The following is a 113,069-nucleotide window of genomic DNA, read 5'->3' as shown; positions in this document are numbered from 1 at the left end:
CAAGCCCAGCGATTACCCCTTGTCGCCGGAGGTGATGCAGGCCTTCGCCAAGGCCGACCGGCTGGTGTTCGAACTGCCGCCGTCCGACGCGCAATCGCCCGAGCTGGCCGGCCGCATGCTGCAGGCGGCGCGGCGCAGCGACGGGCGGCGCCTGCAGGACGTGCTGGATGCCAAGACCTGGCAGGCGCTGACCGCCTACGCACGCAAGCACGGGATGCCGGTGGACAGTTTGCAGCCACTGGAACCCTGGTTCGTGGCGTTGACGATCAGCCTGGCGGAGATGAGCCGGCAAGGCATGGATCCGAAGGCCGGTCTGGACCATTACCTGATGGCGCAGGCGCAAGCCCAGGGTAAACCGGCCGATGGGCTGGAGCGCGCCCAGGAGCAGATTGCCTTGCTCGACGGCATGTCGCCCACCGAGCAGCATCAGCTGCTGGAGGAGGCGCTGGACGACGCCGGTACCACCGATCAGCTGCGTCAGTTGCACGCGGCGTGGCGCAACGGCGATGTGCGCATGCTGTCCACGCAGATGGCCGAAGAAATGCGCAGGCACTACCCGGCGCTGTACCAGGACATCAATGTCGAACGCAATGCGCGCTGGGTGCCGCGGCTGGAACAGCGGCTCGGCAAAGGCAGCGGGACCACGCTGGTGGTGGTCGGTGCGCTGCACCTGCTGGGGAACGATGGCGTGGTGGAGCGCCTGCGCGCCCGTGGCTACCACGTGGAGCGGATCTGCGCGGCCTGCGCGGAGCAGGCCGGCCGCTGACTGGCGACGCCGTGGGGTGTTTCACGCTCCAGGCGCCGCGCCTGCGTTACCCGCGGTTGCGGGCCTTGCCGGTGGTTCCGGCGCTACCGGCAGTACCGTGACCGTGCGTGCCGGTGCCCATCGGGCCGCTGCCCATGCTGTTGGCACCAGGCGGGGACGGCGGCGTGCCAGGGCCGCCCGGACGCCCGAAGCCGGCGCCGAAGTTGCGCTGGAACTCCTGCCACAACTCCAGGTTGCGCTCGGTCAGCTGGTTCATCATCGCCCACGGGGTCTGCCCGAGCAGGTTGCCCATCTGCTGGCGGAACTGCTGCTGCTGATCCAGGAACACCTGCATGCTGCGCTCCAGGTAGTTGCCCATGAAGCCCTGCAGCGAGTCGCCGTAGAAACGGATGATCTGGCTCAGCAGCTGGGTCGACAGCATGGGTTCGCCATCCTGTTCGCGGTCGGCAATGATCTGCAGCAGGACCGCGCGACTGAGGTCTTCGCCGCTCTTGGCGTCGCGTACCTCGAATTCTTCGCCGTCGATGATGAGCTGGCGCACGTCCTCGATGGTGATGTAGCTGGAAATTTCCGTGTCGTAGAGACGGCGATTGGGATACTTCTTGATGATGCGAAGTCCGGCCATGGAACGTTCACTCACAACGATAGTGCGCGCAGGATGGCGCACCGCAGCAGCCCTTGCAACCGCTACAAGGCCTTATTTTCCTGAGCGGACACCAAAAAAATGCTGCGCAGCATGATTTTCAAGGATTTTTGATGCTGCATCGCAAAGTTGCAGCAAACGTTACCAGCCCATGTGATGGCCGCCATTGATATCCAGGTTGGAGCCGGTGATCCATCCGGCTTCCTCCGCCACCAGGAATGCCACCGCATAGGCGATTTCTTCCGGCCGGCCGAGACGGCCGGTGGGGATGTCGGCGACGATCTTGGCGCGCACCTCTTCCGGGACCGCCATCACCATGTCGGTGGCCACATAGCCCGGCGAGACGGTATTGACGGTCACCCCGAACGCGGCATTTTCGCGCGCCAGCGAGATGGTGAAGCCGTGCATGCCGGCCTTGGCGGCCGCGTAGTTGGCCTGCCCGTACTGGCCCTTCAGGCCATTGATCGAGCTGATCTGGATCACCCGTCCCCAGCCGCGCTGGCGCATGCCTTCGATCACCGGGCGGGTGACGTTGAAGACCGAGTTGAGGTTGGTGTTGATGACGTCATGCCATTGTTCGGCGGTCATGCGATGGAAGGTGGTGTCGCGGGTGATGCCGGCGTTGTTGACCAGGATCTCGATCGGCCCCAGCGCTGCCTGGACGTCCTCGACCAGGCTGCGCGCATGCTCGGAAGACGCCACATCGCCGCGGAACAGGGCGATGTCATAGCCCTGGGCCTGCATGCGCTGCTGCCATGCCTGGGCCTTTTCGGCATTGCGGAAGTTGCTGGCCACCCGGTGGCCCTGGTCGGCCAGGCGCTTGCAGATGGCAGTGCCGATACCGCCGGTGCCACCGGTGACCAATACGACGCGAGATGTCATGACGATTCCAATGGACAGGGAAGACTTGGGGCGGGCAGGCGCAGGCGCACTGCCTGGGCCGACGCCGTTGCCGGGGCGCAATTCTAGTCACGCCGGGGCGGTGATGCGCATCCGTTGGCGTCCAGATGCAGCTGCCGGGGCAACCGCTGCGGCGAAAAATGCTGCACCGCCTGCTGCAGCAAGGTCTCCAGCCCCGCCCGGCGCGGCAGTGCCGCCGGATGCTGTCCCAGGACGGCCCAGGCGGCGCGCAGGGCCGGCTGCGGGTCCGTATCGTCCAGCGCGGGCGCGGCGTGCGACTTGGACAGCTTGCGGCCGGCGTGGTCCAGGATCAGCGGCAGGTGCAGATAGCGCGGCTGCGGCAGCCCCAATGCGCGCTGCAGCAGCAACTGGCGCGGGGTGGAGTCGAGCAGGTCGGCGCCGCGCACGACATCGGTGATGGCCTGCGCGGCATCGTCGACCACCACCGCCAGCTGGTACGCCCAATAGCCATCGGCGCGGCGCAGCACCACATCGCCGACCTCGGCATGCACGTCCTGCACCACGCGCCCCTGCAATGCGTCGTCGAAGCCGACCGGGGGCTGCGGCGGCACCCGCAACCGCACCGCACGGCGGGCGCCCAACGGCGCCACGCAGGCATGGTGGATGCCGCCCATGCCGGCAAGATCGGCGCGACTGCAGCTGCATTCGAAGGCCAGTCCCGCCTCCAGCAAGGTGGTGACGGCGGCGTCGTAGTGCGCGTTGCGGTCGGATTGATACAGCACCGGCAGGTCCGGGCGCAGGCCGAAGGCGGCCAGGGTGCGCAGCTGACGTTCGCAGGCGCCGGGCTTGGCACGCGGCGGGTCGATGTCTTCGATGCGCACGCACCATTGACCACCGGCATGCCGCGCGAGCAGCCAGCTGCCGAACGCCGCCAGCAGGGAGCCGAAGTGCAACGGGCCGGTCGGGGAGGGCGCGAAGCGGCCGCGGTAGGGGAGGGCTGGCATGATCGGCTGAATCGTCGGTCAGGTGATCGCTTGATTTCAAGCGCTGACGACCGCAGATCCGCTGCAGGTCATCCTGCTCGCGTGGAGTCGTCGCACCATGTTCAACCGCATTTTCCTGTTCCTGCTGACCAATTTTGCGGTGCTGGTGCTGGCCGGCATCGTGATGTCGGTGCTGGGCGTCAATCCCGCGCAGATGAGCGGCCTGCTGGTGATGGCGGCCGTGTTCGGGTTCGGCGGCTCGTTCATCTCGCTGCTGTTGTCCAAGTTCATGGCCAAGCGCAGCACCGGTGCGCAGGTGATCACCGAGCCACGCACGCCGACCGAGCGCTGGTTGCTGGCGACGGTGCGCCGCCAGGCCGAGGCGGCCGGCATCGGCATGCCGGAAGTGGCGGTCTACGACGGCCCGGAGATCAATGCCTTCGCCACCGGCGCCAACCGCAACAACGCGCTGGTCGCGGTGTCCACCGGGCTGCTGCAGAACATGAGCCAGGACGAGGCCGAGGCGGTGCTGGGCCATGAAATCGCACATGTCGCCAATGGCGACATGGTCACCATGGCCTTGCTGCAAGGCGTGCTCAACACCTTCGTGATCGTGCTGGCACGCGTGGTCGGCGGCATCATCGACAGTGCCATGTCGGGCAATCGCGACAGTGGCCGCGGTTTTGCCTACTACATCATCGTGTTCGTGCTGGAGATGGTGTTCGGCCTGTTCGCGACGATGATCGCGATGTGGTTCTCGCGTCGCCGCGAATTCCGCGCCGATGCCGGTGGCGCACAGCTGGCAGGCCGCGCCAAGATGATCGCCGCGTTGGAGCGCCTGTCGCTCAACCATGGCCAGAACACCTTGCCCTCGCAGGTGCAGGCGTTCGGCATTTCCGGCGGTGTGGGCGATGGCTTGCGCCGGCTGTTCCTGAGCCACCCGCCGCTGGCCGAGCGCATCGCTACGCTGCGCGCCGCCAACGGTACGGCGATGTAAGCCGGTAACGTCGTCCACCAACAGGAAACCCGCAGGACGCGGGTTTTTTGTTGCGCGGTGCGGGTTGCAACGATGCGCTGCTTCTGCAGGTCTCAGCCGAACTCGTAGTTCATCAACGGCCCGGTCGGTGCGACGAAATCGCCCTGCACATAGTCCACCCCGGCGCTGAAGAAGGTGCTCATGGACTGCGCATCGGCCACGAACTCGGCCACGGTGAGAATGCCGGCCGGCTGCGCACGCGAGGTGATCTCGCGGATCTTTTCCTGGCTTTCGCGGGCCGAGGCCACTTCGCCGGTGATGCCGCGATCGAGCTTGAGGAAGGCCGGCTGGAAATGCGCCAGCAGCTGGAACGAATCCAGGCCCGAGCCGAACTGTTCCAGCCCGACCTTGCAGCCCATCGCCGACACCGCCGCCAGGAACTGCTGGGCGTTGCGCAGATGGGTGAACACCTTCGATTCCGGCGTCTGCAACCACAGCCGTTCGCCCGGCACGCCGTACACGGCCAATTGCTCGCGGATGATGTCGACCATCTGCGGATCGGAGAACGAGTTGGGCCCGATGCGTACCAGCAGATGCGTGGTGTGGCCTGCGCGTTGCCGCTCGCCAATCTGGCGGATCGCGCGCGCCACCACCCAGCGGTCGATTTCGGTGATCAGGTCGTGTTCTTCGGCAATGGCCATGAAGGCGTTGGGCGACATCACCTCGCCATTGCGCTCCAGCCGCAGGAAGGCCTGGTACAGCTCCAGCGGCTCGCCCTGCAGGTTGAGTACCGGCTGGTAGTACAGCTGGAAGCCGTCGCCGACCAGTGCCTCGCGCAACTGCTGCACCCAGCGTTCGATGCGCTCCTCCTCGGTCCGATCGGCCGCTGCCGGGTCGTAGATGCTGACCGCATTGCCGCCCAGCTCGGCGGTGGTGCGCACCGCCTCGGTGCCGCGGTTGAGCACTTGCCCGATGCTGGCGATCTTCTCGCCGATCTGCACCCCGCCGATGCTCACCGTCACCGTGGCCGAGCGCGCGCCGATGCTGAAGACCTGCTGCGCGAAGGCATCGCGCACCAGTTCCGCCAGTGCGTGCGTGCGCGCGTAATTGCCGTCCATCAACAACGCAAAGCTGTGCTCGCCGAAACGCGCGGCGATCACGCTGTCGTCGGTCACGTTGGCCACATGCGCGGCCAGGGCGGCGATCAGCGTATCGGCCGAATCCAGCCCGATCTCGGGCAGCAGGCGCGCGTAATGGTCGGGCTCGATCAGCAGGAAGCCGGACTGGCCTTCGCTGCGGCCGGCGCGCGCCACCGCCTGTTCCAGCGCGACCATGAAGGCGGGGCGGTTGAGCAGGCCGGTGACCTGGTCGCGCTGGCGCAGGTCCTCGACCTCGCGCGCCAGCTCCGGGTCGAACTCCTCGCGGCGGCGGAACACCACCTGGATGCACGGTTCGCCTTCGTAGGTGGCAGTGGCGAATTCCATCGTTGCCGGGAAGGTGTCGCCTTCCAGCCGGCGCGCGTCGACCTTGTACTGCGCCGGCGGCGGCTCGCCCTTGGACATCGCCTTGAGCAGCTGCTTGAAGTCGTCCACGTATTGCGCGGCGATCATGTCCAGCAGCGACACGCCCTCGACATCGTCGAACGACTCGAAGCCGAACATGTCCAGGTACGCCTCGTTGGCACGGATATGCATGCCTTCGTGCACATAGGCGATCGGGTCGCGCGAGGAGGCGATCAGCGCGTCGCAGCGCCGCTCGGTTTCGCGCATCTGCGCCTCGATGCGGCGCAGCCCGCGGCGTGCCTGCAGATCGGCCCATTCCGAGCGCACCAGCGCCAGCAGGTGTTCGGGGCGATGCCGCAGCACGATGGCACGAATGCCATGCGCAGCGGCCTCGACCAGGGCATCTTCTTCGAGCCGCTCGGCCAGCTGGATGATCGGGATGTCCTTGCCGCTGCCGGCGATCTGCTGTTGCAGCGCGCTCATCGGGATCTGCACCGCCTGCCCGTGCAGGGCCAGATCGATCTGGCCCGACAGCATGCTGGCGAGCTCGTCCAGGCTCTGCGGCCGCGATGGACGCACCGCGATGCCGCCATTGCGCAACGCAGTCACGATCGCCTCCGCGCCTTCGACACTGTCGTCGACGATCATCAGGCGGAGGGTGAGATCTTTGCCTTTCTGCATGCGCGTTTCCCTAACGACCGGGTTTAAATACACGAAGAACCTTGAATACGTCCATGTCTGTGGACACGTCCGCACCCGGGGTGAGACGCAGGCCACGTTTCCGCCCGACACGGCATCAGGCTACGCTTCCTGCGGCATGACCGGACGCCCATGCCCACTGGAAGTTGTAGCCACCCAGCCATCCGGTCACGTCCAGCACCTCGCCGACGAAGTACAGGCCGGCGACCAGACGCGACTCCATGCTGGTGCTGGAGACCTGATTGGTATCGACACCGCCCAGCGTTACTTCAGCGGTGCGGTAGCCCTCTGTTCCGCTGGCGATCAGCGGGAAGGCGGTCAGCAGGTCCGCCGTGGCCTGCAACTGCGGCGGGTCGAGCTGGCGGACCGGCTTGTCCGGCAGCCACACCTCGCACAGGCGCTGGGCGAACCGCCGCGGCAGCACGTCGGCCAGCACGTTGCGCAGTTCGGTGGCGCCACGCTGTTTTTTTTGTTCGCGCAGCCATGCCGCGGCGTCCTGGCCCGGCAGCAGGTCCAGGCGCAGGTCGTCGCCGGGTTGCCAGTACGAGGAGATCTGCAGGATGGCCGGGCCGCTGACGCCGCGATGCGTGACCAGCATGAAGTTGCGGAAGCTGGCGCCGTTGCACTGCGCCTGGACCGGTAGCGCCAGCCCGGACAGGTCCTGCAGCCGCTCCTGGTGCTTGCCGCTCAAGGTCAGCGGCACCAGCCCGGCGCGCGTCGGCAGCAGCGCGTGGCCGAACTGCTGGGCCAGCGCGTAGCCAAAGCCGCTGGCGCCCATGCTCGGGATCGACAGCCCGCCGGTGGCCACGATCAGCGACTGCGCCTGAACCCGTCCCTGGCTGGTCTCCACGCTGAAGCCGTCGCTGCCACGCTGCACCGAATGCACCTTGCAGTCGGTCCGCACCTGCACGCCCGCTGCGTCGCACTCGTCCAGCAGCATGCGCACGATCTGCTTGGACGAGATGTCGCAGAACAGCTGGCCCAGCTCTTTCTCGTGATAGGCGATACGGTGGCGCTCGACCATCTCCACGAAATCCAGCGGGCTGTAGCGGGCCAGGGCGGACTTGCAGAAGTGGCGGTTGGCCGAGAGGAAATTGCCGGGCGCGGTGCCGGTATTGGTGAAGTTGCAGCGCCCGCCACCGGACATCAGGATCTTCTTGCCGACCTTGTTGGCATGGTCGATCACCAGTACCTGGCGGCCGCGCCGGCCGGCAGTGAAGGCGCTCATCAGGCCGGCGGCGCCGGCGCCGATGACCAGCACGTCGCACCGCATGCTCATTCGGCCGGGGCTTGCCGCACCATCGGGGTCAGGGTGACGCTGCCGTGGTCGGCCAGCATCTGCACCTCGCCGTCCTGGATGATCACATCGAAGCGCATGCCGCGCTGGATCAGCGCGCCCAGGGCCTCGGTGGCCTGGGAGTCCAGCTCGATCACGCGCAGGTTGCGCTGCCGGCCGAGCGCATTGGCCTGCTTCTTCCACCAGGTTTCGGTGGCCTGGCCGCCATAGCCGATCACCACCGCCTCGCGCGAGCGGTTGCAGGCCTTGCGCACCCGGCTCTCGTCCGGCTGGCCGAGGTCGATCCAGAGGTCCGGGTCGCCGGTGTAGTCGCGCCGCCACAGGTCGGGTTCGTCCTCGTTGCTGAGGCCGCGGCCAAATTCCAGGCGGTCGTCGGCAAACAGCGCAAACGCCAGCAGCCGCACCATCAGGCGCTCGTCGGTTTCGGAGGGGTGCTGGGCCAGGGTCAAGGAATGGTTGGCGTAGTAGCCACGATCCATGTCGCTGATCTGGAGTTCCGCCCTGCGGACGGTGGCGGTAAGGGCCATCAGGATGCCGGTTGCAAAGGGCGCCCATGATACGCCCCCGCTGCAACCCCCGGCGTGGTGCGGTCAGCGCCGCGCCATCTCGGCCAGCCAGCGGTCCAGCTGGGCGGCAAATGCCTGCCGGTCGCGCGGATGCAGGGCCGCAGGCCCGCCGGTGACGACACCGGCGCCGCGCAGCTCCTCCAGGAAGCCGCGCACCGACAGGCGCTCCTTGATGCTGTCGCTGGTAAACGGCTCGCCCCGCGGGCTGACCGCGGCCGCGCCGGCTTCCAGGACGCGGGCAGCCAGCGGAATGTCCTGGGTAATGACCAGGTCGCCCGCAGCCACCCGTCCGGCAATGAGGTCGTCGGCCGCGTCCGCGCCTCCGGGCACCTGCAGCGCACGCACGTGGGCCAGGCGAGGGGTCTGCAGGAAGTGATTGGCGACCAGCGTCATCGCCGTGCCGGTCCGCGCGGCGGCGCGGAAAAGAATGTCGCGGATGACCGCCGGGCAGGCATCGGCATCGACCCAGATATGCGGGCGGGACGGCGGGGGAGGCGTATTCATGTGCTGAAACCGGGAGGGAAAGGGCCTGACAGGTGGTCGGATCCGGCCTGACAGTAAAATATTTGACGCAGGGTGTCGCTTTTTGCTGGGAACACGAGTACTGTGCACGCACTGTGTTTGCAAGGGTCACCGTGAATCGTGGCCTGATGCAGCCGGATCGTTACAGATCTCGCTTCATCGTTCCGCTTTACCAACGCCTGCAACTCAGTCTCAGCTCCGGCTTTTCGGACGCTGCGATTTATCCATCTATAGTTCAGGAGTTTGTAAATGTCAGATCGTCAGAGCGGTACCGTGAAGTGGTTCAACGATGCCAAGGGCTTCGGCTTCATCACCCCGGAAAGCGGCCCGGACCTGTTCGTGCACTTCCGTGCCATCCAGGGCACCGGCTTCAAGTCGCTGCAGGAAGGCCAGAAAGTGACCTTCGTCGCCGTGCAGGGCCAGAAGGGCATGCAGGCTGACCAGGTGCAGGCGGTCTAATCCGTCTGCAACCGTAAGGTTGCCAAGAACGCCGGTCGCGCAAGCGACCGGCGTTTTTTATTGGGCGTGATTTGATCGATGCGCTGGAACCGGGCAGATCGACCCGCCAAGTGAGCGCAGCGACGACACGCGGATCGGTAGCATGAGGGTTTTCCGCGTGCGGCCTCGTCCATGATCACAGTCCACCATCTCAACAATTCCCGTTCCCAGCGCGTGCTGTGGCTGCTGGAGGAACTGGCACTGCCGTACCAGATCGTCCGGCACGAGCGCGATCCCAAAACCATGCTGGCACCGGCGGCCCTGCGTGCCATTCATCCGCTCGGCAAGTCGCCCATCGTCGTCGACGGCGATCTGACCGTCGCCGAGTCCGGCGCGATCCTGGAGTACCTGACCGAACGCTACGACACCGAGTGCGCACTGTCGCCGTCGCCGCGCCCGCTGGAGTCACCGGAGCGCCTGCAGTTCCGCTACTGGATGCATTACGCCGAGGGCTCGGCGATGCCGCCGTTGCTGATGACGCTGATCTTCGGGCGTATTCGCAGTGCGCCGATGCCGTTTTTCGCAAGGCCGGTCGCACGCGCCATCGTGGACAAGGCGATGGCGGGCTTTGTCGGTCCGCAGCTCAAGCTGCATCTGGACTGGATGGAGCAGTCGCTGCAAACACGCGACTGGTTCGCCGGCGAGCGCTTCACTGCGGCCGACATCCAGATGAGCTTCCCGGTACAGGCCGCCGCTGCGCGTGGCGGCGGGCTGGAGGCCTATCCACGCCTGCGTGCGTTTCTCGCGCGCATCGAAGCGCGCCCTGCGTACCAGGCCGCGCTGAAGAAGGGCGGCCCGTTCGAGCTGATGGGGCGCAAGCCGGCCGAGTGACGTTGCGATCGCCATATCGAGCGTGCGCCCGCAAGGAGCTGCAGGTCACCGCGCCTTGAGGGGTGGTGACTCCCGAGTCCCGACCCCCCGATCCCTTGCCGCCCAATCATGGTGCCTGGCATCGGCGCATGAACTGCAGCGTGTCGCGCAGCACCGGCGAGCGCTCGGGCGAGGTGCGCAGCGCCAGCACGAGGCCGAGATGGCCCATGCCCGGGTAGACCTTCAAGTCGGCCACCTCGCCCGCGCGTTGCAGGGCATGCTGCAGCGAGATGCTGTTATGCAGCTCGACCACGCGGTCGGCATCGCCGTGCAGCAGCAGCATCGGCGGTTCGTCGCCGCTGACGAAATGCACCGGCTGCGACTGCTGTTGCCCGGCCGGTGCCTTGCCGAAGATCTCGATCAGCTCCGGGTCGGTCAGCGGCAGGAAATCGTAGGGCCCGGCCAATCCCACCACCCCGCACAGCTGGCGGGGTTGCAGCCCTTGCACCTGCAGCCAGCGCGCATCGGTGCCCAGCAGCGCGGCCATATGCGCACCGGCAGAGTGACCCATCACCGCCAGGCGCGTCGGGTCGCCACCGTAGTCGTGCGCATGCCGATAGCCCCAGGCGGTGGCGCTGGCAGCGTCGGACATGAAGCCCTGCAGGCCGACCTGCGGATACTTGCGATAGTCGGCCACCATTGCCACCACGCCCTGGCGCGCGAGCGCGCGTCCGACCCAGCGGTAGTTGGCGCGCTTGCCGCGCTTCCAGGTGCCGCCATAGAAGAACACCACCACCGGTGCATCCACCGCGCCGCGTGGCTGGTAGACGTCCAGGGCCAGATCATGCGCCGGGTCGAATACCTGGTCGCGATGCTCGACGATGCCGTCGCGGCTGGAGGCGGCGTTGATGCCGCCGAAGAACACGCTGCTGCAGGCGGTCAGTGTCAGCGAGCCGAGCAGCAGGAGGGCGGGGCGAAACCAGCGATAGGCGCGCGAGGGCATGGGCAATGTCGTTCGAGGGGCAGGGAGGAATAACGCCGTGCTTGTCGCCGGCGTGTGCAGGACGAGCCCGCTTGCTGGCGGCAAGTCGATTGAAGATACGGTACGTGCGCGGCGCCGGATGCGTGGTTGCCAATGCGAAGTTCATTGTCGTTGGCCTACGCTGACGCACATGACGACTCTGCAGTTCGACAACCGCCTGCGCCAGCAGCTGCCCGGTGACCCGGAACACGGCCCACGCCGCCGCGAAGTAAGCGCCGCATGGTCGACGGTGGTACCGACGCCGGTCGCGGCGCCGCGCCTGCTGGCGTATTCCGCCGATGTCGCGCAGCGGCTGGGGCTGGATGAGGCCGAGATCAGCAGCGCGCACTTTGCCGAGGTATTCGCCGGCAATGCGCTGTATCCGGGCATGCAGCCCTGGGCGGTCAATTATGGCGGGCACCAGTTCGGGCATTGGGCCGGCCAGCTGGGCGATGGACGGGCGATTTCGCTGGGCGAGGCGATCGGGGGCGACGGCGGCCGCCATGAGTTGCAGCTCAAGGGCGCCGGCCCGACCCCTTATTCGCGCGGTGCCGATGGCCGGGCGGTGTTGCGTTCGTCGATCCGCGAATTCCTGTGCAGCGAAGCGATGCATCATCTGGGCGTGCCGACCACGCGCGCGCTGAGCCTGGTGACCACCGGCGATGCGGTGGTGCGCGACATGTTCTACGACGGCCGGCCGCGGCGCGAGCCGGGGGCGATCGTGTGCCGGGTGGCGCCGTCGTTCATCCGTTTCGGCAACTTCGAGTTGCCCAGTGCGCGCGGCGACCTTGCGTTGCTGCGGCAGTGGGTGGACTTCACCATCGCACGCGATTTCCCGCAGCTGGAAGGTGCCGGCGAGGCGTTGTACGCCGACTGGTTCGCCCAGGTCTGCGAGCGCACCGCGGTGATGGTGGCACACTGGATGCGGGTGGGCTTCGTGCATGGGGTGATGAACACCGACAACATGTCGATCCTGGGATTGACCATCGATTACGGCCCCTATGGCTGGGTCGATGACTACGACCCGGACTGGACCCCGAACACCACCGATGCGCAGGGCCGGCGTTACCGCTTCGGCACCCAGCCCCAGGTCGCCTATTGGAACCTGGGGCGCCTGGCGCAGGCGCTGGCGCCGCTGTTTGCCGACCAGGCGCGGTTGCAGCAGGGCCTGGACCGCTTCCGCGACACCTACCTGGCCTGCGACCGACGCGATACTGCCGCCAAGCTGGGCCTGGCCGACTGCCGCGACGAGGATCTGCAGCTGATCGATGCCCTGCACGCGCTGATGCACGCGGCCGAGATGGACATGACGCTGACATTCCGCGGCCTGATCGCACTGGCGCCGGAACACCCCGATCCGGACCTGCTGGCTGAGGCGTTCTACGACCAGGACAAGCGGCTCGCCCATGCCGCGCAGCTGCAGCAATGGCTGCAGCGCTACGCTGAGCGGCTGCAGCGCGACACGCTGTCGCCGGAGCAGCGGCGCGACCGCATGCGCCTGGCCAATCCGCGCTATGTGCTGCGCAATTATCTGGCGCAGCAGGCGATCGACCTGGCCGAGCAGGGCGATGCCTCGGGCGTACGGGAGTTGCTGGAGGTCATGCGGCGGCCATACGACGACCAGCCGGGCCGCGAGGCGTTTGCTGCGCGGCGGCCGGACTGGGCGCGCGACCGCGCCGGTTGCTCGATGCTGTCCTGCAGTTCCTGACGCGCTCAGCCCCGGTTATGTCGCAAACGCAGCGTCGCGCGTCCGCGCAGCCTAGAATACAGCGATCCCCACCGGCCTCGACGCCACTGCCACCATGACTGACTGCACCCGCTGCGCCGGCACCCACTCATCCGGACCCAATCAGTGGTCCGAACGGATCCGCGACATCGCCGATTTTCCCAAGCCGGGTATCGTCTTCAAGGACATCACGCCGCTGCTGTCCGATGGCCCGGACTTCGCGTCCGCGCTGGACGAAATGGCGCAGCCCTGGCGTACCACGCCGCTGGATGCGGTACTGGGTATCGAGGCGCGCGGTTTCATCCTGGGCTCGGCGCTGGCGCGCGAGCTGCGCACCGGCTTCGTGCCGGTGCGCAAACCCGGCAAGCTGCCCGGGCGGACGCTGATCCAGGAATATGCGCTGGAATACGGTACAGACCGCATCGAAATGCACGAGGACGCGTTGCCGCGCGGCGCGCGTGTGTTGATCGTCGACGACGTGCTGGCCACCGGCGGTACGCTGCGTGCGGCCCTGGGTCTGGCTGCGCAGCTGGAACTGGAAGTGGTCGGCGCGGCGGTGCTGGTGGAGCTGCGGGCGCTGCAGGGCCGCGAGAAGTGGGTCAACGATGTGCCGCTGCTGGCCACGTTGAGCTATTGATCCAGGCGTGATGCCGAGCGAGCGTCTCGCCGCTCCGGCCTTGTGCAGACAGACATCAACGTTGCTGCCGCGGTGTGCAGATTGCGCCACGTGCGCCAGCGTGCGTTTCCCTGAGGAGTGCGCGGCAGGCGCTTTCGCCGCCGCGCGATCGGAGCGGCAGCAGGATGCCTGCCGCGCGTCGATTACAGCTTGCTGACCCGGAACCGGCGGCCCTTGATCTTGCCCGCATGCAGATGCGCCAGCGCCTTGGCGACGTGCGCGCGGGCGATGGCGACATAGGAGCGGGTGGGGTAGATGGCGATCTTGCCGATCGCCGCGCCCGACAGTCCAGCCTCGCCGGTCAACGCGCCGAGGATGTCGCCGGCACGCAGCTTGTCGGTCTTGCCGCCATCGATACGCAGCGTGGTCATGGCCGCCTGCGGCAGCTGCGCGGGGCGCGCGGTGGCCAGCGGTGCGCGCGACCAGGTCAGCGGCTGGCCCTGTTCGGCTTCCAGCGCCTGCGCGCGGCCGGTCTCGCGCGAGGCCACCAGGCTGAGCGCCAATCCGCGCTTGCCGGCGCGTGCGGTGCGGCCGATGCGATGGCGGTAGGTCTCGGTGTCGGTGGGCAGCTCGTAGTTCACCACTGCCGACAGGTCTTCCACGTCCAGTCCGCGTGCGGCCACGTCGCTGGCCACCAGCACGTTGCAGCTGCGGTTGACGAAGCGCACCAGCACTTCGTCGCGGTCGCGCTGTTCCATGTCGCCATGCAGCGCGAGCGCGGAGAAGCCGAATTCCTGCAGCGAGCCGGCCACTTCGTCCACTTCCTTGCGGGTATTGCAGAACACCACGCTGGACTCGGGGTTGAAGCGCAGCAGCAGGCCGGCGACGGCCTTCTGCCGGTAGGTCGGGTCGACCTCGAAGAACTGCTGGTCGATTTCCGGTGCGTTGTCGGCGCCTTCGACGGTGATTTCGATCGGGTCCTTCAGGATTTCGCGCGCCAGCGTGCGGATGTTCTCCGGGAAGGTGGCCGAGAACAGCAGGCTCTGGCGGTGCTTGTCGCAGCGGCTGGCGATCTCGCGGATGGGTTCTTCGAAACCCATGTCGAGCATGCGGTCGGCCTCGTCCAGCACCAGCGTGCGCACGCCGCCCAGATGCAGGGCGCGCTTGCGGGCCAGTTCCTGGATGCGGCCGGGCGTGCCGACCACCACCTGCGGGTCATGCGCTTCCAGCGAGGCCAGTTGCGGGCCCAGCGGCATGCCGCCGGTGAGCACCACCAGCTTCATGTTGGGGATGCCGGTGGCCAGCTTGCGCAGCTGCTTGCCGACCTGGTCGGCCAGTTCGCGGGTGGGGCACAGCACCAGCGCCTGCGCACGGGTCAGGGCAGGATCGAGCTTTTGCAGCAGGCCCAGCCCGAAGGCGGCGGTCTTGCCGCTGCCGGTCGGCGCCTGGGCGATGACGTCCAGCCCCTGCAGGATCGGCGGCAGGCTTTGCGCCTGGATGGGGGTCAGGACGGTGTAGCCAAGGGCGTCGATGCCGGGGGCCAGGGCCGGCGACAGCGGTAGCGCGGAGAATTCGTTCATGGCGCATTTTAGCCGGGATTGGGGAGTAGGGATTGGGGATTCGCGACGGCGAGACTTTTTCCATTCCCGATTCACCATTCCCGATTCCCGTACAATCAGCCCATGCCTTTAATCACTCTGCAAAGCGTCGACTACAGCGTCGGCGGCCCGTTGTTGCTGGAAAAAACCGACCTCACGATCGAGCCGGGCGAGCGTATCGCCCTGATCGGTCGCAACGGCGCCGGCAAATCGACCTTGATGAAACTCATTGCCGGCGAGCTCAAGCCCGACGACGGCGAAGTGCGCGTGCAACAGGGTGTGCGCATCGCGCGGCTGGAGCAGGAAGTGCCGCAGGGCACCGGCGGCAGCGTGTTCGACGTGGTGGCCGACGGCCTGGGCGAGCTGGGTCACTGGCTGGCCGAGTTCCATCAGCTCAGCCATGCCGAGGTGTTCGATGCCGATGCGTTCGGCAAGGTGCAGGCCAAGATCGATGCAGCCGACGGCTGGGCGCTGGATCAGCGCGTCAGCGAGACGCTGACCAAGCTGGAACTGGATGGCGATGCGGAGTTTGCGCGGCTGTCCGGCGGCATGAAGCGGCGCGTGCTGCTGGCGCGCTCGCTGGTGTCCTCGCCGGATGTGTTGCTGCTGGACGAGCCGACCAACCATCTGGACATCGAAGCCATCGACTGGCTGGAGTCGTTCCTGAAGAACTGGAACGGCAGCGTGCTGTTCGTCACCCATGACCGGCGCTTTTTGCGTGCGCTGGCCACCCGCATCGTCGAGATCGATCGCGGCCAGGTCACCAGCTGGCCGGGCGACTGGGCCAATTACGAGCGCCGCCGCGAAGAGCGGCTCAATGCGCAGGCGCAGGAAAATGCGCGCTTCGACAAGATGCTGGCGCAGGAAGAGATCTGGATCCGCCAGGGCATCAAGGCGCGGCGCACCCGCGACGAAGGCCGCGTGCGGCGCCTGGAATCGATGCGCAACGAGCGTGTGCAACGGCGCGACCTGACCGGCAACGTGCGCATGGAAGTTTCGCAGGGCGAGTCCTCCGGCAAGAAGGTGATCGAGGCCAAGCAAGTCGGCTTCGCGTTCGGCGCGCGCACGATGGTCAAGGAGTTTTCCACCATCATCCAGCGTGGCGACCGCATCGGGCTGATCGGTCCCAACGGCAGCGGCAAGACCACCTTGCTCAAGCTGTTGCTGGGCGATCTGCAGGCGCAGCAGGGCGAGATCCGCATCGGCACCAATCTGCAGATTGCCTATTTCGACCAATACCGGTCCACGCTGCGCGAGGACTGGAGCGCGATCGAGAACGTCGCCGAAGGCCGCGATTTCATCGAGATCAACGGCAAGCGCAAGCATGTGCATGCGTATCTGCAGGATTTTTTGTTCACGCCCGAGCGCGCCCGTGCGCCGATCACCCGGCTCTCCGGTGGCGAGCGCAATCGGCTGCTGCTGGCACGCCTGTTCGCGCAGCCATCCAACCTGCTGGTGATGGACGAACCGACCAACGATCTGGACGTGGAAACGCTGGAACTGCTGGAAGAGCTGCTGGGCGAGTACACCGGCACCTTGCTGCTGGTCAGCCATGACCGCGACTTCCTCGACAACGTGGTGACCTCGACGTTGGTGATGGAAGGCGATGGCCTGATCGGCGACTACGTCGGCGGGTACAGCGATTCCTTGCGCCAACGGCGCACCCCGGCGCCCAACGCGATGGCGGTTGCCAAGGCATCGGCAACGGCGGCGGCGACCACGCCGGTGGCGGCTGTGGTGCCGGCCGATGCCGCGCCCAAGCGCAAGCTCAGCTACAAGGACGCGCGCGAGCTGGAACAGTTGCCGGCGTTGATCGAAACCCTCGAGCAGCAGGTCGCGGCCTTGACCGAGGCCATGAACGATCCGGCCTTCTACCAGCGCGATACCGCGGCGATGACCGCGCACACCGCCGCACTGGGCGATGCGCAGGCGCAGCTGGATGCGGCCTACGCGCGCTGGAGCGAGCTGGATAGTTGACCGGCTGACCTGGTCGAAGGATCGCCGCGCCGGCGATCCCGCGAGTGCAGGATGGCTGGGCGCAGACCCGCGTGGCGCTTCACGACCGGATCGTGTGCTTGCGCCCGGGCGGCGCTGCCGAATTCATGGCGCGCGGCGCAGGGGCGCGTGGTGCGTCAGGGCGTTTGGGGCGATGGTTGGTCGTGCAGCTCACCGATCGCACGGCCGGCCTTGTGTGCGGCCTGCGGCGGGCGCGGTACCCTGATTGTTGGCTGCGCGGCTTTCGATTGCACAGATGCTGCTGATGCGGATCGGCGGCGGGTACGTGTCGTCGCCGTGCTCAACACGGCAATCACGTCCTTGGCACGATCGGGTCGCCGGGATCGGCGTGGCCGGTCACGCGCAGGCGCTGGCCGGCGCCACGAAGGCCGCAAAGGTCCGCCCGCGTGCGGACCAGCTGGTGGCGGCTTCGTCGAGGATATCCAGCAAGGTATCGCGATCTGCCGGTGCGGCCTGCGCCAGTGCGTTGGCACCGTCGATCAACAAGGCATAGCCGCGCGGCGCGGGCAGCCACGCCAGGTCGCGCAGGCCGTCGCTGAGCGCATCCCAGTTGCGACCGAAACCGAGCGGAAAATCCAGCTGGGTGGCCAGCCGCATCAGCAGCATGCGCTTGTCGCTGCAGGTCGCCAGGTCCACGCGCAGGATGCGCAGGCCGGCATCGCGGGCCAGCGCCGCCATGGTGTCCAGGTCATCGGTCTCAGCCTGGTACACGCCCGACTGCTGCGGATCGGACAGGTCCAGCGCGAAGTCGCCCGCGCTCATGGGGCCTGCTCCGGCGTCGGCCCCCGGAAGGACTTGAAACTCTGGTAATGATCGTCGCTGTAGTACCAGGTCTGTGGGGGTGTGCCGCCGGTGACGATGCGGCGTGCGCCGCGATCTGCGCTGCCGGGTGTGTCCACCGTGTACTCGCGGTAATAGCCGCGCGGGCGCTCGGGCAGGCGGTGTTCGCGATTGCCGAACACGCTGCCGTCCTGCGAATACGGGAATGGTCCGCCGCGCTGGATCAGCACGATGGTGGCCATTGCTTCGATCGGCAGGAAGGCGGGCAGGCGCGGCACCTGCCGCGCGGGCATGGCGGCAGCGATCGGTGCGTTGAGTGATGGTGCGAACTGCGGCTTGGGCGTTTGCAGCGCACGCATGCCCCACAGGCCGGCCACGAGCAGCACAATGGCAACGATCAGCAAAGCGGGCTTGCGCATGAAGGCGTTCCGGAGGCGACGGTGTGGACGGCAGCGCAAGTATGCCGTTGCCCGACTGTGTCGACGTTGAATGCACGACTGCGCCGGTCCGGTTCACGCCCAAGTAACCGGGGCATGGTGCAAGGTGTGCAGCGAACACGATGCGGCATGCGATGGGATGAAGTTTCCCTGCCAACACCCTTGGTAAGCGCCGCTGCCGTCCTTACCATCTACCCCGCAACGCCCGGCCTTCGCCGGGCGGCAAGTCCAGGAGACCCTCATGGCCTATACCCTTCCGCAGTTGCCCTACGCTTACGACGCGCTGGAACCCAACATCGACGCGCAGACGATGGAAATCCATCACACCAAGCACCATCAGACCTATATCAACAACGTCAACGCGGCGCTGGAAGGGACCGAGTACGCCGACCTGCCGGTGGAAGAACTGGTGTCCAAGCTGAAGAGCCTGCCGGAAAACCTGCAGGGCCCGGTGCGCAACAACGGTGGTGGCCATGCCAACCATTCGCTGTTCTGGACCGTGCTGTCGCCCAACGGCGGCGGTGAGCCCAAGGGCGAGGTCGCCAAGGCGATCGACAAGGACCTGGGTGGTTTCGAGAAGTTCAAGGACGCCTTCACCAAGGCCGCCGTCAGCCGCTTCGGCTCGGGCTGGGCCTGGCTGAGCGTGACCCCGGACAAGAAGCTGGTAGTGGAAAGCACCGCCAACCAAGACAGCCCGCTGTTCGAGGGCAACACCCCGATCCTGGGTCTGGACGTGTGGGAACACGCGTACTACCTGAAGTACCAGAACCGCCGCCCGGAATACATCGGCGCGTTCTACAACGCGGTGAACTGGGAAGAGGTCGAGCGCCGCTACCACGCTGCGATCGCCTGAAGCCCTGCATCAGCGCTGAGTTCTGCATGGCGCTGTAACGGCGGCAGCCAACATACAAGGCCGGGAGCAATCCCGGCCTTGTGCATTTTCTGCATGCCGTCGTAGGAGTGACCTTGGTCGCGAGAGGCTTCACCGTGAAAGCCCGTCGCGCTCGGGCGCGCTCCTACGGTGTGTCATGCGGCGCCGAGGGGTTGGCATCGGGCTGGAACGTAGAAGGCCGGGAGCGATCCCNCGTGAAAGCCCGTCGCGCTCGGGCGCGCTCCTACGGTGTGTCATGCGGCGCCGAGGGGTTGGCATCGGGCTGGAACGTAGAAGGCCGGGAGCGATCCCTGCCTCGTGCGTTCGCTGCGCGCCGTCGTAGGAGCGACCTTGGTCGCGAGAGGCTTCACCGTGAAAGCCCGTCGCGCTCGGGCGCGCTCCTGCGGTGTGTCGTGCGGCGCCGAGGGGTTGGCATCGGGCTGGAACGTAGAAGGCCGGGAGCGATCCCGGCCTCGTGCGTTTTGCTGCGGGCTGTTGTAGGAGCGACCCTGGTCGCNTGCGGCGCCGAGGGGTTGGCATCGGGCTGGAACGTAGAAGGCCGGGAGCGATCCCGGCCTCGTGCGTTTTGCTGCGGGCTGTTGTAGGAGCGACCCTGGTCGCGAGGGCTTTGCCGGGAAAGCCCGTCGCGCTCGGGCGCGCTCCTACGGTGTGTGGCGCCGATGGGCTTTGCATCGAGCTGGAACGCACAAGGCCAGGAGCGATCCCGGCATTGTGCGTTTGCTGCGCGCCGTCGTAGGAGCGACCCTGGTCGCGAGAGGCTTCACCGGGAACGCCCGTCGCGCTCGGGCGCGCTCCTGCGGTGTGCGGGCGCTGCCGGACCCTGGGCTCAGGTACGTCAGAACTTGGCGTCGAACTCGCGGGCGTAGCCGGTGTTGACGATGACCTTCTGCAGTGCGTCGCTGATCTTGATGTTGCCGGCCACGATCTGCTGCGTCTCCGGGCCCATGTTGTCCATGCGCGGCGGGGTGGCACCCTTGTAGTCACAGACGCGGCCACCGGCTTCGCGCACCAGCAGCACGCCGGCCGCGATGTCCCAGGCTTTGACGCCGGCCTCGAAGTAGGCATCGGCGCGGCCGCAGGCCACATAGGCCAGGTCCAGCGCGGCCGAGCCGGTACGCCGGACGTCTTCGGCCTGCACCAGCAGCGCATCCACGCACTTCAGCTGTGCGCTGGCGCGTGCGCGCTCGCGCGGCGGGAAGCCGGTGTGGACCATCGCGCCTTCCAGGTCCTTGCGCTCGGCGATGCGGATGCGGCGGTCGTTGAGCACTGCGCCGGCGCCGCGGCTGGCGGTGAACAGCTCGTTGCGCAGCGGGTCGAAGATCACCGCATCGGTCGGCTCGCCGTTTTCCACCAACGCGATCGATACGCAGTAATGCGGGAAGCCGCGCAGGTAGTTGCTGGTACCGTCCAGCGGATCGATGACCCAGGTGTAGCGGCCACTCTTGCCACCCTGCACGCCGCCTTCTTCGCCGAATACGGCGTACTCGGGGTAGCCGCGCTTGAGTTCCTTGATGATGACCTTCTCGGCATCGGCATCGACTTCGCTGGCGTAGTCCATGCGGCCCTTCTGCACCACGTTGAGCGCATCGAGCTTGTTGATACCGCGCAACAGCACATTGCCGGCAAGGCGGGCGGCTTTGACCATGACGGTGACGGCGGGTTTCTGCATGGTTAAAGCTCCCGTGAAGGCAGAATCGAAAATGGCGAAGGTAAAAGAGCGGTCCGGCACCAAAGCCGGCCGCGCAGTTTACCATCTACGACCGAATCGCTCCCCAATCTCCGTTCATGTCCGTCAGCCAGCGCATCCGTTTCGTACTTGTCGGTACCCAGCATCCAGGCAACATCGGCGCCGCCGCGCGCGCGATGAAGACGATGGGGGTGTCGCGCCTGGTGCTGGTGGCGCCGGAGCGTGCGCTCGACGAAGACGCCTATCGGCGGTCGGCCGGTGCCGAAGACGTGCTCGGCGAGGCGCCGATCTTCGCCACCCTGGCCGAGGCGGTGGCCGATTGCACGCTGGTGATCGGCTGCACCGCGCGTGCGCGCCGGGTCGCGCTGGAGGAGCTGCCGCCGGACGAGGGCGCGCGCCGCGCCTGGTCCAGGGCCGGCGAACCGGCCGAGGTGGCGATCGTGTTCGGCCGTGAGCGCACCGGGTTGACCAACGACGAGCTGCAGCTCTGCCACGCGGCACTGCATATCCCCTCCGACCCGGCTTTCAGCTCGCTCAACCTGGCGGCGGCGGTGCAGGTGGTTGCGTACGAGGTGCGGCTGGCGCAGCTGGCGGCCGGCGAGGCCGAACCGGCACCGGTCGCGGCGGGCGCCACGCTGCGCGACGGCCCGGCCAGCCATGCGCAGCTGGAGGGCATGTTCGGCCAGCTGGGCGACACCCTGGACGAGATCGACTTCCATAAGGGCCGGGCGCCGGAGTCGGCAATGCGCAAGCTGCGGCGGCTGTTGCTGCGCGCGGACATGAGCGAACAGGAGGTGCGGTTGCTGCGCGGCATTCTGTCCGATGCGCAGCGCATGGCCATGCTGGCAAAGCGGGCCGGAAGCTGACGTCTGTCACATCTCGAAAGATTCGGCTAGGCTGTCCGCGGCTCTAGGGGAGTGTCCGTTTTGCGCGGTCTACGATGGTGTCTGATTGCCTGCGGCCTGCTGGCCGGGGCAGGCTTGGCCGCGACGGCGACGGCAGCCCCTTCCCCGGTACTGGTGCTTGGACGGATCAGTGACGATCCCGCCACGCATTACGCGCAACTCAAACCCTTGCTGGACTACGTGGTGCCGCGCATGCGCGAGGTCGGTATCCGCCGTGGCGAAATCCTGATGGCGCCGGACGCGCGGCAGATGTCCAGCTACCTGCGCCGCGGCCGTGTCGACTGGGTCAGCGAAACCACCGGTGCGGCGATGTTGCTGGAACAGCGCGGCAGCGCGCACCCGCTGGTGATGACCGAGCGCGATGGCCTGCGCGAGTTCCACACGGTGTTCTTCGTCCGCCGCGACAGCCCGATCCAGTCGCTCAAGCAATTGCGCGGCCGTACCCTGGCATTGCATAGCGCTTCTTCCACCAGCGGCTATCTGCTGCCGATGCTGGAGCTGGTGCGCAACGGCATCGCCTGCGATGTGCTGCTGTCGCCGGACGACAGCCAGGTGCCGGGCTCGGTGGGCTACCTGATGGTCGGGTCGAAATTGAACATCGCCGCCTTCGTGCACCAGCGCCTGATCGATGCGGGTGCTTTCAGCAACGCCGACTGGGACGACGAGCGCCAGCTGCCGCAGGTGTTCAAGCGCGACTTCCGCATCGTGCACCGCAGCGCGCCGGTACCGCGCGCGGTGGAAATGGTGCGCACCGGCATGGATCCGGCGGTGGAGCGGCGGCTGCGCATCGTGCTGCTGCAGGCGGCCGCCGACCCGAAGGCCGGGCCGGCACTGAAGCGTTTTTTCGGCACCACTGCCTTCCACCCGCTGGATGAGGCCAGCCGCCGGCGCCTGGATGCGCTCAGCGCCGGGTTGCAACGTGTCAGGGATGAAGTGGAATGACTCAGGTGCGCTTCGGGCTGCAGGCACGCTTCCTGTTGGTGATGGCGCTGACGCTGTTGCTGGTCGGTGCGATCCTGGCGTCGCTGCTGCAGCGCCAGAGCGCAATGCAGCGCGAAGTGCGCGGGCTCAGCGCGCAGATCCTGCACGAACTGTTCGATCGCAGCCTGCGCACGCGTGGCGAGACCCTGGCCACCGAGCTGGCAAACGGCCTGGCCAATCCGCTGTACTACTCGGACCTGGGTGCCGTGGGTGCGCTGGTGCGCAATGCCTCGCGACAGCAGGTGGTGAGCTACGTGCTGGTGTTCGACCGACGCGGCCGGCTGGTGCACGACGGCTCGCCCGATCTGCAGCATTACGGCCAGGCCATGACCGACCCGCTCGCATTCAAGGCGGTGACCGCGCGCGCCCTGCTGTTGCAATCCTCGCCGGAGGTGCTGGACGTGACGGTGCCGATCAAGATCGGCGACCAGCGCATCGGCGGCGTGCGGGTGGGCATGTCGCGCGAGCGGGTGCGCAGGATCGAATCCGGCGCCAACCTGACCCTGGTGCAGAACCTCAACGCGATCGGCAAGCGCGATCTGGGGTGGCTGCTGGTGCTGCTGGCCGCGCTGGTCGCGCTGGGCGTGCTGTTGGCCATCTACGTGCAGCGCACCCTGGTGGCACCGGTGCGGCTGCTGGCCGCAGCCGCGCGCCAGATCGAGCGTGGCGACTATGCGGTGCAGTTGCCGCCGCATCCGCGCAACGACGAGATCGGCGAGCTGATTTCCGCCTTTGGCCGCATGAGCGAGAGCATCGCCCGGCACGATCGCGAGGTGCGCCACATGGCCTACACCGATGCGCTGACCGGCCTGACCAACCGGCTGGGATTCCGCGAAGGCCTGGATCACCTGCTCAACACCGCCCGCAGCACCGACAGCAAGCTGGCACTGCTGTTTGCCGATATCGACGACTTCAAGCGCGTCAACGACACGCTCGGCCACGAGGCCGGCGACGAGGCCTTGCTGCAGTTCGCCAGCCGGATCAGCCGCGCGGTCGGTGCATTGGGCGGCGACGATGCGATCCTGGCGCGCTTTGGCGGCGACGAGTTCGTGATCCTGCTGCAGAGCGGCGATGTCAGCCTGCTCGCCGCCCAGCTCGCGGACCGGCTGGTGCACGAGTTGAGCCGCCCCTTGAACGTGCAGGGCCGGGAGGTGTTCCTGGGCACCTCGATCGGCATCACGCTGTTCCCGGACGATGCCAGCAATGCCACTGCGTTGCTGAAGAACGGCGACATCGCGATGTACCAGGCCAAGGTCGCCGGCAAGAACTGCCACCGTTTCTACAGCCGCGCCGCCGATCATGCGGTGGAGCGGCGCGTGCACATGGAGCACGAGCTGCGCGGGGCCTGGGATCGCGACGAACTGCGGCTGGTCTACCAGCCGATCTACCGCACCAGCGACCGTGTGCTGGTGGGGGTGGAAGTGCTGTTGCGCTGGCAGCATCCGGCGCTGGGCACGATTGCGCCGTCCACCTTCATCGACATCGCCGAGCAGAGCGGGCTGATCGAGGTGATCGGCCCCAAGGTGCTGCGCGCGGCCTGCCTGGAAGCGGCGCAGTGGCCGGTGGTGGGCGATGGCCTGTTCATTTCGGTCAACGTCTCGCCGCGCCAGCTGCGCAGCGGGGAGCTGATCGGCACCGTGGCCGGGTGCCTGGCCGAGTCCGGCTTGCCGGCCGCGCGGCTGCATCTGGAACTGACCGAGACGGCGGTGATCGGCGACGAGATGATGGCCGCCAGCCTGCTCGATCAATTGCACCGCACCGGCGTGAAGGTCTGGCTGGACGACTTCGGCACCGGTTTCTCCGGGCTGAGCCATCTGCGCCAGGTGCCGGTGGATGGGGTCAAGATCGACAAGAGTTTCATCGCCGACCTGCAGCGCGACCCGGACGACCTGGCGTTGACCACCGCCATCATCGGCATGGCGCATTCGCTGGGCATCACCGTGGTGGCCGAGGGGATCGAGCAGGAAGCGCAGTTCAACCTGCTGCGCGAGCGCGGCTGCGACCTGGGCCAGGGCTACTGGTTCAGCCGCCCGCTGAGCCCGGCCGATATGGTCAAGCTGATCTCGGCCGGCTGATCAGCGTAGGAGCGCACCCGGGCGCGACGGGCCTTTACCGGGCGATTGAGGCTTTATCGGGCAATTGAGGCTTTACCGGGCGATTGATCCTTCATCGGGCAATTGAGGCTTTATCGGTAATGCTTCGTCGCGCCCGGGTGCGCTTCTACGGGTCGGTGGTGGTGACCTTGATTAGAGTGGCCGCTTGCCGGTGTCGCCGGGGATTTCGCGCACCAGGCGCGGCACCAGGTAGCCGGACAGGCGGGTGGCCAGTTCGGCGTGCAGGGCGCGCGCGCGGGCATCGTCCACTTCGAAGTGCGCCACGCCGGCGACGCGGTCGAGCTGGTGCAGGTAATACGGCAGCACGCCGGTGGCAAAGCTGCGTTCGCTCAGCGTTGCCAGGGCGTCCACGCTGTCGTTGACGCCGCGCAGCAGCACGGCCTGATTGAGCAGCTGCGCACCGGCCTCGCGCAGGGCGCGCAGGGCGGCGTCCACCGCACTGTCGAATTCGTTCGCATGGTTGGCATGCACCACGAAGGCCACCGGCCACGGCAGGCTGCGCAGCCAGGCCAGCAGCGGCGCATCGACGCGCTCGGGCAGCACGATCGGCAGCCGGCTGTGGATGCGCAGGCGCTTGATATGGCCAATGGCGGCCAGCGCGTCGGTGAGCTCGGCCAGCTTGCCGGTGGCCAGCGACAGCGGGTCGCCGCCGGACAGCAGCACTTCGTCGATGCCGGGGTCGGCCGCGATCGCGGCGAGCGCGTCGCGCCATCCGTCGCGCGCGGCAGTTTCCTCGGCATACGGGAAGTGGCGGCGGAAGCAGTAGCGGCAGTGCACCGCGCAGCTGCCGGTGGCGATCAGCAGGGCGCGGCCGCGGTATTTCTGGATCACCCCGGCGGCGGTCTTGGCGGCGCCATCGCCGACCGCATCCAGGCCGAAGCCCGGCACCAGCCGCATTTCGTCGTCCAGCGGCAGTACCTGGCGCAGCAGCGGGTCATTCAGGTCGCCACGGCGCATGCGCGCCACGAATGCCTGCGGCACCCGCAGCGGGAACTGGGCGGCGGCCGCGTCGCTGATCCCGGCTGCCTGCGCGTCCAGGCCCAGCTGCGCCAGCAGCGCACGCGGGTCGCGCACGGCATCGCGCCACTGCTGCTGCCAGCGCGGTGGCTGCAGGGTGGGAGGCGGAGATGGCTGCAAGGCGAGGGGGGCTGCGGGTATCATGTGCGGTCACAAAACCAATGCCCGCCGGTTGCGGCGGGCGCCCCATTCTAATCCGACCTGCCACGGCCTGTGGCAGGTCGTGGTCTATCGAGGAGCTGCACCATGGCCACTGTTGGCATGAACGACGTCAAGAACGGCATGAAGATCCTGGTCAACAACGAGCCGGCGGTCATCACCGAGACCGAATACGTCAAGCCGGGCAAGGGCCAGGCCTTCACCCGCATGAAGTACCGCTTCATCAAGTCCGGCCGCGTGGTCGAGATGACCATGAAGGCGACCGACGACGTGGAAGTGGCCGACGTGGTCGATACCGACATGCGTTACCTGTACAGCGATGGCGAGTACTGGCACTTCATGGACCCGGAAACCTTCGAGCAGGTGCAGACCGACAAGGCCGGCATGGGCGGTGCCGACAAGTGGCTCAAGGGCGAGGAAGACTGCATCGTGACGCTGTGGAACGGCACGCCGATCTGGGTGCAGCCGCCGAACTTCGTCGAGCTGAAGATCACCGAGACCGACCCGGGTGTGCGCGGCGATACCTCTGGCGGCGGTGGCAAGCCGGCGACGCTGGAAACCGGTGCGGTGGTGCGCGTGCCGCTGTTCGTCAACCAGGACGAAGTGATCAAGGTCGACACCCGCTCGGGTGAGTATTCGGCACGCGTCAAGTAAGACGATGCGTCCGGGACACTGGCCTGATCGAGCGGTACGCGGTGCCGGTGTCCTGGTGTGGCTGTGGGCTGCGCTCGCAGCATGCGCGGCCTTTGCGCAACCGGCAGCCGCAACCTGCAGCGCCGATGACGTGGCTGCTGTTGCGGCCATTGCAACGTCCGGCGTCGTGGGCGGCGCTGCCGCCACGGTGCCGGTCGACCGTTTGGTGGCCCGGACCTGCAAGCCGTGGCCAAACGATGCGGCGATCCGGCTGGCGGCAATCGCATTTGCTGGCGACGCGGAGGCCGAGCCTGGCGAGCGCGACATCCAGTTGCGCGTGGCCATGCTCGATGCCGCCAGCGGCAAGGTGCTGGCGGTGTACGCGCAGGACATGGGCGAGGACGCCGCCTTCGAACTCGCTGCCGACAGCCTGCGCCTGGATACCGCGCGCTATGACCTGGCCAAGGGCGTGCGTGCGATCGGCGTGGTGGTACATAGCGCCGCGCGTGGGCCCAGCTGCCCGGATTTCTACAGCAATCAGGCCTTGACCCTGCTGGTGCGCGAGGGGCGCAGCCTGCGCCCGGTGCTGCAGCGCGATCTCCATGCATGGCAGCGTGTGAAAGGCGAGCCCTGCAGTCAGGGCAAGGGCGATGTGATCACCGAAGTCGCCAATCTGAGCCTGGGCATGGCGCCGCAGGGACATGCCGGCTATGCGGACATCGTGCTGACAGCCAGCGTGTCTACCAGGCAGAGCGCCGCTGGCAGCGACACCGATGCCGAGCGGTCCCGTCGCGTGCGCCAGGTGCTGCGCTACAACGGCCAGCGCTACGTGCCTGTGGCCGGCGGCAATCCCCGCTGGCCGTTCGACAACTAACCCTTGATGGATCCGCTCATGACCAATGCCCCTCCCGAAGTCTGCGACCTGTTGATCGAAGCCGGTTACGTGGTGCCGATCGAGCCGCATGCGGTGGTGCTCGAAAACCACGCGGTGGCGGTCAGCAACGGCGTCATCGCGGCGATCCTGCCGACTGCCGAAGCACGCGCACGTTTTGCGCCGGCACAGACCGTCTCGCGCCCGGACGCGGCGCTGATGCCGGGCCTGGTCAATGCGCACACCCACAACCCGATGACGCTGCTGCGTGGCGTCGCCGACGATCTGCCGCTGATGGTGTGGCTGCAGCAGCACATCTGGCCGGTGGAGGCGGCGGTGATCGGGCCGGAATTCGTCGCCGACGGCACCACGCTGGCGATCGCCGAAATGCTGCGTGGCGGAACCACCTGCGTCAACGAAAACTACTTCTTCGCCGATGTGCAGGCGGCCGTCTACAAGCAGCACGGCTTCCGTGCGCTGGTCGGCGCGGTGATCATCGATTTCCCCACCGCCTGGGCATCGTCGGACGACGAGTACTTCGCACGGGCCGGCGAGTTGCACGACCAGTGGCGCGACGATCCGCTGATCAGCACCGCGTTCGCGCCGCACGCGCCGTACACGGTCAACGACGCCAACTTCGAACGCGTGCGCATGCTGGCCGACCAGCTGGATCTGCCGGTGCATCTGCATACGCACGAAACCGCGCAGGAAGTGGCCGATTCGGTTGCCCAGTACGGGCAGCGCCCGCTGGCGCGGCTGGACCGCCTGGGGCTGGTCAACGACCGCCTGATCGCCGTGCACATGACCCAGCTCACCGAGGCGGAAATCCACCTGTGCGCCGAGCGCGGCGTCAGCGTGGTGCATTGCCCGGAGTCCAACCTCAAGCTCGCTTCGGGCTTCTGCCCGGCCTGCGCGCTGCAACGCGCAGGCGTGAACCTGGCGATCGGCACCGACGGCTGCGCCAGCAACAACGACCTGGACATGTTCAGCGAGAACCGCACCGCGGCGATCCTGGCCAAGGCAGTGGCCAACGATGCCACCGCGCTGGATGCGGCCACCACGCTGCGCGCGGCCACGCTGGGCGGCGCGCGTGCGTTGGGCTTCGGCGACAGGATCGGCTCGATCGAAATCGGCAAGCAGGCCGATCTGGTCTGCGTGGATCTGTCCGCACTGGAAACCCAGCCGCTGCATCATGTGCTGTCGCAACTGATCTACGCCGCCGGCCGTCACCAGGTCACCGATGTGTGGATCGCCGGCAAGCCCAAGCTGGTACAGCGCGAGCTTATCGACATGGATACCGCTGCCCTGGTCGCCAATGCGCGGCAGTGGCGCGAGCGCATCCGCACCGTCCGCGCCTGAGCGCGCGTCATCCCACCACGGAGCTCCGCATGAATCCGAACACCCAATCCACGTCCAGCAACTTCCATCAGAGCGAGCTGGACAAGTTCGCTGCATTGGCCAACCGCTGGTGGGATGCCGACGGCCCGCAGAAGCCGCTGCATGCGCTCAATCCGGTGCGCCTGGACTATGTGTCCGCACGGCTGGGCCTGGCCGGTGCGCGCGTGCTCGATGTCGGCTGCGGCGGCGGCCTGCTCAGCGAGTCGATGGCGCGCCTGGGCGCGCAGGTCACGGCGATCGATCTGGCGCCGGAGCTGGTCAAGGTGGCGCGCCTGCACAGCCTGGAATCGGGCGTGCAGGTGGATTACCGCGTGCAGTCGGTGGAAGACCTGGCCGCCGAACAGCCGGGCAGCTTCGATGCGGTGACCTGCATGGAAATGCTCGAGCACGTGCCGGACCCGACCGCGATCATCCGCGCCTGCGCCAGCCTGCTCAAGCCCGGCGGCAAGCTGTTCCTGTCCACGCTCAATCGCACCCCGGCCGCGTTCGCGCTGGCGGTGGTCGGCGCCGAATACATCGCGCGGCTGCTGCCCAAGGGCACGCATCACTACAAGGATTTCATCAAGCCGGCAGAACTTGCGGCCTGGTTGCGCAGCGCCGAGCTGCAGCTGGCAGACGTCAGCGGCATGCTGTACGAGCCGTGGCGCAATCGTGCGCGCCTGTCGTCGCGCACCGAGGTCAACTATCTGGCCTATGCGGTGAAGCCGTGACTGGCGGGGATTGGGGAGTCGGGAGTTGGGAGTGGCAACAGCGAGTGCGTGCTTGATGTCTGCCGAGTCCTACCGTCCCGATGGCGGCACACGACCGCAGAGCGACGGGGCGGCTGCGAGGTTTCCGCGTGCGGTGTTGTTCGATCTGGATGGCACCTTGCTGGATAGCGCACCGGACATGCTGGCGACCGTCAACGCGATGCTGACCGAGCGGGGGCAGGCGCCGCTCGGGCTGGCGCAGCTGCGTCCGGTGGTGTCCAAGGGCGCGCGCGCGATGCTGGCGGTGGCCTTTGCCGAACTCGATGCGCTCGAGCGCGATGCGCTGGTACCGGAATTCCTGCATCGTTACGAGACCTTGATCGGCACCCAGTCGCAGCTGTTCGATGGCGTCGAAGAACTGCTGCTGCGGCTGGAACAGGCCGGTTGCATCTGGGGCGTGGTCACCAACAAGCCCGAATACCTGGCCCGGCTGATCCTGCCGCAACTGGGCTGGGAGCGGCGCTGCGCGGTGCTGATCGGCGGCGATACGCTGGCCGAGCGCAAGCCGCATCCGTTGCCGTTGCTGGCAGCGGCCGAGCGCATCGGGGTTGCGCCGGCGCAGTGCGTCTACGTCGGCGACGACGAGCGCGACATCCTGGCCGCGCGCGCGGCGGCGATGCCGTCGGTGGCGGTGTTGTGGGGCTATCGCCTGCACGACGACGCGCCGTCGCGCTGGCAGGCCGATGTCCTGGTCGCGCAGCCGCAAACGCTGTGGAATGCCGTGGCGTGGCCGCGCACCTGATCTCCTTTCGTCTTTTTCTGGACCCGCCATGAGCCAATCCAGCGCTCTCGACAGTTTTCTCGACAAGTGGCGCACCCGCTGGCCGGAATGGTCGGTTGCCGAGCCCTTCGTTCCCGAACCGCAGCGACGCCTCACGGCCGCCTGGTTTGCGCTGCTGCAGGAATGGGAAGACATCATGAACATTGCCGGCGACCCGTTGCCGGCCGATGCCAAGCTGGCGTGGTGGCAGCAGGAGCTGCGCGACTGGTCGCAGCAGCGCTCGCGCCATCCGCTCGGGCGGGTGCTGGAGCCGGTGCGTGCGCCCTGGGCGCAACTGGCCGATGCCTTGCCGGCAATGCAGGATGCGCGTGCGCAGCCGCAATCCTTGCAGCAGGCGTTGGCGAGGCTGCGTGCCTTCGCCGAGGCCGTGGTCGCGGTGGAAGCTGCGCTGTTTGCGCGCGCGCAGCCCGGCGATGCCACCGCGGTGTCAGTGCAATGGCTGGACGCGCGCCAGCGTGTGGCCGGCGACAGCGCCGCGCCCGGTGACATGACCGCGGCCGTATGGCGCATGCAATTGCTGCGCGCCTGGCCGCGCAAGCCGGCGTTGGCACGGCCGCACCGGGTATGGTCGCGGCTGGCCCGCCTGCGCCTGCAGCGCGAGCTCGGCGGCAAGGCAGCGTATCCACCGCCGGTGCAGCAGTTGTGGCATAGCTGGCGTGCGGCCAGCGGCGCGGACTGAGAGCGGCAGATCTGCGCAAGGGCCAGTCGAGATGGTCGATGTGCATGCAAGGACCAGTCGAGATGGTCGGTACGCAAAGCAAGAGCAGTGCTGGGTGCGCCTTGTTCGATCGTGAAGCATCGGCTCCACGTCTGATGCAGATCGCACGACAGACAGCTTTTCAAATGAGCGCCGACCAACTTTCTGGTGCGGTGTCCTTGCCGGTTGCGGGACCGTGTGGCGGCATGGATGCCGCCACCGAGCCCCATGGACGGGTTCACGGCGTGTCCCGCAAGCGGTGAGGGCGCCGCGCCCTCGACGCACCAGGCTTTTGCTTCAAGCATCCGATCGCGACTGAACAACCTCACCGTTCCGAGTCTTGGCTGTTTTGTGCGTTGTGGATCGATGGCTTGGAAGTGCGGATGGATCAGCGGTGGAGCAGTCGATCTGGTGCCTGGCTGCAGGGCCCTTGCCCGCCCACCATCGCGGGACACGCCGCAAGTACGTCCNGCCGGTTGCGGGACCGTGTGGCGGCATGGATGCCGCCACCGAGCCCCAGGGACGGGTTCACGGCGTGTCCCGCAAGCGGTGAGGGCACCGCGCCCTCGACGCACCGGGCTTTTGCTTCAAGCAACCGACCGCGATCGAACAACCCGACCGGTCTCAGATCGGCGAATCCGGCAGTACCGAGTGGTAGGCGATGAACGCGTCAGCGCACTGCAGTGGCGCGCCTGGGCCGGGTTTTCCTTGCAGTTGCACATCGTTGGGCACCGATTCGGACAGCTGATCGAAAAAGCTCACCGGGCCACCCTTGAAGGTGAAGTGGGTGGCGCCCGGATTGCTGGCCGGCCCGCCGAAGTGCGGTTGTGCGAACGCGATCGGCCCGCCGTCCAGCACCACGTTGTCCAGCGACAGGGTGATCGGCAAGGTGGTGGTCGCGTCGCGATACCCATAGAAGCTCAGCTCGCCGCCGCCAAACGCCTTGGAACCCAATGAGTGCACGTTGGTGAGTGCAATGCCGCTGAAACTTGGCAGTTTGTTGCGCACCGCCGCGTTGGCATAGTTGGCGTCGAACACCAGTGGCCTGGCAACACGGCGCATGCAGACGTTTTCGAAGCTGATGTCGTACACCTGGCCGCCGCGCGTGCCGTCGGATTTGATGCGCAGGCCGTTGGCCGAATACGGGTCTCTGGCGACATCATTGGCGTCGAAGCCATCGATGCTCAAGCCGCGCACGGCGATGTGGCGCATGCCCGTGTCGGTTTCGCTACCCAGCGAAAAACCGTGCGTGTAGTAGAACTGGTTGTATGCGAACAGCATGTTTTCCGCGGCGATGCTGCGTTTGTCGCTGGCGTGGGCCTTGATCGCCACGCCGTCATCGCCGGTGCCGATGTAGGAGTACGCCAGCAACACGTTCTTCGACTGGCCGGGATCGAAGCCATCGGTGTTCTTGGCCGTTTCGGGCGTGAAGCAGCTGGCATGCGCAGTGACATCGGGCGTAGTGCCGGCCGGGCAGCGGTAACCGGGGCGTGAGTAGACCAGGCTGGGCGCCAGAATCTTGATGCCCCACGCGGTCAGGCCGACCACGTTGTCGGTGGCGACGTGGAAATTGGGCGAATTTTCCAGGGTGATGTCGTACAGGGTGAAATCGCTGCTGTCGTCGATCTGCAGCAGCCGCGGGACATGCTGGCTCAGGCCCTTGGTGACATTGAGATAGGCCAGGTCCCACCAGCTGGCGGTGCCGGCATTGGGCCCGGCGGTGAGCGTGCTGCCACCGCGGCCATCGATCTTGCCGGCACCCACGATCGCGCTGTTGGCGGTAGTGGCGACGTGGATCAGCGGATTGCACGACTTGGCCTTGTCGCTGGTCGCGGTGCCGCAGGTGCCCAGCCCGTTGTCGTAGTCGTGCGGATTGCGCGAGCCGAACAAGGTGACGCCGCGGTCGATCCACAGCGTGACCTTGCTCTTGATCGTCAGTGGGCCGCTCAGGAAGCCGGATTCGCCGGCATTGCCGGGCACCAGGCGCACCGCGCTGCCGGCCGGGCAATCATCGATGGCCGCCTGCAGACGCGCGGTGTCGCGCTTGGACTGTGTTGGATCGCTGTCGAGCGCATCCAGCGAGCCGGCAACCGGCACCAGCGCGGCCCTGAGCGTTGCGCAGACCTGCGTCGGCAATGTGGGCTGCTGGATCACGCCCCAACTGGTGGAGATGCCATGTGCGGTATCGGCCACGTCCTGTGCATGCGGATGCGCCGCACCGGCCTGGAAGGTGGATAGACCGAGCAGGGCGAGGGTCAAGGGTGCGATAGCCGGAAAAGCGGACGGGGATTGCACGGTGGACTACTCCAGTGGCGTGAAGCGCGAGGTGGGGATGAACCAGGTCTGCAGACGACATGTGTTGCGGTTGCGTTACCGCAGCAGCGATCAGGCGTTGCCGATCCGCATGTCATCTCGGCGCCGGTGATGTTGGTCGGTGGCAATCGATGCGCAAGGGTATTGCGTTACGCCAGGGAGCATGTCCGGATGGGCGAATCCCGCGCCGCATCGCCGAAGAGGGAATATGCACATCACGCGGTTTCCAACATGGGTTCATTGCCAAGTGATGCAGTGAATCAATGGCGCTGCTGGCGCCGGTATTGCCGTGCTCATAGAAACGGTTTGGCGAAATTGCCAGACGTACCGGAGCTCGGGACAAAACGGTTACGGATGAGACGCTGCAGGAATTCGCGAAAAATAGCGAAAGTGTGATCGCTGGGTTCTCAATATGGAATTTTTTTAGGGATTCCTGCCGCCTCCTCGGGTACCGAGTTAATTCCTGGAGAAATCGCGTTTAGTGCGGCCCCGCGTTGGACCGCACGATGCCGGGAACTCTTGCCGCATCGTCAGGCTCGTGGCTGTATTTCACCGGCGCGTTATTGAAGGTCAAGCCAGTCGCCGAATCGCCTGTGGTTGATTCATACACGTTTTTCTTCTCGTAAAAATTGTATGTGTCACCGCTTGATTCTAGTCGAATATGGTTGCTGACATTGGTTTTGTAAAAATAGTTTGATTCGGAAAAAACAATGCTGCCACTACCTATCTGCAAAGCGTTGTACTGCTGCTTTCCATAGCGGTGACCATCTGCGGCGATGCGAGTGCCATTCGGTAAGGTGCTATTGTCAAAGTAATTATTGTAGGCATGGACCCAGCCGCGTAGTAGTGGACGCCCGGCCAGATTGGGGCCAAACCAGTTGTGGTGCAACGTCACGTGCAGCTTGTTGTCACCATATATGTATGAATCGTTCTTGTTGTAACCAACAAGGATTGCCAGGCGCTCGTTTGCGAGGTCATGATAACCCTTGTCAACCCAGCTCCATACCGGATCCGGGTTCATATTGACCCAGCTGTTGCTGAAGTAGAAATGATTATACGACACCGTGATGTAATCAGATGACATGCTGATTGATAAAAGATCATCGCTCATGTCGTAGAAAGTACAGTGGTCTATCCAAGCATTGGATACACGCCGCAATGATACGCCAAGGTAGTTGATGCCAATGTTGTTGGAAGTTCCTTCGACTTGGTTGGGCAGGGCTTGCAAGTCGCCGATATTGCCAGCGAATGATATGTTCCTGATGACCACGTTTTGAATGTTTGTCCCGGCGGGCAGCATTTCGCCGCTAAATTTTAATTGGATATTCTGCAAGGCCGCTTCACCGCCTGTAGCACCCTCGATTGTTGTGTTGTTCCAAGCAGTGCTGGAGAAATTCAGAGTGGTCAACTTTGGGCCACCGTAGATCTTTCCATGGACGACGATATGATGCTTTTTAGCATTGAATGCCGCTTGCAGCTCTGCAAGCGTTGTCACTGTGGTAGCAGTTTCGCCAGATACAGACGCAGAAGAAAAACCGCCGGTTCCAGCCCTGGCGACACAGATCTGTGCGAAAAAAATAGCAAGAAACAGCGAGATATTAGAGAAATGCAAATGCGGACCTTTACTGATACGTGGCCAAGCTTGGCTGCAGCTTGCATGCTGTTCTATTAAATAGAACAGCATGCAGATGTTCCAAAAATAACGACCGGTTATCGAGCAAGTAAGAAATTACGTCGCAGCGATTTGCATGCCTAGTTGATGGCTGCTGCCGTCTGATACAGGTTACGGATTGATGACGTCCACTGAGGGCCGAACGAAGTGTGGGTGAATTGCTTGTAGGCAAATGAGGTCATGCCAACTTCGACGTCCTGCACGGGATCCTCGTCGGTCGAAACCCAAGGTGAGCCGCTGACACCGGAACGTGCGTCCCACTCCAGGCCCTCAATGGCATAGTCCTTGTTCATCCACGGGTTCGGCTCTGCGGTGCTGGTCACGCTGACGGGCGTGTTCGCATTTGCGCCAGGGTCGGTGTTGTAGCCAGTTACCCGATATTCGTTGTCGTCCTCCTGACCGATAAAGCGAACGCCAGATGCCCCGACAGTATTCGACAAGGTGGCGCCGGAGGTCTTCATTGTCGTGGGAGCCTGCACCTGGAAGAAGGCCGTATCGTAGCCGACGTCTCGCTCTACGACCCAGCGATTATCGGCGGTAATGGTCGTCGCAGGCCAAACACCGTAGGGGGCGGTGCCGTTGTAGGCTGGCGCGAACGCCAAGTGCGACACGAACTTGCCCGTTAGGGAAGAGACGCATCGCCCGGAAGTGGCTACCACGTTACCGGAGTCTGAGACGACCGCGTTGCCAGTGCAGCGCTGGTCTACGCCGTTCGCCCGAAAGAATACAACGCCCAGGTGAGCTGCGGAAAGGAATCCTGGAACTGGCGCGGACGGATCCGTCTTCGGGGTCGGCACCGCTCCTTTCACTAGCTTCAACCCGGCACCCGGGGTTTTACCGCGCACCAATGCCGAATTCTGCAGCTCTGGCGGGTCGCCGTCGGCCGGGTTGTCATCCACGAAGGATGCGGAAACCGCAGCTTGCATCCGTGCGAGTGTCCAGTAGGAAGAACTCGCATCTCGCTGAGCAGTCGGCACGACGTGCTGCACGATGGTGCTAAGGGGTGGGCTGATTGAGTCGGTGCTTGCAGACACGTCGCTCATCGCTAGGATGGTGAGCATTGCGCAAGACGCGCGCAGGGATGTGGTTTTTGGAAAATGTGCCATGGTGCTTTTAACCTATATGTTTTGCCTGGAGTCGAGTGCCCCAGGCGGATTAATTTAATTAATAATATATAAAGACAAAGCACAGCTGTGCCGGTGTTTTTGGCGGATTTTCCCTTCCGCTATGATCAGTGCGACTCAGGTTTTCTCGAGTGCAAACGTGCTGACTCAGCAGCATGGGTTCTATCCTAATCCTGACCGGTTAATTTTATTTGTTTCGTTGCGAATGCTGTCGTGCGCATGCGAAGGATGTTCAACCCCCATCTTCTGCCCGGGCGTGCACCGACCAAATGAATGGTGGCATTTTCGAACACGCCCACGCTCACCCCGAAGATGAAGTCGACATCGCGCTTGATGGTACTGTTCTTGAAGTGGGGGCTAGTCACCGCGGCGGCATTGGTCGCGCTGATCAGCAAGGGCAAGGCGCCCTGATTGCCGGTCACCAGCGCATCTTCGAAACTGGCCTGGTCGCCAGGTGCCGCCAGCGCCATAGCAGCCTGATTTTCGTCCTCGTAAGTGCCTTCGACATAATGGTTTTGCACGCGCAGGTGACGCGCCTGGACGCCGGCTGCGCGTATGGTCAATGTCGCGCCGTTAGATGTGCCGACTGTGGTTGCTGCTGCATTGCTGCGCAGGGGGACTTGCCGTGCCGGCTGACTTGGGCGTCGGGTTGAAGACGGTGTAGATGGTGTAAGTGCCCAAGCCCAGTCGCGTTGCCGTCATGTGCAGGCAGGAGTGCGCATCGTCACATGCCGTGGGCAGGGAGACTTCCAGACTGGGTCACCCGCGCACAGACGCGCATGTGAGATAGCAAGATGGCAGATCCCAAAGAGCTGCAGGAAAAATTCTGGAAAGCCCTGAAATCCGATCGCACCGTGATGCTGGGCCTGGATGGGGTGGAAGACGGCCATGCACGCCCGATGACCGCGCAGATCGAAGGCGATAGCGGTGGCCCGATCTGGTTCTTCACCTCCAAGGACAATGCGTTGATTGCCATGCTGGGACAGGGCCGCCGCGTCATCGGCGCCTTCAGCAGCAAGGGACACGACCTGTTTGCCAGCATCAGCGGCTCGTTGCGCGAAGATACCGATCCGGCCGTGGTCGAGCGTCTGTGGAATCCGCACGTCGCTGCCTGGTACGAAGGCGGCAAGGATGATCCCAAGCTGGCGCTGCTGCGCCTGGATACCGATCACGCACAGATCTGGCTCAACGGTTCCAGCCTGCTGGCCGGCATCAAGGTGTTGTTCGGCGTCGACCCGAAAAAGGATTACCAGGACAAGGTGGCGGACGTTCCGCTGCGCTGAGGCCTGATCCACGCATGCGCGATCTTCGCGGTGGTGCCTGCGTCCTCATGCATTCAAGCGTTGTCGCTTGCGCAGGCGCCGATCCGGTTGCAAGGCCGGGTCGGCGCTGTCAGCTTGCACCGCATGCACGAACAGTGACCGGCACGACGCGCTGGCACAGTGCGCGCCCGCAACAGGAGAAGCAAGATGCAACAGATCGAAGTTGGCCAGATGGTGTTTCTGCGCGACGGCGAAGTCGGCGTCGGTGCGATCCGCGAGGTTCGCAAGGATGGCGCCGAGCTGGTCATCAATATCGAAAACGGTGGCGACTTCGTGCTGCCTGCGTCGGTGGTGCGCGATGTGCATTCCGGCAAGGTGATGCTGGATGTCGAGCAACTGCCGGACGACGTCCGCAACGCACTGCGTCATCCACACGACAACGAACTCCCGACCAGCACCTATGCGGCCAGCGACCCGCGGGATGGCGCGCTCAGGTAGAGCGGTTACCGGCGACTTCCGTCTGCATCGGTTGCTAGACCCTCCGGAAGCAGAAACGTCCGTGGCGCGGCGTCGGGCAGGCCCGCCGACGGCAACGCCGGCTGTTCGGCCTCGTCCTTGAGGTGAACGCCCGACAGTTTGCGCCGGAACGACTCGCGCAGCAGATACGCAAGCTTGTGGGTGGCGTCGGCGTAGCTCAACCCTTCGGCACGGATGTTGGAGATGCAATTACGCGCCGCGTCGGTCAGGCCCACCCGCGGGGTGTAGGTCAGATACAGGCCCAGGCTGTCGGGCGAGCTCAGGCCGGGCCGCTCGCCGATCAACACGATCACCAGGCGGGCCTTGAGCAGTTCGCCGACCTCGTCGCCGATGGCGACACGGCCTTGCGCAACCAACGCTACCGGCGCCAATGACCAGCCTTCGTGCGCGGCCAGGGCGTCGATGTGTTCCAGCATCTGTGCGGCATGCCGATGCACGGCCAATGCAGACAGTCCGTCGGCGACCACGACGGCCACATCGTGCCCGCCGCCATGGACCGCGGTCAGGCCACGCAGCTGCGCTGCCGCCTCCTCGCCCAGGCGCCGGCCCAGGTCCGGCCGCTGCAGATAGACATGCCGATCCACCGCCGCACTGTGCAACAGCATGCTGTCGCGCCCACGCTGTTTCAGCGCTGTTTGCAGCGGCTGCGGCTCGAACGCCAGATGCACCGCATCGCGTGCCTGCGCGTGCGCCAGCTGGAAATCCAGGTGCGCAGCAGTCGGCAGGCTGGTGCCGACGCGCCCCAGCGCAATGCGCGCTGGCGTGAGCCGGCGCAGTCGTGCCCAGGCATCGCGTGGTGGGGGGGGCGGGGCACTCATTGCGCGCCGCCGGTGTGCAACTGCTCCAGCGCACGCCGAAACGGTGCGGGAAGTTCGCTGCCGAGTTCGAAGCGGCCATCGCGCAGCCGCAGGATGCCTTGCTGTTCCAGCCAGTGTTCGAACTCGGGCGCGGCGCGCAGGCCGAGCGCCTGGCGCGCATACAGCGCATCGTGGAACGAGGTGGTCTGGTAGTTGAGCATCACATCGTCCGAGCCAGGGATGCCCATGATGAAGTTGATGCCGGCGGTGCCGAGCAGGGTCAGCAGCACGTCCATGTCGTCCTGATCGGCTTCGGCATGATTGGTGTAGCAGATGTCGCAGCCCATCGGCACGCCGAGCAGCTTGCCGCAGAAGTGATCCTCCAGCCCGGCACGGATGATCTGCTTGCCGTCGTAGAGATACTCCGGGCCGATGAAGCCGACCACCGTGTTCACCAGCAGCGGCTTGAACTGCCGTGCCACCGCATAGGCGCGCACCTCGCAGGTCTGCTGATCGACGCCATGATGCGCGTTGGCCGACAACGCGCTGCCCTGGCCGGTCTCGAAATACATCACGTTGTCGCCGACGCTGCCGCGCCGCAACGACATCCCGGCGTCGTGGCCTTCCTGCAGCAGCGCCAGATTGATGCCGAAGCTGGCATTGGCCGCCTCGGTGCCGGCAATGGACTGGAACACCAGGTCCACCGGCACGCCGCGGTTGATCGCCTCGATGGTGGTGGTGATATGCGCCAGCACGCAGGACTGGGTCGGGATCTGGTAACCGCTGATCACTGCATCGAGCATGCGCAGCAACGCGCTGGTGGCGGCCAGGCTGTCGCTGGCGGGATTGATGCCGATCACCGCATCGCCGTTGCCATACAGCAAGCCATCGAGCACGCTGGCGGCAATGCCGGTGGCATCGTCGGTGGGGTGGTTGGGCTGCAGGCGCGTGGACAGACGCCCGCGCAAGCCCAGCGTATTGCGAAAGCGCGTGACCACGCGGGTCTTCTGCGCGACCAGCACCAGGTCCTGCACGCGCATCAACTTCGAGACCGCCGCCACCATCTCCGGCGTCAGCCCGGGTGCCAGTGCGGTCAGCGCCGCTTCGTCGGCCTGCGCACTCAACAGCCAGTCGCGAAAACCGCCGACGGTCAGGTGCGCGACGGTGGCAAACGCGGCCGCATCGTGCTGGTCGACGATCAGGCGGGTGACCTCGTCCGCTTCATACGGCACCACTGCTTCCTCGAGGAAGTGCCGCAGCGGCAGATCCGCCAGCGCCATCTGCGCCGCCACCCGCTGCAGCCCGGAGTCGGCGGCGAGCCCGGCCAGTTGATCGCCCGAGCGCGTCGGCGTGGCCTTGGCCAGCAGGGTCTTGAGATCGGCAAACCGGAAGCGCTCGCCGCCAGCGCTGAACGCGAACCCGCTCATCTGGTGCTGGTCGCCGGCGTGGCTTGGCCGCGCAGGCTCAGCACGCAGCACAGCCCGCCGAACAGCAGCAGGCCCACGAAGATCAACGCGACGATCGGGTTGAACCAGACCATCGCCACCAGGCACACCAGCGCCAGCAGCAGCGCGATGGCCGGCACCACCGGATAGCCGGGTGCGCGAAAGCTGCGCTCCAGCCCGGGTTCGGCGCGGCGCAGCTTGAACAGGCTGAGCATGCTCATCACGTACATCACGATCGCGCCGAACACCGACATGGTGATCATCGCCGCGGTCAGCGACATGCCCTGGATCTTGACCGCGCTGTCGCTGCAGATCGCCGCGATGCCGATCGCGCCGCCGGCCAGGATCGCCCGATGCGGCGTGCGAAAGCGCGACAGCCTGGCCAGGCCGTGCGGCAGGAACCCCGCACGCGCCAACGCGAAGAACTGCCGCGAATAGCCCAGGATGATGCCGTGGAAGCTGGCCACCAGGCCGAACAGGCCGATCCACACCAGCATGTGCAGCCAGGTCGAATTGTTGCCGACCACCGCCTTCATCGCCTGCGGTAGCGGATCGTTGATGTTGGAGAGCTGACGCCAGTCGCCGACCCCGCCTGCGAACACCATCACGCCCAATGCCAGCACCACCAGGGTGAGGATGCCGGCGATGTAGGCGCGCGGAATCGTATGTTTCGGGTCCTTGGCTTCCTCGGCCGCCATCGCCGCGCCCTCGATCGCCAGGAAGAACCAGATCGCGAACGGGATCGCGGCGAAGATGCCGGAGATCGCCGCCGGGCCGAACGTGTTGCTGCCGGCCCAGCCGTTGGCGGCAAAGCGCGCAACGCTGAACCCCGGCGCCACCACGCCCATGAACACCAGCAGCTCGATCACCGCCAGCAAGGTCACCACCAACTCGAAGGTTGCGGCGATCGCCACACCGGCGATGTTCAAGCTCATGAAGATCGCATACGCACCGATCGCGGCGATGCGCGGGTCCAGGGTCGGGAATTGCACGTTGAGATAGGCGCCGATCGCCATCGCAATGGCCGGTGGCGCGAACACGAACTCGATCAGCGTGGCCAGGCCCGCCAGCATGCCGCCATAGGTACCGAACGCGCGCAGGCTGTAGGCAAACGGTCCACCCGCGTTAGGAATGGCGGTGGTCAGCTCGGTGAAGCTGAAAATGAAACAGGTGTACATCACCGCGACCAGCAGCGTGGTCACCAGAAATCCCAAGGTGCCGGCGGTGCCCCAACCATAGCTCCAGCCGAAATATTCACCGGAAATCACCAGGCCCACGGCGATCCCCCACAGTTGCCAGGTGCCCAGGGTGGGTTTGAGCTGCTCGTTGCGCATGTCGCACATCTCCTGCGGTCGGGGGAGGGGAGATGAAGCGGTCCGGCGCCTGAACACGGGACCGATCGCCAGCGACCGCCCGCCCGCTGCTGCAGGGCGACGATCCACGGTCGTTCCGGTTATACCCCAAAGCCCTGCGGCGAACACAGGCACCGCGGGTGGGTCGCAGAGAACACGCCGCCACGCCAGCGCAACCAGAGCCCTTTCCTTCGGGAGAGAGTTGGGGGCAGGGTAGGGTTGCGCAGTCGATATCCCGACGCTCTAACTATCTGCTGCGCTCGAGCACCAGCAACGGATCGATCCGCACGTCGAACCAGTTCATGCCCCAATGCAGATGCGGGCCGGTCGCGCGCCCGGTGGCGCCGACCGCGGCAATCACCTGGCCTTGCTCGACCCGGTCGCCCACCTTCACGTCGATGCGCGACAGGTGCAGGAAGTTGGAGCTCACCCCGAAACCATGGTCCAGCAGCACGGTGCCGCCGGTCAGGTACAGGTCCGGCGCGGCGAAGGTCACCACGCCGGCGGCCGGTGCCTTGACCGGCGTGCCGGTGGGCACGGCGATGTCCATGCCCGAATGACCGGCACCGGGCTGGCCGTTGTAGACGCGCGCATTGCCGAAGCGCCCGCTGATGCGGCCCTGTACCGGCCAGACGAAGGGCTGGGCGAAATCGGGGCGGGCATCGTCGCGGTCGCGCGCGGCGGTGACCTGCGCCTGCTCGCGCTTGATCCGCTCGGCGATCGCCGCAGGCGGATTGACCGTCTTGGGCGGCACGCCATTGACGCGCTCCACCGGCCAGTCGCGCGGCGTCACCGCGATGCTGGTGGTCTGCGTGCTGCCATCGGGCCGGGTGATCTGTACCTGCAACGGGCCGGTGGCATCGCGGCCGATGCCGAACACCACGCTGCCGTAACCGCTGACGCGCAGCGAGCGGCCGGCGTACTGCACCTGGCTACCCGCCGGCACCTTGCCGATCACCAGCGCGCCCTGCGACGCGCTTTGCGGAAACACCACGTCCGCCGCCGCCGCGGACTGCGCAGCGGCACTGCCGACGGCAAGCGACAGCGGCGCCAGCGCAAGCCAGGCGCCAAACAGGGCTGCGCGCATCAACGGTCGAAGGTCAGGCGCTGGCCGGCGGCACTGCCGACCAACTGCTCGCCATCCCACACCTGCTGGCCGTTGACCCAGGTCGCGGCGATGCGCGAGCGGAACGTGGTGCCTTCGAACGGCGACCAGCCGCACTTGGACAGCACCTGCTCGCGCTTCACGGTGAACGGGGTGTTGTCGATCATCACCAGGTCGGCGAAATAGCCTTCGCGCAGGAAGCCGCGTTCTTCCACGTCGAACAGCTGCGCCGGCGCATGCGCAAACTTCTGCACGATGCGGGTGATCGGCAGCTTGCCCTCATGCACCAGCTCCAGCGCGGCGACCAGCGCGTACTGCACCAGCGGCAGCCCGGACGGGGCCTGCGCGTAGGGCTTCTGCTTTTCTTCCCAGGTATGCGGGGCATGGTCGGTGGCGAGCACGTCGATGACGTCCTCGGCCAGCGCCTCGATCAGCGCCAGGCGGTCCTCGGCGTCCTTGATCGCGGGGTTGCACTTGATCAGGTTGCCCAGCCGCGCGTAATCGCTGCGGTCAAAGCGCAGGAAGTGGATGCAGGTCTCGGCGGTGATGCGCTTGCGCAGCTTGCCCTCGGCATCGACCAGCGGGCCGGCCTCGAACAGCGCCAGCTCGTCGGCGGTGGAGATATGCAGCACGTGCAAGCGGGTGTTGTGCTTGCGCGCCAGCGCCACCGCCAGCTGCGACGACTTCAGGCAGGCCTGCCGCGAGCGGATGTCCGGATGCATCTCCGGAGTCAGCGCGTCGCCGTACTTCTCCTTGTATTGCGCCAGCGTCGCATCGATGGTCGGGGTGTCTTCGCAGTGGGTGATGATCGGCGTCGGTGCGTCGCGGAAGATCGCGTCCAGCGTCTCGGGGTTGTCGACCAGCATGTTGCCGGTGGAGGCGCCCATGAACACCTTGATGCCCGGCGCGGTCTTCGGGTCCAGGGTCTGGATGGCAGCCAGGTTGTCGTTGCTGGCGCCCATGTAGAAGCCGTAGTTGGCCCAGGCGCGCCCGGCTGCAGCGTCGTACTTGGCCTGCAGCGCGGCCGCGTCCAGGGTCGGCGGATTGGTGTTGGGCATGTCCATGAAGCTGGTCAGGCCACCGGCCACCGCAGCGCCGGATTCGGTCGCGATATCGCCCTTGTGGGTCAGGCCCGGCTCGCGGAAGTGCACCTGGTCGTCGATCATGCCCGGCAGCACCCAGCGTCCGGCGGCATCCACCACGGTGTCGCCCGCGGTTGGGGCGATCTTGCTGGCGATCTTCGCGATGCGGCCGGCGTCGATCAGCAGGTCGGCGTCGAATTCCTTGCCTTCGTTGACCAGGCGGGCGTTGACGATGAGGGTTCGGCTCATGGATGAGGTCCTTTGCAACTGCAGGAAGGGGACGCGGGCGAACCGGCGGCCGCGGGCGCGTCGGGGACGGGGTCGAACCCGCCCGGGTGGAAGGGATGGCAACGGCCGAGCCGGCGCGCGGCCAGCCAGCACCCGCGTAGCGGGCCGAAGCGGCCGATGGCGGTCATCGCGTACTCCGAGCAACTGGGCGCAAAACGGCAGCGCGGCCCCAGCAAGGGGCTGATGAACCGCTTGTAGAAGCGCAGCAGCGCGATGAGCAGGCGTGAGATCACTTGCCAATGATATGCCACTTGGATTAATACGTGGTTGCCGGGGGTCCGTGGGGTAAGCTATAAAGGCCCGCTTTCCCGGGCCCCGGGGGAACCAAGGATGAGCGTTTCGTGGCTGCTAAAAAACCTGCAAAAAAGGCCGTAGAGGCCGCCAAGAAGTCCGCCAAACCCGTTGCGAAGAAGGCAGCGGCGCCCGCTGCTGCAAAACCGGCCGCCAAGCAGGCGACGCCGGCTGCCAGGCAACCGGTCGCCAAGAAGGCAGCTGCGAGCAAGACCGCGACCAAGCCGGCGCCGGTCTCCAAGAGCGCAGCGTCCAAACCCGCGGCCCTCAAACCTGTAAAATCTCCGGTCGCCAAGAGTGCTGCCAAGCCGGCGGCGAACAAGGCAGCTCCGGCTGCCGCCAAACCGGCCGCCAAGCCGGTGGCGCCCAAGTCCGCACCGAAGCCGGCTACCAAGTCGACTCCGGCCAAGTCAGTCCCGGTCAAGGCTGCAAAGCCCGCGCCCGCACCGGCCTCCAAGGCCGTCCCTGCGAAGCCGGCGAAGCCTGCGACCCCGTCACTTAAGAATCCCGTGCCCGTTTCGAAATCTTCAGCAAAAACGCCAACCAAAACCGAAGCCCCCGCCAAGCCCGCCGCGACCCGTCCGGTCGGCAAGGTGGCCGTGGCCGTGACCTCCAAGCCGTCCAGCCCGACTCCCAAGACCAAGTACAAGGTGGTCGAGTACAAGACCGACGAAGCCACCGGCCGTCCGATCCTTCCGCAGGGCTACAAGCCTTCCGCGGACGAGGAGTACATGAGCAAGCTGCAGCAGGAGTATTTCCGCCAGCGCCTGCAGCAGTGGCGCAACGAGATGGTGGAGGAATCCAAGCAGACGATCGAGAACCTGCGCGAAGAAGTGCGCGATATCGGTGACGAAGCCGAGCGTGCCACGCGCGAGACCGAGAACTCGCTGGAACTGCGCGCCCGCGACCGTGCACGCAAGCTGATCTCCAAGATCGACAGCACGCTCAAGCGCCTGGAAGACGGCGACTACGGCTACTGCGTGGATACCGGCGAAGAGATCGGCATCGACCGCCTGGAAGCGCGTCTGACTGCCGAGCGCACCATCGACGCCCAGGAGCGTTGGGAGCACCTGCAGAAGCAGCAGGGCGACTGATCGGCCGGCAAGGCCGCAGCGCAGTCACTGGACAGAAAAACCCCGCCATGTGCGGGGTTTTTTTGTACGCATCGCGCACGCGTAAGGGCGTTTGATGCATCGACCTGCCTGATCCACGGCATGCGGCCTGGTGGGCGTGGCGTGCGGGATGTGGACCAGCTGCCGGGCGTGCCGTGGCCCTGCCTGGACAGCGAAAAGGTGCCGGCTGCATTGGCAGCTGGCACTGCCTCGTTGCAGGGCTCACTGCAGGTCGCGCAGATCCAGCTTGCGCAGCTTGGGCGCCTTCCATGCGGTGGTGGCGACCACGCCCAGGGTCACGCAGCCGCCGATCACCACCGCCGGCACCAGGCCCACCAGGCGCGCCATCACCCCGTCGTAGAACGCACCCAGCTCGTTGGACGAGCCGATGAAGATGCCGTTGATCGACGACACCCGGCCGCGCATCGCATCGGGCGTGGCCAGCTGCAGGATGGTCTGGCGCACCACCACCGACACGCCGTCGCACATGCCGTACACCAGCAGGATCGCCGCCGACAGCCAGAAGTGCCGCGACAGGCCGAATGCGATCGTGCACAGCCCGAAGCCGGCCACCGACAGCATCAGGATGCGCCCGGCGTTGCGTTGCAGCGGGTGCCGGGCCAGCCATACCCCGACCACGATCGAGCCCAGCGCCGGGGCGCCGCGCAGGATGCCCAGGCCTTCCGGGCCGTGATGCAGGATGTCTTGGATGAAGGCCGGCAGCATCGACACCGCGCCGCCCAGCAACACCGAGAACATGTCCAGCGCCATCGCGCCCAACATGATCTGGTTGGACAGCACGAACTGCGCCCCTTCGGCGATGCTGCGGAAGATCGGTGCGCGCGGGCCTGCGTTGACCGGCTCGCTGACCCGCAACAGCGCCAGCGCCAGGATCGCCACCAGCGCCACGCTGGCGGCCACGCCGTAGGCCAGGCCCTTGCCGCCCCAGCCGACCAGCACGCCGCCCAGCGCCGGGCCGATCACCATGCCGGCCTGGAAGGTGACGCTGCCGATGCTGGCGCCGCGGGCGAAGGCCTCGCGCGGCAGCGTGCGTGCGAACAGCGCGTTGTAGACCGGCGACAGGAACGAACGTGCCGCACCGGTCAGCGCGATGGCTGCGTAGATCGCCCACACCCCCTGCACCGGCAGCCAGCCATGGGTGATGCCCAGCAGCAGCAGCGCGGTGGCGACCAGGCCCAGCACCGCGATCATGCCCAGGCGTCGGCGGGGCAGGTGATCGACCAGATAGCCGGCAAACGGCGCGACGCAGAAGAACGGCAGGATCTCCGCCAGCCCGATCAGCCCGAGCGAGAGCGGGTCACGGGTGATCTCGTAGATATGCCAGCCGACCGTGACCGCGACGATCTGGTACGACAGCATCGCTGCCACGCGATACAGCAGCACCAGGCCGAAGCCGGGGTGGGCGAACAGCGTGCGCAGCGAGGCGGCGGGCGAGGGCGTCGGCGTGCTCACTGCTGGGCGCGGGCGGTGTCGCGGATGAAGGCCAGCATGGCCGCCACGCCATTGCTGCGGGTCGGCGACAGGTGCTTGGCCAGCCCGATCCCGGCGATGTAGTCCGGCTCGGTGGCCAGGATCTCCTGCGCGCTACGCCCGGAGTACACGCGCAGGGCAAGATAGATCAGCCCGGAGACGATCGCCGAATCGCTGACGGCGTGGAAGTCCAGCCGCTCGGCATTGCCCTCGGGCACGATCCACACCATCGACTGGCAGCCATGCAGGCGGTGTTCTTCGGTCTTCCACTGTTCGGGGAAGCCGGGCAGCTTGCGGCCCAGGTCGATCAAGTACTGGTAGCGCTCGGACCAGTCGCCGAAGAAGGAGAACTCCTCGGCAATGGCGGCCTGCGCGTCGACGGCGGTGGGTTCGAGCGGGAACGGGGTGGTGGTCATCAAAAATCCAGAATCAGTTCGGTGATAGCGCTGCCGGCGACACCGCGATGGTGCCCCTGTCCCGTCGCGGCGAGAAGGAGCGGTCTGCGCGCCACTGGCGCGCGTGCCTTGGAGCGCCCGCGCCGCCAGCGCGGGCCGGGGCGCGGGGTGAGGGTACGGGCGAGGCCTCGCTGGAATTCAATGCGGGTGGCTTCGCTCTTGGCTCAAAAAACGGTACATGTGGCTTCGCCCGTACCCTCATCCGCCCCTTTGGGGCCCCTTCTCCCGACGGGAGAAGGGGAGGTCATGCGCGCTTCCAGCGTACGCCCTGCGGGGTGTCTTCCAGCACGATGCCTTCGTCGGCCAGTTGCTTGCGGATGGTGTCGGCGCGGGCGAAATCCTTGGCTTTCTTTGCGGCATTGCGCTCTTCGACCAGCGTGGTGATACGCGCATCGTCGCCGGCATCGGTGCCGCGCGCGAACCAGGCGGCCGGGTCCTGCTGCAGCAAGCCCAGCGCCAGGCCTGCGCCGAGCAGCCGGCACTTGAGCCCGGACAGCGCGGCGACGCCTGTCGATGCATCGCTGCCCTGTGCGAGTTGGGTGCGCAGCGCGCGGGCCTCGGAGGCGATGCTGGCGATGACCGACAGCGCATGCGGCGTGTTGAGGTCGTCGTCGAGCGCGGCTTCCACCTCGTCGGGAATCATGGCCGGCTGCGCGGAGGCGACCCCTGCAGCCTGTTCGGCCGCGGCCAGATCGCGCAACGTGCCATACAACCGGTCCAGCGTGTTCTTGGCCTGCTCGATCAGGCCATCGGACCAGTCCAGCGGCTGCCGGTAATGCGCGCTCAGCAGCGCGTAACGCAGCGCCTCGGGCGGGTGCCGGGCGATCAGGTCGTGCACGGTCTCGATATTGCCCAGCGACTTGCTCATCTTGGCGCCGCTGAAATTGAGCATGCCGTTGTGCAGCCAGAAGCGGGCGAAGGTGGCGCCGCCATGCGCGCATTCGCTTTGCGCAATCTCGTTCTCGTGATGCGGGAACTGCAGGTCCACGCCGCCGGCATGGATGTCGATGGTCGGGCCCAGGTGCGCGGCGGCCATCGCCGAGCATTCGATATGCCAGCCCGGGCGGCCGCGGCCCCAGGGCGAGTCCCAGCCGGGCAGCTCGTCGCTGGATGGCTTCCACAGCACGAAGTCGCCCGGGTCGCGCTTGTACGGCGCCACGTCCACGCGCGCGCCGGCCAGCATCTCGTCCGGATCGCGGCGCGAGAGCTTGCCGTAGTGCGCAAAGCTGGCCACCGCGAACAGCACATGGCCCTCGGCGGCATAGGCATGCCCATTGGTGATCAGCTGCTCGATCATCGCCACGATCTGCGGGATGTGCGCGGTGGCTTCCGGTTCGATGTCCGGCGGCCGCACGCCGAGCGCGGCCATGTCCTGGCGATAGATCGCCGCGAAGCGGTCGGTGATGGTCGAGATCGGCACGCCCTGCGCCTGCGCGGCGGCATTGATCTTGTCGTCCACGTCGGTGATGTTGCGCGCGTAGCGCAGCGCCCCGAAGCGCCGCCGCAGCAGTGCGGCCAGCACATCGAACACGACCGGGCCGCGGGCGTTGCCGATATGCGCGTAGTTGTAGACCGTGGGGCCGCACACATACAGGGTGGGGCTGGACGGATCGAGCGGCGCGAACGGCTCGATCCGCCGCGTCAGGTTGTTGTGCAGGCGCAGGCTCATCGGCATCTGGAAAAGGATAACCAGGCGATTCTAGCCGGTCGCGGCGGTGTGGCGAACCGGTCGCATGCCCGCACCGATGCCGGTAACCGGATGGGCTGCGTTCAGCCCAAGGGATCGCAAGCTCCATACACTTACGTATTGCTTCGCTCCGCCCCCCTGGTACTGATGCGACCTTCCCCGTTCTTCCTGCTGCTGTGTGTGTTCGCCTGGCAGGCACCGTCAGCGCATGCGGCAGAAACCGATCCCAAGAACAGGGTGGTGGTGATCGAGAACGTGAAGCTGGATTACGCGCAGGTGCTCAACGTCGAGCCGGTCTACCAGACCTTGCGCGCCACCCGCATGGAGGAACAATGCGAGGCCGAGCAGGTCGCATCGGTGGCAGTGGCGCCGGTCGAGGACGAGGGCCGCATCAACCGCATGGTGGATTCGGTCAAGGAGATGTTCTCGCGGCGCCCCGAGCCGGCCTCGGTGCCGATGGCGGTGCCGCCGACCAGCACGCGGCGCAACTGCCGGGTGGTGGAAGTGCCGCGCGAGTTCCGGCGGCCGATCGCCTTCGACGTGGACTACGTCTACAAGGGCACCAAGTACCGCTCGCGGCTGCCGGAAGACCCGGGCAACCGGCTGCGCATCCGCGTGTCGGTCACCCCCTATATCCCCGACGCCATCGTCGCGCCGCCGCGCTGAGTTGCGCAGCGGTTGCGCCATGCCCGCATGCATGCGAGGATTCGCGCCCTATGCACGCAAACGCCTTTCAGCACGACACCAGCGCCGCCCGGATGGCCTCCGGCATGACCTCGCGTGCCCGCCGACCGGAATCCCACATTTTCGCTGGGTAACCGGAGCGTTTGGCTGTTCCGTTGTTGAAAACCCAGCCCTCAGGCTGGGTTTTTTCGTTTTGACGTCACAAAAGTTTCAACCGCAAGAAACGCGCATGTCGCGCACCCCGTCGCTCCTGGCGGACCACGCAGCAGAAGCACGCAGCACAAGGATCGATCGATGTCACTGAAGCACTTCTTGAACACCCAGGACTGGAGCCGCGCCGAACTGGACGCGCTGTTGACCCAGGCTGCGTTGTTCAAACGCAACAAGCTGGGAAGCGAGCTGAAGGGCAAGTCGATCGCGCTGGTGTTCTTCAACCCGTCCATGCGCACGCGGACCAGCTTCGAGCTGGGCGCTTTCCAGCTGGGCGGGCATGCGGTGGTGCTGCAGCCGGGCAAGGATGCCTGGCCGATCGAGTTCAACCTGGGCACGGTGATGGATGGCGACACCGAAGAACACATCGCCGAAGTGGCGCGCGTGCTGGGCCGCTATGTCGACCTGATCGGCGTGCGCGCGTTCCCGAAGTTCGTCGACTGGTCCAAGGACCGCGAGGACCAGGTGCTCAGGAGCTTCGCCAAGTATTCGCCGGTACCGGTGATCAACATGGAGACGATCACCCACCCGTGCCAGGAGCTGGCGCATGCGCTGGCCTTGCAGGAACACTTCGGCACCCAGGACCTGCGCGGCAAGAAGTACGTGCTGACCTGGACCTATCACCCCAAGCCGTTGAACACCGCGGTGGCCAATTCCGCGCTGACCATCGCCACCCGCTTAGGCATGGACGTGACCCTGCTGTGCCCGACGCCGGACTACATCCTGGACGAGCGCTACATGGACTGGGCGGCGCAGAACGTGGCCGAAAGCGGCGGCTCGCTGCAGGTCAGCCACGACATCGACAGCGCCTACGCCGGCGCCGACGTGGTGTATGCCAAGAGCTGGGGCGCACTGCCGTTCTTCGGCAACTGGGAGCCGGAAAAACCGATCCGCGACCAGTACCAGCACTTCATCGTCGACGAACGCAAGATGGCGCTGACCAACAACGGCGTGTTCTCGCACTGCCTGCCGCTGCGTCGCAACGTCAAGGCCACCGACGCGGTGATGGATTCGCCCAACTGCATCGCCATCGACGAGGCCGAGAACCGCCTGCATGTGCAGAAGGCGATCATGGCTGCGCTGGCGGGCCAGAGCCGGGCATGAGCGGCCAGCTCCACCATTACGCCGCGCAGGTCACCTGGACCGGCGACCGCGGCCAGGGCACGCGCGACTACCGCAGCTACGGGCGCGAGCACGAGGTCGCCATCGCCGGCAAGCCGACGCTGGCCGGTTCGGCCGACCCCGCGTTCCGCGGCGACGCATCGCGGCACAATCCCGAGGACCTGCTGGTGGCGTCGCTCTCGGCCTGTCACATGTTGTGGTACCTGCACCTGGCCGCCGAGGCCGGCGTGGTGGTGCGTGGCTACGTCGACGAGGCCGGCGGCACGATGTCGACCGACGCCGGCGGCGGCCAGTTCGTCGAGGTGGTGCTGCATCCGGTCGTCACGATTTCCGCCGGTGATCCGGCGGCCGCGCAGGCGCTGCACCATGCCGCGCACGCGGCCTGTTTCATCGCCCGTTCGGTCAACTTCCCGGTGCGCTGCGAGCCGCGCGTCGTGGTTGTCGAGTAGGTTCCCTTTTCTACCTTCCCCCCCAGGATCTTCGTCATGAGCAGCAAAGATATCGTTCTCGCCTTCTCCGGCGGCCTCGACACCAGCTTCTGCATTCCGTATCTGCAGGCGCAGGGCTATGCGGTGCACACCGTGTTTGCCGATACCGGCGGCGTGGATGCGGAGGAACGCGACTTCATCGAGAAGCGCGCCGCCGAGCTGGGCGCGGCCAGCCATGTCACCGTCGATGGCGGTCCGGCCATCTGGCAGGGCTTCGTCAAGCCGTTCGTGTGGGCCGGCGAGGGCTATCAGGGCCAGTATCCGTTACTGGTGTCCGACCGTTACCTGATCGTCGATGCCGCGCTCAAGCGCGCCGGGGAACTGGGCACGCGCAGCATCGCCCACGGCTGCACCGGCATGGGCAACGACCAGGTGCGCTTCGATCTGGCAGTGAAGGCACTGGGCGATTACCAGATCGTGGCGCCGATCCGCGAGATCCAGAAAGAGCACACCCAGACCCGCGCCTACGAGCAGAAGTACCTGGAAGAGCGCGGTTTCGGCGTGCGTGCCAAGCAGCAGGCCTACACCATCAACGAGAACCTGCTCGGGCTGACCATGTCCGGCGGTGAGATCGACCGTTGGGAAGCGCCGGGCGAGGGCGCGCGCGGCTGGTGCGCGCCGCGCAGCGAGTGGCCGGCCGAGCCGCTGACGGTCACCCTGACGTTCGTCGAAGGCGAGGCCGTTGAACTCAACGGCAAGGCGCTGCCGGGCGAGCAGATCCTGGCCCAGCTCAACAAGCTGTTTGCGCCCTACGGCGTGGGCCGTGGCGTCTATACCGGCGACACCGTGATCGGGTTGAAGGGCCGCATCGTGTTCGAAGCGCCGGGCCTGATCTCGCTGCTGACCGCGCACCGCGCGCTGGAAGATGCGGTGCTGACCAAGCAGCAGAACCGCTTCAAGCCGGATGTGGCGCGCAAGTGGGTGGAGCTGGTGTACGAAGGCTTCTACCACGACCCGCTCAAGACCGATATCGAGGCGTTCCTGAAGTCGTCGCAGGCCAAGGTCAACGGCGAGGTCACGCTGGAAACCCGCGGTGGCCGCGTCGATGCGGTGGCGGTGCGCTCGCCGCATCTGCTCAACACCAAGGGCGCGACCTATGCGCAGTCGGCCGACTGGGGCGTGGAGGAGGCGGAAGGCTTCATCAAGCTGTTCGGGATGAGCTCGACGCTGTACGCCCAGGTGAATCGCTGAGGATCTAAGCCCCTCTCCCTGCGGGAGAGGGGTTGGGGTGAGGGTACGAGCGAAGCCTCGTGCAATGCACAGCGCGAGAGCTTCGCGCATACCCTCATCCGCCCGCTGGGATTTCTGGCTTTACCAGGCTTCGCCCGTACCCTCATCCGCCCCTTCGGGGCACCTTCTCCCAGTGGGAGAAGGGTGGCTTGGATGCGCTGTAGGCGTTGTTTGCGCAGCCTCGCACCACCGTGCATTTGTGACTTCTGTTAGCCGCCGCTTCGGACCATTGACCAAACCGATATGACCGATCTCCTCGCCGCCACCCTCATACACCTGGAAAAGCTGGTGTCCTTCGACACCCGCAATCCGCCGCGGGCGATCGCTGCCGAGGGCGGCATCTTCGATTACCTGTGTGCGCAGCTGCCCGGGTTCCAGGTCGAGGTGATCGACCACGGTGCCGGTGCGGTGAGCCTGTATGCGGTGCGCGGTGCGCCCAGGTACCTGTTCAACGTGCATCTGGACACGGTGCCGGATTCGCCGCACTGGAGTGCCCATCCGCACGTGATGCGGCGTACCGACGATCGCGTGATCGGCCTGGGCGTCTGCGACATCAAGGGTGCGGCCGCGGCGCTGGCGGCGGCGGCCAATGCCGGGCAGGGCGATGCGGCCTTCCTGTTTTCCTCCGACGAGGAAGCCAACGACCCGCGCTGTATCGCCGCCTTCCTGGCGCGGGGCGTGCCGTATGAGGCGGTGCTGGTGGCCGAGCCGACCATGAGCGAGGCGGTGCTGGCGCATCGCGGGATCAGCTCGGTGCTGATGCGCTTTGCCGGGCGTGCCGGGCATGCGTCGGGCAGGCAGGATCCCTCCGCCAGTGCGCTCCACCAGGCGATGCGCTGGGGCGGCAAGGCGCTGGAGCATGTCGAGTCGCTGGCGCATGCGCGCTTCGGCGGCCTGACCGGCCTGCGTTTCAACATCGGTCGGGTCGAGGGCGGCATCAAGGCCAACATGATCGCGCCGGCGGCCGAGCTGCGTTTCGGCTTTCGTCCGCTGCCGTCGATGGACGTGGATGGCTTGCTGGCCACGTTTGCCGGGTTCGCCGAGCCGGCCGCAGCGCAGTTCGAAGAAACCTTTCGCGGGCCGAGCCTGCCGTCGGGTGACATCGCGCGCGCCGAAGAACGCCGCCTGGCCGCACGCGATGTCGCCGATGCGCTGGACCTGCCGATCGGCAATGCAGTGGATTTCTGGACCGAGGCCTCGCTGTTCTCGGCCGGTGGCTATACCGCACTGGTGTACGGACCGGGCGATATCGCCCAGGCGCACACCGCCGACGAGTTCGTGACGCTTGCGCAGTTGCAGCGTTACGCCGGGTCGGTCCATCGCATCATCAACGGCGCACACTGACCGCTTTCACTTACGGCTCGCACTAAAACCGCATTCCGCGCCTGGCGCGGCCATTCCTCCCTTCGATCACCGCAATGTCCCTCTCCGCACAGCCCCACAAACAGACCCGCCAGACCATCGTGCGCCTGCTTTCGAGCATGGCCAGCGCCAAGGAAATCAGCCAGTATCTCAAGCGTTTCTCGCAGCTGGATGCCAAACGCTTTGCGGTGGTCAAGGTGGGCGGCGCGGTGCTGCGCGACGACCTGGACGCGCTGACCTCCTCGCTGTCGTTCCTGCAGGAAGTGGGGCTGACCCCGATCGTGCTGCATGGCGCCGGCCCGCAGCTGGATGCCGAACTGTCGGCGGCGGGTATCGACAAGCGCACCGTCAACGGCCTGCGGGTAACCTCGCCCGAAGCGCTGGCGATCGTGCGCAAGGTGTTCCAGGCCTCCAACCTCAAGCTGGTCGAGGCGTTGCAGCAAAATGGTGCGCGTGCGACCTCGATCACCGGCGGCGTGTTCGAGGCGCAGTATCTGGACCGCGACACCTACGGCCTGGTCGGCGAGGTCAAGGCGGTGAACCTGGCACCGATCGAAGCCAGCCTGCAGGCCGGCTCGATCCCGGTGATCACCAGCCTGGGCGAGACGCCGAGCGGGCAGATCCTCAACATCAACGCGGATTTTGCCGCCAACGAACTGGTGCAGGAGCTGCAGCCGTACAAGATCATCTTCCTCACCGGCACCGGCGGTCTGCTGGATGCCGATGGCAAGGTGATCGATTCGATCAACCTGTCCACCGAATACGATCACCTGATGGAGCAGCCGTGGATCAATGGCGGCATGCGGGTCAAGATCGAACAGATCAAGGACCTGCTCGATCGCCTGCCGCTGGAATCGTCGGTATCGATCACCCGGCCGGCGGACCTGGCCAAGGAGCTGTTCACCCACAAGGGCTCGGGCACGCTGGTGCGGCGCGGCGAGCGCGTGTTGCGCGCGACCTCGTGGGACGAACTGGACCTGCCGCGGCTCAAGACGCTGATCGAATCCAGCTTCGGCCGCACGTTGGTGCCCGAGTACTTCAGCAACACCAGGTTGTTGCGTGCCTATGTCAGCGAGAACTATCGCGCCGCGGTGATCCTCACCGATGAAGGCATGCTGGGCGCAAGCGCGCTGATCTACCTGGACAAGTTCGCCGTGCTCGACGATGCGCAGGGCGAAGGCCTGGGCCGCGCGGTGTGGAACGTGATGCGCGAGGAAACCCCGCAACTGTTCTGGCGCTCGCGGCACAACAACCAGGTCAACATCTTCTACTACGCCGAGTCCGACGGCTGCATCAAGCAGGAGAAGTGGAAGGTGTTCTGGTACGGGCTGGAGAGCTTCGAGCAGATCCAGCACTGCGTGGCGCATTGCGCGACGCGCCAGCCGACGCTGCTGGGCTGAGTCCGATGGCGCCCGTCGCATTGCCATCGCACTGGCGCGAGCTGCCCACGCTGCGCGGGCAACACGCCACGCTGGACCCGTTGCAGGCTGCGCATGCCGATGGTCTGCGTGCCGCATTAGGCGACGGGGCGCTGTCGCGGCTGTGGTACACCGGCGTGCCGGCGCCAGCGCAGGTGGACGACTACGTGGGCGCCGCGTTGGTGGCGCAGGCCGACGGTCTGGCGCTGCCTTACGTGGTGCGTGACGCGGCTGGCGAGATCGTCGGCTGCACACGCTATTACGGGCTGGATGCGACAGTACCCAAGCTGTCGATCGGCTACACCTGGTACGCGCCGCGCGTGCAGCGCAGCGGCGTCAATACCGACACCAAGCGGATGCTGCTGCAACACGCCTTCGAAACGCTGGGCTGCCTGAGCGTGGTGTTCGAGACCAGCTGGTTCAATCACACCTCGCGCGCGGCGATTGCGCGGCTCGGTGCAAAGCAGGACGGGGTGCTGCGTAACCATGCCCGTCACCCCGACGGCACGCCGCGCGATACCGTGGTGTTCTCCATCATCGATACGGAATGGGCCGGGGTCAAACGCCACCTGCAGTTCCGCCTGGAAGCAAACGCATGACTGTTCAAGCAACCACCATCGGCATCGTCGGTGCCCGCGGGCATACCGGATCGGAATTGATCAAGCTGGTGGTGGCACACCCGCATCTGCAGCTGGTGTTCGTGTCCTCGCGCGAACTGGCCGGGCAGCCGGTGGCCGACCACAACGCTGCCTATCGTGGCGAGTTGCGCTACGAGAGCCTGGATGCCGAGGCGGTGGCCGCCAAGGCCGCCGACGTGGTGATCCTGGCATTGCCCAACGGCAAGGCCGAGCCCTTCGTCGCGGCGATCGATGCGGCCAGGCCACAGACGCTGTTGATCGACCTGTCGGCCGATTACCGCTTCGATCCGGCCTGGTATTACGGGTTGCCGGAGCTCACGCGCGGCAACTACGCCGGGCAGAAGCGCATCAGCAACCCGGGTTGCTATGCCACCGCGATGCAGCTGACGATCGCGCCGTTGCTCGACCAACTGGCCGGCCCGCCGCAGTGCTTCGGCGTGTCCGGGTATTCCGGCGCGGGCACCACGCCGTCGGACAAGAACAACCCCGAGTTGCTGGCCGATAACCTGATGCCGTATGCGCTGACCAACCACATGCACGAGCGCGAAGTCTCTGCGCAGCTCGGCGTGCCGGTGGAGTTCATGCCGCATGTGGCGCCGCATTTCCGTGGCATCACCATGACCGTCAACCTGTGGCTGCAGCAAGCGCTGACGCGCGAGCAGGTCCAGGCGCGCTACACGCAGCGTTACGCCGACGAGCCGTTGATCGAGATCGTCGATGAAGCGCCGTGGGTCAGCCGCATCGCCGGCCGGCATGGCGTGCAGATCGGCGGCGTGACGCTGGCGCCGGGCAACAAGCGGGTGGTGGTGGTGGCCACGCTGGACAACCTGCTCAAGGGCGCGGCGACGCAGGCGATGCAGAATCTCAACCTGGCATTGGGCTGGGACGAATTGACTGCGATTGGCTGATGATGCAGGTCCCTCGCAAGAGCCCGCACCTCCATGTGCGGGGGTTTAACTGGACGACTTACTCGAGACGCTTTCCGATGACCAATCTGTTGTGGCAAAAACCCGGCGTGGCGGTGGACGCCAAGATCCAGAGCTTCCTGGCCGGCGACGACGTCATCCTGGACCGTGAGTTCTTCCTGTACGACATCGCTGCCAGCAAGGCGCATGCGCAGGGGCTGCAGCACATCGGCATCCTGTCGCTGCAGGAGCTGGGCGGGCTGAGCGAGCAGCTCGACCTGCTGGCGGCCGATTTCCGCAGTGGCGCGTTCGTGCTGGACGAGCGCTACGAGGACTGCCATTCGGCGATCGAAGCGCGCCTGACCGAGCGGCTGGGCGATGCCGGCCGCAAGATCCACACCGGGCGCAGCCGTAACGACCAGATCCTGGTCGCCACCCGCCTGTGGTTGAAGGACAAGCTGCAGCGCGTGGCCGAGCTCGGCGCGGAGATCGCCAAGGTGGCGCTGGATCGCGCGCAGGCAGAAGCCGCGTTGCCGGTGCCGGGCTACACGCATATCCAGCGCGCGGTGGTGTCTTCGGCCGGCATGTGGTGGGCGGGCTGGGCCGAGGCCTTTATCGACAATGCGGTGCGTGCGACCGACACCCTGCGCCTGGTGGACAGCAATCCGCTCGGTACCGCGGCCGGTTACGGTGTCAACCTGCCGCTGGACCGTGCGCATACCACCGCCGAGCTGGGCTTTGCACGCCTGCAGGTCTCGCCGGTCTATGCGCAGCTCTCGCGTGGCAAGTACGAACTGGCTGCGCTCGAGGCCCTCGGCAGCGCAACGCTGGACCTGCGCCGGATTGCCTGGGACCTGTCGTTGTTCACCAGCGGCGAGTTCGCCTTCGTCGCGCTGCCGGCGCAGTACACCACCGGCAGCTCGATCATGCCGAACAAGCGCAACCCCGACGTGATCGAGCTGATGCGCGCCACCCACGCCAGCGTGGCCGCCGCGCGCACCGAGATCGAACAGCTGCTGTCGCTGCCGTCGGGCTATCACCGTGATCTGCAGAGCAGCAAGGGGGCGATCGTGCATGGCTTCGGGCGCGGCCTGGCGGCGCTGGAACTGCTGCCGGCCCTGCTGGCCAACCTGGAATGGCGCCCGGACAAGCTGCATGCGGCGATCGATTCGGGCATGTACGCCACCGATGTGGCGGTGGAAGCGGCCGTTGCCGGTGTGCCGTTCCGCGAGGCCTACAAGGCCGCGGCGGAATCGGCCGACACCGCCGGGCAGGGCCGCACGCCGGAAGGCAGCCTGGCCGCGCGCGTCTCGCCAGGCGCCGCCGCGGACCTGCAGCTGGACGTGCTGCGTGCCCGCTGGGAGGCGCTGCTCTGATGGCCGTGATCAGTACCGACAGCGCAGAACATTATCCGTGGGGCGAGGCCAGCGATGGCTGGCACCTGCTGCGCGATCCCAACCTGAGCGTGCTGGAAGAACGCATGCCGCCGGGCGCTGCCGAACTGCGCCATCGGCATAGCCGCGCACGGCATTTCTTCTATGTGCTGGCCGGCGAGGTGATGCTGCAGCTGGATGGCGAGCAGCATGTGCTGCGCGCGGGGCAGGGCCTGCATGTGCCGCCCGGTTCCACCCACCAGATGCACAACCTGTCCGGGAGCGAAGCGCGTTTTCTGGTGATTTCCACGCCGTTCGGTCGTAGCGCGGCAACCCCCGACAAGGAGGCAGGCTGATGGCGCTGCGCTATCTGGTGCTGGCGCTGCGCAAGCCGCAGTTCCCGGCCGACGTGGTGGAGCCGCATCGCGCATTTCTCGACACGCTGCGGGCGGCCGGGCAGCTGGAGCTGACCGGCGGCTTCAGCGATGGCAGCGGTGGCGCCTATGTGCTGGTCAACGTGGACAGCCTGGAGCAGGCGCAGCAGATCGTGGCACGCGATCCGCTGGTGCTGCGCGATGCCTCCACGCTGACCGTCCATGAGTGGAACACCCACTGAGCAGATCGTCGCCATGAGCACGCCCATCGCCACTGCTGTGTCGTTTACCGAGCAAGCGCTGCCACCGTGGCGGCGTGCGGTGCTCAAGGTCGGCAGCAGCCTGCTGGCCGCCGATGGCGGTGGCTTGTCGCCGCGTTTTGCACTGGGCCTGGCGCAATTCGTGTCGGCCAATCTGGCCGCCGGGCGCGAGCTGGTGATCGTCTCGTCCGGTGCGGTGGCGGCCGGCCGGGCGATCCTGCCCAGGGCCGCCGAGGCCGGCGCACCGATCGCCGCGCGCCAGGCGCTGGCCGCGCTGGGGCAGGCGCAGTTGATCGCACTGTGGCAGCGCTTTTTCGAGCGCCCCGTCGCGCAGGTGTTGCTCACCCACGACGACCTGCGTAACCGCCGTCGTTATCTCAACGCACGCGCCACCCTGGGCGAGTTGTTGCGGCTGGGGGCGTTGCCGGTGGTCAACGAAAACGACACCGTGTCGGTGGACGAGCTCAAGCTGGGCGACAACGACAACCTGGCGGCGATCGTCGCCGCCCTGGTCGATGCCGATGCCTTGTTCATCGCCACCGATATCGACGGGTTGTACAGCGCCGACCCGCGCAGCCATCCGCTGGCGCGGCCGCTCGACGAGGTGCCCGAACTCACCCCCGAGGTGCTGGCGATGGCCGGCGGCAGTGGCAGCAGCGTGGGCACCGGCGGCATGCGCACCAAGCTCGAGGCCGCTGCCAAGGCCGGCGCGGCCGGCATCGACACCTATCTGTTCAACGGCCGCAATGGCGAGGTGGTGCGCGCGCTGGCGCAGGACCGCCTGCGCGGCACGCGGATCCATGCCGCGCGCACGCGCATCGCCGCCCGCAAGTACTGGTTGCGTCACGCACCGGTGGAGGCGGGCGCGATCCTGATCGATGCCGGCGCCGCCGCCGCGCTGACCGACAAGGGCGCCTCGCTGCTGCCGGGCGGGGTGGCCGGTGCGCAGGGCGACTTCCGGCGCGGCGACATGGTGGAGATCCGCCTGCGCGACGACAGCGGCGAGCGCTGCCTGGCACGCGGCGTCAGCCAGTACTCGGCCGTGGATATCCGCCGCATCGCGCGCCGCCACTCGCGCGAGATCGAGCCCGTGCTCGGGTATAGCTATGGCGAGAACGTGGTGCATCGCGATGATCTGGTGCTTTTGTAGCGGGGATTGGGGAGTCGGGATTGGGGATTTGCAAACGCATGTGCACCGCGTTTCCCTAACGTTGCTTCCGTGTCCCGACGACTGATTCCCTGTGGTGATAAAACGGTATTGCCGCTTTTGCCAATCCCCAATCCCGACTCCCCAATCCCGGCCCTCCAATGACCATCAAATCCCTCGCCCTGCAATGCCGTGATGCGGCGCAAGTGCTGTCGCAACTGTCCGCGTCTGCCAAGCAGGCCTTGCTGGAGGCAATGGCCGCTGCTCTGGAGCAGGATGCAGTGGTGATCCTGGCGGCCAATGCGCGCGATCTGGAGGCGGCGCGCGGGAAGGGCGTGGGCACGGCCATGCTCGACCGGCTGGCGCTGGACGACAGGCGCCTGGCCGGCATCGCCGCCGCGCTGCGCGAGGTCGCGCAATTGCCCGATCCGGTCGGGCAGGTCACGCGCGAGGATGTTCGCCCCAATGGCATCGTCGTGCAGAAGGTGCGCGTGCCGCTGGGGGTGATCGCGATGATCTACGAAGCACGCCCGAATGTGACTGCCGATGCGGCCGCACTGTGCATCAAGGCCGGCAACGGCGTGATCCTGCGGGGCGGCTCGGAAGCGATCCATTCCAACACCGCGATTGCGCGCGCCCTGCAGCGTGCCCTGCGCGAGGCCGGCGTGCCGGAAGCGGCGCTGACCCTGGTGGAGGATCTGCGCCGCGAGACCATGCTGGAGCTGCTGCAACTCAGCGATATCGTCGATCTGGCGATTCCGCGTGGTGGCGAGGGGCTGATCCGCTTCGTCGCCGAGCATGCGCGCGTGCCGGTGATCAAGCATTACAAGGGCGTGTGCCATCTGTTCGTGGATGCGTCGGCGGACGTGGATCTGGCCGTGCGCTTGCTGGTCGATGGCAAGGCCAGCCGGCCATCGGCCTGCAATGCGCTGGAGACCTTGCTGGTGCATGCCGACATCGCCGCGCGCTTCCTGCCGGCGGCGGCGCAGGCCCTGCGCGACCGTAACGTGGAGCTGCGTGGCGATGCGGCAACGCGCGCACTGTTGCCGGATCTTGGCGCAGCCAGCGACGAGGATTACGCCGCCGAATTCCTCGACCTGATCCTGGCCATCCGCGTGGTGCCGGATCTGGACACCGCGCTGGCGCATATCCGCCAATACGGTTCGGACCACACCGAGGTGATCGCCACCCGCGACGCCGCCAATGCCGAGCACTTCGTGCAATCGCTGCGCTCGGCGGTGGTGATGGTCAACGCCTCCTCGCGCTTCTCCGACGGCGGCGAGCTCGGCCTGGGTGCGGAGATCGGCATCTCCACCACGCGCCTGCATTCCTACGGCCCGATGGGCCTGGAAGCGCTGACCGTGGAGCGCTTCGTGGTGCGGGGCGAAGGCCAGGTACGGCACTGAGCGGCTGCAGCGCAACCAAACGCTGGCCAGCCACCCGCCAACCACGACCTTTGACACTCCCCCGGCAGGCCGCGCCCTGCCTACAGTCGAGGACTGCCCCCCGCACGTTCCGGAGTCGTCGATGCGCCGTCTTGCCGCCTGCCTACTCGCCACCGCCATTGCCGCCGCCAGCGGCGGGGCGCTGGCACAAACCTCGCCGATGACGCCGGACATCACCGGCAAGCCGTTCGTGGCCAGCGATGCCGCCAATGACTACATCAAGCGCGAGGTGATGATCCCGATGCGCGACGGGGTCAAGCTGCATACGGTGATCGTGCTGCCCAAGGGCGCACGCAACGCACCGATGGTGCTGACGCGCACCCCGTACAACGCCAGCGGGCGCACCGAGCGCATGGCCTCGCCGCATATGAAGGACCTGCTCGCGCAGGGCGATGACGTGTTCGTGGAAGGCGGCTACATCCGCGTGATCCAGGACGTACGCGGCAAGTACGGCTCGGAAGGCGATTACGTGATGACCCGGCCGCTGCGCGGTGCGCTCAATCCCAGCGAGGTGGATCATGCCACCGATGCCTGGGACACCATCGACTGGCTGGTGAAAAACGTGAAGGAGTCCAACGGCAAGGTCGGCATGATCGGCTCGTCCTACGAAGGCTTCACCGTGGTGATGGCGCTGACCAACCCGCATCCGGCGCTCAAGGTCGCGGTGCCGGAAAGCCCGATGATCGACGGCTGGATGGGCGACGACTGGTTCAACTATGGTGCATTCCGCCAGGTCAACTTCGACTACTTCACCGGCCAGCTCACCCAGCGCGGCGAGGGCATCGACATCGCGCGCCAGGGCCATGACGACTACAGCAACCTGCTGCGCGCCGGCTCGGCGGGCGACTTCGCCAAGGCCGCCGGCCTGGAGCAGCTGCCGTGGTGGCACAAGCTCACCGAACACGCCGCCTACGACACGTTCTGGCAGGAGCAGGCACTGGACAAGGTGATGGCGCGCACGCCGCTCAAGGTGCCGACCATGTGGCTGCAGGGGCTGTGGGACCAGGAGGACATGTGGGGCGCGATTCATAGCTACGCGGCGATGGAGCCGCGCGACAAGGGCAATACGCTCAACTACCTGGTGATGGGCCCGTGGCGGCACAGCCAGGTCAACTACGATGGCAGCGCGCTGGGCGCATTGAATTTCGACGGCGATACCGCGCGCCAGTTCCGTCACGACGTGCTGCGCCCGTTCTTCGACCAATACCTGGTCGATGGCGCGCCCAAGGCGAGCACGCCGCCGGTGTTCATCTACAACACCGGAGAGAACCACTGGGACCGTCTGCAGGCCTGGCCGCGCAGCTGCGCCAAGGGCTGCGCCGCGACCAGCAAGCCGCTGTACCTGCAGGCCGGCGGCAAGCTGTCGTTCCAGCGGCCGGCCGCGGGGCAGCCAGGCTTCGAGGAATACGTGGCCGACCCGGCCAAGCCGGTGCCGTTCGTGCCGCGCCCGGTGGACTTCGGTGATCGCAGCATGTGGACCACCTGGCTGGTGCAGGACCAGCGCTTCGTCGACGGCCGTCCGGACGTGCTGACCTTCGTTACCGAACCGCTGACCGAACCCCTGCAGATCGCCGGCGCACCGGAAGTGCATCTGCAGGCCTCCACCAGCGGCAGCGACAGCGACTGGGTGGTGAAACTGATCGATGTGTATCCGGACGAGATGGCGTCCAGTCCGAAGATGGGCGGTTACGAATTGCCGGTGTCGCTGGCGATCTTCCGCGGCCGCTATCGCGAGAGTTTCAGCACGCCCAAGCCGCTGGCGTCCAATCAGCCGCTGGCGTTCCAGTTCGGCCTGCCGACCGCCAACCACACCTTCCAGCCGGGGCACCGGGTGATGGTGCAGGTGCAGTCCAGCCTGTTTCCGCTGTACGACCGCAACCCGCAGACCTACGTGGACAACATCTTCTTCGCCAGGCCCGGCGATTATCAAAAGGCCACCCAGCGCGTCTACGTGAGCCCGGAGCAGCCCAGCTACATCAGTCTGCCGGTACGTTGACCACGCCGGCGCCGCGCGGCGCCGGTACCCAGACGTCTTCCAGCAGCTGCGGGCGGCAGGCCACCCAGGCGGCCGCCAGCTGCAGCAGGATGCAGAGCACCAGGAACACGAATGGCGAGGTCCAGCCGCCCTGGTGGGCGTGCAGCCAGCCGAACAGGAACGGCCCCAGGCAGCTCATCGCATAGCCCATGCCTTGCGAGAACCCGGACAGGGCCGCCGAGCCGGCCGCGGTGCGGCTGCGCTGGTTGACCAGCACCAAGGCCAGCGGAAACGTGCTCGGCCCCAGGCCGAGCAGGGTCACCCACAGGATCGGCGCGGCCAACGGCGCCCACCACAGCCCGGCGAACGCGACCAGATGGCAGGCCGCGCACAGCAGCACGATCGGAAACGGGTTGCGCATGCGCACTGCCAGCGCCGGCATGGTCAAGGCACCGACCATGCCCAGTGCGGCGAACAACGCCAGCATGGTGCCGCCGAACGCGGGCGAGGCGCCGGCTTCGCGCAGCAGTGTCGGCAACCAGGTGAACATCGAATAGGTGACCAGCGAGGTCATGCCGAAGGTCACCGCCATGCTCCAGCCCAGGGCGGTGCGTGCCACGCGGCCCTCGGCTTCGGGCGTGGGCGTGACCGGTGCCGGTCCGGTCGCGCGGAGACGGCGGTGGCTGGTATGCACCATGGCCCAGGCCACCAGCGCCAGCAGCGCCGGCAACACCCACACCACCATCGAGCTGCGCCAGCCAAGCGCATCGGCCACCGGTACCGCCAGCAGTGCCGGCAGCAGGGTGCCCACCTGCAGCACGGTGATGTAGAGCGTGCTGACGCCGCCGACGCGATCGCCGAAGTAACGCTTCACCAGCGGCGGCAGCACCACGTTGCCCATGCCCATGCCGGCCAGCGCCACCAGCGATCCGATGAACAGTCCGCTGGTCTGCGGCAACAGCGGGCGCAACACCAGGCCGAGGGTGGCCAATGCCATCGACAGCAGTGCCGTGCGCAGCAGGCCGAAGCGGCGCAGCAAGGCCGGGGTGGCGACCCCGGTCAGTGCAAATGCCGCGGTCGGCAACATGCCGAGCGCGCCCATGGTGGGCGCGCCGAATGCGTACTCGTGTGCAATGCGTTCCAGCAGCGGCGTCAACGACGTCACCGCGGTACGCAAGTTGAAGGCAGACAACAAAATGGCAGCCAGCACCAGGCCACGACCACGCAACCGGGCGGACGGGGAGGCAGCGGCAATGACAACAAACATGACAGACCATCCGCACTGCGCACCTGCATGCGCCAGCGCCTGAAAACACAAAACCGGCACGAGGCCGGTTTTGTGTTTTGAAACTGGTCGGGGAGACAGGATTCGAACCTGCGACCTCTACGTCCCGAACGTAGCGCTCTACCAGACTGAGCTACACCCCGAAGGAGCCGCGTATGTTACATAGGGAATGCGGAATCGGCAAGCATCTATCGTAAATATTTTTACTGATGCGGTTGGCCACGCTCCAGCTCGCGTGCTTCGAACCACATGCCGTTGAGCACGGCCGCCAGTGCGGCCAGGCCGGTGCCGAGGATCCAGGCGAAGTACCACATTGTCGTTCTCCTTGAGTCGTTGAAATACGTGGGACGTTGAAGGCCCGCCGCGGGTGCCACGCGCGTCCGCAGCGCCACGCGCGGCGGGCACGCTCAGTAGGCGTTGGGATTGGCCGAGAGTTCGTCGGCAGTGACCTTGCCCTTGAGCACGCGATAGACCCAGCTCGTATAGGCCAGCACGATCGGCATGAACACCGTGGTCGCCAGCAGCATGATCCACAGCGTCCGACGGCTGCTGGAGGCATCCCACAGCGTCAGGCTTGCGCTCGGTGCGGTGGAGGAGGGCAGCAGGAACGGGAACAACGCAAAGCCGACGGTGAAGACGATGCCGACGATGGCGCAACCCGAAGCGATGAACGCCAGGCCGCCGCGACGTACACGCAACAGCAGCGCATTCATCGCCAGCCCGACCAGGCCGACCAGCGGTGCGATCAAGGTGGCCGGCATGCTGCTGTAGTTGTGCAGCCAGCCACCGGCGGCGGTGAGGGCGGCGGTCTTGCCGAGTGGATTGGTCGGCGCATCGGTGGCCAGCACCGAGGTCACGGCATACCCCGGCAGGCCCAGCGCCACCCACGCACCGGCGGCGGCAAACAACGCCACCGCGCCAAGCGCGGCGATGCTGCCGAAACGCGCCGCGCGCGCGGCCACCGGTCCGTCGGTCTTGAGCACCAGCATCGCGGCGCCGTGTGCCATCAACATCGCCACGCTGAGCAGGCCGGCGAGCAGCGCGAACGGCGTCAGCAGTCCGAACAGGTTGCCGCTGTAGAAGATGCGCATGCTGGCGTCGAAGTGGAACGGCACACCGAGCAGCACGTTGCCGACCGCCACGCCCATGATCAGCGCCGGAATGCAGCCGCCGACGAACAAGGCCCAGTCCCAGGTGTTGCGCCAGCGCTGGTCGACCAGCTTGCCGCGGAACTTGAACCCGACCGGACGCAGGATCAGTGCGAACAGGATCAGGAACATGGCCAGGTAGAACCCGGAAAAACTCACCGCATACAGCGGCGGGAAGGCGGCGAAGATCGCGCCGCCGCCCAGGATCAGCCACACCTGGTTGCCTTCCCAGACCGGGCCGATGGTGTTGATCACCAGCCGGCGTTCGGCATCGTTGCGGGCCACCAGCGGCAGCAGGGTGCTGACGCCCAGGTCGAAGCCGCCCATCACCGCGTAGCCGGACAGCAGTACGCCGAGCAACAGCCACCAGATCACGCGCAATGTGGTGTAGTCGAGCAAGATGAAATCCATGGTGTCTCTCCTGGCTTACGGTGCGCCGCCGGCCAGCGCGCCGGTGCTCAGTGGGGCGTTGGGTGAGGACGCGTGGGGCGAGTCGTTGTGCGGTGCCGGGGTGCGGTGCGTCGGCGGAAACAGCACGTCCGGGCCCTTGCGGATCGTCTTCAGCGACAGCTTGATCGCAATCACCAGCAGCGTGGTGTACAGCGCGGTGAAGCCGACCAGGGTCAACACGATTTCGTACAGGTCCAGTCCCGAGGCGGCATAGAAGGTCGGCAGCACGCCTTCCACCGCCCACGGCTGGCGGCCGTATTCGGCCACGAACCAGCCGCACTCGATCGCGATCCACGGCAGCGGCAAGGTCCACAGCGCCACCGTCAGGAACCAGCGTTTGTCCTGGAAGTTGTGCTTGCAGGCGAACCAGAACGCGATGGCGAAGAAGGCGATCAGGTAGATGCCGATGGCGGCCATGATGCGGAAGGTCCAGAACAGCGGCAGTACCCGCGGCACCGTGTCCATGGCGGCCTGGGCGATCTGCTGCGGCGTGGCATTGCCGATGTCGTCGCGATAGCGCTTGAGCAGCAGGCCGTGGCCCAGGTCCTGCCAATGCGCATCGAAGACCTCGCGCGCTTGCGCGTCGTCCTTGTTGGCACGGATGCGCTCCAGCGCGCCGTAGGCGATCTGGCCGCCGCGGATGCGGTGCTCGGCACGGCCGACCAGCTCCAGGATGCCGGGGATCGGCTGGTCCAGCGAACGTGTGGCGATCAGGCCCATCAGATACGGAATCTTGACCGCGTAGTCGTTGCGATGGGTCTGCTGGTTGGGAATGCCGAATGCGGTGAAGTCGGCCGGTGCGGCTTCGGTCTCCCACATGGCCTCGATCGCGGCCAGCTTCATCTTCTGGTGTTCGTTGGCGGCATAGCCGCTCTCATCGCCGAGCACCACCACCGACAGCGACGACAACAGGCCGAACGCGGCAGCCACCGCGAACGAACGCCGTGCCATCTCAACATGGGTGCCGCGCAGCAGGTAGAACGCGCTGATGGCCATCACGAACACCGCACCGAGCACGTAGCCGGCGCTGACGGTATGCACGAACTTGGCCTGCGCCACCGGGTTGAACAGCACGGCCATGAAATCGACCACTTCCATGCGCATGGTGTCCGGGTTGAACACTGCCCCGGTCGGGTTCTGCATCCAGCCATTGGCGATCAGGATCCACAGCGCAGAGAAGTTGCTGCCCAGCGCCACCAGCCAGGTGGTGGCCAGGTGCTGCACCTTGCTCAGCCGGTTCCAGCCGAGAAAGAACAGGCCCAGGAAGGTCGCTTCCAGGAAGAACGCCATCAGGCCCTCGATCGCCAGCGGCGCACCGAAGATGTCGCCGACGTAATGGCTGTAGTACGACCAGTTCATGCCGAACTCGAACTCCATCACGATGCCGGTGCCCACGCCCATGGCGAAGTTGATGCCGAACAGCACGCCCCAGAACATGGTCATGCGCCGCCAGATGTCCTTGCCGGTCATCACATAGACGCTCTCCATGATGCCGAGCAGGAACGACAGGCCCATGGTCAGCGGCGGAAAGATGAAGTGGTACATCGCGGTGACTGCGAACTGCAGCCGCGACAGTTCAACAACTGTCGAGTCGATCATGGCGGGTGGGCCTGGTTGGGTGTCGATGAAGGAATGCAGCCGATCATCTGCGCTTGCCGCGCCAAGCGCGTTGATCCAGATCAATGCCGGGGCCCACGGGTGCGGCACACTGCGCAGCCCGGAGCGGGAGGTGGCGCCTTACAATCGCCTGCAACACGATGTCTTCCCAGAGAGCGATGTGAGCCAGCCCAGCGTGCGAGCCAGCGAAACGCCAGCCCAGCGCCGCCAACGCGGTCAGTGGCTGGATGCACTGGCCGCCCCGGCCACGCGTGCGCGGCGCCTGGCCGGCGTGGCGGTGGCGGTGTCCGGCGTGCTGCTGCTGGCGCAGGCGGCGGCGATCGCCTGGTTGCTGCAGGCGGCGCTGGTGCAGCACCTGGCGCTGGCGCAGCTGCGCAACGTGGGCGCGGGGCTGGTCTGTGCGCTGCTGGGGCGGGCGATGCTCAATGCCTGGGCGCAGTCGCTGACCGGCGAGGTGGCCGATGTGGCCAGGCGCGAACTGCGTGCCCGCATCGCAAGCCGTCTGGTGCAGCACGGGCCGGTGTGGTTGCGCCGGCAACGCAGCGGCGAACTGGGCGAGCTGAGCCTGGCGCACACCGACGCGCTGGAGGGCTACTTCGTCGGCTACCAGCTCGCGCGCACCGAAATGACGCTGGTGCCGCCGCTGATCCTGATCGCGGTGTTTTCGGTCGATTGGGTGGTGGGCCTGGTGCTGCTGCTGACCGCGCCGCTGATTCCGGTGTTCATGATGCTGGTGGGCTGGGGCGCCGAAGCCGCCGGGCGCGAGCAGCTGGGCGAACTGGCACGGATGGGCGGGCACTTTGCCGACCGCCTCAAGGGCCTGGGCTTGCTGCGCGTGTATGGCCGTGGCGAGGCCGAGCTGGCCGGCATTGCCGCCGCCGCCGAAGGCGTGCGCGAGCGCTCGCTCAAGGTGCTGCGCATCGCCTTCCTGTCGTCCACGGTGCTGGAATTCTTCGCCTCGGTAAGCGTGGCGATCGTGGCGCTGTACTTCGGGCTGACCTATCTGGGCATGTTGAATCTGCACGGCTTGCCGACGCTGGGCACAGGCATGTTCTGCCTGCTGCTGGCGCCGGAATTCTTTGCGCCATTGCGGCGGCTGGCCGCGCATTACCACGACCGCGCCAATGCGCTGGCGGCGGTGGCCGAAGCCGAGCGTCTGCTGGAAGGATTCGAGCCACCGTCGGCAACGGTGCGGGTGCCTCCATCGCGCGTGATGGAACCTGCGCAGGCGCAGGCCCCATTGCTGCAGGCGTGCGATCTTGCGTTGCGGCCGCCGGGCGCGCCACACCGCGTGGTCGCGCATTTTTCGCTGACCTTGCAGCCGGGGCAGCGCGTGGCGGTGATCGGTGCCAGCGGCAGCGGCAAGAGCACCTTGCTCGAGGGGCTGGCCGGCTGGCTTGCACCGGAGGCGGGCAGCGTGGTGCTGCGTGCGGATGCCCGCATCGGCTATGCCACGCAGCGGCCGTACCTGTTCCACGGCAGCATCGCCGACAACCTGCGCCTGGCCGATCCACAGGCCGGCCAGGCGCGGCTGCGTGCCGTGGCCGAAGCTGCGCAGGTGCTGCGCTTTGCTGCGCAGTTGCCGGACGGCCTGGACACGGTGATCGGTGAACGCGGCTTCGGATTGTCCGGTGGCGAGGCGCGGCGCGTGGCCCTGGCACGGCTGTTGCTGCGCGAGCCGGACCTGTTGCTGCTGGACGAACCCACCGCCTTTCTCGACCCGGACACCGAAGCGCAGTTGCTGCACACGCTGGCTGTATTTGCACGCGGCCGCGCGGTGGTAGTGGCCACGCACAGCGCGGCGGTGATGCAGTGGGCCGATACGGTGATCGACCTGCGCGGCGCCACCGTGGTATCGGAGCTGCCATGAGCACCGCACCGCCCGATCGCCTGCGCGATATCTTCCGCCGGCATGCCTGGCGCCTGCTGCTGTCGGCCCTGCTGGTGCTGGTCACCATGCTGGCCGGCGTGGGCCTGCTCGGCCTGTCCGGCAGCTTCCTGACCGCCGCCGCCCTGGCCGGTGTCGCGGGCATGGGCACCGGCTTCAACTTCTTCTCGCCTTCGGCCGGCATCCGCGCGCTGACCTTCGCGCGCATCGTCTCGCGCTATGGCGAAAAATTGATCGGTCACGACGCCACGCTGCGCATCGCCCGGGATCTGCGCGTGTGGTTCTTCCGCCGTGCGTTGCCGCTGGCACCGGGGCGCCTGTCGGCCACGCGCACCGGCGATCTGCTGGCGCGGCTGATGTCCGACATCGGCGAGGTCGATGGCGTGAGCGTGCGCGCGCTGGCACCGTTGAGCGCCTTGCTTGGCATCTGGGTGGCCGGCGTGGTTGCAGCGACGCTGATCCATCCGCCGGCTGCAGTGTTGCTGGTGGTGCTTGGTGTCGTCATCGGTGGCGTGGTGCCGTGGCAGGTGGCACGCGGCGGGGCGCAGCGCGAACAGCTGCGCGCCCGGCAACGCACCGCCTTGCGCACGCAGGCGTTCGAGGGCCTGGAAGGTGCGGCCGATCTCGCCGCGGTGGATGCGCAAGGTGCCTGGCTGCAGCAGGTCGATGCGGCGGCGGCGGCCGTGGTCGATGGCGACCGCCTGCAACGCCGCCGCCTGATCGGCGGCAATCTGCTGCATGCGGCCTGCGGCGGCCTTGGCCTGGCCGGCATGGTGTGGCTGGCTCTCAGCGCCGCCGAACGTGGGTTGATTGCGGCGGAGATGGCGGCCGGGCTGGTGTTCCTGACCATGGCGCTGCTGGAAGTATGGGCCGGCGCCGGGCTCGCGTTGCAGGCGCTGCAGAGCGCGCGGGTTGCGGCCAAACGCCTGCAGGCCATCGTCGATCAGGCGCCGTCGGTGCTCGATCCGCCGCAGCCAGTGGCGGTGCCACGCAGCGGCACGCTGCAGCTGGACCAGGTCGGCTTTGCGTGGCCGGGCAGCGCACGTCCGGTGCTGCAGGCGCTCGATCTGACGCTGGCGCCCGGCGAGCGCATCGCCATCAGCGGCGACAGCGGCAGCGGCAAGAGCACCTTGTCCGCACTGCTGCTGCGCCTGTGGGACCCGCAGGCCGGGCAGGTGCGCTACGCGGGTATCGACCTGCGCCACATGGCGCAGGCGCACTGGCATCGCCGTATCGCCTGGCTGCCGCAGAATGCCCCGGTGTTCGCCGGCACGGTGCGCGACAACCTGCTCATCGGCGATGCGGACGCAAGCGATGCGGCGCTGTGGAGCGTGCTGGAGCAGGTGCGTCTGCGCGCGTGGGCCTCCGCGCAGAACGGCCTGGACACCTGGGTCGGCGAAAACGGCGCCACGCTTTCGGCCGGCCAGGCGCGCCGGCTGGCGCTGGCGCGCGCGCTGCTGCGCGACGCAGCGATCCTGTTGCTGGACGAACCCACCGACGGCCTGGACGTGGATACCGCGCACGCCTTGCTGCTGGATCTATCGGCGGCACTGGGCGAACGCAGCCTGGTGATGATCACCCACGACAGCGTGCCCGATGGCGTGGTGCAGCGGCGCTATCGCATGCGCGCCGGTGCACTGGAGCCGTTGGCCTAGGGGTCCTTGCGCAGGCCGCGGCCATCAGCGAGGATCGGGTAACCACTTCGACAGGAATCGATGATGCAGCACATGCAAGGATGGATGAAGGCAGTGCTCTGTGCGGCTGCGTGCATGACGCAGGCCGCAGTGGCCGAGGTCTCCAAGCCGTCGGCGTTCATGACACAGGTCAGGGTCGAGGTCGGTCCCGATGGTTCCATCGTTTCGGCGCAGGCCGATCAAGGCCTGCACGAGAAAGTGCGGGAATCCATCGAGCGTCGCGTAAGCGCCTGGACGTTCGCGCCGCCAACCGAGCAAGGCAGGCCGGTCTCGGCGGTCACTTATGTGCAGGTCGCAGCATGTCTGGTGTCGAAACACGATGCAGTCAGCCTGGCAATCGCCAATGCGGGCAATGGTCCTTACCGGCCGCCGCGTGTTGGGTTCCAGCCCAGATCGGCGCCACCGCCGGGCCTGCTGTCGGCCACGGCGTTGCAGCTGACAATTGACTACAACGTGCTGGCGAACGGGCGCGCAACCTTCGAGCAGGTGCACATCAACAGCCCGACCGACGCACGCGGAGCGCGCTGGTTGGAGGGAATGGCTGCGCAATGGGTCAAGGCGCAGCGTTTCAAACCCGAGCAGTTGAACAATGTGCCGGTGTCCACCCGCATGCAGACGAATGTCATGCTGTCGGGCGGCCCGACCACTCCGCGCGATCTCGACAAGCAGCGCTCGCTGGAGTTGGCGCGGCAGGCGTTGTCGCAGGAATGCCTCCAGGCGCTTGGAGACGCCGCAGACCAGACCGTGGTGGTGGATTCGCCGGTAAAGCTGCTGTCCAGGGGCGAGTCGTAGCCGGCCGGTCAAGGTAGTGCGCATGCATGCGGGCAACGCTCGGGTGCAGTGAGCGCGTGCGCTGCCTCAATCAGGGAATGTGTCCAACGCAGCCATCAACGCGGGGTGTTGCCATGCCCAGCACAAGGCAGCGACGTTCACCACGACGGTGATCCAGAACCGCAGCTGGAAGGCCGTCTTGCTGGATTTGTGCCGGAACAGTTGCTGCGCCAGCAACGCGCCCGGCCAGCCGCCGAGCAGTGCGATGAGGTGCAGGGTCGCTTCCGGCGTACGTTGCCGGCCGCGTTGGGCCGCGCGCTTGTCGCGCCGGTAGGCGAGCATCGCCACGCTGCTGGTGGCCGCGTACCACAGCGCCAGCAGCATTGGCAGGCGACCTGCAACCGTCATCGCCGCCATGCCGAGCAGAAACAGCAGGGCCAGCGTCTTGCGCGGCAGGCCATGCTGTCGTGACGGGCCGCGCCGCCGTTGCGCAGTTCCGGAAATCAGCTGGCGTCCAGAAAGTCGCGCACGGCGGGGCCGAAGCGCGCGAAGTCGACCAGGAAGGCATCGTGGCCTTGTGGCGAATCCAGCCCGATGAAGCGAGCGTCGGCTCCGCCGGCACGCAGGCCTTCGGCGATCTGTTCCTGTTGCTGCACCGGGAACAGGATGTCGGTATTGGCACCGATCGCCAGCGCGCGCGCGATACGGATCTGTGCCAGGCCGGCCAGTACCGTTGCGTCGGTCGAGACGCCGGTGTCGGGCTTGCCGGCAAGGTGTGCGCTGTCGACCTGCCTGCCATCGGCACGCGCATCAGCGGTTGGCGCGTCATCGACATACTCGGCCAGATCGAACCAGTCCATCGAACGGCTCAGATACAGATAGCAGTTGGGATCGAAGAAGCGCACGAAGCGGCGCGCGTGGCCTTCCAGATAACTTTCGACCTGGAATTCCAGCCCGAACGGGTCATCGGCGGCCTGCTCGGAATCCAGCCGCACCCGGCCGAAACGGCCGTCCCATTCCAGCGCCGAGCGATAGGTGATCACGCCAAGCTTGCGCGCCATGCGCATGCCCGATTCCGGGTAACGGGTGTCGTCATAATGGCCGCCGTTCCAGTGCGGATCCAGGCGGATGGCTTCGCGCTGCAGCGAGCGGATGGCGATCGAAAACGGCAATGCCTGCGCACTGCCGGAGATATTGATATGGCTGCGCGCGATACCCGGGTGCCGCAGCAGTAACGCCAACGCGGTCATGCCGCCCATCGAATTACCGATCAGGCAGGCCAGCTGTGCAATGCCCAATGCGCGCACCACGTCGGCGGCGGCATCGGCCACATCTTCGATCGACAATTCCGGGAAGCTCAGGCGATACGGCGCGCCGGTGGCAGGGTCGATCGATGCCGGGCCGGTCGAGCCCTTGCAACTGCCCAGCGAATTGACGCACACCACGAACCAGCGCGCGGTATCGATCGGCTTGCCCGGCCCGACCATCGCCTCCCACCAGCCCGGCTCGGCATTGGCCTGACTTGCCGCAGCATGCGCGTTCGGCGACAGGCCGGTGACGATCAGCACCGCGTTGCTGCGATCGGCCGCCAGCGTGCCCCAGGTTTCGTAGGCCACGTGCGCCTGGTGCAGCTCACCACCGCGCTTCATCGGAAACGGCGAGGGCAGCGCGTGGAATAGCGTGCCGGGAGGAATGAATTCGGTCATGTGGCAATTCTATCTGCCATGGCGTGTGCCGGGGTGCAGGAGGGGAATGGGGAGTCGGGAGTCGGGAGTCGGTTTGAGGCCTTGCGCTGTGCGATGCCATTCTCCAGAGCGGCGGACCTGTGGCCTGGCTGCAAGGCCCTTGCCCGCCCACCATCGCGGGACACGCCGCAAGTACGTCCATGTAGGCTCCGGCGCGGCATCCATGCCGCTCAGGGTCCCGCGANTCGCGGGACACGCCGCAAGTACGTCCATGTAGGCTCCGGCGCGGCATCCATGCCGCTCAGGGTCCCGCGACGGTGAGCGGGCAAGGACCAGTTGAGACGGTCGGTGTGCATGGGAAGAGCAGTGCTGGATGCGCCTCGTTGAATCACGAAGCAGCGGTTCCAGGTCTGATGCATACCGCACGACAGACGGCTTTTCAGATGAGCGCCGACTAATTGTCTGGTGCGTGCCCTTGCCGGTTGCGGGACCGTGTGGCGGCATGGATACCGCCACCGGGGCCCCAGGGACGGGTTCCCGGCGTGTCCCGCAAGCGGTGAGGGCACCGCGCCCGCGACGCTGCGGGTTTGCTGCAAGGACCAGCACAGATGGTCGGTGTGCGTGGGTTTCAACAGTGCAACCGACGCACTCCGGTGCGGTGTCATCGTTGATTGCGTCGCAACGACATGTGGCGAGCCATCAGCGGCCGATCACCAACTCCACTGGTGCGGCGGCGGGCAGTTCCACCATCACCGGCGCGCTCTCGACATCATCGGCCTGGCGCATCGCGTTGCCGCTGCGCGACAGTCGTGCCAACACCTGCACGGTGTCCAGCGACGACAGCGCACGTGTCGGCATCGGGCTGTCGCCATCGTCCAGGGTGATGGTCAACGGCAGCTCGCTCAGCGTGTGTTTTTCCACTGCTACCGGCATCGGGGTGTCGGCAGCGCGCGCAATCACGAACACGCTAGTGTCGCCTGGCAACCCGGCGCGTTTTGCGAATGCGGCATCCAGCGTCACCCGCACCTGGATGCGTTTGCCGCTGGCTGCATCGATGGCGGGCGCAGCCGGTGCCCGGATCAGTTCCAGCTTGGCTTCCTGTCGCGCAGCATTGATCTGTTCGAGCAGGCCGGGGCGGGTGTTGGCATCGACCACGCTGAGCAACGGCGTCCAGGTCTCGCTGGCCTTGGCCGGTTCACCGGCCTGGCGCTGCACCACACCCAGGAACCAGCGTGCACGTTGATGGTCCGGTTGCACCGCCAGCGCATGTTCGAGCAGGCGCATGGCCTGCGGATCCGGGCGCCCGCTGTCGTCGGCGAGCATGCGCGACTGCGCGGCCGCCACCAGTACGTCCGGCTCGTCCGGACGCAGCGCGACCGCGCGCGTAAATGCATCGCGCGCTTCGGCGAATTTCTGTTGGCTGGACAGCGAGCGTCCCAGCAACACCCAGCCTTCGGCCTGGTCGGGATTGCGCGCCAGTGCCGCGCGCAGCTGCACGATGGCTTCGTCCAGCGAGCGTGGCGTGGCCGGTCGCTCGGCGGGCGCTTGGATCGCGCCCGGCGTGCCGACCTGCCAATACAGCGCCGCGCTCGCGGCCAGCAGCAACACCGCGATGCCGGCAGTCAGCCCGCGCGCATCGCGCCACAGCGGCCGCAGCGCCACGCCGAAGACGACCAGGGCCAGCACCACCACCGCAGTGAGGAAGCCGACCATCACCACTCCTGCTCATCGGCGGGCAGGGCGGGCGCAGCCGCGCTGCGTCGGCGTACCAGCAACACGACGGCGCCCCCGCCGATCAACAGCGCCAGCAGCGGGCCGAACCACAACAGCCAGGTCCGCGATTCCACACGCGGGCGATACAGCACGAACTCGCCATAGCGGGCGACCAGGAACTGGCGGATCTGCGCATCGCTGCGACCTTCATGCATCAGCGCCAGCACTTCGCGGCGCAGGTCCTGGGCGATCTGCGCATTGGAATCGGCCAGCGACTGGTTCTGGCATTGCACGCAACGCAATTCGGCGGTCAAGGCATGAAAACGCGCTTCTTCTTCGGCCGAGGCGTAGCGCAGCGGCGCCGGGTCGCCGACCGGCTGGGCCAGGGCCAGCCAGGGCAACAGCAGCAGCGTCAGCAGCCAGGCACGCGTCATGGCTTGGCGTGCAGGTCCGGTGCGGCACTGGGCGAGCGCTCGATCTTGCGCAGCACCGGAATCAGCTGGGTGTCGATGATGGATTGGGTGAGCATGCCGCTGTACTTCCAGCGCACCACGCCGCGCCCGTCGACCAGAAAGGTCTCCGGCGCCGCGGCGATGCCGAAGTCGATCGCGGTGCGGCCATCCTTGTCGGCCACCACCAGCAGGTAGGGGTTGCCCAGTTGTTCGAGCCAGCGCAGTGCATCGGTGCGCTCGTCCTTCCAGTTGTAGCCGATCACGCGCACGCGCTTGGTCAGCGCAAAGCGGCTCAGTACAGGGTGCTCTTCGCGGCAGGCCGGGCACCAGCTGCCCCATACGTTGATGATGTAGGGGGCGCCACGCAGCTCGCGCGCGTGCACCACGATGCTGGGGTCGTGCAGCAGCGGCAGCGCAAACTCCGGCGCGGGCTTGCCGATCAGCGCCGAGGGCAGGGCATCGCGATCGTCCTGACCGGAGCGCACCACCGCATAGACCAGCAGCGCTGCCAGTGCGAGCAGCAGCACGATGGCACCCACCAGGACCGCAGTGGGCAGGCGGGGTGAACGTGACTCAACCATCTTGGATCTCCGGAGAACGACGAAAACGCCGGTCGGCCGCGGTGACCAGGCCGCCGAGCGCCATCAGCAGCGCTCCCAGCCAGATCCAGCGCACGAACGGTTTGAGGTGGACGCGCACCGCCCAGGCCTGATTGCCCAGCGGTTCGCCAAGGGCGACATACAGGTCGCCGAACGGGCCGGGGCGGATCGCCGCCTCGGTCAGGGTCTGCCCGCCGCTGGCATAGCGGCGTTTTTCCGCATGCAGCAGGCCGACTGGCGCATCGTCCTCGAACACCTGCAGGTTGGCACGATCGGAGACGTAATTGGGGCCGCGCAGTTCTTCGACGTTATCGAAGTGCAGCGCGTAGCGGCCGATCTGCATCTGCTGCCCGGGCGCCAGTGCGACCTCGCGCTGCAGGCTCAGCGACTCCACCAGCAACGCACCGGCCAGGAAGACCGCCACGCCCAGGTGGGCCAGCACCATGCCCAGCATTTCGGCGGTGACCTTGCGGCCCTTGGCCGCGCGCCGTGTCCACAAAAAGCGCAGCGTGCCCAACAGCACCCAGGCCGCGCCGGCCACGCCGATCGCCGCCTTCCACTGGCCCTGCGGCGCGGCGAACCAGGCCAGCACGCCTGCGGCAACCGCCAGTCCGGCCCAGGGCGCGAGCATCGCCAACGGGCGCGAGGCCTGCTCGCGCTGCCAGCGGGTCAGCGGACCGAACGGCAGCAGCGCCACCAACGGCGCCATCAGCACCACGAACAAGGTGCCGAAGTAGGGCGGGCCGACCGACAGCTTGCCCAGGCCCAAGGCGTCGGCAAGCAGCGGATACAGCGTGCCCAGCAACACCATCGCGCAGGCGCAGGCGAGCAGCAGGTTGTTCAACAGCAACAGCGTCTCACGCGAGCTGCCGGCGAACGCGCGGCGCGGATCGTCCACCAGCGACAGGCGGGGCGCACGCATCGCGTACAGCACCAGCGAACCACCGACCACTGCCAGCAGGAACACCAGGATGAACAGCCCGCGCGAGGGATCGGCGGCGAACGCATGCACGCTGGTCAGCACGCCCGAGCGCACCAGGAAGGTACCCAGTAGCGACAGCGAAAACGCGGCGATCGCCAGCAGCAAGGTCCAGCTGGCGAAGCTGCCGCGCTTTTCGGTGACCGCCTGCGAATGCAGCAGCGCAGTGCCCACCAGCCACGGCATGAAGCTGGCGTTTTCGACTGGGTCCCAGAACCACCAGCCACCCCAGCCCAGCTCGTAATACGCCCACCAGCTGCCCAGCGCGATGCCGACGGTGAGCATCGCCCAGGCCACATTGGTCCATGGCCGCGTCCAGCGCAGCCAGCGCGCATCCATGCGGCCTTCCAGCAGCGCGGCGATGGCGAAGGCGAACGGCACCGCAAAGCCGACATAGCCGCAGTACAGCATCGGCGGATGGATGATCAGCCCCGGGTCCTGCAACAGCGGATTGAGGTCGGCGCCTTCCAGCGGCACCGGCAACAAGCGCGCGAACGGATTGGAGGTGAACAGCAAAAAGGCCAGGAAGCCGATGCTGACCAGGGCCATCACCCCGAGCACGCGCGCGATGACATGCGCGGGCAGCTGCCGCGACCACAGCGCCACTGCACCGGTCCACAGCGCCAGCACCAGCGTCCACAGCAGCAACGAGCCTTCGTGCGCGCCCCATACCGCCGAATAGCGGTACATCACCGGCAGCAGGCTGTTGGAATTCTCGGCGACGTAGCGCACCGAAAAATCCTGCACCAGGAAGGCATGCGTCAACAGCGCGAAGGCCGCCGCGATCAGGCCCAGCTGCAGCAACGCGGCCGGCCGCGCGACCGCCATCCAGCTGCTGCGCCCACGCTGCGCACCGGCCAGCGGCAGCGCGGCCTGCAGCAAGGCCACCAGCAACGCCAGGATCAGCAGGAAGGTACCGAGCTCAGGCAGCATCGGGTCGGCGCATTGGTGAGCATGCAGTGATGCAACGCGTACGGGCGCAAGGCAGAGGCGGCATCCATGCAGCATGTGCACGCGCCTGCCCGCCTACGGCGAGGTGGTCAGCCACGCAAGGACCGCGCAAGCCTTCGCCCTGCAGCAATGCCAGTGTCCTTGCGAATGCCATCAACGCAGCGCTCCGGCCTGGTCCGCGGCCGCCGGTACGTCGTGCTTGCGATGCGCGCTGCCCATCTTGTCGGCGACTTCCTTGGGCATATAGGTCTCGTCATGCTTGGCCAGTACATCTTCGGCCACGAACACGCCTTGCTGCATGCGACCGGTCGCCACCACGGCCTGTCCCTCGCGAAACAGGTCCGGCAGGATGCGGTCGTAGCGCACCGGCAACTGCGCATCGCCATCGGTGACGCGGAACTGCGCTTCCAGCGATCCGGAGGCGCGCTGGAACGAGCCTTTTTCGACCATGCCGCCAAGCCGGAACCGGGCGTGCTTGCCGGCGTCGCCGCGTAGCACTTCCGACGGCGTGTACAGATAGGCCACGTTGCGCTGCAGTGCCATTGCCACCAGCGTGGTCGCCAGGCCGCCGGCCAGCACCAGTGCGATCACCAGCCAGATCCGGCGGCGCCGTTGCGGGTTCACCGGATCAGCTCCGCGTCGGTGGGCACCACCCGCTTGCGCTCGCGCAGGCGTTGCGCCTGCGCGATCTTCAAGGCGCGGCGCACCTGCCAGCGGCCGGCGATCAGGTCCCACAGCAGCACCAGCACGAACACCGCGTAGGCGGCGATGACGTAGGGCAGGTAGCTCATGCCGCGCCCCCCGGCGCGTCGCGCACGATCCAGGCCTTGCCGGCCTCGCGGCGCAGGTTGTCGGCGCGCGCACGCGTCAGCAGCGAACCGGCGAACCAGAACTTGGTGCCGAGCACCATCAGCCACAGCGGCAGCAGCATGCTCGCATCGATGCTGGAGGGGCCGAGCAGGCGAATGCTCTGGCCCTGATGCAGCGAGTTCCACCACACCACCGAATAGCGGATCACCGGCAGCAGTGCCACGCCGACGATCGCCAGCAAGGCGGCCGCGCGTGCGGCCTGACGGCGATCATCGATGGCCTGGTACAGGCCGATCACGCCCAGGTACAGGAACAGCAGGATCAGCTCGGTGGTCAGGCGCGGGTCCCAATCCCACCAGGCGCCCCACATCGGCTTGCCCCAGATGCTGCCGGTCAGCAGGGTGATCACGGTGAACGCCGCGCCGATCGGCGCGCAGGCCATCGCCAGGATCTCGCAGATCTTGATGCGCCAGATCAGCGCGATCGCCGCATACACCGCCATCAGCCCGAATACGAACAGGCTCATCCACGCACTCGGCACATGGATATACAGGATGCGGAAACTATCGCCTTGCTGGTAATCGGCCGGTACCGCAAACAAGGCCTGCCAGATGCCCGCGCCCAGCAACACCACGGCCAGCGCATAACACCATGGCGCCCAGCGCGCGGTGAAACGGTCGAAGATCGGGGGCGAGGCGAGTTGGTGGAACCAGCGGGCGACGACGTTCATGCGATGGCAGCAGCCTTTGGAATGGCATTGGCTCTCGAAACAGCAACAACGCAATGAGTGGAGCGTCTGATCGACAGCGCATCGACCGCACGGTTCAACTCAACGAAATCCGGATCGCGGCAGCCGCAGCCAGCGGTGCCAGCACCACGCCGATCACCAACCCGGCGCCCAGCAACAACAACGCACCCACCGCATCCTGGCCCTGGCCGCTGGCCGCCACGCTGCCTGCACCGAACACCAGCACCGGCACGTACAGCGGCAACGCCAGCAACGCCACGAGAATACCAGAGCGTTTCATCGTCACCGTCAGCGCCGCAACCACGGCGCCAAGCAGACTCAGAAGCGGTGTGCCCAGCGCCAACGATGCCAGCAGCACCGGTAGTTGGTCATGTGGCAGGTGCAGCAATTCGCCCAGCAGCGGCGTCACCGCGATCAACGGCAAGGCGCTGGTTGCCCAGTGCAGCAGCACGCGCACCGCGATCAGCCAGGCCAACGGCACCGGCGCCAGTAGCCATTGCTCCATCGAGCCGTCGTCCACATCGCTGCGGAACAGCGCATCCAGCGACAGCAGGCCGGCCAGCAGCACCGCCAGCCACAGCACCGCCGGTGCGGCCTGCGCCAGCAGGTCGGGGCGCCCGCCCAGGCCCAGCGCGAACAGCACCACGATCAGCAGGGCGAACAGGGCCGGCTGCAGCGCATCGCTGCGACGGCGCCACAGCAACTGCAGGTCGCGGCGGAGCAGGGCGCGCGCAGCCTGCCACAGCGACGGTTGCGGCGAATGCAGGCTCATGCCGCCGCCTCCAGCGTGAGCATGCGCGTGCGCACCGGCGGCGCCGCGTAGGCCCCGTGGGTGGTGACCAGCGCCGCGCCACCGCCGCGCAGGTGCGCGGAGATCATCCGGTTGACCAGGGTGATGCCGTCCAGGTCCAGGTTGGCATAGGGCTCGTCCAGCAGCCACAGCGGGGCCGGCGACAACCACAGCCGTGCCAGCGCCAGGCGTTTGCGCTGGCCGGCCGACAGCTGCCGCACCAAGGCATCTTCGTAGCCGGCCAGGCCGACGATGGCCAGTGCGCTGCCAGGCATCTGCTTGGCGCGGCGGCCATGCAGGCCGCACAGGAAGTGCAGGTTCTCCAGCGTGCTGAGGTCGGCCTTCAGGCCCGGCAGATGGCCCAGGTAGGCCATGAAGCGGCTGCGATCGCCGCGGCGTGCAGTCTTGCCGTCGATCTGGATCTGCCCACGCTCCACATGCAGCAGCCCGGCCAGCACCCGCAGCAGGGTGGTCTTGCCGGCGCCGTTGTCGCCCTGCACCAGCAGCGCCTCGCCGGCATCGACATGGAAATCCAGCGGGCCGAACACCGGCTCCTCGTTGCGGCTGAAAGCCAGCGCGCGCGCCGCCAGCAGCGGTGGCGCAGTGTGCAGCGGTTCGATCATCGGCGCAGCGGGCTCCCGTCGCAGGACGGCATGGGGTGGGCGAGCGGGTGTCATGCCATCGCGGGGAGGCAGCCGGCACGACACGCTGTGGGGCAGGGCGCGCATTGTAGCGACGATGGCCCGCTGCCGGGGCGCATCGGGCGGCGTGATGTGTCCGGGAACGCTGTTTTGCACCGCCCGGGCGCAACCGCCTGGCGGCTTTGCGTACACTCGCGGTCCCCCCGTTTGCTGCCCGGACAGGCCCGATGCCCCTCACGACCAAGCTGCCCAAGGTGGGCACCACCATCTTCACCGTCATGTCGCAGCTGGCGGCCGAACACGGCGCGGTGAATCTGGGCCAGGGTTTTCCCGACTTCGCAGCGCCGTCGCGGCTGGTCGACGAACTGACCAAGGCCATGGCGGCCGGCCACAACCAGTACCCGCCGATGACCGGCGTGGCGGCCCTGCGCCAGGCCATTGCCGGCAAGGCGCAGCGCTGCTACGGCGCGCAGGTCGATGCCGACAGCGAGATCACCGTCACCAGCGGTGCCACCGAGGCGATCTTCAACGCCATCCACGCGGTGGTGCGCGCCGGCGAGGAGGTCATCGTGCTGGACCCGGCCTACGACTGCTACGAGCCGGCGATCGACCTGGCCGGCGCGCGCGCGGTGCACGTGGCGCTGGACCCGCAGACCTTCGCCATCGACTGGCCGGCGCTGCGCGCGGCGATCACGCCGAAGACGCGCCTGCTGATGATCAACTCGCCGCACAATCCCTCCGGCGCGATGCTGTCTGCCGACGACATGCAGCTCTTGACCGAGCTGCTGCGCGGCAGCGACATCTTCCTGCTCTCGGACGAGGTCTACGAACACATCGTGTTCGACGGCCGCCGCCACGAATCGGTGCTGCGCTGGCCGGAACTGCGCGAGCGTGCGTTCGTGATTTCCAGCTTCGGCAAGACCTATCACTGCACCGGCTGGAAGATCGGCTACGCCATCGCGCCACCGGCCTTGAGCGCCGAGTTCCGCAAGGTGCACCAGTACAACACCTTCACCAGCTTCGGCCCGGCCCAGCATGCGTTTGCTGCGATGATCCGCGACGAACCCGAACACGACGAGCAACTCGGCGCGTTCTATCAGGCCAAGCGCGACCGTTTCCGCGAGCAGTTGCTGACCACGCGCCTGCAGCCCTTGCCGGTACCCGGCGGCTATTTCCAGCTGGTGGACTATTCGGCCATCAGCGACCTGCCCGATACCGAGTTCGTGAAGTGGCTGACGGTGGAAAAGGGCGTGGCCGCGATTCCGCTGTCGCCGTTCTACGAAACCGCGCCGCAAGGGCAACGGCTGGCGCGGCTGTGCTTTGCCAAGAACGATGCAACCTTGGATGCGGCGATCGCGCGCTTGCAGCAGCTCTGACGAGCCGGGAATCGGGAATCGGGATTGGAGATTCGTAACGGCGGTTGGTCGTTTGTTGACGAGTTCGCAGAATGCCGATGACAGGAAGCCACCCGAAACCCGCCGTTCGAATCCCAAATCCCCACTCCCGAATCCCGAATCCCGAGCCTTCAATGCACGACCTGCGCATCTCACTGATCCAAGGCGACACCCGCTGGCATGACCCGGCCGGCAATCGCGACTATTACGGGGCGTTGCTGGAGCCCCTGGCCGGGCAGACCGATCTGGTGATCCTGCCGGAGACCTTTACCAGCGGGTTCTCCAACGACGCCATCGACAAGGCCGAGGACATGGACGGGCCGACCGTGGCCTGGCTGCGTGCGCAGGCCGTGCGGCTGGGCGCGGCGGTCACCGGCAGCGTGCAGCTGCGCAGCGGGCAGGGCGTGTTCAACCGGCTGCTGTGGGCCACGCCCGACGGGGCGCTGCAGTCCTACGACAAGCGCCATCTGTTCCGCTTCGGCAACGAGCATCTGCGCTATGCGGCCGGGCGCGATCGCCTGACGGTGGAGTGGAAGGGCTGGCGGATCAATCCGCAGGTCTGCTACGACCTGCGCTTTCCGGTGTTCTGCCGCAATCGCTTCGATGTCGAGCGGCCGGGCCAGCTGGACTTCGACCTGCAGCTGTTCGTGGCCAACTGGCCGTCCGCGCGCGCATACGCATGGAAGACTCTGCTGCGCGCACGTGCGATCGAGAACCTGTGCTTCGTGGCGGCGGTCAACCGCGTCGGCGTCGATGGCAATCAACTGCATTACGCCGGCGACAGCGCGGTGATCGACTTCCTCGGCCAGCCACAGGTGGAAATCCGCGAGCAGCCGCAGGTGGTCACCACCACCCTCAGCGCCGCCGCCCTGGCCGAACACCGCGCACGCTTCCCCGCGATGCTGGATGCCGATGGCTTTGAGATTCGGGATTAGGGATTCGGGATTGGTGCAAGCAGGCGGGGCACCGCTGCCTGCTCCATGCCGTTGCGAATCCCCAATCCCGTCTACTCCCCCAGCTTGATCTCGTAGATCTTCGGCCACCGCTTGCCGGTGACGAATAGCCGATCATGCTCGGCGTCATAGGCGATGCCGTTGAGCACGTCGTTGCCGGGGTCGGTCAGGCTGTCGATGTCCGGCACCAGCGCCTTCAGGTCGATCCAGGCGATCACCTTGCCGCTGGCCGGGTCGATGCGCGCGATGCGTGTGGTCAACCAGACGTTCGCCAGCAGCTCACGCTTCACCCATTCCAGCTCGTTGAGATTGTCCAGCGGCTTGCCGCCGGCAGTGACCTGGATGCTGCCGACCTGCTGCAGCGTCTGCGGGTCCAGCCGTCGAATGCGGGCAGTGCCATCGCTCATGTACAGGCTGCTGTCGTCGCGGGTCAGCGCCCAGCCCTCGCCGGAATAGCTGAACTGCGTGCGCGGCGTCAGCGTGGCCAGGTCGTAGACAAACCCGCGCTGGTTGCGCCAGGTCAGCTGGATCAGGCGGTCGTGCCAGGCCACGATGCCTTCGCCGAAGAAAGGCGCCGGCGTCGTGGCCTGCTGCAGGACGCGGCCGGTTTCCAGCTCGACCTTGCGCACGCTGGAGCGGCCCAACTCACCGGTGCTCTCGTACAGGTAACCGTCGAGATAGAACAGGCCTTCGGTAAAGGCGGCGGTGTCGTGCGGATAGGTGCGCACGACGGTGTAGCCCTGGGTCGGGATCGCGTCACTGCAATGGGCGAGCGCGGGCAGCAGGGCGGCGAAGAACAGGCTGTAGGCGGTACGTGGCATGCGGCCATCATCCCATGCCGCCTTGCCGACTGTGGCGTTGGGGCAACGCCGGCCGGCGGAATCATGCTTGGCTGAACGCGCGCCAGCGCGGTGCCGGCAGGTTGTCGCGGCTGCCACACCGGCGCTGCTAGGCTCGGCGCCACGTTCACCAAACCGGAATGCCCGCATGATCAAGTCTCTTTCCCTTCTCGCACTGCTGGGCGCGGCAACGCTGGCACCGCAGGCGCAGGCCGCCGGCAATATCGACTGCCAGCTGTCGTTCAACCTGTCTGGCTGGTCGGTGTTCTACAAGACCGCCAGCGGCACCGGCACCATCAAATGCGACAACGGCGCGGTGATCCCGGTCAAGATCTCCAGCAAGGGCGGTGGCCTGACCGTCGGCAAGTCCAAGATCGTCGGCGGCCGCGGCACCTTCTCCGGCGCCTATAGCCTCAATGATCTGCTGGGCACCTATGCGGCGGCCGAAGCGCATGCCGGCATCGTCAAATCCAGCACTGCACAGGTGGTCACCAAGGGCGATATTTCGCTGGCACTGGCCGGCACCGGCGAGGGCGTGGACCTGGGCGTGAACGTCGGCAACTTCGTGATCGAGCGCCGCAAGTAACTCGTCGGTCGAGCGCGCGCTGCCTCGGCGCGCGCGCGGCCCGGTGAAGTCGTCGGGCAGGGCGCAGATCACAGCCGGCCCATCGGCGCTTTGACTCAGGCAGCCGGCGTGCCCTGAGCAGCAACCAAAAAACGGCCCTTCGCAGGGCCGTTTTTTCGTGTGCGTCCTGCCAGCTTAGCGCCCGCGATTACCGCCGCCTGGGGGGCGACGATTGCCGCCGCCCGGCGGACGACCACCCGGGCCACCGGGACCACGCGGCGCGCCGCCCGGACCACCGGGACCGCGATTGCCGCCCGGGCCACGGTTGCCACCGGGTCCGCCTGCACGTGCGCCACCCGGGCGGCCGGCTGCCGGACGTGCCGCGCCATACGGGCTGAAGCCCGGGTTGGCGTGGTCGGACGGGAAGCTCGGCGCATTGCCCGGATGCCCGTAGGGATGCTTGCGCTGACCCTGGCCCTGCGACTGGCCCTGTCCGCCACCGGCGCCGCCACGCCCCTGGCCACCTGCGCCGGGACGTGCATTGCCCGGGCCGCCACCTGGACGCGCGCCACCCGGACCCTTCTTCGCATACGGGCGCGCCTGGCCGGTGCCGGGGCCGCTGGGGCCGGCATTGCGGTGACCGCTGGGGCCGGTGCTCACGCCGTCGGGCACGTACCAGCTGCGGAACGCGGCCGGGTTGCCATCCGGCAGGGCACGGTCGCCCTTGCCGGGAGCGCGCTGCTTGAACGGACGCTGCTGCGACTGCTTGGCCGCCGCTTCGCCGCTGACGGTGAGGCCGCCGCGGAAACCGCCCGGCTTGCCGCGGCCACGGCCGCCGCGATCCTCGCGCAGGTTGTCGAAGCGGCGCAGTTCGCGGCCTTCGTCGGCGCCGGAGGTCTGGCCGTTGACGTAGGCATTGCTGCGGCCATCGCGCGAGACGTGCACGGTGGACTTGGCGGCGCGGCGCTGGCCGATCACCGGCTGCAGCGTCAATGCCGACGGCGCGCCTTCTTCCAGCTTGAGTTCGGCGCGCAGGGCATCGACCTTGTCCTGCACCACTTCGATCGACTGCCCGCGCAGCAGCTCGCGCGGCAGCGAGATCTTGCCGTAGCGGCTGCGCTTGAGGCGACTGACCTGGCAGCCCTGCGATTCCCACAGGCGGCGCACTTCGCGGTTGCGGCCTTCCTTGACCACCACGCGGAACCAGTCATGCGAGTCGGTGCCGCCGATGCGCTCGATCTCGTCGAACTTGGCGCCGCCGTCCTCCAGCAGCACACCGCGCGACAGGCGCTCGATGATGGCGTCGGAGACCTTTTCCTCGCCTTCCGGGGCGCGTACGCGCACCACGTATTCGCGTTCGACCTCGTAGGAGGGGTGCATCATCGCGTTGGCCAGCTCACCGTCGGTGGTCAGCAGCAGCAGGCCGGTGGTGTTGATGTCCAGGCGGCCGATGGCGATCCAGCGCGAGCCCTTCAATGCCGGCAGCGACTCGAACACGGTCGGGCGGCCTTCGGGATCTTCGCGCGTGGTCACTTCGCCTTCGGGCTTGTTGTAGATCAGCACGCGCGCCGGTTCGGTCAGCGCGCTGGCCACGAAACTGCGGCCGTCCAGCTCGATCTTGTCGCCGCTGCGCACCGACATGCCGGTCTGCGCGACGGCGCCATTGACCTTGATCAGGCCATCGGCAATACGCTGTTCCAGCGCGCGGCGCGAGCCCAGGCCGGCCTGGGCCAGCACCTTGTGCAGGCGCTCTTCCAGCTTGGGCGCTTCGGGCGCGCTGTCGCGCTTGAGGGAAAGCTTGTTCAACGACAGCTTGCGGGGGGTGTCACTCATGTGTCTGGCTCCGGCCGACGCGCTCTGGGTCGGCCTCTGGGTCGGAATCGGCTTCGTCAACAGCCACGGTCGTCGTCGCGACGGCGTTGTCTTCGTCTTCGTTCACTGCATCCGCGCGCGTTCCCGGCGCGGTGTCGGGGTCGCCCTCACGGGCGTCGTCTGGGTCCAACGTGTTCGGGTCCTGCGCCGAGGCAGGCTCGGGGTGTGGCGGTGTCGCGTCGATCGGGTCTTCGGCGTCGGCGGCGGCGTCTGCAGCGCCGGCGTCGTGTGGGTCTTCATCGAATCCGGCATCGATGGTGGATGCCAGCTCACTCTGCTCGGCCTCGGCCTCGGCATCGATCTGTGCCTCGGCGTCCACCGCCGTCTCTGCCTCAAGCTCAACGTTCGTTTGGTGATCGGTGTCGTTTGCTGCGTCGGCGTCGCGGTCTTCCGCAGCGGTGTCGTCTTGGTCAGCGTTGGCGTCGCCGGTTTTCTCGCCATCGGCATCTGTTTCAGCGTGCGCATCATTCGCGTCGCCTGCCGCTGCAGCTACATCGGCGCCATCGCCATTTGCGTCCGCGTCCGCCGTATCGGCATCCGTCTGACCCAGCGCTGCATCCATTGCCGCCGATGCCGGCACTGCGCCATCCAGCTGCCCGTCGCGGTCCAGCGGCAGCTGCGGTTCCAGCTCGGCGATGTCCTTCAGCTCAGACAATGGCGGCAGCTCGTCCAATCGCTTGAGCCCGAAGTAATCCAGGAAGCCCTTGGTGGTGCCGAACAGGGCCGGCTTGCCGGGCACGTCGCGGTGGCCCACCACGCGGATCCACTCGCGTTCTTCCAGCGCCTGGATGATGTTGCTGCTGACCGCCACGCCGCGCACCTGCTCGATCTCGCCGCGGGTGATCGGCTGGCGGTAGGCGATCAACGCCAGGGTTTCCAGCGTGGCGCGGGTGTACTTGGTACGGCGCTCGGTCCACAGCCGGGCAACCCAGCCATGTACCTCGGCCTTGACCTGGAAGCGGAAGCCCGACGCCACCTCGACCAGCTCCACCCCGCGCTCGGCGCAGCCGTCGCGCAGCAGTTCCAGCGCGCGCTCGACGCTGCCGGGCGGCGCCGGCTCTTCTTCGGGAAACAGCCCCTGCAGCTGCGCCAGCGTCAATGGCTGGCTGCTCGCCAGCAGGGCGGCTTCGATGATGCGGGTGATCAGCGCTTGATCCATTCGGTGATCGGCTTCAGAGAGGTTCGTTGGCGGCATCGCTGTCGTCGAATTCGCTGGAGAATTGCAACGGCGCATTGGTATTGCCCAAGGCCAGCGACTTCACGTAGATCGGCGCCAGCGGCGCCTCCTGCACGATGTCCAGCAATTGCTCCTTGGCCAGTTCGAGCAGCGCCAGGAAGGTGACCAGCACGCCGAGCTTGCCTTCTTCGGCCGTGAACAGCGATTCGAAGCGGTAGAACCTGCCATCGTCCAGGCGGCTCAGCACATCGCCCATGCGCTGGCGCACGCTCAGCGCCTCGCGCTTGATCGCATGGCCGGTGAACAGCTCGGCGCGCTTGAGCACGTCGTACAGCGCCATCAGCATTTCTTTCAGTTCCACCGGCGGCGGCAGCTTGACCGCCGCGCGCTCGGGCAGATGCGCCTGCACCGGTGCGCTGTCGCGGCCCATGCGCGGCAGGGTGTCCAGATCCTCGGCAGCCTGCTTGAAGCGTTCGTACTCCTGCAGCCGGCGGACCAGCTCGGCGCGCGGATCGTTCTCCTCGCCTTCCTGGCTGGGCGGGCGCGGCAACAGCATGCGCGACTTGATCTCGGCCAGGATCGCGGCCATCACCAGATACTCGGCCGCCAGTTCGAAGCGCAGCTCCTGCATCACGTTGATGTAGTCCACGTATTGCCGGGTGATCTCGGCGACCGGGATATCCAGGATGTCCAGGTTTTGCCGGCGGATCAGGTACAGCAACAGGTCCAGCGGACCTTCGAAGGCATCCAGGATGACTTCCAGCGCGTCCGGCGGGATGTACAGATCCTGCGGGATCTGCAGCACCGGCTGCCCATGCACCACCGCCAGCGGCATTTCCTGCTGCTGTGGCGGCGCGCTCGTGGCTGGCGGAGTCGCGTCGTGCGCGAGTTCGGAATTCATCAGGTCGACATCGGGTCTTGCGGTCGCCGGCCGCGGTCTGAGCCGCGCCTGCAGGGCTTTGCCTTGAGTTATTGCGATCAATGTCGTGCCTGTGCCGGCACGATCCTACAAATCCACATACAACGTGCGCCGCGTGGCATGCGGCGACGGAACAGCGAGGAGGTCGTCTACGCGGGTCGGCGGTGGGCAGCGATTCGGTCGTCGAGTGAGGCGTGGGGCCTGGGCCGACGGGCCGCTGCGTCCGATTGCGTGTGCAGTGGTGCCAAGGGTAATGCGTGCGCGGGGGCGGTGTCCAGCGCCAAGGCGGCTAGAATCCCGGGGCTGATCTTCACGTTTTTGGCGAGGTGGCGGATGTGGTACGTAATCGAGGGGTATGACCGGGCCGACGCGCTGGCCGCGCGGCAGCAGGCGCGACCGGCGCATCTGGCCCGTTTGCAGGCGCTGGCGGCGGCAGGTCGCCTGCTGGTGGCGGGCCCATGCCCGGCGATCGATGCCGAGGATCCGGGCCCGGCCGGTTTCAGCGGCAGCGTGGTCATTGCCGAATTTGAATCGCTGGAAGGGGCGCGCGCCTGGGCCGATGCCGACCCGTACGTGGCGGCGGGCGTGTATGCGCGCACCGAAGTCCGCCCGTTCCGCCGGGTGCTGCCATGAGCCGGGTCGAGCGGATCCGCGCCGCGCTGCAGTCGGCCCTGGCGCCGACCGAACTGGAGGTGGTGGACGACAGCCATCGCCACGCCGGGCACGCCGGCGCGCGCGACGGGCGCGGGCATTTCAATGTGCGCGTGGTCAGTGCCGCCTTCGCCGGCAAGCCGCCGCTGGCGCGTCACCGCGCGGTCTATGCCGCGGTCGGCGAGATGATGCAGACCGATATCCACGCCTTGTCGATCGAGGCGATCGCGCCGGGCGAGACGATGTAACCCGGCCGATCAATCCGCCGCCGTAGGAGCGCACCTGGGCGCGAGGGGGGGTATCGGCAAGGCCCCGTCGCGCCCGGGTGCGCTCCTACGGGGTGGGCGTTCGGGCCGTGGGCGGCTGGAAGCCGGCGTCGTTGCAGGGGCGTGCCCGAGCAGTGCCGGCAACGCCATGTCCATCACCGGGCAAGGCGGCGCCACCAGTCAGTCAATTCGCCGCCGTAGGAGCGCACCNGCCCGAGCAGTGCCGGCAACGCCATGTCCATCACCGGGCAAGGCGGCGCCACCAGTCAGTCAATTCGCCGCCGTAGGAGCGCACCTGGGCGCGACGTCGGGGATATCGGCAAGGCCCCGTCGCGCCCGGGTGCGCTCCTACGGGGTGGGCGTTCGGGCTGTGGGCGGCTGAAAGCCGGCGTCGTTGCGTGGGCGTGCCCGAGCAGTGCCGGCAACGCCATGTCCATCACCGGGCAAGGCGGCGCCACCAGTCAGTCAATTNTGGGCGGCTGAAAGCCGGCGTCGTTGCGTGGGCGTGCCCGAGCAGTGCCGGCAACGCCATGTCCATCACCGGGCAAGGCGGCGCCACCAGTCAGTCAATTCGCCGCCGTAGGAGCGCACCCGGGCGCGACGTGGGGGATATCGGCAAGGCCCCGTCGCGCCCGGGTGCGCTCCTACTGGGTGGGCGTTCGGGCTGTGGGCGGCTGGAAGCCGGCGTCGTTGCGTGGGCGTGCCCGAGCAGTGCCGGCAACGCCATGTCCATCACCGGGCAAGGCGGCGCCACCAGTCAGTCAATTCGCCGCCGTAGGAGNGCCCGAGCAGTGCCGGCAACGCCATGTCCATCACCGGGCAAGGCGGCGCCACCAGTCAGTCAATTCGCCGCCGTAGGAGCGCACCTGGGCGCGACGTGGGGGATATCGGCAAGGCCCCGTCGCGCCCGGGTGCGCTCCTACGGGTAGGGGCATCCGATGCGGGTGGGTATCGGCAAGCTGGTCCTGCCCGGAAGGTGACCGCGGTTGCGCCTAGTCTGCGGGCGCATCGTGCATGTTTGTTGCGCCGCAGCACGTTGCTTCACGTATTCATCACTTTCAGATGCTTGATCTGTAAGCGTTTTCACGGGCGTGAAGACAGGGGTTTACGCCCCTGTATGAAAACGCTTACAGTCCGCGCCAGTTTTTGGGAACTCGGTCGCGGAGGGCGACACGAATGGCCAAGGGTGCGGTCACCATCAAAGATGTCGCCAGGGAAGCGCAGGTCTCCGTCGCAACGGTGTCGCGTGCACTCAACGGGCATGACAACGTCGCCGCGCCGGTGCGCCAGCTGGTGCAGGACGTGGCCGCGCGGCTGCGCTACAGCCCGCATGCGGCAGCGCGCAGCCTCAGCAGCCGACGCACCCAGACCCTGGGCGTGGTGCTGCCCGATCTGTACGGCGAATTCTTCTCCGAACTGATCCGCGGGATCGATGGCGCGGCGCGTGCCGCCGGCCAGCATCTGCTGGTGTCCAGCTACCACGGCGACCCGGAGGCGCAGGGCAGGGCCTTGCAGTCCATGCGCGGGCGGGTGGATGGTCTGCTGGTGCTGTCGCCGTATGCCGAGCAGCCCGGATTCCTCACCGACAACCTGCCGCAGGCGCTGCCCACGGTGCTGATCAACGCGCACGTTCCGGGCGATGCCTATCCGGTGCTGAGCATCGACGACCACGCCGGCGCGATGGCGATGACCCGGCACCTGCTCGCGGCCGGATATCGGCGCATCGCCTTCATCGGCGGGCCGGCGCTCAATTTCGATGCGCGCGAACGCCTGCGCGGCTTCCGCGACGCGATCGCCGCGCACGGCGACACCGCGCAGGGCATCGAGTTCCCCGGCGACTTCGACGAGGCCTCCGGCCACCGCGCCGGGCAGGCGATGCTGGCAGGCGGCGCGCTGCCCGACGCGGTGTTCGCCGCCAACGACATGACCGCGTTGGGCTGCCTGTACGCGTTCGCCCAGGCCGATGTCTCGGTGCCCGGCGACGTCGCACTGGCCGGCTTCGACGATATCCCGCTGGCCCGTTTCGTCCATCCGGGGCTGACCACGATGCGGGTCAGCATCGCGCGCCTGGGCGAGCAGGCGATGACCCGGCTGATGCGGCTGGTGGACCAGCCCGGCCATGACGACGGCATCCGCCAACTGCTGACGCCCGAGCTGGTGATCCGTGCCTCCTGCGGTGCTGGCGAGCCCGTCCCCTGACGGTTCCAGCCTGCCGCCCCTTTTCGCGGACGTTCTGTCCGCTCCCGCTGCCCCCGCAGCGGTCGTTCCTGCAAGTCGCAACGCCACAACAACAATCTGTACCGATCCCTGGAGGGACCAATGCGCCATTACCACCCCCATTCCGCCAGTCCGGCGCGCAAGCTGCTCAGCTGCGCCCTGGCCAGCTGCCTGCTGCTGGGCGCCGCACCGGCATTCGCGCAGAGTGCTGCCGCGACCATCCGTGGCCAGGTCACCGTCGACTCGGCACCTGCCAGCCAGGCCCAGGTCACCGCGACCAACCTCGCCACCGGCCTGACCCGCAGCGTGCAGGTCAGCAACGGCGGCTACTCGCTCGGTGGCCTGCCGCCGGGCGCGTACCGCCTGGACGTCACCGCCAACGGCCAGACCACCTCGCAGAACGTGACCGTGCAGGTCGGCCAGACCGCGACCCTGAATCTGGGCGTCGGCGGCGAACCGGCCACGGCCGAAGCTGGTAACGCCACCACGCTGGACGCGGTGCAGGTCAAGGCACCGCCGGTGCTGGTGGAAACCCGTACCTCCGAGAACGCCACCTACATCTCCAACGTGCAGATCCAGAACCTGCCGCGTGCCACGCGCAACTTCCTGGAACTGGCCGACACCGTGCCGAACGTGCAGTTCACCCGCGAGGCCAACGGCACCACCAAGGTCCGTTCCGGCGCCACCTCGGCCGAAGGCACCAACGTCTACATCGACGGCGTGAGCCAGAAGAACTACGTGCTGACCGGTGGCGTCAGCGGCCAGGATTCCAGCCGCGGCAATCCATTCCCGCAGTCGGCGATCGGCGAGTACAAGGTCATCACCTCCAACTACAAGGCCGAGTTCGACCAGGTCAGCGGCGCGGCCATCGTGGCCTCGTCCAAGTCCGGTACCAACGATTTCCACGGCAGCTTCTTCTGGGACACCAGCAACGACGGCTGGCGCGAGGAGAGCCCGCTGGAAAAGCGCGCCGGCGTGCGCGACGACTTCGAGGAGACCCAGTACGGCGCGACCTTCAGCGGCCCGATCCTCAAGGACAAGGCGCATTTCTTCGTCGCCTATGAAGCCAAGGAATACACCACGCCGAACGTGGTGATCCCCGGTTCGATCTATTCGGACCGCGTCGACCAGCTGCCCACGCAGTTGCAGCCGCTGGTGGCCACCTACAGCACGCCGTTCAAGGAAGACCTGTACTTCGCCAAGATCGACTGGACCATCGGCGACAACAGCCTGTTCGAGCTGAGCGGCAAGTACCGCAAGGAAGACGAGCTCAACGACGTCGGTGGCACCTCGACCTTCGAGCACGGCAGCACCAACGGCCAGGAAGAAAAGCGCGCCAACCTGCGTTGGCAGTACAGCGGCGCCAACTTCCTCAACGAGGCCAACCTCAGCTACGAAAGCGCGTTCTGGAACCAGGCGCCGCTCAACGACGGCACCGGCTACATCCTCAGCTACACGCCCAACCGCGGCAACGAGACCGACGTGCTTGCCGCAGGCGCCGGCAGCAGCTTCCAGCGCAAGGGGCAGAAGGGCTGGACCTTCCAGGACGACCTGACCCTGAACAGCCTGGAATGGCACGGCGCGCACACCGTCAAGATGGGCGTGAAGTTCAAGAGCATCGACCTGGATTCCACCCAGTTCAATCCGGCCAACCCGCAGTACTACTACAACATCCTCAGCGATGTCCAAACGCCTTACCGGGTGCGCTTCGGTGCGCCGCTGGTCGAAGGCGGCGGCTCGGTGGTGTCGGAGAACAAGCAGTACGGCATCTACCTGCAGGACGACTGGGAGGTCAACGAGCACTGGACCCTGAACCTGGGCGTGCGCTACGACTATGAAGAGACCCCGGCCTTCCTGGACTTCGTGACCCCGTCCGACGTTGCCGGCGCCTTGCAGAACTGGCCCAACCTGCGCAACGCCAACTACGACATCAACAACTTCATCAGCACGGGCAACAACCGCAAGGCGTTCAAGAATGCCTGGCAGCCGCGCCTGGGTGCCTCCTACGACCTGTTCGGCGATCAGGCCCACGTGATCTACGGCGGCGCCGGCCGCGCCTACGATCGCAACATCTTCGACTACCTGGCGCTCGAGCAGCTCAACAATTCGTTCAATTCCTACAGCTACTACTTCACCAGCGCCAACAACCCGGCCTGCCTGGGCGACCCATGCACCGCATGGAATCCGGCCTACAACACCCAGGAGGGCCTGAACACGCTGACGGCCAGCAGCAGTGGCGGCGGCGGTCGCGAGGTCTACCTGATCGACAACAACATCAAGACCCCGTACTCGGACCAGTTCAGCATCGGCATGCGCAACATGGTGCCGCTGTGGGGCCAGGACTGGTTCACCGACGTGACCCTGAGCCGCATCGAAAGCCATGACGGCTTTGCGTTCGTGCGCGGCAACCGCCTGCCGGACGGCTCGTTCTTCCTGCCGGGCACCACCTCCGGCTCGCCGACCGACGGCCCGGACGGCTACAGCGCCATCGTGCTCGGCACCAACGGCGTGGAAACCCGCAACAACCAGCTCGCCCTGCAGGTCGAAAAGCCGTTCGACGAGGAATCGGGCTGGGGCCTGACAGTGGCCTACACCTATTCCGATGCCAAGGAGAACCGCCAGTTCGGCGAGCATTACGCGCTGGATCGTGAACGCATCGAAGACTACGGCTGGCGCGAGGCCGGCGGCATTCCGAAGAACCGCCTGGTGGTCACCGGCATCTATGAGCTGCCGTACGAAATCAAGCTCTCCGGCAAGCTGTCGCTGGCCAGCCAGACCGCGCGTTACGGGCAGAATTGCCTGGCCGGCAACGACCAGTGCTACATCGTCCAGTTCAAGCCGGACGGCACGCTGGGCTACAAGGAGTTCAGCATCGCCGCCAATAAAGAATGGGATACCGGCGGCGGTGTCAAATTCAACGTGCGTGCGGATATCCTCAACGTGTTCAATTGGGTGAACTACGCCAACTTCAACGGCGAGACCGGGACACTCGGAGACTTGAACACGGCTTACGGCACCCCGACCGGTGTGCTGGCGTCGCCGATGCGTACCTTCCGTCTGGCCTTCGGCCTGAACTGGTGAGGTACGCGACCGCCCCGGCAACTGCCGGGGCGGTCGAACTCGGCGCTTGGATAGGGTAGGTTGGCGTGCGAGATGTAATCGATTACACGAGTGGGGGACGGATGAACAGGGGTAGCACTTCGTATTGGTTGACGATTCCACTCTTGCTGGGCGCGCTGATGCTGGCGTCCTGCAAACAGGCAGAGGAGCCCAAGGTGGCCGAAAAGAAGGCGCCGGTGAAAGTCATCCTGGTGGAAGCGCAGCTGCCGCCCAAGCCGGTCAAACCGGACTTGCCGCCGCTGTTCTCGGACATCGAGCGCCGTACCTTCCAGTTTTTCTGGGACACCCCCAACGAACTCAATGGGCTGGCGCCGGACCGGTTTCCATCGCGCCCGTTCGCCAGCATTGCCTCGGTGGGGTTCGCGCTGACCGCGTACCCGATCGGGATCGAGAAGGGCTGGGTCAGCCGCAATCAGGCGATCGACCGCACCCTGACCACACTGAAATTCTTCCGCGATGCGCCAATGGGGCCGCAGCGGACCGGTAGGGCCGGGTACAAGGGCTTCTACTACCACTTTCTGGACATGCAGCAGGGCAACCGCTACGACAGCTGGGTCGAGCTGTCGAGCGTGGACACCGCGCTGCTGATGATGGGCGTGCTGTTCACCCAGTCCTACTACGACGGCGACGATCCGCGCGAAAAGGAGATCCGCCAGATCGCCGACACGCTGTACAAGCGCGTGGACTGGCGCTGGCTGCAGCAGCGCGCACCGCTGATCTCGATGGGCTGGTTCCCCGAGAGCGGCTTCATCGGCCACGACTGGATGGGCTACAACGAGGCGATGATGCTGTACATCCTCGCACTCGGCTCGCCGACCCACGGCGTCGATGCCGATGCGTGGACCAGCTGGACCCGTACCTACAACAACGACTGGGGCGTCTACCAGGGCCAGGAATACCTGTCCTTCGGCCCGCTGTTCGGCCACCAGTACAGCCATGTCTGGATCGATTTCCGCGATATCCAGGACCAGTACATGCGTGAACGCGGCATCGACTATTTCCTCAACAGCCGCCGTGCCACCCTGGCCCAGCGCGACTACGCCATCGACAACCCGATGAAGTGGAAGGACTACGGCGAGAACGTCTGGGGCCTGACCGCCGGCGACGGCCCGCAGAACACCAGCCAGGAGTACCGGGGCGAGCAGCGTCAGTTCCGCCACTACTCCTCGCGCGGCGCCGGCCTGCGCGAGAACTTCGACGACGGCACCATCGTGCCGTCGGCGGCGATTTCCTCGATCGTGTTCGCCCCGGAAGTGGTGATCCCGGCCACCGAGGAAATGCACAAGCGCTATGGCGACTTCCTGTACTCCAGCTACGGCTTCCTGGATTCGTTCAATCCCAGCTTCAACTACGACATCCCGCTCAAGACCGGGCGCATGGTGCCGGACCGCGGCTGGGTGGCCAGCGACTACATCGCCATCGACCAGGGCCCGATCCTGGCGATGATCGCCAACTACCAGAACGAGTTCGTCTGGAACGTGATGAAGAAGAACCCCTACATCCGTGCCGGCCTGGAACGCGCCGGCTTCACCGGCGGCTGGCTCACCCCCGAAGGCGAGCCGCAGCCGGCGCCGCAGAAGGACGAGCAGAAGGCCGCTGCCCGCTCGCTGGGCATGGCCGAGTCGCGGGCCGCCGCCGCCCAGGCCCAGCAAGACCCCTCGCAACGCCAAAACTCCACGCAACGCCCCAAACCCGAGTAATCCGTGCGCCTTTTGAAACTGTTGATACTCTCCGCCGCACTGTGTCTGGGTGCGGCGGGGTGCGAACGCTCCGATCCGGGCAAGACCACCGTGCGCTTCTGGGCCATGGGCAAGGAGGCCGAAGTGGTCGCCGAGCTGGTGACCGAGTTCGAGCAGCAGAACCCGGACATCCACGTGGATGTGCAGAACATCCCGATGACGGCGGCGCACGAAAAATTGTTGACCGCCTTTGCCGCCGACGGCTTGCCGGACGTGTGCCAGCTGGGCAACACCTGGCTGCCGGAGTTCGCCCTGCTGGATACGCTGGAACCGATGCAGCCGTACGTGGCGCGGTCCAGGATCGTCGACCCGCAGGACTATTTCCCCGGTGTGTGGGACACCAATCTGGTCGACGGCACCTTGTATGGCGTGCCGTGGTACGTGGACACCCGGCTGCTGTTCTATCGCAAGGACCTGCTGCGCGAGGCAGGCTATCGCGAGATGCCCAAGACCTGGGCCGAGATGGAACAGGTGATGGCGGCGATCAAGCGCAAGGTCGGCCCGGACCGCTACGCCATCCTGATGCCGCTCAACGAGTTCGAGCAGCAGCTGTCGTTCGCGCTGCAGCAGGACGACCGCCTGCTGCGTGACCACGACAACTACGGCAACTTCCGCGGCGAAGGTTTCCGCAAGGCGCTGGGCTTCTACGACACCATGTACCAGAAGGGCTGGGCGCCGAAGGTCTCCGAGACCCAGGTGTCCAACGTCTGGTACGAGTTCTTCAACGGCTATTACGCGTTCTACCTGTCCGGCCCGTGGAACGTGCGCGAGTTCAAGCTGCGCCAGCCGCCGGGCATGGAAGGCAAGTGGGGCACCGCGCCGCTGCCGGGGCCCAACGGCCTGGGCGCGGGGATTGCCGGCGGTTCCAGCCTGGTGATCTTCAAGTCGTCCCGGCACAAGGACGCCAGCTGGAAGCTGATCGAGTACCTGTCCCAGCCGAGCGTGCAGGCGCGTTTCCACGCCATCATCGGCGACCTGCCGCCGCGTCGCAGTACCTGGAAGCTGCCCTCGCTGGCCAACGACGAACTGGCGCATGCCTTCGGCGACCAGCTGGAGCGGGTCAGGGCCACGCCCAAGGTGCTGGAGTGGGAGCGCATCGTGCAGGAAATGCGCCTGGTGACCGAGCGCGTGGTGCGTGGCGGTCAGTCACACGAGGCCGCCGTGCAGGAGCTGGATAAACGCGTGGACGAGATCCTGGCCAAGCGCCGCTGGATCTTCGAACAGGAGGGCGGGCATGTCGGTCCGGCCGGTGAATCAGCAATGCCTGCGGCGACACCCGCCGCAGCGCCGGCACCGGCCCCGGCAGCAGGCAAGGGAGCGGCACGATGATGAAGCGTAATTCCGTCGCCGGCTGGGTGTTCGCCGCCCCGTCGATCCTGGTGCTGGGCATGTTCTTCGGCGTGCCGGTGTTCGCCGCGCTGGTGCTCAGCGTCACCGACTTCGACCTGTACGCATTGGCCGATAGCAGCCACCTGCGCTTCGTCGGCCTGGGCAACTACATCGACCTGCTGCAGACACCGCTGTTCTGGAAGTCGTTGTGGAACACCACGTACTTCGTGCTGCTCGGCGTGCCGATGTCGATCGGCGTGTCGCTGGGCGCGGCATTGCTGCTCAACGCCAAGGCCTCGCGCTTCAAGGCGCTGTTCCGCACCGCCTTGTTCGCGCCGGTGGTGACCACGCTGGTGGCGGTGGCGGTGATCTGGCGCTACCTGTTCCACATCAAGTACGGCCTGGTGAACTTCGGCCTGAGCCATCTGGGCATCGCCCCGATCGACTGGCTGGGCGATCCGCGCTGGGCGATGCCGACCATCATGCTGTTCGCGGTATGGAAGAACTTCGGCTACAACATGGTGATCTTCCTGGCCGGATTGCAGGCGATCCCGCAGGACCTGTACGAGGCCGCGCGCATCGACGGCGCCTCGCGCTGGAAGCAGTTCCTGCATATCACCCTGCCGATGCTCGGCCCGGTGCTGATGGTGGTCGGGGTGATCACCATTTCCGGCTATTTCCAGCTGTTTGCCGAACCGTATGTGATGACCCGCGGCGACCCATTGCAGAGCACCGTGAGCGTGCTGTACTTCATGTTCGAGGAAGGCTTCAAGTGGTGGAACCTCGGCCGCGCGTCGGCGGTGGCGTTCCTGCTGTTTTTGATCATCCTGGCGGTGACCACCGTGATGCTGCGCTTTGGCCGCAAGAGGGATCTGATATGAGTCGTGATGTCGGCCAATCGCGCTGGAATGCCGTGCTGATCAATGGTGGCCTGCTGGTGCTGGCGCTGGTCAGCCTGGCGCCGCTGCTGTGGATGCTGTCGGTGTCGTTCATGCCGACCGGCGAGGCCAGCCGCTTCCCGCCGCCGATGCTGCCCTCGGCGTTCACCACCGCCAACTACCACGAGCTGTTCGCGCGCACCGGCATGGCGCGCAACTTCGCCAACAGCCTGATGGTGTCCGGGCTGATCACGCTCGGCTCGCTGCTGATCAACACCATGGCCGGCTATGCGTTCGCCAAGCTGCAGTTCGTCGGCCGCGAGCGCATCTTCAAGATCCTGATGGCCGCGCTGGTGATCCCGGCACAGGTGGCGATGCTGCCGCTGTTCCTGTTGATGAAGCAGCTGCACCTGGTCAACAACATCGGCGGGGTGGTGGTGCCGGCGCTGGCGACGGTGTTCGGCATCTTCCTGGTGCGCCAGTACGCGCGCAGCATTCCCGACGAACTGATCGAGGCCGCCCGCATCGACGGCGCCAGCGAGATGCGGATCTTCTTCCAGATCGTGCTGCCGATGCTCAAGCCGGTGCTGGTCACCTTGACCATCTTCACCTTCATGGGCTCGTGGAACGATTTCATGTGGCCGCTGATCGTGCTGACCGACCAGGAGCAGTACACCTTGCCGGTGGCATTGGCGGCGCTGTCGCGCGAGCACATCATGGACGTGGAGCTGATGATGGCCGGCGCAGTGGTGACGGTGATTCCGGTGCTGCTATTGTTCGTGGCGCTGCAGCGTTACTACATCCAAGGTCTTCTGCTGGGGAGTGTGAAGGGGTGAAACCACTGTTCCTGCGACTGTTTGCCATGACCGCTGTTGCCCTGCCTGCGGGCATGGCGCAGGCGCAGGAGCGCGTGCTCGACGGCTTCAACGACATCGGCGCCTGGCGCCTGGTGGTGTCCAACCAGGTCAGCGGTTCGCTGCGGCCGGTGGCCACCAGTTCCGGCGGGCATGCGCTGTGCCTGGACTACAACTTCAACGGCGTGTCCGGCTATGTCGGCATCCGCCGCACCCTGCCGATCACCTATCCGGACAATTACCGCATCGGCTTTGCGCTGCGCGGCGATTCGCCGTCCAACGACCTGCAGGTCAAGCTGATCGATGCCAGCGGCGACAACGTGTGGTGGGTCAACCGGCCCGGCTTCAACTTCCCGAAGACCTGGACTACCGTCGGCTATCGCAAGCGCAATATCGAAAAGGCCTGGGGCCCGGGCCAGGACAAGCAACTGCGCAGCAGCGCCGATGTCGAGTTCACCATCTACAACAAGGTCGGCGGCAAGGGCACGGTGTGCTTCGACCGCCTGACGCTCACCCCGCTGCCGCCGGAAGACACCTCGCCGTTGAAGGCCGAGGCCATCACCGATACCGCGCCCGCGCTGGAACAACGCCTGGCCGACGGCAAGCCGGACACCTTCTGGCTCAGTGGCGCGGTCAAGCAACAGACCGTCACGCTGGACCTGGGCAAGGTGCGCGAGTTCGGCGGCGCGGTGGTGCAGTGGGTGCCCGGCCTGCAGGCCTCGCAGTACGTGGTGCGCGCGTCCAGCGATGGGCGCGGCTGGCGCGATCTGCGCACCATCACCGCCGGTGCCGGCGGCACCGACTGGCTGGCACTGCCGGACACCGAGGCGCGTTACCTGCGCTTCGATCTCAAGGACGGCCCCAACTGGCGCTACGGCATCAAGGAAGTGCAGCTGCAACCGCTGGCGTTTGCAGCGACCCCGAACGACTTCATCAAGTCGCTGGCTGCGCAACTGCCGCGCGGCAGCTATCCGCGCGGTTTCTCAGGCGAGCAGCCGTACTGGACCATCCTGGGCCTGGATGGCGGCACCGAGCAGGGCCTGATCGGCGAGGACGGCGCGGTGGAAGTGGGCAAGGGCGGCTTCAGCATCGAGCCGTTCGTGGTCATCGGCGGCAAGTTGCTGCACTGGTCCGATGTCAGCAGCGAGCAGAGCCTGCAGGACGACTACCTGCCGATTCCCAGCGTCGACTGGCACCACGACCTGATGAACCTGCGCGTCACTGCCTTCGTGCAGGGCACGCCCGATCAGGCGCAACTGGTCGCGCGCTATCAGCTGCATAACACCGGCAAGGAAGCGCGCGAGTTCACCCTGGCCTTGGCAGTGCGGCCGTTCCAGGTCAACCCGCCGGCACAGTTCCTCAACACCCTGGGCGGGGTCAGCCGGATCGAGCAACTGGCCGTGGACGGCGCGCAGGTCAGCGTCAACGGCAAGCCGCGCGTGTTCGCCGCGCAACGTCCGGATGCCGGCTTTGCCAGTGCCTTCGACAGCGGCATGGACGTCAGCCATCTCACCGCCGCCACGCCGCCGACGACCACCCAGGTCAAGGACGAAACCGGCCTGGCGTCGGGCGTGCTGCTGTATCGCTGGAAGCTGGAACCGGGCCAGCGGCGCGAAGTGGCGCTGGTGATACCGCAGACCGGCACCGCGCAGCTGCCGGCCGGCTTCGATGCCGACAAGGCGCAGCAGCAGGTGGCCCAGCAGTGGCGCGGCAAGCTCGACCGCGTGCGCATCAGCGTGCCGGCCGAAGGCAAGCCGATGGTCGACACCTTGCGCACCGCGCTGGCGCATATGCTGATCTCGCGCATCGGCCCGCGTCTGCAGCCGGGCACGCGTTCCTACTCGCGCAGCTGGATCCGCGACGGCGCGATGATTTCCGAAGGCCTGCTGCGACTCGGCCGCGAGGACGTGGTGCGCGAGTACGTCGACTGGTTCGCGCCGTATCAGTTCGACAACGGCATGGTGCCGTGCTGCGTGGACGACCGCGGCAGCGACCCGGTGCCGGAGAACGACAGCCATGGCGAGCTGATCTTCAACATCGCCGAGTACTACCGCTATACCGGCGACAAGGCATTCCTGGAAACGATGTGGCCGCACGTGACCGGCGCGTACGACTACATGGAAACGCTGCGCGCCAGCGAGCGCACCGAAGACAACTTCATGCGCAACCCGGCCTTTTACGGAATGATGCCGGTGTCGATCAGCCACGAAGGCTATTCGGCCAAGCCGGTGCACTCGTACTGGGACAACTTCTGGGCGCTGCGCGGCTACAAGGACGCGGTGATGCTGGCCGGCGCGCTCGACAAGCCCGACGAGGTCGCCCGCTTCAGCACTGCACGCGACGAATTCAGTGGCGACCTGATCGCCTCGCTGGGTGCGACGGTGCGCCAGCACTCCCTGGATTTCCTGCCCGGCTCGGCCGAGCTCGGCGACTTCGATGCGACCTCGACCACCATCGCACTGGCGCCGGGCGGCGAGCAGCAACGCCTGCCGCAGGACCTGCTGATCAACACCTTCGAGCGCTACTGGAAGCAGTTTTCCGAGCGCCGCGACGGCAAGCGCGAATGGAAGGACTACACCCCCTACGAATGGCGCAACGTGGCGGCATTCGTGCGCCTGGGCTGGCGCGACCGCGCCTGGGACGCCACCGCGTTCTTCTTCAAGGACCGCGCGCCGCAACCCTGGAACCAGTGGGCCGAGGTGGTCTCGCGCACGCCACGCACGCCGTTCTTCGTCGGCGACCTGCCGCATGCCTGGGTCGCCTCGGATTTCGTGCGCTCGGTGCTGGACATGTTCGTCTATGAGCGCGAATCCGACGCCAGCCTGGTCATCGCCGCCGGCACGCCGACGCGCTGGTTCGAGGGCAAGGGCATCGGCATCGCCGAATTGCGCACCCCGTATGGGCGCCTGAACTACACCTTGCAGCGCACCGACAAGCAGCTGGTGCTGCAACTGCAGCCAGGCCTGATCCTGCCGCCGGGCGGCGTGGTGTTGCCGTGGCCGTACCAGGGCACGCCGGGCAAGGCCAGCATCAACGGTGAATCTGCCGAATGGCAGAACGGCGAATTGCGGATCCAGCAACTGCCGGCCAACGTGCAGATCGATGTGCCCGGCGCGGTGCGGCGGGCCGAGCGCGCCTCGCAATGAATGACGCGGCCCGGCCGACCCGGGCGGTGCCGGCGCGGCGACGTGCCGGATGGGCGGTCGTGTTGGTGGCGCTGCTGCCGTGCTGTGTCGCTGTACAAGCCACGCAGCCCGCCCGGGCCGTGCATGTCGCGCAACCCGCACCACCCGCGGCCATCCATGCCGTGCAGGCTGCGCAATCCGCACAGGTCGACAGACCCGGTTCCGCAGCGCGCGCATCCCGGGCAGGGCCATCGTCCAGCGCAGTGCAGCGCGGGATGACCCTGGTCACGCTCAACCTGCATCACGACCGTGAGGACTGGCCGGCGCGCCGCACCCATATCGCCAAGGAACTCAGGCAGCTGGCGCCGGACGTGATCGCGCTGCAGGAAGTGATCGAACGCCGCGGCAGCGTCGAGAACCAGGCCGCATGGCTGGCGCGCAAGCTGGGATACGACTACAGCTTTGTCTCCGTGGACCCGGTTGGCGCGCCCAAGCGTTACGGCAACGCGTTGCTGAGCCGGCGCAAGGTGCTGGCCCGGCATCAGCGCCTGCTGCAGCCGCTGGACGATTACCGCGCTGCCGCGCATCTGCAGGTCGATATCGACGGCCAGCCGATCAACGTCTACGTCACCCACCTCAACGAGCGTGCCGATGCACGCGGCACGGCCACACGCACGCGCCAGGTCGCGGACCTGCTGGATTTCATTTCCTCCACCAGCGATCAGGCACCGGTCGTGATTGCCGGCGACTTCAACACCGCCGCCGATGCCCTGGATCTGGAGGCGCTACGCAAGGGCTATGGCGACAGCTACGGAAGCGTGCACCGCAACAGCGATGCCACCGTCAGTACCTTGAACCTGCATGTCTTCGACAAGCCGGCGCGGATCGACCACGTGTTCTTCCAGCAGAACCGCCTGCTCGCCCGCGAAGCACGCATCCTGTTCGACACGCCGTATGCCGAAGGTCGCTGGGCCTCGGACCACTACGGCGTCTGGGTACGCCTGCAGCTGGCGCCCGATCAGCCGTAACTCGACCCTGGATCAACCACGTAGGAGCGCACCTGGGCGCGATGGGGCGTTACCGGNCTGTTCGACACGCCGTATGCCGAAGGTCGCTGGGCCTCGGACCACTACGGCTTCTGGGTACGCCTGCAGCTGGCGCCCGATCAGCCGTAACTCGACCCTGGATCAACCACGTAGGAGCGCACCTGGGCGCGATGGGGCGTTACCGGTAACGCCCCATCGCGCCCAGGTGCGCTCCTACGAGAAGCAACAGATTGCAGCGCCGCCACGCTCACCCGTGCAGGCGATTGAAGATCTGCACGCCCGCCAGCCATACCCCGGCCATGCTGCCGACGTTGGTCAGCAGGAAGGTCAGCACCACCCGCGAGACGCGGTTGCGGTACCAGCCGCGCAAGGTCTGCGCATCGTCGCGCAGCGACAGGAAATCGCCATAGGCCGGCTTGCGCATATGCACTTCGACCAGGGCGGCGAACGCACCGGTCGGCACGCTCAGGCGGAACGGCTTGAACGGTGCCACCAGCGCCGCGGTAAGAATGCTCAGCGGGTGGCTGCCGGCCAGCAGGCAGCCCAGCGCGGCCAGGCCGCCGGTATACATCGCCCACTGCAACAACAGGTCCGCGCCCATGCTCAGGCCGCCGCGCCAGAACCCGATGCCGATGCCGGCGATGATGACCGCCAGGATGCCCAGCGTGATCCACGGAACGCGCTTGCGCTGCTGCACGTACTCCAGCGACTCGCGCAACGGGCCGGGCGCGGCGGTGTCCTGTTCCAGGTGGCGCGCAAGACCGGCCAGGTGTCCTGCACCGACCACCGCGAGTATCTCGCGCTGGTCCGTACCGGCCTCCTCGCGCAGGCGCGTGGCCATGTACTGGTCGCGCTCGGCAATCACGGTCTCGTACAGCTCCGGGCTTTCGCTGGCGAAATCGCCGAAGCTCGCCTCCAGCATGTCGCCTTGCTTGAGCTTTTCGATTTCCTCTTCGCCGACCTCGTCGGCCGCAAACAGGCCGCCGAGCAGGCCACCGGCCAGTTTCATCTTGCCGAAGAATCCCAGCCGCCCGGAGGCGCGCTTGAAGGTCAGGCCGACTTCGCGATCGATCAGGTGCACCGGCAGGCCTTGCGCGCGCGCCAGGTTCACCGCTTCCTTCAACTCCGCGCCCGGCTCGATGCCTAGCTGCTTGGCCAGGCGGCGCTGGTAGGCGGCCAGGGCGAGGTTGGCCGCGAACAGCGCCACCCGGCCCTTGCGGATCACCTGCACCAGGTCCAGGCGGGCAAGGGCATCGGGGTCGCTGAGCGCCTGCAGGCGCTGTGCGTCCAGCTCCACCGCCACCGCGTCGTAGCGGCCGCTGCCGATCGCCCGCTGCACCGCGGCCACGCTGGCGAGTGACACGTGCGCGGTGCCGAGCAAGGTATAGCGCACGCCATCGCGTTCGACGATGCGATGCGGCTGGCCGGACAGCGCATCGTCCAGAACGTGGGTGGGTTGCTCAGTCATGGGGTCATTCATCAGAAGGAGGGGCGGTGTCACCGGAGCCGAGTGCGCGTTGCATCTGCACGCCGTCCAGCCAGCGACCATGCTTGCGGCCGATACCGGTGAACACTCCGACCGTGCGAAAACCAAAACGTTCATGCAGCCGTCGCGATGCCAGGTTGTCGGCATCGCCGATCACCGCAACCATCTGTCGATAGCCGCGCTGTTCGCAGCGTGCGATCAGCTCGCCGAGCAAGGCCTTGCCGATGCCGCAGCCTTGCGCGGCGCTGGCGAGATAGATCGAGTTCTCGACAGTCCAGCGGTAGCCGGCGCGTGCGCGATAGGCGCCGGCGTAGGCATAGCCGACCACGATGCCATCGCGCTCGGCGACGAGATACGGGTAGCCGGCATCCACGCAGGCGCGCACCCGTGCGCGCATCTCGTCGCGCGATGGCGCGCTGTATTCGTAGCTGTTGACCCCGGCAATCTGCTCCGCATAGATCGCGGTGATTGCGGGGATGTCCGTGTCGCGGACATCGCGCACCTCGACTGGCATGCGGTCAGTCGATGTAGCGCTTGAGCAGATCGCCATACGCATCGATGCGGCGATCGCGCAGGAACGGCCAGATGCGGCGCACGTGTTCGCTGCGCTGCAGGTCGACGTCGCACACCAGCACGGTCGGATCCTGTCCGGCTTCGGCGATGAATTCGCCCTGCGGCCCCAGCACATGGCTGTTGCCCCAGAACTGGATGCCCGACGCGCCCAGCGGCGAGGGCTCATGGCCGACGCGGTTGCACGACAGCACCGGCACCCCGTTGGCGACCGCATGGCCGCGATGGCTGAGCACCCAGGCATCGCGCTGGCGCTCCTGCTCGGGTTGCTGGTCGTCCGGATCCCAGCCGATCGCGGTGGGGTAGAGCAGCAGTTCCGCACCGGCCAGCGCCATCAGGCGCGCGGCTTCGGGGTACCACTGGTCCCAGCACACCAGCACGCCGAGCCGGCCGACCGAGGTATCGATCGGCGCAAAGCCCAGATCGCCCGGGGTGAAATAGAACTTCTCGTAGAAGCCCGGATCGTCCGGGATATGCATCTTGCGGTACTTGCCGAGCAGGCGGCCGTCCTTTTCGAACACCACCGCGGTGTTGTGATACAGCCCGGCCGCGCGGCGCTCGAACAACGAGGCCACCAGTACCACGCCATGCTGCTTGGCCAACGCACCCAGCCGCTCGGTGCTGGGGCCGGGGATCGGCTCGGCCAGGTCGAATTCGTCCACCGACTCGTGCTGGCAGAAATACGCACCGTTATGCAGTTCCTGCAGCAACACCAGCTTGGCGCCCTGCGCAGCGGCTTCGGCCACGCGCGATTCGATGATGGCCAGATTGGCCTCGGCGTCGCCGTGGTTGCGCTCCTGGATCAGCGCGACGGGAAGGAGATGACGGGTCATGGCAATTGGTCCAGCGAAGTGGCGCACCAAGGTAGCGCGCGATGGCGTAACACCGGCCTGCCGGCCGGGACAGGAGTTTTTCAGCCCGCCAGCAAACCGGCGGGCAGCTGCATGGTCAGGCAGTGCAGGCTGCCGTTCTGCCAGATCAACGGCCGGCACGGCACCGGCACGATCTGGTGCTGCGGAAACGCTTCGGCCAGCACTGCCTGCGCGACCGCATCGGCCTTGTCGCCGTACGCGGGCATCAGCACCGCCCCGTTGACGATCAGGAAGTTGGCGTACGAGGCGGCCAGGCGCCGGCCCTGGTCCAGGATCGGTTCGGCCCATGGCAATACGAACAGCCGATACGGCTGCCCATCGGCGGTGCGCAACGCCGCCAGTTCGGCGCCCATCGCCTGCAGTTCGGTGTAGTGCGAATCGGTGGCCACATCGCAGCCCTGGTAGACGATCGCATCCGGGCCGGCAAAGCGCGCCAACGTGTCGATATGCGCGTCGGTGTCGTCGCCTTCCAGGTAGCCATGATCCAGCCACAGCACGCGGTCCTGCGCCAGCCACGCGGCAAGGTCGGTACTCAGCGAATCGCGCGTGCGCTGCGGATGCCGCTCGTGCAGGCACTTCCAGGTGGTCAGCAGTGTGCCGGCACCATCGGTCTCGATCGCGCCGCCTTCCAGCGCAAAGTCGACGGTCTGCACCTGCGAGGGCACGAACACCTGCGCTGCATCCAGCGACGTGACCAGCTGATCGTCCAGGCTGGCCTCGAACTTGCCGCCCCAGCCGGTGAAGCGGAAATCCATCAGCCGGAAACCACCATCCTGGCGCAGCGTGATCGGGCCGGAATCGCGCAGCCAGGTGTCGTTGTAGGCCGCAATCACGAAGCGCACCCGCGTCATATCCACCCGCGCCGAGCGCAGCCGCGCTTCCGCGTAGATCTGCAGATCGTCATCGGCCACGCATACGATCACCGGCTCGAAGCGGGAAATCGCCGTGACCAACGCGATATAGGTCTCTTCCACCTCGGCAAGGCGCTCGGCCCAGTCGGTGCCCGCATGCGGCCAGGCAATCAACACGGCGGATTGAGGTTCCCACTCGGCGGGAAAGCGAACGCTATCGGTCATACCTGAAAATTACCCATCAATGCCCAGGCAAGCCCGGGCTGTTAATTCAAATCCCCGCACATGGACGTGCGGGCTCTTGCATCCAATCGAGTGCATCCAATCGAGCTCCAGCAACCCGCAATCACCTGACCGGCGGCTTGGGACCGATCTCGTCGGCATCGGCCTGGTTGGCCACCACGTCGATCACCCGGCTCTTTTCGAAGTACACGGTGAAGGCCGGATACACCCAGCGGTGGATCGTCGGCCACTGGCGCTTCTGGCCGCCGCGCGGTTCCAGCTTTTCCTGCGGCGCGCCGTAGCGGCCTTCGACCTGGGTCATGCTGTCGCCGCGCAAGGGCAGGGCAGCGGCGGGCTTCTGCCGTGCGCGGTCGACCAACAACGTCTCGGCCGACGCAACGGCACCGATCCCCATCAGCGCGATCAGCGGCAGGACAAACAAACGGTTGCGCATGTCATCTACTCCCCAGTGGACAAGATTCGGATGGTGATTACAGCAAAAACCGGAACGGGCGTGCCCGCACGGCGCCGTTGCCCACGCCGCACCGTGATGTCGGTCGGGCCGTCCGTCACTCGTGCCCGTCGGACCCTGGCGCACTGCAGCGTGCATGTAGCAACAGCGGGCGTGAAGCATCGGCCAAGAAAAAACCGCCCGGAGGCGGCTTTCTCGGGTCTTGCACGCGCCGCGGACGCTTAGCGCTGACGCGCCTTGAAGCGCGGGTTCGACTTGCAGATCACGAAGACCTTGCCGCGGCGGCGGACCACCTTGCAGTCGCGGTGACGGGTCTTCGCAGACTTCAGGGAGGACAGGACTTTCATGGCACACCTCGGCGTAAACGGTTGGATTCGATGGAAGAGTGCCCGCAATCGAGGGTGCACCCGGAATTAAGCCGGCAATTCTAACCGGCTTTTCGTCGTGCTTTCAAGTGGTTGCATCGCAATCCCCGCGAGCGGCGCTACACTACCGCCTGATGACCTTCCGGAAACCTGAATGACCGACCTTTCGCCCGTCCTCACCATCGATGGTCCCTCCGGCGCCGGCAAGGGCACCGTGAGCCGGATCGTGGCCGCCCGGCTGGGCTGGCACTACCTCGATTCGGGCGCACTGTATCGCGCGGTGGGCGTGGCGGCGAGCTGGGCCGATCTGGATGTTTCCGACCCGGCGGCGCTGGTGCGCTGCACCTTCGACACCAGGGTGGAATTCGACGATGCAGGCGAAGCGGGGCTGCGGGTGCTGGTCAACGGCGTGGATGCCACCGGCGAGCTGCGCCTGGAGACCACTGGCGCGCTGGCCTCGGCAATCGCGGCCATTCCCGAGGTGCGCAGCGCGCTGAAGGAGCGCCAGCGCGCATTCAGGCAGGCGCCCGGCCTGGTCGCGGACGGGCGCGACATGGGCACGGTGATCTTCCCTGATGCCGCCTTCAAGGTGTTTCTGACCGCCAGTGCCGAAGAGCGTGCGGGCCGTCGCCATAAACAGTTGATGGAAAAGGGTGTTTCGGTTATCTTTGACGACCTGCTGCGCGAGATCATGGCTCGAGATGCCCGTGATGCGCAGCGGGTAGTGGCGCCATTGCGGCCGGCCGAAGACGCCGTGCTGATCGATACCAGCGGAATGGGGATCGAGGATGTCGTCCAGCGTGTGGTCGGGGTGTTAGCCGCCCGCACGTCGTCGTAAGCGTTCCGCAAGCGGGCATGTCCCGCCGACCGTAAGGCGTTCCAAGGCTCCGTCGCACATCCCGTGTGGCGGTTCTATGACTACTTAACCGACTCGCTGTCCGGAGTCGACCAACAGGCTGGGCGCTTGGCATCTGTCGCATCCGACGATCAACGCCCGTGTGTTCAACCGAGTAAAATTCAAATGACAGAATCTTTTGCTGAACTGTTCGAAGCCAGTCAAGCCAATCTGGCGAAGCTGAAGCCGGGCTCGATCGTCACCGGTACCGTCGTGGAAGTGCGCGGCGACGTGGTGGTGATCAACGCTGGCCTGAAGTCCGAAGGCATCGTGCCGATCGAGCAGTTCCGTAATGACGCTGGCGAGATCGATGTCGGCGTAGGCGACCAGGTCAAGGTTGCCCTCGATTCCATCGAGAACGGCTTCGGTGAGACCGTGCTGTCGCGCGAGAAGGCCAAGCGCGCAATGGTGTGGGACGAGCTGGAAGAGGCGTTGGAAAAGAACGAAACCATCACCGGCCGCATCAGCGGCAAGGTCAAGGGTGGTTTCACCGTGGACATCAAGGATGTCCGCGCGTTCCTGCCTGGTTCGCTGGTGGATGTGCGCCCGGTGCGCGACCCGGCCTACCTGGAAGGCAAGGAACTCGAGTTCAAGCTGATCAAGCTGGACCGCAAGCGCAACAACGTGGTGGTTTCGCGTCGTGCCGTGGTCGAGAGCGAGCACTCGGAAGAGCGCGAGCAGCTGATGGACAAGCTGCAGGAAGGCGCGATCCTGAAGGGTGTCGTCAAGAACCTGACCGATTACGGCGCGTTCGTGGACCTGGGCGGTATCGACGGCCTGCTGCACATCACCGACATGGCCTGGAAGCGCGTGCGCCATCCGTCCGAAGTCGTCAACGTCGGCGACGAGCTGGACGTGCGCGTGCTGAAGTTCGATCGCGAGCGTAACCGCGTCAGCCTCGGCCTGAAGCAGCTGGGCGAGGATCCGTGGGACAACATCGCCCGTCGTTACCCGGCCAACAGCCGCGTGTTCGGCAAGGTCTCCAACGTCACCGATTACGGCGCGTTCGTCGAGATCGAGCCGGGCGTCGAAGGCCTGGTGCACGTCTCGGAGATGGATTGGACCAACAAGAACGTCAACCCGTCCAAGGTTGTGCAGGTTGGTGACGAAGTCGAAGTGATGGTGCTGGATGTCGACGAGGAGCGTCGCCGCATTTCGCTGGGCATGAAGCAGGTTGCCGCCAATCCGTGGGAAACCTTCGCTGCCACCCATAAGAAGAACGACAAGGTGTCCGGTCAGATCAAGTCGATCACCGACTTCGGCATCTTCATCGGTCTGGACGGCGGCATCGACGGCCTGGTGCACCTGTCCGACATCAGCTGGAACACCACCGGCGAAGATGTCGTGCGCAACTACAAGAAGGGCGACACGCTGGAAGCCGTCGTGCTGGCAGTGGATCCGGAACGCGAGCGCATCAGCCTGGGCGTCAAGCAGCTGGAGCAGGATCCGTTCGGCCAGTACATGGCGTCCAACCCGAAGGGTTCGAAGGTCGAAGGCGTTGTGCGTGAAGTGGACGCCAAGGGCGCCACGATCGACCTGGCCGATGGCATCGAAGGCTACGTCGCTGCACGCGACATCGCCAACGAGCGCGTGGACGATGCGACCCAGCACCTGAAGGTCGGCGACAAGATCGAAGCCAAGTTCGTGGGCATGGACCGCAAGGGCCGCACCCTGCAGCTGTCGATCAAGGCCAAGGACGATGCCGAAATGCGCGAAACGCTGGAGGAATACCAGTCCTCCGCTGCGTCGGGCGGCATGACCCAGCTGGGCGCGCTGCTGCGTGCACAGTTGAACAGCAACAAGTCCGAGTAAGCGCGTAGCGCTCGCAAGAGCGTGATGGATCGGCCCGGGCTTGCCCGGGCCGATTCCGATGTGTCAGTCGAAAAAAGCAAGTCTTCCCATGACCAAGTCCGAATTGATTGAAATCCTGGCGCGACGTCAAGCGCATCTGAAGGCGGACGACGTGGATCTGGCAGTCAAGTCGCTGCTGGAAATGATGGGGCAGGCGCTCTCCGATGGTGATCGGATCGAAATCCGCGGGTTCGGCAGTTTCTCGCTGCACTACCGCCCGCCACGCCTGGGCCGTAATCCGAAGACCGGCGAGTCGGTCGCGTTGCCGGGCAAGCATGTTCCGCATTTCAAGCCTGGCAAGGAATTGCGCGAGCGCGTCAGCTCCGTGGTCCCGGTCGATCTGCTGGATGCGGCTGACTGAAGCACGTTCTGCCGCTGCGTTTATGTCGGCTCGGTTAAGCTAAGCCTCTTTTGACGGAGTCTGGCCATGAAGGTGTTTCGTTTGCTGGTGATGTTGGCCTTCCTGCTGGTCGGT

104 protein-coding genes, 1 tRNA gene and 1 pseudogene (2 of these 106 only partly in view) are annotated in these 113,069 nt (G+C 66.6%); 54 read left to right on the top strand and 52 right to left on the bottom strand.

The features are described from left to right. Positions 1 to 766: the 3' portion of a TraB/GumN family protein gene (locus C0541_RS06190; protein ID WP_115046734.1), read on the top strand. The gene continues 185 nt to the left of window position 1, outside the view; the window shows 766 of its 951 coding nt (coding positions 186-951); its start codon lies beyond the left edge, outside the window; it ends in the stop codon at positions 764 to 766. Positions 767 to 812: 46 nt separating this feature from the next. On the opposite strand, the gene phaR is transcribed toward C0541_RS06190, so the two are convergent. The 3 genes from phaR to gluQRS all read right to left on the bottom strand — a co-directional run bounded on the left by phaR (position 813) and on the right by gluQRS (position 3,274). Beyond that, positions 813 to 1,391, bottom strand: coding sequence for a polyhydroxyalkanoate synthesis repressor PhaR (phaR, locus tag C0541_RS06185; protein WP_115046733.1), 579 nt, complete (start codon positions 1,389 to 1,391; stop codon positions 813 to 815). Between the two features lie 159 nt (positions 1,392 to 1,550). Next, complete coding sequence (locus C0541_RS06180) at positions 1,551 to 2,291, bottom strand: beta-ketoacyl-ACP reductase (protein ID WP_115046732.1); 741 nt, start codon at positions 2,289 to 2,291, stop codon at positions 1,551 to 1,553. A gap of 83 nt (positions 2,292 to 2,374) precedes the next feature. Beyond that, positions 2,375 to 3,274: a tRNA glutamyl-Q(34) synthetase GluQRS gene (gene gluQRS, locus C0541_RS06175; RefSeq protein WP_115046731.1), complete on the bottom strand. Its 900-nt coding sequence runs from the start codon at positions 3,272 to 3,274 to the stop codon at positions 2,375 to 2,377. Between the two features lie 97 nt (positions 3,275 to 3,371). On the opposite strand from gluQRS, the gene htpX reads away from it, so the two are divergent. After that, a complete protein-coding gene (htpX, locus tag C0541_RS06170; RefSeq protein WP_115046730.1) occupies positions 3,372 to 4,250 on the top strand; it encodes a protease HtpX in 879 nt (292 codons plus the stop codon). A 92-nt stretch (positions 4,251 to 4,342) separates the two neighbouring features. Here htpX and C0541_RS06165 read toward each other — a convergent pair whose 3' ends face one another. The 4 genes from C0541_RS06165 to C0541_RS06150 all read right to left on the bottom strand — a co-directional run bounded on the left by C0541_RS06165 (position 4,343) and on the right by C0541_RS06150 (position 8,797). Further along, positions 4,343 to 6,412: an EAL domain-containing protein gene (locus C0541_RS06165; protein WP_115046729.1), complete on the bottom strand. Its 2,070-nt coding sequence runs from the start codon at positions 6,410 to 6,412 to the stop codon at positions 4,343 to 4,345. A 115-nt stretch (positions 6,413 to 6,527) separates the two neighbouring features. Continuing rightward, positions 6,528 to 7,709, bottom strand: a complete 1,182-nt coding sequence (locus tag C0541_RS06160) for an NAD(P)/FAD-dependent oxidoreductase (RefSeq protein WP_115046728.1) — start codon at positions 7,707 to 7,709, stop codon at positions 6,528 to 6,530. Then, a complete protein-coding gene (locus C0541_RS06155) occupies positions 7,706 to 8,254 on the bottom strand; it encodes a YaeQ family protein (RefSeq protein WP_104533585.1) in 549 nt (182 codons plus the stop codon). Before C0541_RS06155 ends, C0541_RS06160 begins: the two co-directional genes overlap by 4 nt. A gap of 63 nt (positions 8,255 to 8,317) precedes the next feature. Further along, complete coding sequence (locus C0541_RS06150) at positions 8,318 to 8,797, bottom strand: YaiI/YqxD family protein (RefSeq protein ID WP_115046727.1); 480 nt, start codon at positions 8,795 to 8,797, stop codon at positions 8,318 to 8,320. A gap of 267 nt (positions 8,798 to 9,064) precedes the next feature. Here C0541_RS06150 and C0541_RS06145 point away from each other — a divergent pair, with 267 nt between their 5' ends. After that, a complete protein-coding gene (locus C0541_RS06145; protein ID WP_006451993.1) occupies positions 9,065 to 9,274 on the top strand; it encodes a cold-shock protein in 210 nt (69 codons plus the stop codon). A gap of 171 nt (positions 9,275 to 9,445) precedes the next feature. Beyond that, positions 9,446 to 10,144 carry a glutathione S-transferase gene (locus tag C0541_RS06140; RefSeq protein ID WP_115046726.1) on the top strand — a complete coding sequence of 233 codons (699 nt, stop codon included), beginning with the start codon at positions 9,446 to 9,448 and terminating at the stop codon, positions 10,142 to 10,144. 106 nt (positions 10,145 to 10,250) lie between these two features. Here the strand turns inward: C0541_RS06140 and C0541_RS06135 are convergent, their stop codons facing one another. After that, entirely contained in the window at positions 10,251 to 11,126 is an 876-nt protein-coding gene (locus C0541_RS06135; RefSeq protein WP_115046725.1) for an alpha/beta hydrolase, read from the bottom strand. A gap of 169 nt (positions 11,127 to 11,295) precedes the next feature. On the opposite strand from C0541_RS06135, the gene C0541_RS06130 reads away from it, so the two are divergent. Together C0541_RS06130 and C0541_RS06125 are read left to right on the top strand one after the other, a co-directional pair. Then, on the top strand, positions 11,296 to 12,852 hold the full coding sequence (locus C0541_RS06130; RefSeq protein ID WP_115046724.1) for a protein adenylyltransferase SelO: 1,557 nt from the start codon (positions 11,296 to 11,298) through the stop codon (positions 12,850 to 12,852). A 94-nt stretch (positions 12,853 to 12,946) separates the two neighbouring features. Then, complete coding sequence (locus tag C0541_RS06125; protein ID WP_115046721.1) at positions 12,947 to 13,507, top strand: adenine phosphoribosyltransferase; 561 nt, start codon at positions 12,947 to 12,949, stop codon at positions 13,505 to 13,507. Positions 13,508 to 13,689: 182 nt separating this feature from the next. On the opposite strand, the gene dbpA is transcribed toward C0541_RS06125, so the two are convergent. Continuing rightward, complete coding sequence (dbpA, locus tag C0541_RS06120; RefSeq protein ID WP_115046718.1) at positions 13,690 to 15,066, bottom strand: ATP-dependent RNA helicase DbpA; 1,377 nt, start codon at positions 15,064 to 15,066, stop codon at positions 13,690 to 13,692. Positions 15,067 to 15,168: 102 nt separating this feature from the next. On the opposite strand from dbpA, the gene C0541_RS06115 reads away from it, so the two are divergent. After that, the gene (locus tag C0541_RS06115; RefSeq protein WP_115046715.1) at positions 15,169 to 17,061 is read left to right on the top strand and encodes an ATP-binding cassette domain-containing protein; all 1,893 of its coding nucleotides are present in this window, start codon (positions 15,169 to 15,171) and stop codon (positions 17,059 to 17,061) included. Positions 17,062 to 17,436: 375 nt separating this feature from the next. Here the strand turns inward: C0541_RS06115 and C0541_RS06110 are convergent, their stop codons facing one another. Beyond that, entirely contained in the window at positions 17,437 to 17,862 is a 426-nt protein-coding gene (locus tag C0541_RS06110; RefSeq protein WP_115046713.1) for a barstar family protein, read from the bottom strand. Then, positions 17,859 to 18,299, bottom strand: a complete 441-nt coding sequence (locus C0541_RS06105; RefSeq protein ID WP_115046711.1) for a ribonuclease — start codon at positions 18,297 to 18,299, stop codon at positions 17,859 to 17,861. Before C0541_RS06105 ends, C0541_RS06110 begins: the two co-directional genes overlap by 4 nt. A 259-nt stretch (positions 18,300 to 18,558) precedes the next feature. Here C0541_RS06105 and C0541_RS06100 point away from each other — a divergent pair, with 259 nt between their 5' ends. Then, entirely contained in the window at positions 18,559 to 19,170 is a 612-nt protein-coding gene (locus C0541_RS06100; protein ID WP_115046709.1) for a superoxide dismutase, read from the top strand. An 874-nt stretch (positions 19,171 to 20,044) separates the two neighbouring features. Here the strand turns inward: C0541_RS06100 and C0541_RS06095 are convergent. Beyond that, entirely contained in the window at positions 20,045 to 20,878 is an 834-nt protein-coding gene (locus tag C0541_RS06095; RefSeq protein ID WP_005913068.1) for an inositol monophosphatase family protein, read from the bottom strand. Positions 20,879 to 20,994: 116 nt separating this feature from the next. On the opposite strand from C0541_RS06095, the gene C0541_RS06090 reads away from it, so the two are divergent. From C0541_RS06090 to C0541_RS06080, 3 genes are read left to right on the top strand one after another with little or no spacing between them, the layout of a single operon-like run. Next, complete coding sequence (locus tag C0541_RS06090) at positions 20,995 to 21,762, top strand: RNA methyltransferase (RefSeq protein WP_115046708.1); 768 nt, start codon at positions 20,995 to 20,997, stop codon at positions 21,760 to 21,762. A 51-nt stretch (positions 21,763 to 21,813) separates the two neighbouring features. Further along, complete coding sequence (locus C0541_RS06085; protein ID WP_161959908.1) at positions 21,814 to 22,743, top strand: phosphate/phosphite/phosphonate ABC transporter substrate-binding protein; 930 nt, start codon at positions 21,814 to 21,816, stop codon at positions 22,741 to 22,743. Beyond that, positions 22,740 to 24,857, top strand: coding sequence for a putative bifunctional diguanylate cyclase/phosphodiesterase (locus C0541_RS06080; protein WP_115046704.1), 2,118 nt, complete (start codon positions 22,740 to 22,742; stop codon positions 24,855 to 24,857). Before C0541_RS06085 ends, C0541_RS06080 begins: the two co-directional genes overlap by 4 nt. 171 nt (positions 24,858 to 25,028) lie before the next feature. On the opposite strand, the gene epmB is transcribed toward C0541_RS06080, so the two are convergent. After that, complete coding sequence (gene epmB / locus C0541_RS06075) at positions 25,029 to 26,057, bottom strand: EF-P beta-lysylation protein EpmB (protein ID WP_115046701.1); 1,029 nt, start codon at positions 26,055 to 26,057, stop codon at positions 25,029 to 25,031. Between the two features lie 102 nt (positions 26,058 to 26,159). Between epmB and efp the strand changes: the two genes are divergently transcribed. Genes efp through C0541_RS06045 form a run of 6 tightly spaced genes read left to right on the top strand, consistent with a single transcriptional unit; the run spans position 26,160 to position 31,183 of the window. Continuing rightward, positions 26,160 to 26,726 (top strand): elongation factor P, encoded by a 567-nt coding sequence (gene efp, locus C0541_RS06070; protein ID WP_115046697.1) that lies wholly within the window; start codon positions 26,160 to 26,162, stop codon positions 26,724 to 26,726. A 4-nt stretch (positions 26,727 to 26,730) separates the two neighbouring features. Continuing rightward, the gene (locus C0541_RS06065; RefSeq protein WP_429001333.1) at positions 26,731 to 27,579 is read left to right on the top strand and encodes a hypothetical protein; all 849 of its coding nucleotides are present in this window, start codon (positions 26,731 to 26,733) and stop codon (positions 27,577 to 27,579) included. 18 nt (positions 27,580 to 27,597) lie between these two features. Further along, on the top strand, positions 27,598 to 28,935 hold the full coding sequence (locus tag C0541_RS06060; RefSeq protein ID WP_161959907.1) for a TRZ/ATZ family hydrolase: 1,338 nt from the start codon (positions 27,598 to 27,600) through the stop codon (positions 28,933 to 28,935). 29 nt (positions 28,936 to 28,964) lie between these two features. Then, positions 28,965 to 29,684: a bifunctional 2-polyprenyl-6-hydroxyphenol methylase/3-demethylubiquinol 3-O-methyltransferase UbiG gene (gene ubiG, locus C0541_RS06055; RefSeq protein ID WP_115046689.1), complete on the top strand. Its 720-nt coding sequence runs from the start codon at positions 28,965 to 28,967 to the stop codon at positions 29,682 to 29,684. A gap of 55 nt (positions 29,685 to 29,739) precedes the next feature. Then, on the top strand, positions 29,740 to 30,465 hold the full coding sequence (locus C0541_RS06050) for a phosphoglycolate phosphatase (protein WP_115046688.1): 726 nt from the start codon (positions 29,740 to 29,742) through the stop codon (positions 30,463 to 30,465). A 28-nt stretch (positions 30,466 to 30,493) separates the two neighbouring features. Continuing rightward, positions 30,494 to 31,183 carry a phytoene/squalene synthase family protein gene (locus C0541_RS06045; RefSeq protein ID WP_115046686.1) on the top strand — a complete coding sequence of 230 codons (690 nt, stop codon included), beginning with the start codon at positions 30,494 to 30,496 and terminating at the stop codon, positions 31,181 to 31,183. Between the two features lie 642 nt (positions 31,184 to 31,825). On the opposite strand, the gene C0541_RS06035 is transcribed toward C0541_RS06045, so the two are convergent. From C0541_RS06035 to C0541_RS06020, 4 genes and pseudogenes are all read right to left on the bottom strand, one after another. Then, positions 31,826 to 33,496: a glycosyl hydrolase family 28 protein gene (locus C0541_RS06035; RefSeq protein ID WP_193725872.1), complete on the bottom strand. Its 1,671-nt coding sequence runs from the start codon at positions 33,494 to 33,496 to the stop codon at positions 31,826 to 31,828. Between the two features lie 496 nt (positions 33,497 to 33,992). Further along, entirely contained in the window at positions 33,993 to 35,009 is a 1,017-nt protein-coding gene (locus C0541_RS06030; RefSeq protein WP_338016127.1) for a pectate lyase, read from the bottom strand. 257 nt (positions 35,010 to 35,266) lie between these two features. Beyond that, positions 35,267 to 36,292, bottom strand: a complete 1,026-nt coding sequence (locus C0541_RS06025; RefSeq protein ID WP_193725871.1) for a hypothetical protein — start codon at positions 36,290 to 36,292, stop codon at positions 35,267 to 35,269. A 254-nt stretch (positions 36,293 to 36,546) separates the two neighbouring features. Then, positions 36,547 to 37,003 (bottom strand): annotated as a pseudogene (locus tag C0541_RS06020) (pectinesterase family protein); the annotation flags it as partial. A 101-nt stretch (positions 37,004 to 37,104) separates the two neighbouring features. Between C0541_RS06020 and C0541_RS06015 the strand changes: the two are divergent. Together C0541_RS06015 and C0541_RS06010 are read left to right on the top strand one after the other, a co-directional pair. Beyond that, complete coding sequence (locus C0541_RS06015; protein ID WP_024940409.1) at positions 37,105 to 37,593, top strand: pyridoxamine 5'-phosphate oxidase family protein; 489 nt, start codon at positions 37,105 to 37,107, stop codon at positions 37,591 to 37,593. A gap of 186 nt (positions 37,594 to 37,779) precedes the next feature. Next, positions 37,780 to 38,070, top strand: coding sequence for a hypothetical protein (locus C0541_RS06010; protein ID WP_115046674.1), 291 nt, complete (start codon positions 37,780 to 37,782; stop codon positions 38,068 to 38,070). A gap of 5 nt (positions 38,071 to 38,075) precedes the next feature. On the opposite strand, the gene eutC is transcribed toward C0541_RS06010, so the two are convergent. The 6 genes from eutC to yidD all read right to left on the bottom strand — a co-directional run bounded on the left by eutC (position 38,076) and on the right by yidD (position 44,429). Then, on the bottom strand, positions 38,076 to 38,927 hold the full coding sequence (gene eutC, locus C0541_RS06005; RefSeq protein WP_115046671.1) for an ethanolamine ammonia-lyase subunit EutC: 852 nt from the start codon (positions 38,925 to 38,927) through the stop codon (positions 38,076 to 38,078). Then, positions 38,924 to 40,333, bottom strand: coding sequence for an ethanolamine ammonia-lyase subunit EutB (locus C0541_RS06000; RefSeq protein ID WP_115046668.1), 1,410 nt, complete (start codon positions 40,331 to 40,333; stop codon positions 38,924 to 38,926). The genes eutC and C0541_RS06000 overlap by 4 nt, the downstream gene beginning before the upstream one ends. After that, complete coding sequence (gene eat / locus C0541_RS05995) at positions 40,330 to 41,694, bottom strand: ethanolamine permease (RefSeq protein WP_115046667.1); 1,365 nt, start codon at positions 41,692 to 41,694, stop codon at positions 40,330 to 40,332. The genes C0541_RS06000 and eat overlap by 4 nt, the downstream gene beginning before the upstream one ends. A 256-nt stretch (positions 41,695 to 41,950) precedes the next feature. Next, entirely contained in the window at positions 41,951 to 42,790 is an 840-nt protein-coding gene (locus tag C0541_RS05990) for a M23 family metallopeptidase (RefSeq protein ID WP_161959906.1), read from the bottom strand. Next, entirely contained in the window at positions 42,790 to 44,139 is a 1,350-nt protein-coding gene (locus C0541_RS05985; protein WP_115046663.1) for a dihydroorotase, read from the bottom strand. Before C0541_RS05985 ends, C0541_RS05990 begins: the two co-directional genes overlap by 1 nt. Then, positions 44,136 to 44,429, bottom strand: coding sequence for a membrane protein insertion efficiency factor YidD (gene yidD, locus C0541_RS05980; protein ID WP_115046661.1), 294 nt, complete (start codon positions 44,427 to 44,429; stop codon positions 44,136 to 44,138). Before yidD ends, C0541_RS05985 begins: the two co-directional genes overlap by 4 nt. 90 nt (positions 44,430 to 44,519) lie before the next feature. On the opposite strand from yidD, the gene dksA reads away from it, so the two are divergent. Next, positions 44,520 to 45,563: an RNA polymerase-binding protein DksA gene (gene dksA, locus C0541_RS05975; RefSeq protein WP_115046658.1), complete on the top strand. Its 1,044-nt coding sequence runs from the start codon at positions 44,520 to 44,522 to the stop codon at positions 45,561 to 45,563. A gap of 240 nt (positions 45,564 to 45,803) precedes the next feature. Here the strand turns inward: dksA and C0541_RS05970 are convergent, their stop codons facing one another. The 3 genes from C0541_RS05970 to cysS all read right to left on the bottom strand — a co-directional run bounded on the left by C0541_RS05970 (position 45,804) and on the right by cysS (position 49,196). Then, positions 45,804 to 47,054, bottom strand: a complete 1,251-nt coding sequence (locus C0541_RS05970) for an MFS transporter (RefSeq protein ID WP_115046656.1) — start codon at positions 47,052 to 47,054, stop codon at positions 45,804 to 45,806. After that, positions 47,051 to 47,488, bottom strand: a complete 438-nt coding sequence (locus tag C0541_RS05965) for a SufE family protein (RefSeq protein ID WP_115046654.1) — start codon at positions 47,486 to 47,488, stop codon at positions 47,051 to 47,053. Before C0541_RS05965 ends, C0541_RS05970 begins: the two co-directional genes overlap by 4 nt. A gap of 283 nt (positions 47,489 to 47,771) precedes the next feature. Continuing rightward, positions 47,772 to 49,196 carry a cysteine--tRNA ligase gene (gene cysS / locus C0541_RS05955; protein ID WP_161959905.1) on the bottom strand — a complete coding sequence of 475 codons (1,425 nt, stop codon included), beginning with the start codon at positions 49,194 to 49,196 and terminating at the stop codon, positions 47,772 to 47,774. 186 nt (positions 49,197 to 49,382) lie between these two features. Here cysS and C0541_RS05945 point away from each other — a divergent pair, with 186 nt between their 5' ends. The 14 genes from C0541_RS05945 (at position 49,383) to C0541_RS05880 (ending at position 63,866) form a co-directional block, all read left to right on the top strand. Next, on the top strand, positions 49,383 to 49,880 hold the full coding sequence (locus tag C0541_RS05945; protein WP_161959957.1) for a hypothetical protein: 498 nt from the start codon (positions 49,383 to 49,385) through the stop codon (positions 49,878 to 49,880). A 312-nt stretch (positions 49,881 to 50,192) separates the two neighbouring features. Beyond that, complete coding sequence (locus C0541_RS05940) at positions 50,193 to 51,212, top strand: N-acetylornithine carbamoyltransferase (RefSeq protein ID WP_115046648.1); 1,020 nt, start codon at positions 50,193 to 50,195, stop codon at positions 51,210 to 51,212. Then, the gene (locus tag C0541_RS05935) at positions 51,209 to 51,679 is read left to right on the top strand and encodes an OsmC family protein (protein ID WP_115046644.1); all 471 of its coding nucleotides are present in this window, start codon (positions 51,209 to 51,211) and stop codon (positions 51,677 to 51,679) included. Before C0541_RS05940 ends, C0541_RS05935 begins: the two co-directional genes overlap by 4 nt. A gap of 36 nt (positions 51,680 to 51,715) precedes the next feature. Further along, on the top strand, positions 51,716 to 52,909 hold the full coding sequence (locus tag C0541_RS05930; RefSeq protein ID WP_115046643.1) for an argininosuccinate synthase: 1,194 nt from the start codon (positions 51,716 to 51,718) through the stop codon (positions 52,907 to 52,909). 282 nt (positions 52,910 to 53,191) lie between these two features. Next, positions 53,192 to 54,292, top strand: a complete 1,101-nt coding sequence (locus C0541_RS05925; protein WP_115046641.1) for an acetylornithine deacetylase — start codon at positions 53,192 to 53,194, stop codon at positions 54,290 to 54,292. Positions 54,293 to 54,366: 74 nt separating this feature from the next. After that, positions 54,367 to 55,710, top strand: a complete 1,344-nt coding sequence (locus C0541_RS05920; protein ID WP_115046638.1) for an acetylglutamate kinase — start codon at positions 54,367 to 54,369, stop codon at positions 55,708 to 55,710. A 5-nt stretch (positions 55,711 to 55,715) separates the two neighbouring features. After that, the gene (locus C0541_RS05915; protein WP_115047321.1) at positions 55,716 to 56,327 is read left to right on the top strand and encodes a GNAT family N-acetyltransferase; all 612 of its coding nucleotides are present in this window, start codon (positions 55,716 to 55,718) and stop codon (positions 56,325 to 56,327) included. Beyond that, on the top strand, positions 56,324 to 57,274 hold the full coding sequence (gene argC / locus C0541_RS05910; RefSeq protein WP_115046636.1) for an N-acetyl-gamma-glutamyl-phosphate reductase: 951 nt from the start codon (positions 56,324 to 56,326) through the stop codon (positions 57,272 to 57,274). The genes C0541_RS05915 and argC overlap by 4 nt, the downstream gene beginning before the upstream one ends. 77 nt (positions 57,275 to 57,351) lie before the next feature. Continuing rightward, positions 57,352 to 58,647 (top strand): argininosuccinate lyase, encoded by a 1,296-nt coding sequence (locus tag C0541_RS05905; RefSeq protein ID WP_115046633.1) that lies wholly within the window; start codon positions 57,352 to 57,354, stop codon positions 58,645 to 58,647. Further along, positions 58,647 to 59,000, top strand: a complete 354-nt coding sequence (locus C0541_RS05900; RefSeq protein ID WP_161959904.1) for a cupin domain-containing protein — start codon at positions 58,647 to 58,649, stop codon at positions 58,998 to 59,000. Before C0541_RS05905 ends, C0541_RS05900 begins: the two co-directional genes overlap by 1 nt. Beyond that, positions 59,000 to 59,260 (top strand): YciI family protein, encoded by a 261-nt coding sequence (locus C0541_RS05895; protein WP_115046631.1) that lies wholly within the window; start codon positions 59,000 to 59,002, stop codon positions 59,258 to 59,260. The genes C0541_RS05900 and C0541_RS05895 overlap by 1 nt, the downstream gene beginning before the upstream one ends. Positions 59,261 to 59,273: 13 nt before the next feature. Further along, the gene (gene proB / locus C0541_RS05890) at positions 59,274 to 60,428 is read left to right on the top strand and encodes a glutamate 5-kinase (RefSeq protein WP_115046629.1); all 1,155 of its coding nucleotides are present in this window, start codon (positions 59,274 to 59,276) and stop codon (positions 60,426 to 60,428) included. Between the two features lie 158 nt (positions 60,429 to 60,586). Then, positions 60,587 to 61,831 carry a glutamate-5-semialdehyde dehydrogenase gene (locus C0541_RS05885; RefSeq protein ID WP_115046627.1) on the top strand — a complete coding sequence of 415 codons (1,245 nt, stop codon included), beginning with the start codon at positions 60,587 to 60,589 and terminating at the stop codon, positions 61,829 to 61,831. A 121-nt stretch (positions 61,832 to 61,952) separates the two neighbouring features. Continuing rightward, on the top strand, positions 61,953 to 63,866 hold the full coding sequence (locus tag C0541_RS05880) for a CocE/NonD family hydrolase (RefSeq protein WP_115046625.1): 1,914 nt from the start codon (positions 61,953 to 61,955) through the stop codon (positions 63,864 to 63,866). On the opposite strand, the gene C0541_RS05875 is transcribed toward C0541_RS05880, so the two are convergent. From C0541_RS05875 to C0541_RS05855, 5 genes are all read right to left on the bottom strand, one after another. After that, positions 63,847 to 65,073, bottom strand: coding sequence for a CynX/NimT family MFS transporter (locus C0541_RS05875; RefSeq protein WP_161959956.1), 1,227 nt, complete (start codon positions 65,071 to 65,073; stop codon positions 63,847 to 63,849). The two genes, C0541_RS05880 and C0541_RS05875, sit on opposite strands and share 20 nt — an antisense overlap. Before the next feature lie 123 nt (positions 65,074 to 65,196). After that, a tRNA-Pro gene (locus C0541_RS05870) sits at positions 65,197 to 65,273 on the bottom strand. Between the two features lie 60 nt (positions 65,274 to 65,333). After that, positions 65,334 to 65,444, bottom strand: coding sequence for a cytochrome bd-I oxidase subunit CydX (cydX, locus tag C0541_RS05865; protein WP_115046619.1), 111 nt, complete (start codon positions 65,442 to 65,444; stop codon positions 65,334 to 65,336). 93 nt (positions 65,445 to 65,537) lie between these two features. Then, on the bottom strand, positions 65,538 to 66,689 hold the full coding sequence (cydB, locus tag C0541_RS05860) for a cytochrome d ubiquinol oxidase subunit II (protein ID WP_115046617.1): 1,152 nt from the start codon (positions 66,687 to 66,689) through the stop codon (positions 65,538 to 65,540). Between the two features lie 15 nt (positions 66,690 to 66,704). Beyond that, positions 66,705 to 68,327, bottom strand: coding sequence for a cytochrome ubiquinol oxidase subunit I (locus tag C0541_RS05855; RefSeq protein WP_115046615.1), 1,623 nt, complete (start codon positions 68,325 to 68,327; stop codon positions 66,705 to 66,707). Positions 68,328 to 68,505: 178 nt separating this feature from the next. On the opposite strand from C0541_RS05855, the gene cydD reads away from it, so the two are divergent. The 3 genes from cydD to C0541_RS05840 all read left to right on the top strand — a co-directional run bounded on the left by cydD (position 68,506) and on the right by C0541_RS05840 (position 72,719). After that, positions 68,506 to 70,215 (top strand): thiol reductant ABC exporter subunit CydD, encoded by a 1,710-nt coding sequence (gene cydD, locus C0541_RS05850; protein ID WP_161959903.1) that lies wholly within the window; start codon positions 68,506 to 68,508, stop codon positions 70,213 to 70,215. Then, positions 70,212 to 71,888 carry a thiol reductant ABC exporter subunit CydC gene (gene cydC, locus C0541_RS05845; protein WP_115046613.1) on the top strand — a complete coding sequence of 559 codons (1,677 nt, stop codon included), beginning with the start codon at positions 70,212 to 70,214 and terminating at the stop codon, positions 71,886 to 71,888. Before cydD ends, cydC begins: the two co-directional genes overlap by 4 nt. Positions 71,889 to 72,017: 129 nt before the next feature. Beyond that, positions 72,018 to 72,719 carry an energy transducer TonB gene (locus tag C0541_RS05840; protein ID WP_153064961.1) on the top strand — a complete coding sequence of 234 codons (702 nt, stop codon included), beginning with the start codon at positions 72,018 to 72,020 and terminating at the stop codon, positions 72,717 to 72,719. 66 nt (positions 72,720 to 72,785) lie between these two features. Here C0541_RS05840 and C0541_RS05835 read toward each other — a convergent pair whose 3' ends face one another. From C0541_RS05835 to ccmA, 11 genes are all read right to left on the bottom strand, one after another. Continuing rightward, on the bottom strand, positions 72,786 to 73,106 hold the full coding sequence (locus C0541_RS05835; protein ID WP_238601270.1) for a DUF1294 domain-containing protein: 321 nt from the start codon (positions 73,104 to 73,106) through the stop codon (positions 72,786 to 72,788). A gap of 95 nt (positions 73,107 to 73,201) precedes the next feature. Beyond that, on the bottom strand, positions 73,202 to 74,404 hold the full coding sequence (gene metX, locus C0541_RS05830; protein ID WP_115046607.1) for a homoserine O-acetyltransferase MetX: 1,203 nt from the start codon (positions 74,402 to 74,404) through the stop codon (positions 73,202 to 73,204). A gap of 678 nt (positions 74,405 to 75,082) precedes the next feature. Further along, the gene (locus C0541_RS05820; RefSeq protein ID WP_161959902.1) at positions 75,083 to 76,096 is read right to left on the bottom strand and encodes a tetratricopeptide repeat protein; all 1,014 of its coding nucleotides are present in this window, start codon (positions 76,094 to 76,096) and stop codon (positions 75,083 to 75,085) included. Further along, a complete protein-coding gene (locus C0541_RS05815; protein ID WP_161959901.1) occupies positions 76,096 to 76,530 on the bottom strand; it encodes a cytochrome c-type biogenesis protein in 435 nt (144 codons plus the stop codon). The genes C0541_RS05820 and C0541_RS05815 overlap by 1 nt, the downstream gene beginning before the upstream one ends. Then, positions 76,527 to 77,129 carry a DsbE family thiol:disulfide interchange protein gene (locus tag C0541_RS05810; RefSeq protein ID WP_115046599.1) on the bottom strand — a complete coding sequence of 201 codons (603 nt, stop codon included), beginning with the start codon at positions 77,127 to 77,129 and terminating at the stop codon, positions 76,527 to 76,529. The genes C0541_RS05815 and C0541_RS05810 overlap by 4 nt, the downstream gene beginning before the upstream one ends. After that, positions 77,122 to 79,059 (bottom strand): heme lyase CcmF/NrfE family subunit, encoded by a 1,938-nt coding sequence (locus C0541_RS05805; protein ID WP_115046597.1) that lies wholly within the window; start codon positions 79,057 to 79,059, stop codon positions 77,122 to 77,124. The genes C0541_RS05810 and C0541_RS05805 overlap by 8 nt, the downstream gene beginning before the upstream one ends. A gap of 171 nt (positions 79,060 to 79,230) precedes the next feature. Further along, positions 79,231 to 79,701: a cytochrome c maturation protein CcmE gene (ccmE, locus tag C0541_RS05800; protein ID WP_115046595.1), complete on the bottom strand. Its 471-nt coding sequence runs from the start codon at positions 79,699 to 79,701 to the stop codon at positions 79,231 to 79,233. Further along, the gene (gene ccmD, locus C0541_RS05795) at positions 79,698 to 79,868 is read right to left on the bottom strand and encodes a heme exporter protein CcmD (RefSeq protein ID WP_115046593.1); all 171 of its coding nucleotides are present in this window, start codon (positions 79,866 to 79,868) and stop codon (positions 79,698 to 79,700) included. Before ccmD ends, ccmE begins: the two co-directional genes overlap by 4 nt. After that, positions 79,865 to 80,617 (bottom strand): heme ABC transporter permease CcmC, encoded by a 753-nt coding sequence (gene ccmC, locus C0541_RS05790; protein WP_115046551.1) that lies wholly within the window; start codon positions 80,615 to 80,617, stop codon positions 79,865 to 79,867. Before ccmC ends, ccmD begins: the two co-directional genes overlap by 4 nt. A 94-nt stretch (positions 80,618 to 80,711) precedes the next feature. Beyond that, positions 80,712 to 81,407 (bottom strand): heme exporter protein CcmB, encoded by a 696-nt coding sequence (ccmB, locus tag C0541_RS05785; RefSeq protein ID WP_115046548.1) that lies wholly within the window; start codon positions 81,405 to 81,407, stop codon positions 80,712 to 80,714. Beyond that, positions 81,404 to 82,048 (bottom strand): heme ABC exporter ATP-binding protein CcmA, encoded by a 645-nt coding sequence (gene ccmA, locus C0541_RS05780; protein ID WP_024939979.1) that lies wholly within the window; start codon positions 82,046 to 82,048, stop codon positions 81,404 to 81,406. Before ccmA ends, ccmB begins: the two co-directional genes overlap by 4 nt. A 245-nt stretch (positions 82,049 to 82,293) precedes the next feature. Between ccmA and C0541_RS05775 the strand changes: the two genes are divergently transcribed. After that, on the top strand, positions 82,294 to 83,442 hold the full coding sequence (locus tag C0541_RS05775) for a pyridoxal phosphate-dependent aminotransferase (protein ID WP_115046547.1): 1,149 nt from the start codon (positions 82,294 to 82,296) through the stop codon (positions 83,440 to 83,442). A gap of 152 nt (positions 83,443 to 83,594) precedes the next feature. Beyond that, positions 83,595 to 84,395 (top strand): amidohydrolase, encoded by an 801-nt coding sequence (locus C0541_RS05770; RefSeq protein WP_115046544.1) that lies wholly within the window; start codon positions 83,595 to 83,597, stop codon positions 84,393 to 84,395. A gap of 71 nt (positions 84,396 to 84,466) precedes the next feature. Here the strand turns inward: C0541_RS05770 and C0541_RS05765 are convergent, their stop codons facing one another. Continuing rightward, entirely contained in the window at positions 84,467 to 85,234 is a 768-nt protein-coding gene (locus tag C0541_RS05765; protein WP_115046542.1) for a glutaminyl-peptide cyclotransferase, read from the bottom strand. 166 nt (positions 85,235 to 85,400) lie between these two features. Here C0541_RS05765 and C0541_RS05760 point away from each other — a divergent pair, with 166 nt between their 5' ends. Further along, entirely contained in the window at positions 85,401 to 85,838 is a 438-nt protein-coding gene (locus C0541_RS05760; protein WP_115046540.1) for a hypothetical protein, read from the top strand. A gap of 174 nt (positions 85,839 to 86,012) precedes the next feature. Here the strand turns inward: C0541_RS05760 and C0541_RS05755 are convergent, their stop codons facing one another. Genes C0541_RS05755 through C0541_RS05745 form a run of 3 tightly spaced genes read right to left on the bottom strand, consistent with a single transcriptional unit; the run spans position 86,013 to position 89,767 of the window. After that, positions 86,013 to 87,650, bottom strand: coding sequence for a pseudouridine synthase (locus C0541_RS05755; protein WP_115046538.1), 1,638 nt, complete (start codon positions 87,648 to 87,650; stop codon positions 86,013 to 86,015). Next, on the bottom strand, positions 87,643 to 88,848 hold the full coding sequence (gene scpB / locus C0541_RS05750) for an SMC-Scp complex subunit ScpB (protein WP_193725869.1): 1,206 nt from the start codon (positions 88,846 to 88,848) through the stop codon (positions 87,643 to 87,645). Before scpB ends, C0541_RS05755 begins: the two co-directional genes overlap by 8 nt. Positions 88,849 to 88,861: 13 nt before the next feature. Next, positions 88,862 to 89,767 (bottom strand): segregation and condensation protein A, encoded by a 906-nt coding sequence (locus C0541_RS05745; RefSeq protein WP_115046534.1) that lies wholly within the window; start codon positions 89,765 to 89,767, stop codon positions 88,862 to 88,864. 351 nt (positions 89,768 to 90,118) lie between these two features. On the opposite strand from C0541_RS05745, the gene C0541_RS05740 reads away from it, so the two are divergent. The 10 genes from C0541_RS05740 to C0541_RS05695 all read left to right on the top strand — a co-directional run bounded on the left by C0541_RS05740 (position 90,119) and on the right by C0541_RS05695 (position 104,992). Next, a complete protein-coding gene (locus C0541_RS05740; protein ID WP_115046532.1) occupies positions 90,119 to 90,418 on the top strand; it encodes a YciI family protein in 300 nt (99 codons plus the stop codon). Next, complete coding sequence (locus C0541_RS05735) at positions 90,415 to 90,684, top strand: BolA family protein (protein WP_115046530.1); 270 nt, start codon at positions 90,415 to 90,417, stop codon at positions 90,682 to 90,684. Before C0541_RS05740 ends, C0541_RS05735 begins: the two co-directional genes overlap by 4 nt. A gap of 1,194 nt (positions 90,685 to 91,878) precedes the next feature. After that, on the top strand, positions 91,879 to 92,901 hold the full coding sequence (locus C0541_RS05730) for a LacI family DNA-binding transcriptional regulator (protein ID WP_115046529.1): 1,023 nt from the start codon (positions 91,879 to 91,881) through the stop codon (positions 92,899 to 92,901). A gap of 120 nt (positions 92,902 to 93,021) precedes the next feature. Next, complete coding sequence (locus C0541_RS05725) at positions 93,022 to 96,000, top strand: TonB-dependent receptor (RefSeq protein ID WP_115046527.1); 2,979 nt, start codon at positions 93,022 to 93,024, stop codon at positions 95,998 to 96,000. A 101-nt stretch (positions 96,001 to 96,101) separates the two neighbouring features. After that, a complete protein-coding gene (locus C0541_RS05720) occupies positions 96,102 to 97,739 on the top strand; it encodes a glucoamylase family protein (RefSeq protein WP_115046525.1) in 1,638 nt (545 codons plus the stop codon). 3 nt (positions 97,740 to 97,742) lie between these two features. Next, the gene (locus C0541_RS05715; RefSeq protein WP_115046522.1) at positions 97,743 to 99,107 is read left to right on the top strand and encodes a sugar ABC transporter substrate-binding protein; all 1,365 of its coding nucleotides are present in this window, start codon (positions 97,743 to 97,745) and stop codon (positions 99,105 to 99,107) included. Next, complete coding sequence (locus C0541_RS05710) at positions 99,104 to 99,988, top strand: carbohydrate ABC transporter permease (protein WP_104567381.1); 885 nt, start codon at positions 99,104 to 99,106, stop codon at positions 99,986 to 99,988. Before C0541_RS05715 ends, C0541_RS05710 begins: the two co-directional genes overlap by 4 nt. After that, on the top strand, positions 99,985 to 100,821 hold the full coding sequence (locus tag C0541_RS05705) for a carbohydrate ABC transporter permease (protein ID WP_115046520.1): 837 nt from the start codon (positions 99,985 to 99,987) through the stop codon (positions 100,819 to 100,821). Before C0541_RS05710 ends, C0541_RS05705 begins: the two co-directional genes overlap by 4 nt. Positions 100,822 to 100,847: 26 nt before the next feature. Then, complete coding sequence (locus C0541_RS05700) at positions 100,848 to 103,985, top strand: discoidin domain-containing protein (RefSeq protein WP_161959900.1); 3,138 nt, start codon at positions 100,848 to 100,850, stop codon at positions 103,983 to 103,985. A gap of 62 nt (positions 103,986 to 104,047) precedes the next feature. Further along, positions 104,048 to 104,992, top strand: a complete 945-nt coding sequence (locus tag C0541_RS05695) for an endonuclease/exonuclease/phosphatase family protein (RefSeq protein ID WP_161959955.1) — start codon at positions 104,048 to 104,050, stop codon at positions 104,990 to 104,992. Positions 104,993 to 105,257: 265 nt separating this feature from the next. Here C0541_RS05695 and C0541_RS05685 read toward each other — a convergent pair whose 3' ends face one another. The 6 genes from C0541_RS05685 to ykgO form a co-directional block, all read right to left on the bottom strand. Further along, positions 105,258 to 106,490 carry a TraB/GumN family protein gene (locus C0541_RS05685; RefSeq protein WP_115046511.1) on the bottom strand — a complete coding sequence of 411 codons (1,233 nt, stop codon included), beginning with the start codon at positions 106,488 to 106,490 and terminating at the stop codon, positions 105,258 to 105,260. After that, positions 106,483 to 107,010, bottom strand: coding sequence for a GNAT family N-acetyltransferase (locus C0541_RS05680; RefSeq protein ID WP_115046510.1), 528 nt, complete (start codon positions 107,008 to 107,010; stop codon positions 106,483 to 106,485). The genes C0541_RS05685 and C0541_RS05680 overlap by 8 nt, the downstream gene beginning before the upstream one ends. A 4-nt stretch (positions 107,011 to 107,014) precedes the next feature. After that, complete coding sequence (locus C0541_RS05675) at positions 107,015 to 107,899, bottom strand: carbon-nitrogen hydrolase (protein ID WP_115046509.1); 885 nt, start codon at positions 107,897 to 107,899, stop codon at positions 107,015 to 107,017. A gap of 80 nt (positions 107,900 to 107,979) precedes the next feature. Beyond that, positions 107,980 to 109,014, bottom strand: coding sequence for an agmatine deiminase family protein (locus C0541_RS05670; RefSeq protein WP_115046508.1), 1,035 nt, complete (start codon positions 109,012 to 109,014; stop codon positions 107,980 to 107,982). Positions 109,015 to 109,135: 121 nt separating this feature from the next. Then, entirely contained in the window at positions 109,136 to 109,465 is a 330-nt protein-coding gene (locus C0541_RS05665) for a hypothetical protein (RefSeq protein WP_115046507.1), read from the bottom strand. A gap of 239 nt (positions 109,466 to 109,704) precedes the next feature. Further along, positions 109,705 to 109,830, bottom strand: coding sequence for a type B 50S ribosomal protein L36 (gene ykgO / locus C0541_RS05660; protein ID WP_005913193.1), 126 nt, complete (start codon positions 109,828 to 109,830; stop codon positions 109,705 to 109,707). A 172-nt stretch (positions 109,831 to 110,002) separates the two neighbouring features. Here ykgO and cmk point away from each other — a divergent pair, with 172 nt between their 5' ends. The 4 genes from cmk to C0541_RS05640 all read left to right on the top strand — a co-directional run. Further along, entirely contained in the window at positions 110,003 to 110,686 is a 684-nt protein-coding gene (gene cmk, locus C0541_RS05655) for a (d)CMP kinase (protein WP_115046506.1), read from the top strand. 183 nt (positions 110,687 to 110,869) lie between these two features. Beyond that, entirely contained in the window at positions 110,870 to 112,555 is a 1,686-nt protein-coding gene (gene rpsA, locus C0541_RS05650) for a 30S ribosomal protein S1 (protein WP_016903550.1), read from the top strand. An 88-nt stretch (positions 112,556 to 112,643) separates the two neighbouring features. After that, complete coding sequence (locus C0541_RS05645; RefSeq protein WP_016903549.1) at positions 112,644 to 112,955, top strand: integration host factor subunit beta; 312 nt, start codon at positions 112,644 to 112,646, stop codon at positions 112,953 to 112,955. Positions 112,956 to 113,021: 66 nt separating this feature from the next. Next, a protein-coding gene (locus tag C0541_RS05640; RefSeq protein WP_115046505.1) for a lipopolysaccharide assembly protein LapA domain-containing protein crosses the window boundary here: on the top strand, positions 113,022 to 113,069 show its start. It continues 258 nt past the right edge of the window; only the first 48 of its 306 coding nucleotides appear in the window; it begins with the start codon at positions 113,022 to 113,024; the stop codon falls past the right edge of the window.

It is taken from the genome of Xanthomonas arboricola (assembly GCF_003353015.1).
GTDB lineage: Bacteria > Pseudomonadota > Gammaproteobacteria > Xanthomonadales > Xanthomonadaceae > Xanthomonas > Xanthomonas arboricola_E.
This window is presented reverse-complemented; position numbering and strand designations above follow the sequence as displayed.

Excerpts from the sequence above, each read along its gene's own strand:
- phaR (WP_115046733.1), bottom strand. The coding sequence starts at position 1,391 with ATGGCCGGACTTCGCATCATCAAGAAGTATCCCAATCGCCGTCTCTAC.
- C0541_RS06180 (WP_115046732.1), bottom strand. The coding sequence starts at position 2,291 with ATGACATCTCGCGTCGTATTGGTCACCGGTGGCACCGGCGGTATCGGC.
- gluQRS (WP_115046731.1), bottom strand. The coding sequence starts at position 3,274 with ATGCCAGCCCTCCCCTACCGCGGCCGCTTCGCGCCCTCCCCGACCGGC.
- htpX (WP_115046730.1), top strand. The coding sequence starts at position 3,372 with ATGTTCAACCGCATTTTCCTGTTCCTGCTGACCAATTTTGCGGTGCTG.
- C0541_RS06165 (WP_115046729.1), bottom strand. The coding sequence starts at position 6,412 with ATGCAGAAAGGCAAAGATCTCACCCTCCGCCTGATGATCGTCGACGAC.
- C0541_RS06160 (WP_115046728.1), bottom strand. The coding sequence starts at position 7,709 with ATGAGCATGCGGTGCGACGTGCTGGTCATCGGCGCCGGCGCCGCCGGC.
- C0541_RS06155 (WP_104533585.1), bottom strand. The coding sequence starts at position 8,254 with ATGGCCCTTACCGCCACCGTCCGCAGGGCGGAACTCCAGATCAGCGAC.
- C0541_RS06150 (WP_115046727.1), bottom strand. The coding sequence starts at position 8,797 with ATGAATACGCCTCCCCCGCCGTCCCGCCCGCATATCTGGGTCGATGCC.
- C0541_RS06145 (WP_006451993.1), top strand. The coding sequence starts at position 9,065 with ATGTCAGATCGTCAGAGCGGTACCGTGAAGTGGTTCAACGATGCCAAG.
- C0541_RS06140 (WP_115046726.1), top strand. The coding sequence starts at position 9,446 with ATGATCACAGTCCACCATCTCAACAATTCCCGTTCCCAGCGCGTGCTG.
- C0541_RS06135 (WP_115046725.1), bottom strand. The coding sequence starts at position 11,126 with ATGCCCTCGCGCGCCTATCGCTGGTTTCGCCCCGCCCTCCTGCTGCTC.
- C0541_RS06130 (WP_115046724.1), top strand. The coding sequence starts at position 11,296 with ATGACGACTCTGCAGTTCGACAACCGCCTGCGCCAGCAGCTGCCCGGT.
- C0541_RS06125 (WP_115046721.1), top strand. The coding sequence starts at position 12,947 with ATGACTGACTGCACCCGCTGCGCCGGCACCCACTCATCCGGACCCAAT.
- dbpA (WP_115046718.1), bottom strand. The coding sequence starts at position 15,066 with ATGAACGAATTCTCCGCGCTACCGCTGTCGCCGGCCCTGGCCCCCGGC.
- C0541_RS06115 (WP_115046715.1), top strand. The coding sequence starts at position 15,169 with ATGCCTTTAATCACTCTGCAAAGCGTCGACTACAGCGTCGGCGGCCCG.
- C0541_RS06110 (WP_115046713.1), bottom strand. The coding sequence starts at position 17,862 with ATGAGCGCGGGCGACTTCGCGCTGGACCTGTCCGATCCGCAGCAGTCG.
- C0541_RS06105 (WP_115046711.1), bottom strand. The coding sequence starts at position 18,299 with ATGCGCAAGCCCGCTTTGCTGATCGTTGCCATTGTGCTGCTCGTGGCC.
- C0541_RS06100 (WP_115046709.1), top strand. The coding sequence starts at position 18,559 with ATGGCCTATACCCTTCCGCAGTTGCCCTACGCTTACGACGCGCTGGAA.
- C0541_RS06095 (WP_005913068.1), bottom strand. The coding sequence starts at position 20,878 with ATGCAGAAACCCGCCGTCACCGTCATGGTCAAAGCCGCCCGCCTTGCC.
- C0541_RS06090 (WP_115046708.1), top strand. The coding sequence starts at position 20,995 with ATGTCCGTCAGCCAGCGCATCCGTTTCGTACTTGTCGGTACCCAGCAT.
- C0541_RS06080 (WP_115046704.1), top strand. The coding sequence starts at position 22,740 with ATGACTCAGGTGCGCTTCGGGCTGCAGGCACGCTTCCTGTTGGTGATG.
- epmB (WP_115046701.1), bottom strand. The coding sequence starts at position 26,057 with ATGATACCCGCAGCCCCCCTCGCCTTGCAGCCATCTCCGCCTCCCACC.
- efp (WP_115046697.1), top strand. The coding sequence starts at position 26,160 with ATGGCCACTGTTGGCATGAACGACGTCAAGAACGGCATGAAGATCCTG.
- C0541_RS06065 (WP_429001333.1), top strand. The coding sequence starts at position 26,731 with ATGCGTCCGGGACACTGGCCTGATCGAGCGGTACGCGGTGCCGGTGTC.
- C0541_RS06060 (WP_161959907.1), top strand. The coding sequence starts at position 27,598 with ATGACCAATGCCCCTCCCGAAGTCTGCGACCTGTTGATCGAAGCCGGT.
- ubiG (WP_115046689.1), top strand. The coding sequence starts at position 28,965 with ATGAATCCGAACACCCAATCCACGTCCAGCAACTTCCATCAGAGCGAG.
- C0541_RS06050 (WP_115046688.1), top strand. The coding sequence starts at position 29,740 with ATGTCTGCCGAGTCCTACCGTCCCGATGGCGGCACACGACCGCAGAGC.
- C0541_RS06045 (WP_115046686.1), top strand. The coding sequence starts at position 30,494 with ATGAGCCAATCCAGCGCTCTCGACAGTTTTCTCGACAAGTGGCGCACC.
- C0541_RS06025 (WP_193725871.1), bottom strand. The coding sequence starts at position 36,292 with ATGGCACATTTTCCAAAAACCACATCCCTGCGCGCGTCTTGCGCAATG.
- C0541_RS06015 (WP_024940409.1), top strand. The coding sequence starts at position 37,105 with ATGGCAGATCCCAAAGAGCTGCAGGAAAAATTCTGGAAAGCCCTGAAA.
- C0541_RS06010 (WP_115046674.1), top strand. The coding sequence starts at position 37,780 with ATGCAACAGATCGAAGTTGGCCAGATGGTGTTTCTGCGCGACGGCGAA.
- eutC (WP_115046671.1), bottom strand. The coding sequence starts at position 38,927 with ATGAGTGCCCCGCCCCCCCCACCACGCGATGCCTGGGCACGACTGCGC.
- C0541_RS06000 (WP_115046668.1), bottom strand. The coding sequence starts at position 40,333 with ATGAGCGGGTTCGCGTTCAGCGCTGGCGGCGAGCGCTTCCGGTTTGCC.
- eat (WP_115046667.1), bottom strand. The coding sequence starts at position 41,694 with ATGTGCGACATGCGCAACGAGCAGCTCAAACCCACCCTGGGCACCTGG.
- C0541_RS05990 (WP_161959906.1), bottom strand. The coding sequence starts at position 42,790 with ATGCGCGCAGCCCTGTTTGGCGCCTGGCTTGCGCTGGCGCCGCTGTCG.
- C0541_RS05985 (WP_115046663.1), bottom strand. The coding sequence starts at position 44,139 with ATGAGCCGAACCCTCATCGTCAACGCCCGCCTGGTCAACGAAGGCAAG.
- C0541_RS05965 (WP_115046654.1), bottom strand. The coding sequence starts at position 47,488 with ATGACCACCACCCCGTTCCCGCTCGAACCCACCGCCGTCGACGCGCAG.
- cysS (WP_161959905.1), bottom strand. The coding sequence starts at position 49,196 with ATGAGCCTGCGCCTGCACAACAACCTGACGCGGCGGATCGAGCCGTTC.
- C0541_RS05940 (WP_115046648.1), top strand. The coding sequence starts at position 50,193 with ATGTCACTGAAGCACTTCTTGAACACCCAGGACTGGAGCCGCGCCGAA.
- C0541_RS05935 (WP_115046644.1), top strand. The coding sequence starts at position 51,209 with ATGAGCGGCCAGCTCCACCATTACGCCGCGCAGGTCACCTGGACCGGC.
- C0541_RS05930 (WP_115046643.1), top strand. The coding sequence starts at position 51,716 with ATGAGCAGCAAAGATATCGTTCTCGCCTTCTCCGGCGGCCTCGACACC.
- C0541_RS05925 (WP_115046641.1), top strand. The coding sequence starts at position 53,192 with ATGACCGATCTCCTCGCCGCCACCCTCATACACCTGGAAAAGCTGGTG.
- C0541_RS05920 (WP_115046638.1), top strand. The coding sequence starts at position 54,367 with ATGTCCCTCTCCGCACAGCCCCACAAACAGACCCGCCAGACCATCGTG.
- C0541_RS05915 (WP_115047321.1), top strand. The coding sequence starts at position 55,716 with ATGGCGCCCGTCGCATTGCCATCGCACTGGCGCGAGCTGCCCACGCTG.
- argC (WP_115046636.1), top strand. The coding sequence starts at position 56,324 with ATGACTGTTCAAGCAACCACCATCGGCATCGTCGGTGCCCGCGGGCAT.
- C0541_RS05905 (WP_115046633.1), top strand. The coding sequence starts at position 57,352 with ATGACCAATCTGTTGTGGCAAAAACCCGGCGTGGCGGTGGACGCCAAG.
- C0541_RS05900 (WP_161959904.1), top strand. The coding sequence starts at position 58,647 with ATGGCCGTGATCAGTACCGACAGCGCAGAACATTATCCGTGGGGCGAG.
- C0541_RS05895 (WP_115046631.1), top strand. The coding sequence starts at position 59,000 with ATGGCGCTGCGCTATCTGGTGCTGGCGCTGCGCAAGCCGCAGTTCCCG.
- proB (WP_115046629.1), top strand. The coding sequence starts at position 59,274 with ATGAGCACGCCCATCGCCACTGCTGTGTCGTTTACCGAGCAAGCGCTG.
- C0541_RS05885 (WP_115046627.1), top strand. The coding sequence starts at position 60,587 with ATGACCATCAAATCCCTCGCCCTGCAATGCCGTGATGCGGCGCAAGTG.
- C0541_RS05880 (WP_115046625.1), top strand. The coding sequence starts at position 61,953 with ATGCGCCGTCTTGCCGCCTGCCTACTCGCCACCGCCATTGCCGCCGCC.
- cydX (WP_115046619.1), bottom strand. The coding sequence starts at position 65,444 with ATGTGGTACTTCGCCTGGATCCTCGGCACCGGCCTGGCCGCACTGGCG.
- cydB (WP_115046617.1), bottom strand. The coding sequence starts at position 66,689 with ATGGATTTCATCTTGCTCGACTACACCACATTGCGCGTGATCTGGTGG.
- C0541_RS05855 (WP_115046615.1), bottom strand. The coding sequence starts at position 68,327 with ATGATCGACTCGACAGTTGTTGAACTGTCGCGGCTGCAGTTCGCAGTC.
- cydC (WP_115046613.1), top strand. The coding sequence starts at position 70,212 with ATGAGCACCGCACCGCCCGATCGCCTGCGCGATATCTTCCGCCGGCAT.
- C0541_RS05835 (WP_238601270.1), bottom strand. The coding sequence starts at position 73,106 with ATGACGGTTGCAGGTCGCCTGCCAATGCTGCTGGCGCTGTGGTACGCG.
- metX (WP_115046607.1), bottom strand. The coding sequence starts at position 74,404 with ATGACCGAATTCATTCCTCCCGGCACGCTATTCCACGCGCTGCCCTCG.
- C0541_RS05820 (WP_161959902.1), bottom strand. The coding sequence starts at position 76,096 with ATGGTCGGCTTCCTCACTGCGGTGGTGGTGCTGGCCCTGGTCGTCTTC.
- C0541_RS05815 (WP_161959901.1), bottom strand. The coding sequence starts at position 76,530 with ATGACGCGTGCCTGGCTGCTGACGCTGCTGCTGTTGCCCTGGCTGGCC.
- C0541_RS05810 (WP_115046599.1), bottom strand. The coding sequence starts at position 77,129 with ATGGTTGAGTCACGTTCACCCCGCCTGCCCACTGCGGTCCTGGTGGGT.
- C0541_RS05805 (WP_115046597.1), bottom strand. The coding sequence starts at position 79,059 with ATGCTGCCTGAGCTCGGTACCTTCCTGCTGATCCTGGCGTTGCTGGTG.
- ccmD (WP_115046593.1), bottom strand. The coding sequence starts at position 79,868 with ATGAGCTACCTGCCCTACGTCATCGCCGCCTACGCGGTGTTCGTGCTG.
- ccmC (WP_115046551.1), bottom strand. The coding sequence starts at position 80,617 with ATGAACGTCGTCGCCCGCTGGTTCCACCAACTCGCCTCGCCCCCGATC.
- ccmB (WP_115046548.1), bottom strand. The coding sequence starts at position 81,407 with ATGAGCCTGCATTCGCCGCAACCGTCGCTGTGGCAGGCTGCGCGCGCC.
- ccmA (WP_024939979.1), bottom strand. The coding sequence starts at position 82,048 with ATGATCGAACCGCTGCACACTGCGCCACCGCTGCTGGCGGCGCGCGCG.
- C0541_RS05775 (WP_115046547.1), top strand. The coding sequence starts at position 82,294 with ATGCCCCTCACGACCAAGCTGCCCAAGGTGGGCACCACCATCTTCACC.
- C0541_RS05770 (WP_115046544.1), top strand. The coding sequence starts at position 83,595 with ATGCACGACCTGCGCATCTCACTGATCCAAGGCGACACCCGCTGGCAT.
- C0541_RS05765 (WP_115046542.1), bottom strand. The coding sequence starts at position 85,234 with ATGCCACGTACCGCCTACAGCCTGTTCTTCGCCGCCCTGCTGCCCGCG.
- C0541_RS05760 (WP_115046540.1), top strand. The coding sequence starts at position 85,401 with ATGATCAAGTCTCTTTCCCTTCTCGCACTGCTGGGCGCGGCAACGCTG.
- C0541_RS05755 (WP_115046538.1), bottom strand. The coding sequence starts at position 87,650 with ATGAGTGACACCCCCCGCAAGCTGTCGTTGAACAAGCTTTCCCTCAAG.
- scpB (WP_193725869.1), bottom strand. The coding sequence starts at position 88,848 with ATGGATCAAGCGCTGATCACCCGCATCATCGAAGCCGCCCTGCTGGCG.
- C0541_RS05745 (WP_115046534.1), bottom strand. The coding sequence starts at position 89,767 with ATGAATTCCGAACTCGCGCACGACGCGACTCCGCCAGCCACGAGCGCG.
- C0541_RS05740 (WP_115046532.1), top strand. The coding sequence starts at position 90,119 with ATGTGGTACGTAATCGAGGGGTATGACCGGGCCGACGCGCTGGCCGCG.
- C0541_RS05735 (WP_115046530.1), top strand. The coding sequence starts at position 90,415 with ATGAGCCGGGTCGAGCGGATCCGCGCCGCGCTGCAGTCGGCCCTGGCG.
- C0541_RS05730 (WP_115046529.1), top strand. The coding sequence starts at position 91,879 with ATGGCCAAGGGTGCGGTCACCATCAAAGATGTCGCCAGGGAAGCGCAG.
- C0541_RS05725 (WP_115046527.1), top strand. The coding sequence starts at position 93,022 with ATGCGCCATTACCACCCCCATTCCGCCAGTCCGGCGCGCAAGCTGCTC.
- C0541_RS05720 (WP_115046525.1), top strand. The coding sequence starts at position 96,102 with ATGAACAGGGGTAGCACTTCGTATTGGTTGACGATTCCACTCTTGCTG.
- C0541_RS05710 (WP_104567381.1), top strand. The coding sequence starts at position 99,104 with ATGATGAAGCGTAATTCCGTCGCCGGCTGGGTGTTCGCCGCCCCGTCG.
- C0541_RS05705 (WP_115046520.1), top strand. The coding sequence starts at position 99,985 with ATGAGTCGTGATGTCGGCCAATCGCGCTGGAATGCCGTGCTGATCAAT.
- C0541_RS05700 (WP_161959900.1), top strand. The coding sequence starts at position 100,848 with ATGACCGCTGTTGCCCTGCCTGCGGGCATGGCGCAGGCGCAGGAGCGC.
- C0541_RS05685 (WP_115046511.1), bottom strand. The coding sequence starts at position 106,490 with ATGAATGACCCCATGACTGAGCAACCCACCCACGTTCTGGACGATGCG.
- C0541_RS05680 (WP_115046510.1), bottom strand. The coding sequence starts at position 107,010 with ATGCCAGTCGAGGTGCGCGATGTCCGCGACACGGACATCCCCGCAATC.
- C0541_RS05675 (WP_115046509.1), bottom strand. The coding sequence starts at position 107,899 with ATGACCCGTCATCTCCTTCCCGTCGCGCTGATCCAGGAGCGCAACCAC.
- C0541_RS05670 (WP_115046508.1), bottom strand. The coding sequence starts at position 109,014 with ATGACCGATAGCGTTCGCTTTCCCGCCGAGTGGGAACCTCAATCCGCC.
- C0541_RS05665 (WP_115046507.1), bottom strand. The coding sequence starts at position 109,465 with ATGCGCAACCGTTTGTTTGTCCTGCCGCTGATCGCGCTGATGGGGATC.
- ykgO (WP_005913193.1), bottom strand. The coding sequence starts at position 109,830 with ATGAAAGTCCTGTCCTCCCTGAAGTCTGCGAAGACCCGTCACCGCGAC.
- cmk (WP_115046506.1), top strand. The coding sequence starts at position 110,003 with ATGACCGACCTTTCGCCCGTCCTCACCATCGATGGTCCCTCCGGCGCC.
- rpsA (WP_016903550.1), top strand. The coding sequence starts at position 110,870 with ATGACAGAATCTTTTGCTGAACTGTTCGAAGCCAGTCAAGCCAATCTG.
- C0541_RS05645 (WP_016903549.1), top strand. The coding sequence starts at position 112,644 with ATGACCAAGTCCGAATTGATTGAAATCCTGGCGCGACGTCAAGCGCAT.